This is a genomic window from Pristimantibacillus sp. Z349TD_6 (assembly GCF_056173205.1).
The window spans coordinates 5,933,185-6,048,527 of record NZ_CM149662.1; the positions used below are offsets into that span (position 1 = coordinate 5,933,185).

At 45.3% G+C, this 115,343-nt stretch carries 107 protein-coding genes and 2 riboswitches (2 of these 109 only partly in view); of the genes, 24 read left to right on the forward strand and 83 right to left on the reverse strand.

The window, feature by feature from the left end; translation table 11 throughout:
• The 6 genes from AC0VYE_RS25795 to AC0VYE_RS25820 all read right to left on the reverse strand — a co-directional run.
• Positions 1–405: the start of a polysaccharide deacetylase family protein gene (locus AC0VYE_RS25795; RefSeq protein WP_475443385.1), read on the reverse strand. Its footprint begins 432 nt before the window's first position; the window shows 405 of its 837 coding nt (coding positions 1–405); it begins with the start codon at positions 403–405; its stop codon lies beyond the left edge, outside the window.
• A 249-nt stretch (positions 406–654) separates the two neighbouring features.
• The gene (locus tag AC0VYE_RS25800) at positions 655–1,545 is read right to left on the reverse strand and encodes a transglutaminase family protein (RefSeq protein WP_076267615.1); all 891 of its coding nucleotides are present in this window, start codon (positions 1,543–1,545) and stop codon (positions 655–657) included.
• Positions 1,542–2,537: an alpha-E domain-containing protein gene (locus AC0VYE_RS25805; protein WP_475443387.1), complete on the reverse strand. Its 996-nt coding sequence runs from the start codon at positions 2,535–2,537 to the stop codon at positions 1,542–1,544. The genes AC0VYE_RS25800 and AC0VYE_RS25805 overlap by 4 nt, the downstream gene beginning before the upstream one ends.
• 18 nt (positions 2,538–2,555) lie before the next feature.
• Positions 2,556–4,013: a circularly permuted type 2 ATP-grasp protein gene (locus AC0VYE_RS25810; RefSeq protein WP_076267613.1), complete on the reverse strand. Its 1,458-nt coding sequence runs from the start codon at positions 4,011–4,013 to the stop codon at positions 2,556–2,558.
• Between the two features lie 224 nt (positions 4,014–4,237).
• A complete protein-coding gene (locus AC0VYE_RS25815; protein ID WP_475443390.1) occupies positions 4,238–5,245 on the reverse strand; it encodes a protoglobin domain-containing protein in 1,008 nt (335 codons plus the stop codon).
• 164 nt (positions 5,246–5,409) lie between these two features.
• Entirely contained in the window at positions 5,410–7,305 is a 1,896-nt protein-coding gene (locus tag AC0VYE_RS25820) for a PrkA family serine protein kinase (protein WP_076267611.1), read from the reverse strand.
• Positions 7,306–7,547: 242 nt separating this feature from the next.
• Here AC0VYE_RS25820 and AC0VYE_RS25825 point away from each other — a divergent pair, with 242 nt between their 5' ends.
• Positions 7,548–8,273, forward strand: coding sequence for a DUF2161 family putative PD-(D/E)XK-type phosphodiesterase (locus AC0VYE_RS25825; protein ID WP_475443392.1), 726 nt, complete (start codon positions 7,548–7,550; stop codon positions 8,271–8,273).
• On the opposite strand, the gene AC0VYE_RS25830 is transcribed toward AC0VYE_RS25825, so the two are convergent.
• The 3 genes from AC0VYE_RS25830 to trmL all read right to left on the reverse strand — a co-directional run bounded on the left by AC0VYE_RS25830 (position 8,257) and on the right by trmL (position 10,683).
• Positions 8,257–9,453, reverse strand: a complete 1,197-nt coding sequence (locus AC0VYE_RS25830; RefSeq protein ID WP_475443394.1) for an aminotransferase-like domain-containing protein — start codon at positions 9,451–9,453, stop codon at positions 8,257–8,259. The genes AC0VYE_RS25825 and AC0VYE_RS25830 overlap by 17 nt on opposite strands.
• 340 nt (positions 9,454–9,793) lie before the next feature.
• The gene (locus AC0VYE_RS25835) at positions 9,794–10,042 is read right to left on the reverse strand and encodes an AbrB/MazE/SpoVT family DNA-binding domain-containing protein (protein WP_054023539.1); all 249 of its coding nucleotides are present in this window, start codon (positions 10,040–10,042) and stop codon (positions 9,794–9,796) included.
• Between the two features lie 176 nt (positions 10,043–10,218).
• The gene (gene trmL, locus AC0VYE_RS25840; protein WP_339204382.1) at positions 10,219–10,683 is read right to left on the reverse strand and encodes a tRNA (uridine(34)/cytosine(34)/5-carboxymethylaminomethyluridine(34)-2'-O)-methyltransferase TrmL; all 465 of its coding nucleotides are present in this window, start codon (positions 10,681–10,683) and stop codon (positions 10,219–10,221) included.
• Between the two features lie 149 nt (positions 10,684–10,832).
• Between trmL and AC0VYE_RS25845 the strand changes: the two genes are divergently transcribed.
• Entirely contained in the window at positions 10,833–11,555 is a 723-nt protein-coding gene (locus tag AC0VYE_RS25845; RefSeq protein WP_076267607.1) for a response regulator transcription factor, read from the forward strand.
• 100 nt (positions 11,556–11,655) lie between these two features.
• Here AC0VYE_RS25845 and serC read toward each other — a convergent pair whose 3' ends face one another.
• From serC to liaF, 11 genes are all read right to left on the reverse strand, one after another.
• Positions 11,656–12,741, reverse strand: coding sequence for a 3-phosphoserine/phosphohydroxythreonine transaminase (gene serC, locus AC0VYE_RS25850; RefSeq protein WP_475443397.1), 1,086 nt, complete (start codon positions 12,739–12,741; stop codon positions 11,656–11,658).
• A 217-nt stretch (positions 12,742–12,958) separates the two neighbouring features.
• Positions 12,959–14,383: a type I glutamate--ammonia ligase gene (glnA, locus tag AC0VYE_RS25855; RefSeq protein WP_076267605.1), complete on the reverse strand. Its 1,425-nt coding sequence runs from the start codon at positions 14,381–14,383 to the stop codon at positions 12,959–12,961.
• A gap of 288 nt (positions 14,384–14,671) precedes the next feature.
• Positions 14,672–15,733, reverse strand: a complete 1,062-nt coding sequence (gene aroF / locus AC0VYE_RS25860; RefSeq protein ID WP_076267604.1) for a 3-deoxy-7-phosphoheptulonate synthase — start codon at positions 15,731–15,733, stop codon at positions 14,672–14,674.
• Between the two features lie 298 nt (positions 15,734–16,031).
• On the reverse strand, positions 16,032–17,012 hold the full coding sequence (locus AC0VYE_RS25865; RefSeq protein ID WP_339204386.1) for a 4-hydroxy-3-methylbut-2-enyl diphosphate reductase: 981 nt from the start codon (positions 17,010–17,012) through the stop codon (positions 16,032–16,034).
• A gap of 37 nt (positions 17,013–17,049) precedes the next feature.
• Complete coding sequence (locus AC0VYE_RS25870; protein ID WP_475443401.1) at positions 17,050–18,573, reverse strand: sensor histidine kinase; 1,524 nt, start codon at positions 18,571–18,573, stop codon at positions 17,050–17,052.
• Positions 18,574–18,577: 4 nt separating this feature from the next.
• Positions 18,578–19,270 carry a response regulator transcription factor gene (locus AC0VYE_RS25875; protein ID WP_076267601.1) on the reverse strand — a complete coding sequence of 231 codons (693 nt, stop codon included), beginning with the start codon at positions 19,268–19,270 and terminating at the stop codon, positions 18,578–18,580.
• Positions 19,271–19,354: 84 nt separating this feature from the next.
• A complete protein-coding gene (locus tag AC0VYE_RS25880) occupies positions 19,355–21,043 on the reverse strand; it encodes a S1C family serine protease (protein WP_475443403.1) in 1,689 nt (562 codons plus the stop codon).
• Between the two features lie 191 nt (positions 21,044–21,234).
• Positions 21,235–21,648, reverse strand: coding sequence for a YugN family protein (locus AC0VYE_RS25885; protein WP_475443405.1), 414 nt, complete (start codon positions 21,646–21,648; stop codon positions 21,235–21,237).
• Between the two features lie 75 nt (positions 21,649–21,723).
• Positions 21,724–22,389, reverse strand: a complete 666-nt coding sequence (locus AC0VYE_RS25890) for a response regulator (protein WP_475443407.1) — start codon at positions 22,387–22,389, stop codon at positions 21,724–21,726.
• 17 nt (positions 22,390–22,406) lie between these two features.
• Positions 22,407–23,420: a sensor histidine kinase gene (locus AC0VYE_RS25895; RefSeq protein ID WP_430060077.1), complete on the reverse strand. Its 1,014-nt coding sequence runs from the start codon at positions 23,418–23,420 to the stop codon at positions 22,407–22,409.
• 7 nt (positions 23,421–23,427) lie between these two features.
• Positions 23,428–24,447 carry a cell wall-active antibiotics response protein LiaF gene (gene liaF, locus AC0VYE_RS25900; protein ID WP_475443409.1) on the reverse strand — a complete coding sequence of 340 codons (1,020 nt, stop codon included), beginning with the start codon at positions 24,445–24,447 and terminating at the stop codon, positions 23,428–23,430.
• 263 nt (positions 24,448–24,710) lie between these two features.
• Between liaF and AC0VYE_RS25905 the strand changes: the two genes are divergently transcribed.
• Positions 24,711–26,006, forward strand: coding sequence for an ammonium transporter (locus AC0VYE_RS25905; protein ID WP_076267595.1), 1,296 nt, complete (start codon positions 24,711–24,713; stop codon positions 26,004–26,006).
• Positions 26,007–26,074: 68 nt separating this feature from the next.
• On the opposite strand, the gene AC0VYE_RS25910 is transcribed toward AC0VYE_RS25905, so the two are convergent.
• The 9 genes from AC0VYE_RS25910 to metA form a co-directional block, all read right to left on the reverse strand.
• On the reverse strand, positions 26,075–26,458 hold the full coding sequence (locus AC0VYE_RS25910) for a hypothetical protein (RefSeq protein WP_339204396.1): 384 nt from the start codon (positions 26,456–26,458) through the stop codon (positions 26,075–26,077).
• Between the two features lie 182 nt (positions 26,459–26,640).
• The gene (locus AC0VYE_RS25915; protein WP_256710855.1) at positions 26,641–26,769 is read right to left on the reverse strand and encodes a hypothetical protein; all 129 of its coding nucleotides are present in this window, start codon (positions 26,767–26,769) and stop codon (positions 26,641–26,643) included.
• Positions 26,770–26,830: 61 nt separating this feature from the next.
• Positions 26,831–27,424: a 3D domain-containing protein gene (locus AC0VYE_RS25920; RefSeq protein WP_475443412.1), complete on the reverse strand. Its 594-nt coding sequence runs from the start codon at positions 27,422–27,424 to the stop codon at positions 26,831–26,833.
• Positions 27,425–27,484: 60 nt separating this feature from the next.
• Entirely contained in the window at positions 27,485–29,422 is a 1,938-nt protein-coding gene (thrS, locus tag AC0VYE_RS25925; protein WP_076267592.1) for a threonine--tRNA ligase, read from the reverse strand.
• A gap of 449 nt (positions 29,423–29,871) precedes the next feature.
• Positions 29,872–30,804 (reverse strand): sporulation protein YtxC, encoded by a 933-nt coding sequence (ytxC, locus tag AC0VYE_RS25930; RefSeq protein ID WP_475443415.1) that lies wholly within the window; start codon positions 30,802–30,804, stop codon positions 29,872–29,874.
• 173 nt (positions 30,805–30,977) lie between these two features.
• Positions 30,978–32,114, reverse strand: coding sequence for a cyclic dehypoxanthinyl futalosine synthase (mqnC, locus tag AC0VYE_RS25935; RefSeq protein ID WP_076267590.1), 1,137 nt, complete (start codon positions 32,112–32,114; stop codon positions 30,978–30,980).
• A gap of 166 nt (positions 32,115–32,280) precedes the next feature.
• Positions 32,281–33,450 carry a trans-sulfuration enzyme family protein gene (locus tag AC0VYE_RS25940; protein WP_076267589.1) on the reverse strand — a complete coding sequence of 390 codons (1,170 nt, stop codon included), beginning with the start codon at positions 33,448–33,450 and terminating at the stop codon, positions 32,281–32,283.
• On the reverse strand, positions 33,450–34,616 hold the full coding sequence (locus AC0VYE_RS25945; RefSeq protein WP_076267588.1) for an aminotransferase class I/II-fold pyridoxal phosphate-dependent enzyme: 1,167 nt from the start codon (positions 34,614–34,616) through the stop codon (positions 33,450–33,452). The genes AC0VYE_RS25940 and AC0VYE_RS25945 overlap by 1 nt, the downstream gene beginning before the upstream one ends.
• Before the next feature lie 30 nt (positions 34,617–34,646).
• Positions 34,647–35,564, reverse strand: coding sequence for a homoserine O-acetyltransferase MetA (gene metA / locus AC0VYE_RS25950; protein WP_441876797.1), 918 nt, complete (start codon positions 35,562–35,564; stop codon positions 34,647–34,649).
• Between the two features lie 100 nt (positions 35,565–35,664).
• Positions 35,665–35,774: riboswitch (SAM riboswitch) on the reverse strand.
• 306 nt (positions 35,775–36,080) lie between these two features.
• Between metA and corA the strand changes: the two genes are divergently transcribed.
• The 5 genes from corA to AC0VYE_RS25975 all read left to right on the forward strand — a co-directional run bounded on the left by corA (position 36,081) and on the right by AC0VYE_RS25975 (position 40,383).
• Entirely contained in the window at positions 36,081–37,016 is a 936-nt protein-coding gene (gene corA / locus AC0VYE_RS25955) for a magnesium/cobalt transporter CorA (protein WP_076267586.1), read from the forward strand.
• Positions 37,017–37,163: 147 nt separating this feature from the next.
• Entirely contained in the window at positions 37,164–38,066 is a 903-nt protein-coding gene (locus AC0VYE_RS25960) for a LysR family transcriptional regulator (RefSeq protein WP_076267585.1), read from the forward strand.
• Between the two features lie 45 nt (positions 38,067–38,111).
• Positions 38,112–38,921 carry a histidinol-phosphatase gene (locus AC0VYE_RS25965; protein ID WP_475443420.1) on the forward strand — a complete coding sequence of 270 codons (810 nt, stop codon included), beginning with the start codon at positions 38,112–38,114 and terminating at the stop codon, positions 38,919–38,921.
• A 164-nt stretch (positions 38,922–39,085) separates the two neighbouring features.
• Positions 39,086–39,931, forward strand: a complete 846-nt coding sequence (locus tag AC0VYE_RS25970; RefSeq protein ID WP_475443422.1) for an EamA family transporter — start codon at positions 39,086–39,088, stop codon at positions 39,929–39,931.
• Between the two features lie 143 nt (positions 39,932–40,074).
• Positions 40,075–40,383, forward strand: a complete 309-nt coding sequence (locus tag AC0VYE_RS25975; protein ID WP_076267582.1) for a winged helix-turn-helix transcriptional regulator — start codon at positions 40,075–40,077, stop codon at positions 40,381–40,383.
• A 162-nt stretch (positions 40,384–40,545) separates the two neighbouring features.
• Here the strand turns inward: AC0VYE_RS25975 and sdhB are convergent, their stop codons facing one another.
• Genes sdhB through AC0VYE_RS25990 form a run of 3 tightly spaced genes read right to left on the reverse strand, consistent with a single transcriptional unit; the run spans position 40,546 to position 43,766 of the window.
• On the reverse strand, positions 40,546–41,310 hold the full coding sequence (sdhB, locus tag AC0VYE_RS25980) for a succinate dehydrogenase iron-sulfur subunit (RefSeq protein ID WP_076267581.1): 765 nt from the start codon (positions 41,308–41,310) through the stop codon (positions 40,546–40,548).
• Positions 41,311–41,312: 2 nt separating this feature from the next.
• The gene (gene sdhA / locus AC0VYE_RS25985; protein WP_076267580.1) at positions 41,313–43,070 is read right to left on the reverse strand and encodes a succinate dehydrogenase flavoprotein subunit; all 1,758 of its coding nucleotides are present in this window, start codon (positions 43,068–43,070) and stop codon (positions 41,313–41,315) included.
• Between the two features lie 24 nt (positions 43,071–43,094).
• On the reverse strand, positions 43,095–43,766 hold the full coding sequence (locus tag AC0VYE_RS25990; protein WP_475443425.1) for a succinate dehydrogenase cytochrome b558 subunit: 672 nt from the start codon (positions 43,764–43,766) through the stop codon (positions 43,095–43,097).
• A gap of 304 nt (positions 43,767–44,070) precedes the next feature.
• Between AC0VYE_RS25990 and AC0VYE_RS25995 the strand changes: the two genes are divergently transcribed.
• On the forward strand, positions 44,071–44,979 hold the full coding sequence (locus tag AC0VYE_RS25995) for a LysR family transcriptional regulator (RefSeq protein ID WP_076267578.1): 909 nt from the start codon (positions 44,071–44,073) through the stop codon (positions 44,977–44,979).
• Between the two features lie 101 nt (positions 44,980–45,080).
• Here AC0VYE_RS25995 and AC0VYE_RS26000 read toward each other — a convergent pair whose 3' ends face one another.
• Entirely contained in the window at positions 45,081–45,743 is a 663-nt protein-coding gene (locus tag AC0VYE_RS26000) for a potassium channel family protein (RefSeq protein ID WP_076267751.1), read from the reverse strand.
• Between the two features lie 18 nt (positions 45,744–45,761).
• Positions 45,762–47,102 carry a TrkH family potassium uptake protein gene (locus tag AC0VYE_RS26005; RefSeq protein ID WP_076267577.1) on the reverse strand — a complete coding sequence of 447 codons (1,341 nt, stop codon included), beginning with the start codon at positions 47,100–47,102 and terminating at the stop codon, positions 45,762–45,764.
• A 90-nt stretch (positions 47,103–47,192) separates the two neighbouring features.
• Positions 47,193–47,397, reverse strand: a riboswitch (cyclic di-AMP (ydaO/yuaA leader).
• 245 nt (positions 47,398–47,642) lie between these two features.
• Here AC0VYE_RS26005 and AC0VYE_RS26010 point away from each other — a divergent pair.
• Positions 47,643–49,271: a CPBP family intramembrane glutamic endopeptidase gene (locus AC0VYE_RS26010; protein ID WP_475443428.1), complete on the forward strand. Its 1,629-nt coding sequence runs from the start codon at positions 47,643–47,645 to the stop codon at positions 49,269–49,271.
• On the opposite strand, the gene uvrC is transcribed toward AC0VYE_RS26010, so the two are convergent.
• Positions 49,237–51,141, reverse strand: coding sequence for an excinuclease ABC subunit UvrC (uvrC, locus tag AC0VYE_RS26015; protein WP_076267575.1), 1,905 nt, complete (start codon positions 51,139–51,141; stop codon positions 49,237–49,239). The genes AC0VYE_RS26010 and uvrC overlap by 35 nt on opposite strands.
• A 208-nt stretch (positions 51,142–51,349) precedes the next feature.
• On the opposite strand from uvrC, the gene AC0VYE_RS26020 reads away from it, so the two are divergent.
• Positions 51,350–51,496, forward strand: coding sequence for a YqzM family protein (locus AC0VYE_RS26020; protein ID WP_144376731.1), 147 nt, complete (start codon positions 51,350–51,352; stop codon positions 51,494–51,496).
• Between the two features lie 77 nt (positions 51,497–51,573).
• Here AC0VYE_RS26020 and AC0VYE_RS26025 read toward each other — a convergent pair whose 3' ends face one another.
• From AC0VYE_RS26025 to AC0VYE_RS26060, 8 genes are all read right to left on the reverse strand, one after another.
• A complete protein-coding gene (locus AC0VYE_RS26025; RefSeq protein WP_475443431.1) occupies positions 51,574–53,508 on the reverse strand; it encodes a dihydroorotate dehydrogenase in 1,935 nt (644 codons plus the stop codon).
• A gap of 97 nt (positions 53,509–53,605) precedes the next feature.
• Positions 53,606–53,848, reverse strand: coding sequence for a YezD family protein (locus AC0VYE_RS26030; RefSeq protein WP_076267573.1), 243 nt, complete (start codon positions 53,846–53,848; stop codon positions 53,606–53,608).
• A gap of 24 nt (positions 53,849–53,872) precedes the next feature.
• Positions 53,873–54,757 (reverse strand): sulfate ABC transporter permease subunit CysW, encoded by an 885-nt coding sequence (cysW, locus tag AC0VYE_RS26035; protein WP_076267572.1) that lies wholly within the window; start codon positions 54,755–54,757, stop codon positions 53,873–53,875.
• Positions 54,758–54,774: 17 nt separating this feature from the next.
• Positions 54,775–55,608, reverse strand: a complete 834-nt coding sequence (gene cysT / locus AC0VYE_RS26040) for a sulfate ABC transporter permease subunit CysT (protein WP_076267571.1) — start codon at positions 55,606–55,608, stop codon at positions 54,775–54,777.
• Positions 55,609–55,642: 34 nt separating this feature from the next.
• Entirely contained in the window at positions 55,643–56,749 is a 1,107-nt protein-coding gene (locus AC0VYE_RS26045) for a sulfate ABC transporter substrate-binding protein (RefSeq protein WP_076267570.1), read from the reverse strand.
• Between the two features lie 387 nt (positions 56,750–57,136).
• The gene (dnaI, locus tag AC0VYE_RS26050) at positions 57,137–58,093 is read right to left on the reverse strand and encodes a primosomal protein DnaI (protein ID WP_076267750.1); all 957 of its coding nucleotides are present in this window, start codon (positions 58,091–58,093) and stop codon (positions 57,137–57,139) included.
• 21 nt (positions 58,094–58,114) lie between these two features.
• Positions 58,115–59,647 (reverse strand): replication initiation and membrane attachment family protein, encoded by a 1,533-nt coding sequence (locus AC0VYE_RS26055; protein WP_076267569.1) that lies wholly within the window; start codon positions 59,645–59,647, stop codon positions 58,115–58,117.
• A 406-nt stretch (positions 59,648–60,053) separates the two neighbouring features.
• The gene (locus AC0VYE_RS26060; protein WP_076267568.1) at positions 60,054–60,344 is read right to left on the reverse strand and encodes a YuiB family protein; all 291 of its coding nucleotides are present in this window, start codon (positions 60,342–60,344) and stop codon (positions 60,054–60,056) included.
• Between the two features lie 164 nt (positions 60,345–60,508).
• Between AC0VYE_RS26060 and hemQ the strand changes: the two genes are divergently transcribed.
• Entirely contained in the window at positions 60,509–61,255 is a 747-nt protein-coding gene (gene hemQ / locus AC0VYE_RS26065) for a hydrogen peroxide-dependent heme synthase (RefSeq protein WP_076267749.1), read from the forward strand.
• 127 nt (positions 61,256–61,382) lie between these two features.
• Here the strand turns inward: hemQ and AC0VYE_RS26070 are convergent, their stop codons facing one another.
• Both AC0VYE_RS26070 and AC0VYE_RS26075 read right to left on the reverse strand, forming a co-directional pair.
• Entirely contained in the window at positions 61,383–61,652 is a 270-nt protein-coding gene (locus tag AC0VYE_RS26070; protein ID WP_475443435.1) for a hypothetical protein, read from the reverse strand.
• On the reverse strand, positions 61,652–62,845 hold the full coding sequence (locus tag AC0VYE_RS26075; RefSeq protein ID WP_076267566.1) for an NAD(P)/FAD-dependent oxidoreductase: 1,194 nt from the start codon (positions 62,843–62,845) through the stop codon (positions 61,652–61,654). The genes AC0VYE_RS26070 and AC0VYE_RS26075 overlap by 1 nt, the downstream gene beginning before the upstream one ends.
• Before the next feature lie 333 nt (positions 62,846–63,178).
• On the opposite strand from AC0VYE_RS26075, the gene AC0VYE_RS26080 reads away from it, so the two are divergent.
• Together AC0VYE_RS26080 and AC0VYE_RS26085 are read left to right on the forward strand one after the other, a co-directional pair.
• Positions 63,179–64,180: an NAD(P)/FAD-dependent oxidoreductase gene (locus AC0VYE_RS26080; RefSeq protein WP_076267565.1), complete on the forward strand. Its 1,002-nt coding sequence runs from the start codon at positions 63,179–63,181 to the stop codon at positions 64,178–64,180.
• Positions 64,181–64,297: 117 nt separating this feature from the next.
• A complete protein-coding gene (locus AC0VYE_RS26085; protein WP_076267564.1) occupies positions 64,298–64,537 on the forward strand; it encodes a hypothetical protein in 240 nt (79 codons plus the stop codon).
• A gap of 31 nt (positions 64,538–64,568) precedes the next feature.
• Here AC0VYE_RS26085 and sda read toward each other — a convergent pair whose 3' ends face one another.
• From sda to AC0VYE_RS26120, 7 genes are all read right to left on the reverse strand, one after another.
• Positions 64,569–64,712 (reverse strand): sporulation histidine kinase inhibitor Sda, encoded by a 144-nt coding sequence (gene sda / locus AC0VYE_RS26090; RefSeq protein WP_076267563.1) that lies wholly within the window; start codon positions 64,710–64,712, stop codon positions 64,569–64,571.
• 433 nt (positions 64,713–65,145) lie between these two features.
• Positions 65,146–65,976: a metallophosphoesterase family protein gene (locus tag AC0VYE_RS26095; RefSeq protein ID WP_475443439.1), complete on the reverse strand. Its 831-nt coding sequence runs from the start codon at positions 65,974–65,976 to the stop codon at positions 65,146–65,148.
• A gap of 27 nt (positions 65,977–66,003) precedes the next feature.
• Complete coding sequence (locus AC0VYE_RS26100) at positions 66,004–66,345, reverse strand: DMT family transporter (RefSeq protein ID WP_076267561.1); 342 nt, start codon at positions 66,343–66,345, stop codon at positions 66,004–66,006.
• Positions 66,335–67,129 carry an HAD family hydrolase gene (locus tag AC0VYE_RS26105; RefSeq protein WP_076267560.1) on the reverse strand — a complete coding sequence of 265 codons (795 nt, stop codon included), beginning with the start codon at positions 67,127–67,129 and terminating at the stop codon, positions 66,335–66,337. The genes AC0VYE_RS26100 and AC0VYE_RS26105 overlap by 11 nt, the downstream gene beginning before the upstream one ends.
• Before the next feature lie 14 nt (positions 67,130–67,143).
• Complete coding sequence (locus AC0VYE_RS26110; RefSeq protein ID WP_076267559.1) at positions 67,144–68,490, reverse strand: extracellular solute-binding protein; 1,347 nt, start codon at positions 68,488–68,490, stop codon at positions 67,144–67,146.
• A 53-nt stretch (positions 68,491–68,543) separates the two neighbouring features.
• A complete protein-coding gene (locus AC0VYE_RS26115; RefSeq protein ID WP_076267558.1) occupies positions 68,544–69,386 on the reverse strand; it encodes a carbohydrate ABC transporter permease in 843 nt (280 codons plus the stop codon).
• Positions 69,387–69,418: 32 nt separating this feature from the next.
• On the reverse strand, positions 69,419–70,288 hold the full coding sequence (locus AC0VYE_RS26120; protein WP_256710854.1) for a carbohydrate ABC transporter permease: 870 nt from the start codon (positions 70,286–70,288) through the stop codon (positions 69,419–69,421).
• A 248-nt stretch (positions 70,289–70,536) separates the two neighbouring features.
• On the opposite strand from AC0VYE_RS26120, the gene AC0VYE_RS26125 reads away from it, so the two are divergent.
• Positions 70,537–71,103, forward strand: coding sequence for a GbsR/MarR family transcriptional regulator (locus AC0VYE_RS26125; RefSeq protein ID WP_076267557.1), 567 nt, complete (start codon positions 70,537–70,539; stop codon positions 71,101–71,103).
• 160 nt (positions 71,104–71,263) lie between these two features.
• Here AC0VYE_RS26125 and AC0VYE_RS26130 read toward each other — a convergent pair whose 3' ends face one another.
• The 4 genes from AC0VYE_RS26130 to AC0VYE_RS26145 form a co-directional block, all read right to left on the reverse strand.
• Entirely contained in the window at positions 71,264–71,935 is a 672-nt protein-coding gene (locus tag AC0VYE_RS26130; protein WP_475443443.1) for a YheC/YheD family protein, read from the reverse strand.
• Positions 71,936–72,014: 79 nt separating this feature from the next.
• Positions 72,015–72,602, reverse strand: a complete 588-nt coding sequence (locus AC0VYE_RS26135) for an NAD(P)H-dependent oxidoreductase (RefSeq protein WP_076267555.1) — start codon at positions 72,600–72,602, stop codon at positions 72,015–72,017.
• Between the two features lie 86 nt (positions 72,603–72,688).
• On the reverse strand, positions 72,689–73,300 hold the full coding sequence (locus AC0VYE_RS26140) for a TetR/AcrR family transcriptional regulator (protein ID WP_076267554.1): 612 nt from the start codon (positions 73,298–73,300) through the stop codon (positions 72,689–72,691).
• Between the two features lie 204 nt (positions 73,301–73,504).
• Positions 73,505–75,670, reverse strand: coding sequence for a DNA topoisomerase III (locus tag AC0VYE_RS26145; protein ID WP_475449735.1), 2,166 nt, complete (start codon positions 75,668–75,670; stop codon positions 73,505–73,507).
• 281 nt (positions 75,671–75,951) lie between these two features.
• Between AC0VYE_RS26145 and AC0VYE_RS26150 the strand changes: the two genes are divergently transcribed.
• Entirely contained in the window at positions 75,952–77,100 is a 1,149-nt protein-coding gene (locus AC0VYE_RS26150; protein WP_475443445.1) for a metallophosphoesterase, read from the forward strand.
• A gap of 159 nt (positions 77,101–77,259) precedes the next feature.
• Here AC0VYE_RS26150 and AC0VYE_RS26155 read toward each other — a convergent pair whose 3' ends face one another.
• The 5 genes from AC0VYE_RS26155 to AC0VYE_RS26175 form a co-directional block, all read right to left on the reverse strand.
• Positions 77,260–78,150 carry a YhfM domain-containing protein gene (locus tag AC0VYE_RS26155; RefSeq protein WP_475443447.1) on the reverse strand — a complete coding sequence of 297 codons (891 nt, stop codon included), beginning with the start codon at positions 78,148–78,150 and terminating at the stop codon, positions 77,260–77,262.
• A gap of 31 nt (positions 78,151–78,181) precedes the next feature.
• Positions 78,182–79,222 (reverse strand): FecCD family ABC transporter permease, encoded by a 1,041-nt coding sequence (locus AC0VYE_RS26160; RefSeq protein ID WP_475443449.1) that lies wholly within the window; start codon positions 79,220–79,222, stop codon positions 78,182–78,184.
• On the reverse strand, positions 79,219–80,232 hold the full coding sequence (locus tag AC0VYE_RS26165) for a FecCD family ABC transporter permease (protein WP_475443451.1): 1,014 nt from the start codon (positions 80,230–80,232) through the stop codon (positions 79,219–79,221). The genes AC0VYE_RS26160 and AC0VYE_RS26165 overlap by 4 nt, the downstream gene beginning before the upstream one ends.
• 108 nt (positions 80,233–80,340) lie before the next feature.
• Positions 80,341–81,627: a stalk domain-containing protein gene (locus AC0VYE_RS26170; protein ID WP_475443453.1), complete on the reverse strand. Its 1,287-nt coding sequence runs from the start codon at positions 81,625–81,627 to the stop codon at positions 80,341–80,343.
• A 23-nt stretch (positions 81,628–81,650) separates the two neighbouring features.
• The gene (locus tag AC0VYE_RS26175) at positions 81,651–82,202 is read right to left on the reverse strand and encodes a hypothetical protein (RefSeq protein WP_475443455.1); all 552 of its coding nucleotides are present in this window, start codon (positions 82,200–82,202) and stop codon (positions 81,651–81,653) included.
• A 192-nt stretch (positions 82,203–82,394) separates the two neighbouring features.
• Between AC0VYE_RS26175 and AC0VYE_RS26180 the strand changes: the two genes are divergently transcribed.
• Together AC0VYE_RS26180 and AC0VYE_RS26185 are read left to right on the forward strand one after the other, a co-directional pair.
• On the forward strand, positions 82,395–84,008 hold the full coding sequence (locus AC0VYE_RS26180; RefSeq protein WP_475443457.1) for a helix-turn-helix domain-containing protein: 1,614 nt from the start codon (positions 82,395–82,397) through the stop codon (positions 84,006–84,008).
• Between the two features lie 129 nt (positions 84,009–84,137).
• Positions 84,138–84,887 (forward strand): MBL fold metallo-hydrolase, encoded by a 750-nt coding sequence (locus tag AC0VYE_RS26185; protein WP_475443459.1) that lies wholly within the window; start codon positions 84,138–84,140, stop codon positions 84,885–84,887.
• 54 nt (positions 84,888–84,941) lie between these two features.
• Here AC0VYE_RS26185 and uvrA read toward each other — a convergent pair whose 3' ends face one another.
• Positions 84,942–87,455 (reverse strand): excinuclease ABC subunit UvrA, encoded by a 2,514-nt coding sequence (uvrA, locus tag AC0VYE_RS26190; RefSeq protein ID WP_475443461.1) that lies wholly within the window; start codon positions 87,453–87,455, stop codon positions 84,942–84,944.
• A 206-nt stretch (positions 87,456–87,661) separates the two neighbouring features.
• On the opposite strand from uvrA, the gene AC0VYE_RS26195 reads away from it, so the two are divergent.
• Positions 87,662–88,363 carry a MerR family transcriptional regulator gene (locus tag AC0VYE_RS26195; RefSeq protein ID WP_256710868.1) on the forward strand — a complete coding sequence of 234 codons (702 nt, stop codon included), beginning with the start codon at positions 87,662–87,664 and terminating at the stop codon, positions 88,361–88,363.
• A gap of 3 nt (positions 88,364–88,366) precedes the next feature.
• Here AC0VYE_RS26195 and AC0VYE_RS26200 read toward each other — a convergent pair whose 3' ends face one another.
• The 3 genes from AC0VYE_RS26200 to AC0VYE_RS26210 all read right to left on the reverse strand — a co-directional run bounded on the left by AC0VYE_RS26200 (position 88,367) and on the right by AC0VYE_RS26210 (position 91,107).
• Positions 88,367–88,696, reverse strand: coding sequence for a low molecular weight protein tyrosine phosphatase family protein (locus AC0VYE_RS26200; RefSeq protein ID WP_475449737.1), 330 nt, complete (start codon positions 88,694–88,696; stop codon positions 88,367–88,369).
• Positions 88,697–88,725: 29 nt separating this feature from the next.
• Positions 88,726–89,835, reverse strand: coding sequence for a hypothetical protein (locus AC0VYE_RS26205; RefSeq protein ID WP_475443462.1), 1,110 nt, complete (start codon positions 89,833–89,835; stop codon positions 88,726–88,728).
• Positions 89,836–89,919: 84 nt separating this feature from the next.
• Positions 89,920–91,107 (reverse strand): saccharopine dehydrogenase family protein, encoded by a 1,188-nt coding sequence (locus tag AC0VYE_RS26210; protein WP_475443464.1) that lies wholly within the window; start codon positions 91,105–91,107, stop codon positions 89,920–89,922.
• 115 nt (positions 91,108–91,222) lie between these two features.
• On the opposite strand from AC0VYE_RS26210, the gene AC0VYE_RS26215 reads away from it, so the two are divergent.
• Positions 91,223–92,293, forward strand: coding sequence for a response regulator transcription factor (locus tag AC0VYE_RS26215; protein ID WP_475443465.1), 1,071 nt, complete (start codon positions 91,223–91,225; stop codon positions 92,291–92,293).
• A gap of 441 nt (positions 92,294–92,734) precedes the next feature.
• Here AC0VYE_RS26215 and AC0VYE_RS26220 read toward each other — a convergent pair whose 3' ends face one another.
• The 9 genes from AC0VYE_RS26220 to AC0VYE_RS26260 all read right to left on the reverse strand — a co-directional run bounded on the left by AC0VYE_RS26220 (position 92,735) and on the right by AC0VYE_RS26260 (position 103,316).
• A complete protein-coding gene (locus tag AC0VYE_RS26220; RefSeq protein WP_076267544.1) occupies positions 92,735–93,151 on the reverse strand; it encodes a VOC family protein in 417 nt (138 codons plus the stop codon).
• A 145-nt stretch (positions 93,152–93,296) separates the two neighbouring features.
• Positions 93,297–93,581: a DUF7667 family protein gene (locus tag AC0VYE_RS26225; protein ID WP_256710852.1), complete on the reverse strand. Its 285-nt coding sequence runs from the start codon at positions 93,579–93,581 to the stop codon at positions 93,297–93,299.
• 178 nt (positions 93,582–93,759) lie between these two features.
• Positions 93,760–95,838: a glycoside hydrolase family 43 protein gene (locus AC0VYE_RS26230; RefSeq protein ID WP_475443467.1), complete on the reverse strand. Its 2,079-nt coding sequence runs from the start codon at positions 95,836–95,838 to the stop codon at positions 93,760–93,762.
• A 39-nt stretch (positions 95,839–95,877) separates the two neighbouring features.
• Entirely contained in the window at positions 95,878–96,684 is an 807-nt protein-coding gene (locus AC0VYE_RS26235) for a carbohydrate ABC transporter permease (protein WP_475443469.1), read from the reverse strand.
• A 19-nt stretch (positions 96,685–96,703) separates the two neighbouring features.
• On the reverse strand, positions 96,704–97,594 hold the full coding sequence (locus tag AC0VYE_RS26240; protein WP_475443471.1) for a carbohydrate ABC transporter permease: 891 nt from the start codon (positions 97,592–97,594) through the stop codon (positions 96,704–96,706).
• A 125-nt stretch (positions 97,595–97,719) separates the two neighbouring features.
• The gene (locus tag AC0VYE_RS26245; RefSeq protein ID WP_475443473.1) at positions 97,720–99,069 is read right to left on the reverse strand and encodes an ABC transporter substrate-binding protein; all 1,350 of its coding nucleotides are present in this window, start codon (positions 99,067–99,069) and stop codon (positions 97,720–97,722) included.
• A gap of 125 nt (positions 99,070–99,194) precedes the next feature.
• On the reverse strand, positions 99,195–100,826 hold the full coding sequence (locus AC0VYE_RS26250) for a response regulator transcription factor (protein WP_475443475.1): 1,632 nt from the start codon (positions 100,824–100,826) through the stop codon (positions 99,195–99,197).
• Positions 100,819–102,600 (reverse strand): sensor histidine kinase, encoded by a 1,782-nt coding sequence (locus AC0VYE_RS26255; protein ID WP_076267538.1) that lies wholly within the window; start codon positions 102,598–102,600, stop codon positions 100,819–100,821. The genes AC0VYE_RS26250 and AC0VYE_RS26255 overlap by 8 nt, the downstream gene beginning before the upstream one ends.
• A 128-nt stretch (positions 102,601–102,728) precedes the next feature.
• Positions 102,729–103,316, reverse strand: coding sequence for an NAD(P)H-dependent oxidoreductase (locus tag AC0VYE_RS26260; protein WP_076267537.1), 588 nt, complete (start codon positions 103,314–103,316; stop codon positions 102,729–102,731).
• A gap of 210 nt (positions 103,317–103,526) precedes the next feature.
• On the opposite strand from AC0VYE_RS26260, the gene AC0VYE_RS26265 reads away from it, so the two are divergent.
• A complete protein-coding gene (locus AC0VYE_RS26265) occupies positions 103,527–104,291 on the forward strand; it encodes a spore coat protein (protein ID WP_076267536.1) in 765 nt (254 codons plus the stop codon).
• Between the two features lie 100 nt (positions 104,292–104,391).
• Entirely contained in the window at positions 104,392–104,775 is a 384-nt protein-coding gene (locus AC0VYE_RS26270; RefSeq protein ID WP_083681866.1) for a transporter, read from the forward strand.
• Between the two features lie 70 nt (positions 104,776–104,845).
• Here the strand turns inward: AC0VYE_RS26270 and AC0VYE_RS26275 are convergent, their stop codons facing one another.
• From AC0VYE_RS26275 to AC0VYE_RS26315, 9 genes are all read right to left on the reverse strand, one after another.
• Complete coding sequence (locus AC0VYE_RS26275; RefSeq protein WP_475443478.1) at positions 104,846–106,789, reverse strand: ABC transporter permease; 1,944 nt, start codon at positions 106,787–106,789, stop codon at positions 104,846–104,848.
• Positions 106,764–107,540, reverse strand: coding sequence for an ABC transporter ATP-binding protein (locus tag AC0VYE_RS26280; RefSeq protein WP_076267534.1), 777 nt, complete (start codon positions 107,538–107,540; stop codon positions 106,764–106,766). Before AC0VYE_RS26280 ends, AC0VYE_RS26275 begins: the two co-directional genes overlap by 26 nt.
• A gap of 124 nt (positions 107,541–107,664) precedes the next feature.
• A complete protein-coding gene (locus AC0VYE_RS26285; protein ID WP_475443481.1) occupies positions 107,665–108,762 on the reverse strand; it encodes a sensor histidine kinase in 1,098 nt (365 codons plus the stop codon).
• Positions 108,759–109,499, reverse strand: coding sequence for a response regulator transcription factor (locus AC0VYE_RS26290; RefSeq protein WP_475443482.1), 741 nt, complete (start codon positions 109,497–109,499; stop codon positions 108,759–108,761). The genes AC0VYE_RS26285 and AC0VYE_RS26290 overlap by 4 nt, the downstream gene beginning before the upstream one ends.
• Before the next feature lie 10 nt (positions 109,500–109,509).
• Positions 109,510–110,616, reverse strand: coding sequence for a PAS domain-containing sensor histidine kinase (locus tag AC0VYE_RS26295; RefSeq protein WP_475449739.1), 1,107 nt, complete (start codon positions 110,614–110,616; stop codon positions 109,510–109,512).
• A gap of 25 nt (positions 110,617–110,641) precedes the next feature.
• Positions 110,642–111,298, reverse strand: coding sequence for a response regulator transcription factor (locus tag AC0VYE_RS26300; RefSeq protein ID WP_076267531.1), 657 nt, complete (start codon positions 111,296–111,298; stop codon positions 110,642–110,644).
• A 119-nt stretch (positions 111,299–111,417) separates the two neighbouring features.
• On the reverse strand, positions 111,418–111,849 hold the full coding sequence (locus tag AC0VYE_RS26305) for a GAF domain-containing protein (protein ID WP_076267530.1): 432 nt from the start codon (positions 111,847–111,849) through the stop codon (positions 111,418–111,420).
• A 477-nt stretch (positions 111,850–112,326) separates the two neighbouring features.
• Positions 112,327–112,719, reverse strand: a complete 393-nt coding sequence (locus AC0VYE_RS26310; protein WP_076267529.1) for a hypothetical protein — start codon at positions 112,717–112,719, stop codon at positions 112,327–112,329.
• A 121-nt stretch (positions 112,720–112,840) separates the two neighbouring features.
• Positions 112,841–113,203 carry a HesB/IscA family protein gene (locus tag AC0VYE_RS26315; RefSeq protein ID WP_475443486.1) on the reverse strand — a complete coding sequence of 121 codons (363 nt, stop codon included), beginning with the start codon at positions 113,201–113,203 and terminating at the stop codon, positions 112,841–112,843.
• A 250-nt stretch (positions 113,204–113,453) separates the two neighbouring features.
• On the opposite strand from AC0VYE_RS26315, the gene mqnE reads away from it, so the two are divergent.
• Positions 113,454–114,557: an aminofutalosine synthase MqnE gene (mqnE, locus tag AC0VYE_RS26320; RefSeq protein WP_076267527.1), complete on the forward strand. Its 1,104-nt coding sequence runs from the start codon at positions 113,454–113,456 to the stop codon at positions 114,555–114,557.
• A gap of 62 nt (positions 114,558–114,619) precedes the next feature.
• A protein-coding gene (locus AC0VYE_RS26325; protein WP_475443488.1) for an NAD(P)/FAD-dependent oxidoreductase crosses the window boundary here: on the forward strand, positions 114,620–115,343 show its 5' portion. Its footprint extends 344 nt past the window's final position; 724 of the gene's 1,068 nt are visible here — the first part of the coding sequence; its start codon is at positions 114,620–114,622; its stop codon lies off the right edge, out of view.

The following is a 115,343-nucleotide window of genomic DNA, read 5'->3' on the forward strand; positions in this document are numbered from 1 at the left end:
CGTCTGAGATGGCTTCTCTAAATAGCTTGTAATCGTAAAATTAACTGCTGGAATAGATAATTCTTTTAGGATCGGATAAGCCACTTTGTAAAAACTTTCATATCCGTCATCAAACGTAATCAATACGGCATTGCTCGGTACGGCGCCGCCAGCCAAAAAATGATGAAAGTCCTCCAGTCTAATGAACTGGTAGCCCTTGCTCCTTAAATAAATTAGCTGATCTCGAAAGAGCATCGACGAAATCGTCGAAGAACTTGAATCTTTATCGTGAACATGATGATACATTAGAACAGCGACTTTATCCTTATACACACCAGAAGAGCTCTTTGCCGAAACAGAGGAGGAACTTATAAGTATTAGAAAAGCCAGGCTCAGCATGAAGGTCATTCGAAAAATGATGTTCATTTTGTCGATTTGCTCCTTTCTAATGAACTCAGCTGTTCTCAAATTTTTGCTGTATCCTCTGGAGGGCCATAGTCATAAGGTCTGCAAAGCACCAGCAATCATACATGGTAAAAGTAGCTTCCAGTCCTTAAAATAACAGGCTTCCAATCCTCCCAAGCAAGGATGGTTTTTTTTGCACGCAAAAAAGGAACAGTATCCGCATTCTACATAAGCGGTTAACTGTTCCCTCTACATTTGATTTTCCATCGTTTAATCCTCAACGTTTCTTACATCTACAGATACATGCAATATTTGCTCGCCCGTGCCTCTATATACACCTTTAACCGGCACAATATCTTTATAATCCCGCCCGTGCCCAAGCTTTACATAACGCTCTCCAACAGGATCAACGTTAGTCGGATCAAAGCTGCACCAGCCTAGTCCGGGCACAAACGCTTCAACCCAAGCATGCGAAGCTTGCTCGAAATCAGCGCTTCCTCCCTGCAAATCACCAACAAAGTGATATCCGCTTACGTATCTGGCTGGGATGCCAAACGCTCTGCAGCTTGCGATCATTAAATGCGCAAAATCCTGACATACGCCGCGTTTGCTCAAAAACATATCCGATGTTTTCGTCTTTACATCTGTCGCTTCAGGATCATAAATGAACTCGCTCCTAATCTTTGTAGACAGCGCACTTAGCCAATCGAGAACGCTTGCTTGACTGCTCGAGCTTGCGCTCAAAATTTCACCAGCAAATTGCTCCACCTCAGACGTTACAGCTGTATATTCGGTCGTAAGCAAAAACTCGGTGAAACGGTTGGCAGCTTCATCTGTTCTTAACCAGTTCCATGCCTGCTCTGGCGGCCGCTTGCTTAAGTATTGTTCACGTTCCTCCGACGTTGGCGCCTGCTTCGTAACAACGGTCATAGATGTTCGAATGGTAAGCCGCTTATGGGGACCATTAACCGAGAACGCATGAACACGATTGCCAAAATAGTCCTCATAGGTGAACAAAGAGGCATTCGGTTCAATCGAAATCGCTTGCTGGTAACAGGACTGTCTTTCATTGGTGCTGGGCGTTAGTCTAATTTCATTGACACTGTCCGTCACTGACTCTGCATACTCGTACTGCGTGACATGTGAAATACTGAGCTTCATGCGCTTGCCTCCCCCATACGAAAAAAGGTTTTGGCAAAAGCCATCCCAAGCTGCTGACAAGCATCCAGCAAATGAGCAACGATCGTTCCATTCCGATCAATGACCATATCCTCTCGCTCAAGACACGCCAAATCCGCTTTCACCTTGCTCACTTGGCGGATTACTTTCTCATGTGCAGTGCGAAGCTGTTTATCCTGCAGTTCAATATGCCGCATATGCTCATCAAGGGTATGCAGCGCAAAATGAAGAGACCGCGGAAACACGCCATTAAGAACAACAAATTCAACGATCGACTCCACAGAGATGCCATCAGCATAATAACGACGAAACGCTTGATAGCCGCTAACCGAGCGCAGTACGGCCTGCAAATAAGGATATGCCCTTGCATTGTCCCAATCCTCGCCGCTAGCTGCGTTGCCCACTGCCTTAATGATGCGCAGCGTATTCTCAGAGCGCTCCAAGTATCGCCCGCATTCAATGAAATGCCATTCATTTTCCCTTGGCATGACGGATTGGCTGACCCCTTGAAAAAGCGCCGTCCATTCCTTGATTCTCCCGAAAAACAAATGCGGAGATTCACGCAGCAAATCATCCGGCTGCTTCTCCCGCAGCCACAAATAAAAAGCATTTGTTGCATCCCACATTTCACTTGGCACCTTCTCGCGCAATGTACGAAGATTGCCGCGAGCATGACTGACGCAAGAAACTAAAGAGTTCGGATTATCACGATCAAGCGTCGTGTAGAACAGAACATCACGTTCATTGTAGCTGCTATATTGCTGTTCATAAGCCTCTCGGCTGCCAAGAGCATCTACGATTCTTGCCCATTTCGAATAAGAAACTATTTCGTCACCCTCCAGCATTCCTTTTAGGCTTGGCGTGTCGTCATCAACCTGAAGGTGGTAATGAACATCAATTAATCTAGCATGATTCTCAGCACGCTCCATGTAGCGGCCTATCCAAAACAACGCTTCTGCATTCCGGTTCAGCATAGCAATCCCTCCTGTTAATTATCGTTTTAGGACCCACGTATCCTTGACTCCGCCGCCCTGAGAAGAGTTGACTACAAGTGAACCTTCCTTCATCGCAACACGTGTTAAACCGCCCGGAATGACGTGCGTCTCTTCACCCATCAAAGCAAAAGCGCGCAAATCAATATGCCGAGGCGTCATGCCGCCATCCACCATAACCGGCGCTCGCGAGAGCTTCATCGTCGTCTGGGCGATGTATCGCTCAGGTTCCCGCTTAATAGCTTCAGCAAATGCATGAATCTCGGGCAGGGAAGCGCTTGGACCAATCAACATGCCATAGCCCCCCGAAAGCGATGTCTCCTTTACGACGAGCTGATCCAAATGTTCCAGCACGTAATCACGTTCCTCCTTGCGCGTTAAAATGTACGTTGGAACGTTATGCAAAAGAGGCTCTTCTCCCAAATAGTAACGAATCATGTCTGGAACATACGCGTAAACGGCTTTATCGTCCGCCACGCCTGTTCCCGGCGCATTAGCGATCGCTACATTTCCGGCACGATAAGCGTTCATGAGTCCAGGTACACCAAGAAAGGAATCCGGCTGAAAAGCAAGCGGATCAAGAAAGTCATCATCGATGCGTCGATAAATAACATCCACTTGACGAAGTCCGCGCAAATCACGCAAATAAATTTTGTGGTCTTTGTATACGAGGTCCCTGCCTTCAACGAGGTGAATGCCCATCTGCTGCGCCAAAAAGGTATGTTCATAATAAGCTGAATTATAAGCACCAGGAGTGAGCAGCACGATCAGGGGGTCACGCTTGCCGCTTGGAGAAAGCGCGCGAAGTGAGCTTAGAAAACAATTTAGGCTGCGGTCAATACTTTGTACTGAGCTTGATAAATACAAATCATGAAATAGCTCATTCATTAACGTTCTGCCTTTAAACAAATAAGAAAAGCCTGATGGAGATCGCAAATTATCCTCCAGCACATAATATCGACCCTTCTCATCACGAATCAAATCAATGCCCGATGCTGTAATATATACACCGCCTGGAACATGTAGACCAGCCATTTCAGGGCGAAAATAAGTATTTGAAACAATCATTCTACGAGGAATGATACCGTCTGCTACAATTTTTTGTCCGTGATATACATCATGAAGGAATGCATTCAAAGCTTTGATTCGCTGCCTTACTCCTCGGTCAACGCCATCCCATTCATGCTTCGGTATGACGCGAGGGATATAATCGAACGGAATCGTTCGCTCAAGCGGCTCATTTTGCGCACCGCTGTACAGCGTGAAGGTAATGCCCTCCTCCATCATTCTTTGATTAATCGCGTTTTGCCTCACTGCAAGCTCAGTTGGATTCATTCTTCCGAATAATCGATGAACGCTTTCGTAGTGGTTACGAACAGAAAAGTCCTTATCGAACATTTCATCGTAAAAGGTCTGAGCATCGTAATATTGCGATTGCGACTGTTTGGCCGTCGACATGACAACCGCCTCCTTCATGATGGCCGCTATACCAGTTTGGTACTAGCTTGGTGAAAAATCGATCAAATTTGTTGGTTTAACGTTAAAAAACTTAACATTAATTCCATAATTGTATCGGAATGTTAGGATAATCATACTAAATTCTGAATATTGTGTCAACTTATATAACACGAAAGCAGGAACCCTCAAATGAGAGAATTCCTGCTTTTTCTGAGCTGCATTTCCTATTCGGATTGGTTTAATTGCTGCAAATCCTTTGTAACTTTATCAACCATATTAACGAATGAAGCCAGTTCTTGGGATCGAGCTGCTTGATTACGGGCCTCAACCGAGGTTTGCTCCGATTCAAGGCGCACTGCGGATAGCTTCTTATCGATTTCCTCAAGCTTTGACTGTATCCCTTCAAGTGCGTTCCTTGATGAAGCGGCCAGCTTGCGCACTTCATTCGCAACAACCTCGAAGCCTCTCCCATTTTCGCCAGCTCTCGCAGCTTCTATCGCAGCATTAAGACCTAACAAATGCGTCTGATCCGATATGCCTCGAATCAAAGTTCCCATTTCGTTAATGCCTTCAAGCTCTTCACGAAGCTCACCTAATAGTGTATGCGTCTTATCCTGAGATTGCGAAGTCGAAATCGCAGTTGCCGCAATCGATTGTGCACCCTCGTCCAATTCAAACATAAGTGAAGCAAGCTCTTGCACAGCACTCGTAACAGTCGTCAGCATGATGGAACGATTGTCTGCCAGCTCTTGAATTTTTTTCTGTTCATGCTGATTGTAAGCTTCAAGCACGAATTGCGAGTCCAGATTAAACAATTTCGTCAAAGCATGCACAACATCCTTCCAGCGTTCAGGAAGAACTCTTTTCAGTACGTTCGTCGATATGTCCAGATAAGTCATATATGTACCCAAATACCAGTCCGTTGTCAACCCAATTCGGGAATGAACAGCGCCTATTTTAATGCGGTTATCAATGTAAGCTTGGTCGATTACCCCCTCGGTAAGCGACATGTAATACCATATCTGCGTTTCCTTCAAACGTTCAATGGTGCTTACATTAGAAATAATAGCGACAAGCTCCGGCTGCTGGCCAATACTTTCATAAAACCGGTCGACCACTTCATGGACAATATTTTGAAAAATGGGCTTGCATTCCGCTAAAATTTTGAGATCCTTCTCCGTAATGCCCGTGTATTCAATCTGCTTCTTGCGCTCTGCTGATAAATTAATCAAAATAGCCCGACTCCTTCGGTATATAGTAGACCACTATTACCTATTATATCGGAAAATATTCAAGAAACAGTATGATCATCTCAAATTCTTTTTAAACCTAGAGGAAGAAAAGAAAAGCCGATAGACAATTGTCTATCAGCTTCTCTAATACTCAGGCCAATTTTTTATCGATTGAGCAAGCTTCCTACATAACGAAGCAATTCATTTGAACATACCGAGCAGTAGCTGTGCTCATCCATAAGACGTTTCGTTACTTCATTAATTCGCTTCAATTGACTCTCATCCGGTGTTTTTGTAGACGTCGTTATTTTCACAATATCTTTCAGATCAGCGAACAGCTTCTTCTCAACGGCTTCGCGCAACCGCTCGTGACTTGTAAAATCAAACTTTTTCCCTTTCCGCGAATAAGACGAGATTCGAATCAAAATCTCTTCGCGGAACGCTTTTTTCGCATTTTCGGAGACGCCAATTTGCTCCTCGATGGAACGCATGAGGCGCTCATCCGGATCCATTTCTTCGCCTGTCAGCGGATCTTTAATTTTTGCCCAGTTGCAATACGATTCAATGTTATCCAAGTAATTCTCAAATAAAGTGCGGGCAGATTCCTCATAGGAATATACGAATGCCTTCTGAATTTCTTTTTTCGCGAGCAGATCATATTCCTTACGAGCCACCGAGATGAAATTCAAGTAGCGCTCACGCTCATCCTTCGTAATGGAAGGATGATGATCCAATCCTTCCTTAAGCGCACGCAAAACATCAAGCGCATTAATACATTGTGTATCCTGTTTAATAAGCGCGCTGGAAATTCGGTTAATGACGTAGCGCGGATCAATACCTGTCATGCCTTCCTCTAAGTATTCGTTTTGCATTTCCTTCAAATCTGCTTCCTTGAACCCTTCTACTTCCTCGCCGTCGTACATCCGCATTTTTTTCACAAGATCCATGCCTTGCTTCTTCGTTTCCTTCAGCCTCGTTAAGATGGAGAAGATGGCAGCAGCACGCAGCGCATGCGGTGCGATATGGATATGGCGCATATCGCTTTGAGCGATTAGCTTCTTATAAATTTTTTCTTCGTCGGACACTCGCAAATTGTAAGGGACCGGCATAACGATCATCCTGGAGTGCAAAGCCTCATTTTTCTTATTGCTTATGAACGATTTGTACTCCGATTCATTCGTATGAGCAATAATAAGCTCATCCGCGCTGATCAAAGCGAATCGGCCTGCTTTAAAGTTGCCTTCCTGCGTCAGTGAGAGCAAGTTCCATAAAAACTTCTCATCACACTTGAGCATTTCTTGAAACTCCATCAATCCGCGATTTGCCTTATTAAGCTCACCGTCAAAACGATAGGCGCGAGGATCGGATTCTGACCCAAACTCCGTTATCGTTGAGAAATCGATGCTTCCTGTAAGATCGGCAATATCTTGTGACTTCGGATCGGATGGACTGAATGTGCCAATACCAACACGGTTATCCTCAGAAATAAACACCCGCTCAACGAGTACGTTTTCAATATCGCCGCTGTATTCCGTCGTAAGCCTCATTTGGCATGAAGGGCATAGATTCCCTTCAATTCGAACACTGAGCTCTTTTTCAATATCAAGCCGAAGCTCATGGGGAATAAGATGAAGCGGATCCTCATGCATCGGGCAGCCTTTAATCGCATAAACGGCTCCACGCTCAGTTCTGGAAAATTTCTCAAGACCTTTTTTGAGCATCGTAACGATCGTGGACTTTCCTCCGCTGACCGGACCCATTAACAATAGAATCCGTTTGCGAACCTCCAGCCTGCGAGCTGATGAATGGAAATATTCTTCAACCAGCTTCTCCACCGCACGATCCAGCCCAAAAATTTCTTGATCGAAAAATTTATACTGCTTGTTGCCGCCAACATCTTCCACCCCATGAGATTCAATCATTTCATAAACGCGAGAATGTGCTGTCATGGCCGGGGACGGGTCCTTCCTTAACAAATCAACGTAATCCTTGAATGTTCCTGTCCAAGCAAGTTTCTCGCTCTCAGCCTGATACTCCGATATTCGCTTGAAAATGTCCATACCGTGCCTCCTCCCATCGCTTCCGCATTCCACTTATCATTCTACGCCCGGGATTTGTCTCTAGACGCTCTATCGAGTGGTGCCAACTTTTATTGAGGTATTACATTCCTATGCTTATTCGAGGAGATAATTGCACACTATTTTTGTCCTTCATCCATCAAAAAACGACAAGTGCGCAAAATCCTTTGCTATAATGATTCATAAGCATCAATGGAAATGAACATGGAGAGGAGTTAGCAAACGTGGCAGTAGCACGCGAAGAAGAGCTCTACAAACCTATAAAAAAGTATTATGAGCAGCTTGGATATGCAGTAAAAAGCGAGGTCCTTCATTGCGATTTGGTCGCTATTCATCCTGAGCGAGCCGATACGATAATTGTCGAAATGAAAAAAACATTCAATCTCTCCTTGCTTTTGCAAGGGGTTGAACGTCTTCGATTAAATAGCCATGTCGTGCTGGCGGTAGAACGCAATCGAACGAAAAGCGGAGCGCACAACCAGCGCTTTGGCGATTTGACTGAACTGTGCCGAATGCTTGGGCTCGGCTTTATGACCGTCACCTTCTATAAAACAAAGCCGCCGGTCATCGATTGGTTATGTCAGCCGGGCGATCCGCCGCTGCGCGGAGTAAGACGCAAGAAGCAAGCACAATTGCTGACCGAATTTAAGGAGCGCAGCGGCGACTATAACGTCGGCGGCAGCACAGGCCGCAAGCTTGTTACAGCATACCGCGAGAAGGCTCTGCGCTGTGCTTATGCGCTTCACACCTCGGGACCACTAGCTCCGCGCGAGGTCGCAGCCATTACAGGCTATAGACGCAGCGGCGAAACGCTGCGCAGCAATTATTACGGCTGGTTCGATCGCATTGAACGCGGCAAATACAGCCTGCGCCCTGAGGGCGCGGCTGCATTATCTGAATATAGCAATGTTATCGCTGAATGGTCGGCAACGGTTAGCTCCGCCCCGTAAATTCGCCGATCGCTTCAACAAACCGCAATACGCCTTGTTCTGTACGCGCTCCTGTATTATACGTGTAATTCAACCTTGCAGTGTTGCGCTGTGGATGATCGGCATAGAAAGAGCTGCCCGGCACAAACGCAACCCCTTTTTGAACCGCACACCGCAGGAGCGCCTCTGCATCCAAACCGTCAGGCAGCTCCAGCCATAGGAACATGCCGCCTTTTGGTTTTACCCAAGTGACGCCCTCTATTGCCTGACGCTCAAGAAGCCCATGCATCTCAAGCATACGCTCGCCGTATGACTTTGAGATAAGACGGATATGACCATCGAGATCAAACCCTTTAAGCAATTGACTTAAAATTTGTTGATCGATCGTACTCGAGTGTAGATCGGCAGCTTGCTTAGCTTTGGCTACCATGTTGATTACTTCGCTATCTCCAATAGCCCAACCTGACCGCAGCGCAGGAGCTACCGTTTTAGAAAACGTACTCGTATAAAAAACCGCGCCGCCCTCTACTTGTCCTTCTAATGAGAACAGTGAAGGGAATTGCTCGCTCTCATCAAATTTTATGTCACCATAAGGATCATCTTCAATAATTGGCATTTCGTTTTGCTTGCAGAGAGCAAGTATTTTCTTCCTTCGCTCAACGCTCCATACACGTCCCGTAGGATTGCCGAATGTCGGTACAGCATAAAGCAGTTTCGGACGATGCTCGCGAATAAGACGCTCTGCATCCTCAGGAATGATTCCATGCTCATCACTCTCCGCTGCCACTACCTTTAAACCATGAAGAGCAAATACTTGCAAGCTTGCCAAGTAAGTAGGCTTCTCTACCAAGATTACATCTCCAGGCTCTGTAAGTACGCCAACGAGCAAATCAATCGCCTGCTGCGATCCTGTCGTCAGAATCATCTGATCTGGATTAACATGCATTTGCTTAACTGCCATTCGCTCACAAAGCTGCTCCCGCAGTGGCAAATACCCAGCTGTCAAACCATACTGCAATGCGCTTGCTCCAGCTGTAAATACACGGTCTGCTGCTTCGCGCACGGCTTGTACGGGGAACAGCTCCTCAGCTGGAAGTCCTCCAGCAAATGAGATCATTTCCTTTCCTTGCGTCAGCTTAAGTATATCCCTGACCGCTGAAGATTTAAGCTCTGATACTCTAGATGAAAAACGATAATTCATATTGATTGCTCCTCCTCGCAAGCTATATTGCTATGCTTATACTCTCTATGTTAACAATGTGTTCACAACTTTTAAAGTTTTCTTTTTTGCCATCGTTGGTTATAATAAAGACAGCATACTTGGAGGTGTCCCACAGATGAACTTTATTATCGTTATGACTGTGTTTGCATTGTTCATTACGGCGATGCTTACCAGCTCTTACAATGATGACAAAACAAAAGGACTATAAGCCTGCTTTATCCGCTTATAGCCAGCGCAACAAAAAAATGAAGCTTCCCGAAGAGCATCAATACTCTTCTCGGGAAGCTTCATTTCGTTATACAGCATGCAAAAACGCTGATTAGCGTTGCAGAACTGCCATTTCTTCCATGCATACACCACAAACATAGCGATCCTTGAAATCACGAACTTCAACCATTGAACCGCAAAAAACACACTTTGGACGGTAACGCTCCAAAATGATATGGTCACCTTGGACGAAAATTTCAACGGGATCGCCCTCGTTCATCAAATAACGTTTACGTAATGATTTTGGAAGTACAATACGTCCGAGTTGGTCCACTTTTCTTACTACACCTGCTGGTTTCATCACTTTCACCTCTTCTGTGTCTGGTTTCGCAAGCTATTTTTGAGAAACCTCTGCGTTATAGTCTTTCGATGGCACTTCAGTATTTCCTTCCTAATTTAATAATTTCTTAATATCCTGCAATAATTCTTTTTATTAGAGCAAAAAAATTCCAAAAAATGAGAAATAAATCAACATTTTTAATCGAGTCCTGGAAAATGATTTTGTCTAAGCGCTTCATACACGATAATTGCTGCAGAATTGGACAGATTAAGTGATCGCACTTTATCCGTCATCGGCAATCTAATGCAAGTTTCTATATTCGCATCTATAAGCTCCTGTGGCAAGCCCTTTGTTTCTTTTCCGAATACAAAGAAATCGCCATCCTGATACTCGAACTGTGAATACGTCTTCTTCGCTTTTGTACTTGCGTAGAAGAATCGGCCTTGCGGATAACTTGCGAGCACCTCATCGAAGGAATCATGATACTCGATATGTACCGAGTGCCAATAATCGAGTCCCGCCCTCTTCAAGGTACGATCGTCCGTATCAAAGCCAAGTGGTCTTACCAAATGCAAAATAGTGCCGGTTGCAGCGCATGTACGAGAAATATTACCTGTATTTGCAGGAATTTCTGGTTCTACCAAAACAATATGAAATGGCATAGTTTTGTTTCTCACCTCTCATTTTGCCTATTATACACGAAAATGACGAATATTTTTACACCCACTTTACGTACCGTTAATCTCAAGCATAATTTCAACCTTCATAATAGAACCATAATAGGCGGAAACACATGGAGGAGAGCTGAATCATGCGAAAAAAAATTTTGATCGTGGATGACGAACCATCTATTTCAATGTTGATTGAATTTAACTTAAAGCTGGCAGGTTATGATGTACGTTGTGTAGGTGATGGTGAAGCTGTATTCGAAATGCTTAAGCCTTTCCGTCCCGACTTAATTGTTCTAGATCTCATGCTGCCAAAAATGGATGGACTCCAAGTTTGCCGCGAGCTGCGCAAGCAAAGCAATGCAGTACCCATCGTTATGCTGACTGCACTTCAAGACGTAACCGATAAAATAGCTGGGCTTGATAATGGTGCCGATGACTATATGACTAAACCTTTTAGCCCGCAAGAGCTTGTTTCTCGTATTCAAGCTATATTCCGCCGAGTTCAATCGCTTCCAGGCACTGCTGATGATACAACGTTCAACATTGGCCGCTTGAAGGTTCAGGTTGAACAGCGTGAAGTATTCATAGACGGCAAATCCGTTGAGCTTACGCCAAAGGAATTTGAACTGCTATTGTTCCTATGCCGCCACAAAGGAAAAGTGCTTAGTCGCCAGCAGCTGCTGCACGGCGTATGGGATTACCATTTCCTCGGTGACACACGAATCGTCGACGTTCATATTAGCCATCTGCGCGACAAGATCGAGAAAAACGCACGGACGCCGGAATATATTATGACCGTCCGCAATGTCGGTTATAAATTAAACGGTCCTCATATTGCTGAGAGCAGTCTTGCCCAAGCTTAATGAACTTATAACGTCTATACCCAAAAAAACAGCCTGCTTCTATATTAGAAGCAGGCTGTTTCTATTCTAGCAATAATAGGCGTGAAATCAAAACTACTTATTAACCGTTCCGTTTTTGGAAGTCAGCCATGAATTGTGCAAGCGCCTGACAGCTCTCAAGCGGAACCGCATTGTACGTTGAAGCTCTTAGGCCGCCAACATCGCGATGACCCTTCAAGCCTTCAAAACCTTCTTTCAACGACTCCTTAACGAACAGAGCCTCAAGCTCCTCCGTTTGAATACGGAAAGTAATATTCATAAGCGAACGGCTTTGCGGCTGAGCACAGCCCGTGTAGAAGCCGCTGCTTTGATCGATAGCGTCATAGATCAGCTTCGTTTTGTCGCGGTTGTACTGTTCAAGCTGAGAAACTCCGCCTTTTGCCTTGATCCACTCCAGAACCAGCTTCACCATATATACCGAGAAAGACGGCGGTGTATTGTACAACGAGCCGCTCTTCGCATGCGTGCTGTAACGGAACATCGTTGGAATCGTTTTGTTGCTGCTCTCGATAAGATCCTTACGAATGATGACAACGGTAACGCCTGATGGACCTAGATTTTTTTGTGCGCCGGCATAAATGACGCCAAATTTGCTTACATCAATCGGTCTGCTCAAAATATCACTGGACATATCCGCTATAAGTGGCACATCACCAGTATCAGGGAATTCTTGGAACTGCGTTCCGCCGATCGTTTCATTTGATGTTAAATGTACATAGGAAGCATTGCCCGGTACTTCAATTTCTGACAAAGTCGGCATACGCATAAATTTGTCAGCTTCAGTCGAAGCGGCAATAACCGTTTCTCCGACAAGTTTCGCTTCTTTAAGCGCTTTGTCAGCCCAAGCTCCTGTCATGACGTAAGCGCCTGGCTTGCCAGGCTGCAGAAGATTCAGAGGAAGCATAGCAAACTGTGTGCTCGCGCCGCCTTGCAGCAATAAAACTTCATAGTTTTCTGGAATTCCGAACAATTCACGAAGCAGGGCTTGCGATTGATTGTTCACTTCTTCATACATTTTGCTGCGGTGAGACATTTCCATAATGGACATCCCTGCGCCCTGATAATCAACAAATTGCTCTTGGGCTTGCTTCAGCACCTCAAGTGGTATTGCGGCTGGTCCTGCATTAAAATTAAATGCTCGTGTCATCTTCGGATACCCACCTCTGTTTCTTTATTTATGATATGGATATGATAGCAATTTTGAAGGGCTGCATCAAGTGTATTCCGCATATTAAATAAATTAAAAGTCGAACGTATGACGCAATACTGTCAATAAACATTCGGATTTCGTTCATTTTATCTTTACAAACCATAAAAAAACGGGTCCCTGAGGGACCCGTTTCTTATATTTCTTGAACGATTGATTAGCAATCGTAGTAAAGGCTGAACTCATGCGGATGAATACGGATTGCAACAGCTTTAGCTTCTTGACGTTTTACTGCAACGTAGTTGTCAATGAAGTCTTTGGAGAATACGCCGCCTTCAGTCAAGAAATCGGAATCTGCTTCAAGGGCATTAAGCGCCTCGTCAAGCGTTCCAGGAACGCTGCGGATTTCTTTTTTCTCTTCTTCTGGCAATTCGTAGATGTTTTTGTCGAAAGGACCGTAACCAAGAGCTACTGGATCAAGCTTGCGCTTGATGCCGTCCAGACCTGCAAGCAGCATCGCTGCAAATGCAAGGTAAGGGTTAGCTGTGTTGTCCGGCGTACGGAATTCAATACGACAGCCTTTAGGCGTTACAGCTGCAATCGGAATACGAACGGCTGCAGAACGGTTACCTTTTGAGAATACAAGGTTAACCGGCGCTTCGTAACCAGGCACAAGACGTTTGAATGAGTTCGTGCTTGGGTTAGTGATTGCGATCAAAGCCGGAGCGTGGTAAAGTACGCCGCCGATGTAGTGCATAGCCATTTCGCTTAGGTTAGCGTAAGCGCCTTTGTCATAGAACAAAGGAGTATCGCCGTTGAAGATAGAAGCATGAACGTGCATACCGCTACCGTTGTCACCGAATAGTGGCTTCGGCATGAAAGTAGCCGTTTTGCCATATTGGCGAGCTGTGTTGTGAATAATATATTTGAATTTCATAAGATTGTCGGCTGTTTTTGTCAATGTGTCAAAACGGAAGTTGATCTCTGCTTGACCAGCAGTTGCAACTTCATGGTGATGACGTTCTACGCGAAGGCCTGATTCCTGCAATAGGCGAACCATTTCGCTGCGGATGTCTTGTTGGGAGTCGATTGGAGCTACAGGAACATAGCCGCCTTTAACTGGAATTTTCGAACCAAGGTTTCCGCCCTCTTCTTTACGGTTCGTGTTCCAGCCAGCTTCCTCGGATTCAACAACATAAGAGGATGCGTTCATTGTGCTTTCATAGCGAACTTCGTCGAAAATAAAGAATTCAGGTTCTGGTGCAAAAAATGCTGTCGTACCAATACCCGTAGTTTGAAGATACTCTTCAGCCTTTTGAGCGATGCTACGTGGGTCACGGTCATAACGATCGCCTTCAGGTGTATGAATATTACACATAACGTTCAGTGTAGGATGATCAGTGAAAGGATCAATAAATACGGATTCTGTATCCGGCATCATAACCATATCGGAATTTTCGATACCGCGGAAACCGTGGATTGATGATCCATCAAAAGCTACTCCGTTTACAAAAGTATCAGCATCAACCTCAGCAGCAGGAAGCGTGATGTGGTGAGCCTTACCTAGAAGATCCACGAAGCGGAAATCTACAAACATAATGCTGTTTTCTTTAATATTGTCCAAAACATTTTGAACTGACATTATAATTTCCTCCATTTCCGAACATTAGCGTAGTGTTGAACAAGTATTGTTCAATTATTGCTCCAAATCCATGTGGTTATTATAAAACTAGCCCTCAATCTCCGTCAATAGCTATGTAAGGTATTTTTTGAACTCATGTTAGGTATACTTACAAGTTTGTACGTTTGTTCACAAATCCTCAATAAAAAAAGCTGAGATCCTTTGATTTATAAGGCTTTTTGAGAACGGTTACACAAAAAACAAAAAACTTTGCCATCCTAAGATGACAAAGTTTGGTTTGATGTTATGTTAGATTTTCCACTCTACAAAAGCTTCTGCTGGTGCTTTTGGCGTATCAAACTGTTTGCCTACGATAGGTGCCAGCTTCTCTAGGTCCTTCAATAAGTTAGCGAATTGGTCCGGGAACAAGGATTGTACCCCATCGCCAGTCATCGAGTTATCTGGATCGGTATGCATTTCAACGATCAATCCATTCGCGCCAGCCGCTACTGAAGCTTTCGACATAGGCTCAACCAGCTCACGACGGCCTGTTCCATGGCTCGGGTCAGAAATAACTGGCAGATGGCTGAGAGATTGAAGAACTGGAATTGCAGATAAATCAAGCGTATTGCGAGTGTAAGTTTCGAATGTTCGGATTCCGCGTTCACACAACATGACATTTGGATTGCCGCCTGCCAAAATATACTCCGCGGCATTCAAAAACTCGTCATAGGTTGAGCTGAATCCACGTTTAAGCAGTACAGGCGTTTGAATCGTTCCAAGCTTGCGCAGCAAATCGAAGTTTTGCATATTGCGTGTACCTACTTGAAGAATGTCAGCATATTCTGCGCATACATCCACGTATTCTGGCGTCATGACCTCTGTAATCGTCAGAAGGCCGTGCTTCTTACCCGCTTCCGCCATCATAACAAGCCCTTCCACACCTACGCCTTGGAAGCTGTAAGGCCCTGTGCGCGGCTTGAAGGCGCCTCCTCGCAGCACCTGTCCGCCAGCCGCTTTTACTAAACGAGCAATCTCGTCGATTTGCTCCGGTGTTTCAACAGCACAAGGTCCGCCCATTATAACAAGATTGCTTCCGCCGATTTTCACGCCTTTTATGTCAATAACTGTATCATCCGGATGAAAGTCGCGGCTTGCTAGCTTGTATGATTTCGAAATTTTAATAACGTTCTCCACACCTTTCATTTGACGCAAATGCTCAGCAAGCGTAGGTTCTGCTTTGCCAATAATTCCAATTACTGTGCGATCCGTACCTCTTGATACATGTGCTTGAACTCCTGCTCTTTCAATATGAGCAACAATTTCTGTAATGCGTTCTTCTGCAATATTTGAATTCGTGATAACGATCATAGGGATCACTCCTAAATTTATTGTGGGATTTGGGCAAAAAAAATGTACAAACTTTTACTTAATAAATGCATGGCATCGCACGAAGCGCGCCTCATTTTTTCATATCTCATTGGATATCCACTTTATGGCTTTTATGCTTCGTAGCTTTTAAGCTTCTACGCTTTTAACCGCTAAAGTAAATATACAAGAGAAACTTATTTTCGTCAACCCCTGTCATAATAAAAAAGGAGATGAAACTCATTCATGATGCTTTTTCTGCATCAATCACCAGTCTCATCTCACTCTTCATGTTAGCTATTTATTCAGGTTTCTCTGCGGTTGCCGTTGCCGCTGGCGTCGACTTCACTCGAACATTAGGCAGCAGCTTATTCATATTGACCGTACGACGGATCTCCCATGTCTCCGGATTATTATGATCGTACTGCTCTAAATAAGTAATGACCTCTTTCGTAAGCGGCGTCGGCGTAGACGCACCAGACGTAACTGCGACACGATCGATGCCTTTCAGCCATTCCTGTTCAATCTCTGACACATCGGAAACGCGGTAAGCTTTCACTCCTGCGATCTCCTCGGATACTTGTGCTAGACGATTCGAGTTGTTGCTTCGCGGATCGCCAACTACGATCGTAAGCTGCGCTTCGCCTGCTTGCTCTGCAACCGCCTCTTGACGAACCTGAGTGGCCATGCAGATTTCATTATGAACCTCTGCAGTAGGATAACGCTCAAGGAGCTTGCTAATCACATGACGAATATCCCATTGCGACATCGTCGTTTGGTTCGTTATAAGAATGCGCCCTTCCGGCACATTAAGCGCAGCAATTTCCTCTTCCTTTTCGATGAGGTGAACCTGCTCCGGCGCTACGCCGATCGCTCCTTCGGGCTCAGGATGGCCCTTCTTGCCAATATAAATAATATGATAGCCTTCCGCCGATTTATCGCGAATGAGATCATGAGTTCTCGTAACGTCAGGACATGTCGCATCCACAACGGAAAGCCCCTTGTCACGAGCACGCTGACGCACTTCTGGCGAGACGCCATGCGCTGTAAATATAACGGTGCCTTGTTCGATTTGATCCAAAATGTCGAGTCGGTTGGCACCATCAAGCGTAATGACACCCTCCTGCTCGAATGCTTCTGTAACATGGGCATTATGGACAATCATACCTAATATATAAATAGGTCGCGGCAGCTCCAAGTTTTTGACCGTTTGCAAAGCCAGTACCATCGCGTCGACGACGCCATAGCAATAACCACGCGGTGATATTCTAACGATTTCCATTTATTGCACCTGCTTTCTGACCGGATATGCGTAACAGCTATGAATCCTTCATTTCATCCGTTGCTACTATTATAGACGAATGAGACGTGTCAGAAAAGCTAATTGGAAGCCAAATCGTAAACTTCGTTCCATTTCCCTCGCTGGTGAGCACTTCTACAGAGCCTTTATGCTCATCAATAATCCATTTTGCTATGGATAATCCAAGACCTGTACCGACGGTAACCCCCCGTGATTCGTCCGCTCGATAGAAGCGATCGAAAATATGCGGGATTTCATCTGGATTCATCCCAATCCCTGTATCTTGGATCACGAAGCCGATTTGTAAATCCGTTCTGACCGCACTCAGCTCAACCGTACCCTCCGACGTATATTTGAATGCATTCTCAATAAAAATAAACAACAGCTGCTGCAAATAATTGTGATTGGCATTGACGCGTACCCCATCCAATGCCGATAGATCGCCAAGCTTCCATTCAGCTGTACGCGGGAGCAGCTGTGCTCTTCGCACAACCTCCTCTGTAAGCGGCAGCAGGTCAAGCGGCGTCTTCTCCATCGTATAACCCGCATCTGCTCTCGCAAGCGCAAGCAGATCATTAACAAGCGTACTCATACGAATCGCCTCGGCAGATATATCGCTCATCGCTTCTTTGGACATATCCCATCGATCCGAATCCAGCGGCAGCCACTCGCCCGTATCGATGTCTCTATTCGTCTCTCGAACTCGCGTCCACATCCGCTCAAGCAGCTCAATATTGCCTCGAATCGTCGTCAAAGGCGTCCTAAGCTCATGAGACGCGTCAGATACGAACCTGCGCTGCGCCTTGTAAGCTTCATCAAGCTCATTGTATGCCATCTCCAAACGCGCAAGCATCACGTTTAACGTACTCACAAGCCTTCCAACTTCATCCTTCGGCCCCATGACAGGTATGCGCACACTGAGATCAGCACCATTTTCAATTTGCTCTGTTGCACGAATAACACGCTCAATCGGACGCAAGGCTTGACGGGCAATTAGCAAACCTATAGTAAAGGCGATAAGTACAACGATTAAAGAAGCGAAAATGAGCGTCGTACGAACACTATGCAGAAATTTTTCTTCATTATATGGGATAGCACCAACCTGAAGAAGGCCAACTAAGGTTCCATCATTTGTATAAATAGGGCGTTGGTGAATCAGCATATTGTACTTTTTCTTATTAATTTCCACTCGTTTTTCGACTACTCCCTGCTCAGGCTTATCCGATGCTTCAGGATAAGGGAGGACGATTCCAAATTGATTTAAATTGTTTGACTGACTTATTGCACCTTCAATATAATTGACGATTTGAATATACATATCCTTCTCTTCAATTTGGGATTCTCGTCCCAAATTCAAATCATATTGATCCCAAAAAGTAGTTCCACCTCTAACGACAAGTTTTTGATCCTGTTTCTTTAATTGCTCCTTTAAATCAGAATACGTATTCCAATTTAAAAAAACATAAATAGAAACGCCAAAAACAAGAAGCGTTACCGCAAGCAAACCCGAATACCAAAGCGTTAGCCTGAGCCTAATGGACATAAGCTTAACCCGCCTCTCCGCGAAGCACATAACCGGTGCCGCGAACCGTCTGAATGAGTCGGTTTTTGCCTCCGTCCTCTACCTTTTGGCGCAGCATCGCGATATACACCTCCAGCACATTCGACTCCCCGCTGAAGTCATAACCCCAAATCTTCTCCATAATTGCATCTCGCGTAAGTACACGCCGAGGATTTTCCATGAATAGCAGCAGTAAATCGTATTCCTTGGACGTTAGCTCAATACGGCGACCCGAGCGAATCGCTTCTCTGGCATCCATATCCAAAATCAAATCCTCATAAAGCAGCTGATTGCTTGATTGCTCGATTTTATCTGCTTTGCGGCGCAGCAAGGCGCGTGTCCGAGCAAGCAGTTCCTCCAGCGCAAACGGCTTAACTAAATAATCGTCAGCCCCAAGATCGAGCCCTTTGACCCGGTCATTGATATCATCCTTTGCCGTCAGCATCATAATCGGCACCGTACTGCCTCCCTCGCGCACACGGCGGCAAACTTCCCAGCCATCCACTTGAGGCATCATCACATCAAGAATGAGCAGATCCGGCTCCGTCTTAAGCAGCACCTTCAGCCCTTCCATCCCATTCGAAGCGGTAGTTACCTCATAACCTTCAAACGCTAGACTTCTGCGAAGCAAAGAAATAATTTTATCATCATCATCTACAACTACAATATGCTGTCTCAACGGCATGTCCCCCTCTATTTGCAGCAAAAAGCACAGAGCCTGCTGTCTCTCTGCGCTTTTTGTTTCTATCCATCAGTTAAGGCTTTATTGAGCGCCTGACGTATTTTTATCACCAATCTCAACCTTCAAGTTCATCGCACTGCCTTTGCGCAAAATGTTCAGCTCGATCTTATCGCCAACTTTTTTGGTTTTAATTTGATCGATAAGAGCTTGCGTGTTCGCGTATTTCTTGCCGTCAATGCCGACGATGACGTCGAACTGCTGCAATTCAGCCAAGTAAGCTGGTGAATTATAGTATACATTACGCACTATGGAGCCCTCTACTTTATCCATGCCTAATTGCTTCGCAATATCCGCTGTTACATCCTGCAGCTCTGCGCCAATGTATGGAGCGGCTGGCTTAGGAATCGTCTTGTTGTTTTTAAGATTTTCCAGCACATCTTGAATCGTGCTCGTCGGAATCGCGAAACCAATGCCTTGGGCTTGCGAGCTTACTGCCGTATTAATGCCAACGACCTCACCATTCACATTCAGAAGCGGTCCGCCAGAGTTGCCTGGGTTAATCGAAGCATCTGTTTGCAGCAAATGCTCATATTTACGCGCTCCCTGTGTGTCAGGGATATCGATCGGACGTTCTTTGGCACTTAATACGCCAACAGTAACCGTATGATCGAAGCCGTATGGGTTACCGATTGCAACAACCCAGTCGCCGATATTAATCGTATCCGAGTTGCCAAGCGGAAGCGTTGGGAACGCTTTGTCGCCTGTTACTTTAAGTACCGCTAAGTCTAAGTCATAGCTAGAACCCAGCAATTCAGCCGTGAATGGCTTATCATAGCCTTGAACAATAACTTTGATTTGATCTGATTCTCCGATTACGTGCTGATTCGTTAAAATATAGCCTGTTGAATCGAAGAAAAACCCAGTTCCGATGCCTGATTGCTGCATGTTGCCTTCTTCATTCTTTTGTCCTGCATCCGGCTGTGTCGTTCCAGGGTAATCATCGCCAAAAAATTGGCGGAAAAACGAATCATCGAGCATGTTGTTGCTATTGTTGCGTTTTGCTGTATTAACGAAGGTTTCGATTTTCACTACAGCTGGACTTGCTGTCTCGAACAATTTAGCAATGTTGTCTGGTCTATCTGCGACTGTAGCCGCACCGCCATTGCTGGTCGTACCCGCAGAAGCAGTGGAACCCGATCCGCTAGATTGTGTATTTGATGTTAATGCGGCTTCTTTCGTGAACCAGTTGTTTAAGTCCGCAGTATACATCAAGCTGCCTACTACAAGAACACCTGCTAGAAACGATGAAAAAATAGCCTTAAAGGAAGTCCGGCGCGGTTCCCTTACTTGCCATGGCCCTTTGGAGGACTGCGGCGACGGCGTGAACGTTCGAATTTGGGATTGCATAGGCGATTGTGATCTTGCCCGTTCAGATTCCATTGTTGAATCCGATTGTACATTCGCTTCTTCTGCACTGGATGCCTGCGCTTGCGTATCGTGTGTATGTGTATTGCCGTATGGCTGATCTTGAATCAGCTTAGGCTTTTCCGATCCGTAGCCAGAAACGGAAGGATTCCCGCCTTCTTGAGAATTCGCCTTATACGGCCCATACGAATAATAATAAGATGGCTTTGCCGGCTGCTCCGATGACTCATTTGAAATAGGCTGCGCGGAGTCATTTACGTTTTCGCTGTTATCAGCTGAGCCATGTCCCTCTTCATTTTTGCGGAAAAAGTCGTCAAATCCCTTTTTGTTGTTTTGATCGTCCATGTACGTTCTCCTCCTTGAATCTTATTGCATCATGCGTCCAATTGGCATTCTATCCGGAAACATGTTATTTGATATAGTTCTATCATGCACATTCTACCTTAAAACAAACTTAAAAGGAATTTAAACAGAAATAAAAAAAACGCTCCCAAATGATTTTGGCAGCGTTTTTTTGAGTGCTTTTACGATGTGAATCAATGCGGAAAAAGCTGCTCTATATCATTTAATGTTTCTTTTGCGCGATCAATCCACTGCGGTTCTACTTCAGCATCTGGATTCGACGGTGATTGGAATTGATCAAACAGCGCTCCGACTACACGAACCGATGCTTCCGGATCATTTCCTTCTCTGTACTCATGCTTAAGCACGTACGGTGTACCGAGTATAATCCTCGCTTCATTATCTTTTTCCCCAACATCAATATGACCAGCAATGACTTCAAAAGGAATGCGAAGCCAAATCTTATTCGCATCATCAAGCGCGCGGTCAAAGGAACCAGCAGCGTACTCCCAGTTGCCGCCAAGCGTGAATTGCTGCGACTCCAGCAGCTCTTTCGTTTCTAAGAAATGTTGCTCCCGTGATTCCAGCACGGACGAAATGGGTATCATGAAGGCGTCTCCTTTGCACTAGCTTATTTCTAATCTCTTTTTGCTAGTAGGTAGTATACCCTTCCATTTCCATCTTTATGTGCGATTAGCCCAGCCCTTGCGATGGGCCAGCACGGCAAGCTGTGTCCGGTCGTCAAGCTCACACTTCATCAATAAATTGCTGACATGTGTTTTCACTGTTTTTACACTAATATGCAGCTCTTCTGCAATTTCTTTGTTCGATTGTCCATCTGCAATAAGCAGCAGAACTTCCTTCTCACGTTCCGTTAACCCCTCATCGCCAGACTGAGCGGTCTTCTGTCTTAAACCTCTCGTTAACGCCTGCGATACGTCAGCAGTCATGACTGGCATTCCTTTGAATGCGCCGCTGATCGCATAAATAAGCTCTTCTGCAGAAACGGTTTTGAGCACGTAGCTGACAGCGCCAGCCTCTATCGCGCCATAAACTTTGTCATCTTCGAGGAAGCTGGTCAGCATTACGATTTTCATATCAGGAAAATGCGAGATAATCGCCCTTGTCGCTTCAATGCCATCCATGCCGGGCATCATCAGATCCATTAAAATAATATGAGGTCTATTCTCACCCGAGCTAGCCTTCAGCAAGTCAATTGCTGATTGTCCATTGCTCGCCTCTGCAATGACATGAAGCTTTGGCTCCAGCATTAGATAAGTTCGAAGGCCCGTCCTTACCATATCATGATCATCCACGATCATTACTTTTATTAGTTCAGATGCATTCATTATTCATGCTCTCCCCGCTACATTTTTGGTATCGTAACCTTTACCCTCGTCCCGCTCCCAGACTTGCTCCAAATTTCGGCCGCGCCGCCAAGCTTCTGCGCTCTCTCCTGCATCGTAGACAGTCCATATGAACCGCGTCTCACCTCATCTACCTTGAAGCCAACCCCATCATCCTGCAAAATCATGCTAACCTGCCGTTCCGTATCTGCCATTGTCAGCGTGCAGCCCTTCGCGCTTGCATGCTTTACGATATTCGCCATCGCTTCTTGGACGATAAGAAAAAGCTGATGCTCCTTCGCTTCGGATAAACGCTCCTTCAAGCGCCATTCCAGCTCACCTTGCAAATTATTTTGGCGGCAATAATCAGGGAACCACTTATCAAGCGCTTCATATAAAGTTCGACCTTCAAGCTCCATAGGCCGCAGTTGAGCGATGAAATTCCTCATTTGCTTCTGAGCCAAATTAGACATATTGACGAGCTGCTCGAGCACAGAATCCGCTCGTTCGCGATCAACCTGCTGCAGCTTTGGAAGCGATGAAGCGCACATATGGATAGCGAATAACTGCTGGCTTACCGTATCATGCAAATCCCTAGCCAAACGCTTGCGCTCCTCGAGCACGGCCGCTTCATTAGAAGCAGACTCCGTCATCACATACTCTTCGCCGCGTACTTGCAGCCATTTCATCTTTTCTTCCATCTGCTGAGCGAGCTCATTAAACTCGCGATAAACCTCATTAAATGAATTATGACCGCCCTCAGTAATCCGAACGCCATAGTTGCCGTTTGAAGCTTGCTTTAGCGATAAATGAAGCGTATCAATTCGGCGTCCAATGCGCTGTGCCGCCCAGTAACCGAACGCCACGCTGACAAGGAGGAAGACGGAGGCAGCCCCTAGGCGCACTTCCGTCTTATTGACTTCATCTAAGAGTCCATTCCAGACCACCGCTCCAAGTATTAGAGACACGGTTGATGCGATGACAAACATTCCGATGAGCTCCCACTTTCCGCTCCTCAAAAACCGAACCATCATACTCGAATCACCCTACCTTTGTAACACGAACATCTCCGATAAACGTGCTGACGACCAGCTTAATTTTTTTGTTAGCTTCCTGATAAGTTGGCGATTGAATATTGATATTCGTAAACAATCCGCCTTCTTTCTGGCCAAGCACCTTCACATCGCCAATAAAGGCGCTTGATACAACCTGTACGCCTACTTCATAATCATTCGGAACGTATACTTTTACATCGCCAATAAATGAAGATACATGAATTTTGGTTTCGCCCATGGATACTTGTGCTTTTGTTAAATCAAGCACGGTATCACCGATGAAATGGGAAATATTAAGCGGCTTTAAATCCCAATAATCATGACCGATATGAATATCCCCTATAAACCCGGAGCGATTCTGCACATTGGAATCATTATGGTTCCACCATTCCACATGCTCCTTATGATTTCGTTTCCATTCTTTTTCATTTTTTTTGTATTCTGATTTATGGTGATTTTTCCATTCCTTATACTCTTTCTTGCTGGCAGTAAAGTCATCATATGGTTTGTTTGATGCGCTTTCCTGCTTCTCTTCCTTCGTGTGCGTGTCCGCAGGCTGCTTCGTTGGATCAGGGTGAAGAGGCGGCGCTGGCGGAACAGACGCTTCATCTGTGTAAGGGCGGTATGATTTCCAATCATCTGTTGGCGGAGTTTGGCGTTTCGATCTTGGTCTCCAAATAATATTGATTCCGACTAAAATAACAACTATTGGCCAAATGTAAGGAATGATGTCGCCAATAGACCATGAGAACAAGTTTAAATTGCGTCCCAAAAATACACATCCGATTAATAGGACAATCGCGCCCCACCAGCTCGAACCCGAGCCGTACGTTCTGCTGGACAACAATCCGCGAATACCTACAATCATAATGATTACAGGCCAATAGGTAGAAAATAAATCTCCAATATCAAAGGTCACATGACCCGTTTGATTCAGTAAAAACAAGACGCCAACTGCAATGATGATTAACCCGGTGAATAACCGGTTTGCGAAGTTTCCGTTCATGCGGCACCAGCTCCTTACGATTCCATCGTCGTTTGATATTCTTAGTATAACGGACAACATGCAATAGAAAAAGGGACGACCGATTGAATTGTTAGTCAGTCTCTAGACTGAGCTTTTGTTGATTCTATCCATTTTAAACCTAACATGCGTCATGAAACATAACGCAGAGCGTTGACATTGTTTACGTCTTCTATTTATAATGATGAACGGATTAAGAAAATAGCGACCGCTATGCATGAATATTAGGAATAGGAGATGAAGAAATGGACGTTATCGAACTGTCAAAAGGACTAGATACCATCTGGGTCGTTTTGACAGCAGCCATGATCTTGCTCATGGAAGGCGGCTTCGCATTGCTTGAAGCAGGATTTGTCAGGCAAAAGAATGCCGTCAGCATCATCATGAAGGTTTTTGTCGACATCGCTTTCGGCGCACTCGTTTTTTACTTTTTTGGCTTCGCACTCATGTATGGGCAGGACGCAGGCGGAATAATCGGAACGACCGGCTTTCTCATCAACGGAGACCTGTCTCACATAAAACTAAATATTACGCACGAAACCTTTTGGTTATTCCAATGCGCATTCGTTATAGCCGTCATTTCAATCGTGTCGGGCGCAGTAGCGGAAAGAATAAATTTCAGAGCTTATATTTTACTCACTATTGCAATGACCGGCTTCATTTATCCGCTAGCCGGACACTGGGTATGGTCAAGCAGCGGCTTTCTTGGCAAGCTTGGCATGATCGATTTTGCAGGCTCTGCTGTCATTCATGCTTTAGGAGGTTTCTCCGCTCTCGCCGCAGCCATTTTCATTGGTCCGAGAATCGGTAAATTCAGTCCAGACGGCAAAGCCAATATCGTTCCGCCTTCCAACTTGCCGCTTGCTTCTGTAGGTGCATTCATTCTATGGTTTGGCTGGTTCGGGTTTAATGCAGGCAGTACTCTTAGCGCTACAAACGGCTCAATCGGACATATTGCGATTACAACGATGCTCTCGGCAGCTGCCGGCGGCGCAACATGTATTCTGTTTACAATGTTCCGCTACAAGAAAGCAGATCCGCCAATGGTCATCAATGGTTCACTCGCCGGCCTCGTAGGTATTACTGCAGGCTGCGCATTCGTATCCGACATCGCTGCAATTGGGATCGGCGCAGTATCCGGCATCGCGATGGTGCTGGTCACTGAATGGCTCGAACGCAGGCAGATCGACGATCCAGTCGGCGCCTTTGCCGTACATGGCGTCAGCGGCAGCATCGGAACAATTGCAGTCGGCTTATTCGCACTTCCCGAGCTAGCAGAGGGCGTAGGCAAGGGCTACTACGGTTTATTTTATGGCGGAGGCTTCAACTTGCTCGGCGTTCAAGCATTAGGGCTCGTAATAGTTTCCTTATGGGGCTTCGCTTTAACTTGGGGCGCACTATGGCTGATCCGCAAAATTATGCCCGTCCGTGTCTCCAAGGATGAGGAGCTCATCGGCCTCGATGTTGGCATTCACGGTGTTCCCGCATACAGCCAGGAGCATGATTTCCTCGATTATGATCGCTTAAAAAACAGCAAATAAACATAAAGAACCGCCCAAGCCGGAATGGCCTGGACGGTTCTTTGCTATTATTTAGAATGATCATTCCATTAATCGTTCATCTCATTGGCCAGCTCATAGGATACCGTTACAATATCGCTTGGAGCCGATACGTTTTTGATGGAGCGAGCACTTTCGATTTCCAGACGGAGCGCACGAACCTTTTCCATCGGTTTTCTTACAAAATGAATATATTCAACGGCCAGATGATGATCAGGCTTCCTGCCAGTCAGCATTCTTCGAAGTGTAGACATCGATTGATACGCGCGGTCTTCCATCAGCCTTCTTTTCTCATAACGCTCAACCATCTGTTCAATTTCAGCTATTTCCTGCTCTTTCTTAGCAACGTAAGCATCAATAAAAGGTAAAACCTCGCCCGCTTTACGATGATGGGCAGCAATTACAAAGCCTGAATGAATGATCGGATCTGTCATGAGTATTCACCTGTCTTGTCATGTTATTATTTCTTACATATGTAATCATACAACAAACCGAAGTCATTTGAAAACTGTTTTTTTTTAGATCAAAATAACGTTGCGATGAGCAGAGGACAAATAAAAAGAGGAACCGATAACGGTTCCCCTTAGTTTCCTTCTCATGGCATAGCAAAAAAATATTACTTCTCAGCTTTTTGCTGAGCATTGTTTGCCGCTTGTTTGTTAGCAGCGTTATTTTGGTTAAACTCTTCTGCGAATTCTGCATTGTATTGATTGTTTTGGGCTTTGTTGTTTTTGTTTTTAGCCATTGTATTCACCTCCCCGTTTCATTGATAGTATGGCATTCTTGCCGCTTATTATACGACTCATTTACGATTCTAAATACGTCTGCGGAATAGGCTTTCCGGCCTCTATAGCCAAGTTTATTTTGTTCAGCCATGCCTGCGAAAGCTTGCCCGTTCCCATGCGCAGCACCTCTACATGAACGGTGCGTTTGCCCCACTGCTCATACACCTGCTTGATCGTTTCAAAATACAAGTCGATGCGTTTTCCCTTAATTGCTGAACCCGTATCAGCCACCACGCCATAGCCATAGCCAGGTATATAGAGCAGCGTCCCAATGGGAAACAGCCTCGTATCCGCCGCAATCGTTGAGACTTGATCCCTGCGTACCTTTACGCCCGAATAGGTGATTCCGTATTGTGGATGCCCAGGCCGTTTACCGGTCGATTCTACGCCAGCTGTGTAGCCTGTAGCAACAACTTCAACCTTTTTCGGCTTCGTGCGCTCAGCTGCCTCTGACTTGCCGAGGTTGTCGCTTTTGCTTGCAACAGGGCTTTGCTCAGGTGCTGATGCTTCAGCATGAACCGTATCGCCGCCCTTTGTATCTAAACCGATTACGATAACAGTTAGGAGCAGCAATGCCGTTAATCCTTTTTGAATATAAAAAAAGCTTGTAGCCATCTGGGTACTTCCTCCTCAGAAGAATAATGCCCCGATGGCTCAAGCTTTATGCGTAACTTATTATTGTTCTTTGTTTGCGATCTGCTTTTGCAGCTGCGAAATCAGCTCTGCAACTGGAATAGCGCCAAGATCGCCTTCACCGCGTTTCCTTACGGAGACGGCTTCAGCTTGCATTTCATTTTCGCCCACTACGAGCATGTAAGGCGCTTTCTCCAGCTGGGCCTCACGAATTTTGTAGCCCAGCTTCTCATTGCGCAAATCACTTTCTACACGAATGCCGTTTTCTTGCAGCTGCTCGGCAACTTTACGGGCATACTCCTCATAGGCAGTCGATACCGGAATAACCTTCGCCTGTACTGGCGACAACCACAATGGAAGCGCGCCAGCAAAGTTCTCAAGCAAGAAAGCTGTCATTCTTTCCATTGTGCTTATAATGCCGCGGTGGATAACGACCGGACGGTGCTTCTTGCCATCATCGCCGACATATTCAAGCTCGAAACGTTCAGGAAGCAAGAAATCAAGCTGTGCAGTCGACAACGTTTCTTCTTTGCCAAGCGCCGTTTTAATTTGAACGTCAAGCTTAGGACCGTAAAAGGCAGCTTCGCCTTCAGCCTCAAAGAATGGAAGCTCCAGCTCCTCAACCACTTCACGCAGCATGCGCTGTGACATTTCCCACATCTCATCATTTTGGAAATACTTCTCTGTATCCTTAGGATCACGATAAGATAAGCGGAAACGATACTCTTTAATTCCGAAATCTTCATACACTTTGCGGATCAAGTTAACCACGCGTGCAAATTCTTCTTTGATTTGATCCGGACGACAGAAGATATGCGCATCATTTAGCGTCATGGCACGTACGCGGTGCAAGCCTGTAAGCGCGCCTGACATTTCATAGCGGTGCATTGTGCCAAGCTCAGCAATCCTAACAGGCAGGTCGCGGTAGCTGCGCATGTCGCTTTTGAACACCATCATATGGTGTGGACAGTTCATTGGACGAAGAACAAGCTCTTCGTTGTCCATAATCATTTTTGGGAACATATCCTCGCTGTAGTGCTCCCAGTGACCGGAGGTTTTATAAAGCTCCACATTTGCAAGCACCGGCGTATAAACATGCTCATAGCCCAGTCTTTCCTCAAGATCCACGATATAACGCTCCATCGTTCTGCGAAGCTTCGCGCCATTCGGCAGCCATAGCGGCAAGCCTTGGCCAACCTCACGTGAGAATGTAAACATTTTTAGCTCGCGGCCTAGTTTACGGTGATCGCGTTTTTTAGCTTCCTCGAGGAAGTGAAGATGCTCATCCAATTGTGCTTTCTTAGGGAAAGCTGTTCCGTAAATACGCTGCAGCATTTTATTTTTCGAATCTCCGCGCCAGTAGGCACCTGCTACGCTAAGCAGTTTAAAGGCTTTAATACGGCCGGTAGATGGCAAATGCGGTCCACGGCATAGATCGAAGAACTCCCCTTGGTCATACATCGTAATAACCGAATCAGCAGGAAGATCACGAATAAGCTCCAGCTTCAAGTTATCATCAAGCTCAGTGAAAATCGCAAGCGCCTCGTCTCTGCTAACTACACGACGACGAATGTCGATGTTTTGCTGAACGATTTTTTCCATTTCCTTCTCGATCTTTACAAGATCCTCAGGCGTCAACGATTGCTCCATATCAATATCATAGTAGAAGCCATCTTCGATTACCGGGCCAATTCCAAGCTTAACATTAGCATTGCCGTATATGCGTTTGATCGCTTGTGCCAGCAAGTGGGCTGTACTATGGCGGTATACCTCAAGGCCGTCTGCCGAATCTACTGTAACGATTTCAATTGCAGCATTGTTCTCGATAGGTGTGTATACATCGACTACTTTGCCATCGATTTTTCCGGCAATCGCATTTTTACGCAAACCCGAGCTGATCGAGCCTGCTACTTCTTCAATAGTTGTGCCAGCCGCATATTCTCTTACCGCGCCATCTGGCAAAGTGATTTGAATTGTCATTTTGGTTCATCCTCCATTTTGTCCGTAAGCGAATTACGCTTCCATTCATCATTTCAAGCAAAAAAAGAGCACAAAAAAAGCACGCATCCCTAAAAAAGGGACGAGTGCTTGTGTGCTCGTGGTTCCACCCTACTTCGACTGCTCTTTATTCCTATCGCAGCAGTCCTCGTATTATCTGGTAACGGAGATTTCCGGTACAGCATACTGCTATAGCACTCAGCTTCATAAGAAACCAGCTATAGGTTGGGCCATACAGCTTCAAAGGGGTACGCCTGTGGACATTGTGGAAGGAAATTACAGCCAAGTTTCCTCTCTCTGGACCAAATATCATAAACAGACACATGTCTTTTTCATTGCCGATTACATCGTATATGTGTGTCATTATAGCTCGACTTGCGCGTTTGGTCAAGGCTATAAGCTTCAAATAGACAGTAATTTCGTTAATTCGCCTATGGCTGAACGAGTTCATCAAGGCTGCTGCTGCAGGATGCGCATTGTGTGCAAAGCGTGACACGCTGGTCAAAAATCGTTTGAATCGTTCGAATCACTTGCATATCCTGCTGCCTCGTATGAATCGTAATATGCTTTGGAGATACAGCAATCAGCGAGCTGATTACCATGTCTTCGATGTTCATTTCCGTTTCAAGCATTTCGGCTACGATACGATCGGTTGGAGGGTTCGGATCAAGCGGTTGAAACTTTTCGTCATAGAGCATGAATTCATGACCGCCCTTATGCAGCAAATGCACCATAGGCAGCTTTGTATCTTGAAGAAATACAAAATATTTTAACAGGGAAATAAACTCCTGATATTGTTTATCGAGCACATACTCATCTAATGCGTATTCCACAACTTCGGCTAGTTCTTTACGATAGGGCTCAAGCCTGAAGGTTGTAAACCCCTTCACATTAAGCTCCGTGTTATCCTGCAAAAAAAGCTCGACCTCTGCAGCCACTTTGCTTTTCCTTCTTAGGCGATCCGCATCCAAAAATCTCGTACCAAGGCTATCCCATTCTTTCCCATGCAGTAAATCATGACAATACCGCTCAATAGCAGCTGTATCGGCTGAACTGTTATGGCGATACTTTCTGCGAATAATAGCAGCAAGCATACCTGGCTCCATCTCACTTACCACAAATTCAGCTATAGCTAGTGACGCCGCTTTATATACGATGTGACCATGCGTTTTTAACTGAAAATGTGGCAACAGCGCTAGACAGCTTATATTTTGATCCGATACCTGCTGAAACTCGATGACGGCTGTTTGCTCCGTTTTTGAGCCAATATGTAAATCGACAAGCGCTTGTTCCTTCAACAATTGAGTTAGTTTATTAACCGACTTTTGGAGACTTGCAGGTAACGATACCGTGAATAGCTCCATCAGCTCACCCCTTTCTTTCCTTATCAGTATATGGTGACGCGTTCGGGGATATACGATGAAGACATTGGAATGTAAGGGAAGCAAGCATACAAAAAAACGTTTGCCGAACTTCCCACTTTGGAGCGAGAAGTTCAACAAACGTATTGATACTGCTTATATCGGTCTAAAAAGCATTAATTTTGCATAACAAAATCGAGATCTGCTTTATCGGATTCATTGTAAACCTTCAAAATATTATATTTTGTATCGCGTTGAGCCGGAATTTTGCCGCACTCGCGAATAAGCTGAAGGATAAGTTCAATGTTCACTTTATGTGTTGTTCCAGCTGCTGAAACGACATTTTCCTCAATCATGGTGCTTCCGAAGTCATTGCAGCCATAGGAAAGAGATAACTTGCCCATCTCAGGCCCCATCGTCACCCAAGAGGATTGGAAATTCGGAATATTATCAAGCATGATTCGGCTAGCTGCAACAATACGCAAATATTCCTCTGGCTTTGCTTTCTCAAGCTTCAGGTTTGTATTGTCCGGCTGGAAAGGCCATGAAATAAACGCCAAGAACCCCGTCGAATCATATTTGTTCGCAATGCACTCATCTTGAGCATCACGGATGCGCAGCATATGTAATGCGCGCTCTTCAACGGTCTCACCTAGACCATAAACCATCGTTGCAGTCGTATTCATACCATGACGGTGTGCAGACTTCATCACATCCATCCAGTCCGTCCAAGAGCCCTTCATGCGGCTGATCTTGCGGCGTGTGCGATCGTCCAAAATTTCAGCGCCGCCGCCAGGCAAAGAATCAAGTCCAGCATCATGCAGTTGTCTAATCACTTCATCGAGGGAGAGGCCATCTGATACAACCTTCATCTTCTGAATTTCCGCTGGAGAGAACGAATGCATCGTTATGCCCGGGAAATGCTGTTTAATTTTGCGAAGCAGATCCAAATAATACGTAAACGGCAAATCTGGATTCGTACCGCCCTGCATCAAAATTTCAGTTCCACCCACATCGATCGTTTCTTGAATTTTGCTCAAAATCGTATCGTCAGGCAGTACATAACCCTCTTTAGAGCCTGGAGCGCGATAAAACGCGCAAAAACGGCAATAAACATCACATACGTTCGTGTAGTTTACATTTCGACCAACAACAAAAGTCGTTATTGGATCTGGATGATGCTTGAGCATAATTTGATTAGCTACATGCCCCATCTTTTCAATCTGATCCGAAGCTAATAATTCCATGCCTTCTTCGAGCGAAACACGCTCGCCGCGCAACGCTTTATCCAAAATATGGTCCAACGTTCCCATTCCGCAAGACCTCCTTATTTCCGTTCTATTTATGCTAACCATCACTTCATCCTAACATAGATCTCTAGTGCAAGTCACCCGCCGTATGATGGCATCTCGCCCTGAAATAAGGAAAAACACGGCATGTTCGTTAGAACATCCGTGCTTTCCTTTCTTTTAGTCCCATTTAGGCACGAAGCGCATTATCCAAATCTTCAATAAGATCCTCAATATCCTCTAGACCAACTGAGTAACGCACCAAGCCGTCCGTTATGCCGCGTGCATGACGCACTTCTCTTGGCATTGCTGCATGCGACATCATAGCTGGGTAAGAAAGAATGCTCTCTACTGCACCTAAGCTGACAGCTACTAAAGGAATTTGAACCTTGCTCAGCAAAGATTTGGCACGTTCTCCACTTCCAACATCGAAAGATACAACAGCTCCATACCCAAGCGACTGCTTCTCATGTATCGCCCGGCCGGGGTGATTCTCTAAACCAGGATAATAAACCGCTGTTACTTCCTTATGCTCCGACAACCATTCAGCTAGTCTGCGAGCGCTTTGTTCGCTATATTCCATCCGAGCTTTCAAAGTTTTCATGCCGCGCATCAACAGCCATGATTCTTGGGCGCTCAGAACCGTTCCCATTCCGTTTTGAAGCTGTTTCAAGCGTTTGCCTAATCCTTCATCTGCGGTAACTGCAAGCCCAGCCAGCACATCGCTGTGGCCGCCTAGAAACTTTGTCGCACTGTGCAAGACGATATCGACGCCATGCTCGATTGGACGCTGATGATAAGGGGTCATAAACGTATTATCAAGTATCGTAAGCAAGCCATGCTCTTTCGCCCATGCTGTCGTCTCTGCAATATCTGTAATTTTGAGTGTCGGATTAGAAGGCGTCTCCATAAATACTGCTTTCGTATTTGGTTTAAGCGCCGCCTTAACCGCTTCAAAATCCGTCATATCTACAAAAGTAGACTCAATGCCCAGTCGATCCAAAATCGTCGTTAGCAAGCGGTAAGTTCCGCCGTATACATCCTCTGTAACGATGACATGCTCACCCGCAGAAAGCAGCAAAAACGTTGTCGAAATTGCAGCCATGCCTGATGCAAAAGCGAAGCCGCGAGCACCGCCCTCTAGCAAAGCGATATAATCCTCTAGCGCTTGGCGTGTAGGATTGCCCGAGCGGCTGTAATCATATTGCGGCGGGTTGAAAATATCATGATGATGGAACGTTGAAGCTTGATAAATTGGTACGCTTGAAGCTCCTGTATGCTCGTCAATTTCTGCTCCGAAATGCAGCAGCTTCGTTGCAAACCGGCGATCTTGAGGTTGAATTTTGTTGTCGTTGCCCATTAGTTGTTAACCTCCTCGATTTCGCGTTTGGCAGCTTCGAGTGCTTGCGCCAAGTCACTGATCAAATCATCCGCATGCTCAATTCCAACAGAGAAACGAAGCAGACGGTCGTCAACGCCAATCGCTTGACGAATTTCAAGTGGAATATCAGCATGCGTCTGAACCGCTGGGTAGGTCATCAAGGATTCAACTCCGCCCAAACTCTCAGCAAATGCAATGAGCTTAATATGACGAAGAATTGGCTCCACATAACGAGCGTCCTTTAATCGGAATGAGAAAATGCCAGTATTGCCGGAAGACTGTTTGTTCTGAATTTCATGGCCTGGATGGTGAGGCAATGCCGGATAATAAACATCCTCAACGGCTGAATGCTCAAGCAAATAATTAGCAATTGCGGTAGCATTAAATTGGTGGCGCTCCATACGGAGAGCGAGCGTCTTCATTCCCCTCATTAGAAGCCATGAATCCTGAGGCCCGAGCACCGCTCCAATTGAATTGTGCAGGAAGGCCATCTCATCGGAGAGCTCCTTGCCTTTGGTTACAATTAGACCAGCAAGAACGTCATTGTGACCGCCTAAATATTTGGTTGCGCTATGAATGATAATGTCAGCACCAAGTTCTATAGGACGTTGGAAGAAAGGCGTAAGCAGCGTATTGTCTACAATAGTAAGCAAGCCTTTTGACTTTGCCCACGCAGTTACTTTCTCAATATCCGTAATCATCATAAGCGGGTTAGTTGGTGTTTCGATAAGTACCGCTTTTGTGTTCGGCGTCCATAATGCCGCCATCGCATCAATATCGTTGGTATCCACATAAGATGCCGTCACACCAAATCTCGACATGATCCGCTCCAACAAGCGATAAGTACCGCCATACAGATCAAGAGATACGATCAAATGATCGCCCTGACTAAATAAGGCGAATATCGTTTGCAGCGCAGCCATGCCGGAGCTACAGGCAAATGCCGCATCGCCTGCTTCTAATTGTGCAGCCGCTTCTTCTAGTACCGCTCTGGTTGGGCTTTTGGTACGCGCATAATCAAATCCTGTACTCTGTCCCAGCTTAGGATGACGAAATGCTGTTGATTGGTACACTGGAAAACTTACCGCTCCAGTTACAGGCTCTTTAATAGATCCAATCTGTGCTAAATGGCTCTCTATCTTCATCTTTATATAGCGCTCCCTTATTATATGGTTTTAAATGCCTCCACCCAAATCATACGGTGTTTGCTGGTAAACATAATAATTAAGCCAGTTCGAGAATAATAGGTTGGCATGCGCACGCCATGTTGATAACGGCGGGTTAGCTGGGTTATCACCTGGGAAATAATTTTTTGGTACATCTATTTGGTGGCCTTTGGCTTGATCGCGATCATATTCATATTTAAGTGAAGTTGGATCATATTCGGAGTGGCCTGTAACGAAAATTTGTCTGCCGTCTTTTGAAGCCACGATGTATACGCCCGAATCCGCTGATTCCGATAAAATATCGAGTGTATCAAGCTTCTCGATGTCCTCGCGGCGTACCTCTGTATGACGAGACTGCGGAACAAAAAACATTTCATCAAAGCCTCTCAGCAAATTAACATTGCGTTTTTCAATTGTGTGCGGGAACACACCAAACATTTTGCTGTCCAAGCTGTATTTGGGAACATTAAAGTGATGATAAAGCCCGGCTTGTGCAGCCCAACAAATATGGAAAGTTGAAGTTACGCGCCTTGCGCTCCAATCCATAATTTCTTTCAGCTCTTCCCAGTAGTTTACATCCTCGAAAGGCATATGCTCTACCGGCGCGCCTGTAATGATGAGGCCATCATAATATTCATCCGAAATTTCATCGAATGTTTTATAGAAGGATTCCAAATGATCGGCTGAGGTGTTCTTTGATGTATGTGTTCTTGGATGCAGCAGTACAACCTCAACTTGTAGCGGCGTATTGCCGATAAGTCTAAGCAGCTGCGTTTCGGTTGTTTCCTTGGTAGGCATTAAGTTCAAAATCGCAATTCTGAGCGGCCTAATATCCTGATGGTAGGCGATGCTCTCATCCATGACGAAAATGTTCTCGTTGTTCAATACCTCTTTGGCTGGTAAATTGTCAGGCACTTTAATTGGCATAGGTATCACTCCTCTAGAAGCAGTATGACCGCTTGAACATGAAAAAGACCCTTTCTGCTGTGAGAAAAGGTCGTATGCTCAGTAAATAAGCCATCCGCCTCTCTCATCTCTCAGAAACATTAAAGTTTCCGCAAGAATTAGCACCGTGCGTTTTACACGCCGGTTGCCGGGCTTCATCGGGCTAGTCCCTCCGCCTGCTCTTGATAAGAAAGTAGTCTATTCAATTTTCCGCGGTTTCATTTCACCTTCACTTTAATGCATTCTGACAATTGCGTCAAGATCCTCTATTCATATCCTTGACATTTGGATGAAAAAACGATTGTTTTTAGGCTTGAATGTAAAGCTGACGCGGGAGTATACTAGACAAGAATTATTTCATTTATTTGACTTATAAAGGGGTGCATATGGACATGGAAGGCGACCGACCGAAGCCTGAAAACTATCGAATACGGTTACTGCCGGCCAAGTCCGATTCAGCCGGCAGTTTCCTCTGAAGAAAGAAAGGAGTGACTCCGGATGAAAATCCGCCTTGTTAGCAATGGCATGTTCACCACTATTGAAGATATTAACGAAACACTTATTCCCTCAAAAGAAGGATTTTACTGGATTGACGCTGATGTGGAGGATCTTGCTATTTTACAGCCCCTATTCAGCATGCACGATCTGGCAGTTGAGGATTGCCTCAGTGAAGAGGAGCAGCGTCCAAAAATTGAAATTTACGAAAGCCATTATTTTATCGTAATCAACAGTATACGATTTGATGACGAAGAAATCTTCTTAAGGGCACTCAATATTTTCCTTGGCCGCCACTTCATTATTACGGTCACCAAGCAAAAAATTAACGAGCTTCGTTCTCTAAAGCCTGTGCTGTGGGAACAAGAGGTTAGCCGGCCCGATTATTTCTTGTATCATCTCGTCGACATTGTTGTCGATAATTATTTCCTCGTTGGCGACCGTATTGATACGCGCATCGAAGCGCTTGAAGAAGATATACTAATGCATACGAAGAAATCGCATTTGAACGAAATCATCGGGCTCCGCGGTGAAATATTGTGGCTGAGGAAAGTGCTCGGTCCACAACGCGACGTCATTGCAACGCTTAACAAAAAAGATCTAAAGCTCATTGACGATCAGCTGCAAAAATATTTCAGCGATATATACGAGAACGCCTTGAAAATTGCCGAGTCCTTCGATACGTACCGCGATCTCATGGGCAACTTACGCGAAGCTTATCAGTCCAGCGTATCCAACCGTGCCAATGAAATCATGCGCGTATTTACAGCAATTACGACTATATTCATGCCGCTGACCTTTATAACCGGCATCTATGGGATGAATTTTGATTTCATTCCAGGCCTTCACCTTCGCTTAGGATCATACATTTTACTTGGTATCATGCTGCTGCTTGGCATAAGCATGTTTTATATTTTCCGCAAAAAAGAATGGCTCTAGAGACCTGTGCCATATTCATTACAGAGCTGCACTCGTACGGGCAATTTATGCCGAACGAGCTGCAGCCTTTTTGCTGTAATGGCCGCTATCCTTTATAATAGTAGAATATGAGTTTGAGCATTAAGTACCTATGAGAGGGGGATTGACGTGAATATTAGTCAGCTTGAAACACTCCTTACGATATCCAAAACGATGAGCTTCCGGAAAGCTGGCGAGCTGCTGAATCTCACACAGCCTGCTGTTTCGGCACAAATCAAAAGCCTTGAGGATGAATTCAAAACGATTCTCATTAATCGCAATCAGCCAGTTACATTAACGGAACACGGACAAGTTTTTTTGGAGCATGCGGAGCAAGTTCTTTCGATCGTGGAAGAATTGAAGCAGAAGCTTTCCGATATGAACCTTACGCCGCAAGGACACATATTACTCGGAACTACGGCTTCAATAGCGATTCAGATTTTACCGCGCGTGCTATCCTATTTTCAAAACCAATTTCCTTTTATTAAAACAACGATTCATTCCATGCCCTCATCCCAAGTTATGGCCAGTGTCGAGAACGGGTCAGTCGATATAGGGATTACATATCTTTCTGAAAAAAATCCGAACGTTTCCTCCTCCGTCCTTTATTATGATACATTCGAGCTCGTCGTCCCTCCTTCCCATCCCATGAGCAGGTTGACGCATACGACAGTTGATACGCTCAAGGACATTCCAATGATTATGCTTGCTCCAGACACGCTTGGCAGGCGATTTGTCGATCAAATTTTTCGCAAATACAATATTCAACCCAATATCGTAATGGAGGTTTCCAGCAGCGAGGAAGTGAAGCGCATGGTTGAAATTAATCTAGGCGCCGCAGTCGTATCCAAACTTTCGATAGCAAACGAACTCCGTATGGGTACACTAAAAATGATAAAGGTCAACGAGCTTGAAATAAGTCATCCCGTTGGAGTGGTTTATAAATCAGGCCGTTACATCAATACCGCACTGAAGCAATTTTTAAGTGATTTAAAAGGCATGCCTGAGCATCAATTCATTAGCAGCGAATAGTCGACAAGAAGCTTCCACTAGACAAACAACTAGGAGAGATAAAAAATGAAATTCGACTTACATACCCATCATTTTAGATGCGGCCATGCCGACGGCAATATCGAGGATTATATTTTAGCCGGAATTGAAGCCGGGCTTCAGGTTATCGGCATCTCGGATCACTCCCCTTTCTTTTATCATGAGAATGATCAGCCTTCGCCAGGCATTGCAATGGCAAGAAGCGAATTCACCAATTATGTTAATGAAGTATTGCGGTTGAAGGAGAAATACGCAGGCAAAATCGAGGTTATGCTTGGAGTAGAATCGGATTTCTTCCCTAAATATGTGGACAGCTACAAAAAAGCCTATGACGGCGTGCCCTTCGATTATATCATTGGTTCTGTTCATCAAGTTGGCGACGTCAGCATATTCAATCGTAATCGCTTTAAAAACTTAAATGAACAGCAGCATATTGAAGTGAAGCAAAACTACTATGATCTTATTAAACAATCTGCACGCAGCGGCATGTTTGATATTTTGGGACATATCGACGCGATGAAGGGGTATTACCCTGCTTTCTCCGATATACCTGCTAATAAGGAAATTGATGATGCTTTGCAGACGATTGCCGAATGCGGCGTTTCCATAGAGATTAATACATCAGGCAGCACCAAAGATGTAGGCGGATGGTATCCGTCGGATGCGATTTTAGAGCGAGCACTTCATTTTGGCGTAAATGTGACGTTTGGTTCGGATGCGCATAAGCCAAGCAGAGTTGGCGAAGATTGGGAGCTCGTGCAGAAAAGGCTGAAGGAAATTGGCTTCTCGCAGTGGGTTTTTTATCGCAAGCGCCAGCAAGTTATTGTACCGATATAAGAGCTCATGAGGGGCTTTAGACAAAAAAAAGTGGACCTGCACGTCGCAGGTCCCAAAAGGATATATTAAAAAGGGGGTCTTGTTTATTATAATAGCCCACTAATGTAATGAGACGATAACAGAACTATTTCATTTGTGTAACAAATTTGAGGGGTTGGAAAACGATGTGGCTCATTACAGCCATCAGCAGCGCTATTTTATTTGGACTAGCAGGCTGGTGGATGAAAGTATCACAAATGCGGGGCGGCTCTACAAGAACGCTGCTGCTCGGATTGTATGCTTCTGGAACATTAGGTTTTGGGGTACATGCGGCGCTTGAAGGAACGTTGTTCTTTCTTGCTGATCCGAGGGTATGGATTGCAGGCATCATAATAGGAGCAGGCTCAGCGTGGGGAAACGCTTTGTTTATGAAAGCACTGCACTTTGGACCCGCCAGCTTGACCTCTCCCCTAACGAATATGAACATTATCTTAGTTGTCGCTTTAGCGACCTTGTGGTACAACGAGCCGCTCAGCGCTTCGGAGGCAATTGGCATAACTCTGCTTCTGCTTGCTGTCGTCTTTATTGCTCATAAACGAAAGGAACCGCTCACGATTACAGAAAAAAGATGGTTCATTCTCGTCTTTTTGGCAGTCGTGCTATTTGCGCTGCGCAATGGCGGATTAAAGGTCACCGATGAATTGGATCTTCCTAGCGCCCCGATCCTATTCATTGCTTATGCCCTCTCGCTCTGCTGGTTTCTCATCCCGGTCAAAACGACCGCTGCACGTTCCTCAGAGCGAACTGGGCTTTGGCTCGGCATTGTTGCGGGTCTGTTCTCATACGGAGGATTGCAGCTATATGCAGTCGCGATTGCTACCGGACAAGCGAATCTTGCAGCGCCTATCTTTGCTACGAACAGTCTTGTCGTAGCAGCTGGCGCTATTATATTTTATAAAGAGAAGTTGACGATCCTGCAGTGGACAGCCTTTGCTTGTACCATTCTTGGGTTGATTGTTATACGATTGTAATTCGCGAACGCTTTTCCTGTATTTCCCTAACTTTAATATAGTAAATATAATATACGATCAAACAATCGCATTCCCACTGAAATTAACTTACTTTTAGTTTGTTCGTATGGTACAATAGTATTACAAAAAGCGGGGTGATACGGTTGGATTATTCGACAATGTGCCCAAAGTATGAAGCCGCAGCCGACATTTTAGGCAAGAAGTGGACTGGCAGAATTATTCGGGTATTGCTTGGAGGACCAAAGAGGTTCAAAGAGATTAAGGAACAAATTCCCGAAATGAGCGACAAAATGCTAACGGACCGGATGAAAGAGCTTGAAACATTAACGATTATTAAACGTCAAGTGTATCCAGAAATGCCTGTACGTATTGAATATGAGCTAACCGACAAAGGCAGGGAGCTTCAGCCAGTCATTGAGTCCATTCAAACTTGGGGCGAACAATGGATGTAAGATAAAAAACCGCTTAGGCGGTTTTTTTTATTGCCTTCTCTTCTTTTATCTGGAATTGACAAAGGATTATTTATCTACTATCATTGATAATAATAATCAATATCACAATATGTAAATAAAAAACCCCCGATCAGATCGAGGGTTTCCTATAAATCAATTGGACTACATGCCAAGCCATTTTTTGAATAGATGTTTGGTTGTATCTTTATTGATTGCTGCGATTGAAGTCGTAAGCGGAATGCCCTTCGGACATGCGCGAACACAGTTTTGCGAGTTGCCGCAGCCTTCGATGCCGCCATCTGTCATCAGTGCATCCAGACGTTCTTCCTTGTTCATCTCACCTGTTGGATGAGCATTAAACAAACGAACCTGTGAAATTGCAGCAGGACCGATGAAGCTGTTCCGATCATTTACGTTCGGGCACGCTTCAAGGCAAACACCGCAAGTCATACATTTGGAAAGCTCATAAGCCCATTGACGCTTCGTTTCTGCCATCCGCGGTCCAGGACCCAGATCATACGTTCCGTCGATTGGAATCCATGCCTTAACGCGTTTCAAGGCGCCAAACATGCGCTCACGGTTAATAACAAGGTCACGAACTACTGGGAATGTTTTCATTGGTTCAAGACGAATCGGCTGTTCAAGCTTATCGATCAAAGCGCTGCACGCTTGACGAGGCTTGCCGTTGATAACCATTGAGCATGCGCCGCATACTTCTTCCAAGCAGTTGGAATCCCAGCATACAGGAGCCGTGCTTGCGCCGTCTGCCTTTTTCGGATTACGTTGAATTTCCATCAAGCCGCTAATTACGTTCATATTAGCGCGGTAAGGAATTTCAAACTCTTCCGTATATGGTTTGGAATCAGGAGTATCTTGGCGAGTGATGATAAACTTAACCGATTTTGTAGCTACAGTCGTTTCAGCCATCATTATTCTCCTTTCTTCTTGTCGCTCGAGTAATCACGTTTACGCGGCTTGATCAAGCTTACGTCGATATCCTCGTAAGAAATTTGTGGACCTTCCTTCGTCCATTTCGCAATCGTCGATTTCATGAAATGCTCGTCGTCGCGTTCTTGGAAGTCTGGTTTATAATGAGCGCCGCGGCTTTCGTTGCGCAGCAATGCGCCTAGCGTCATCGCTTCAGAAAGCTCAAGCATGTTCCAAAGCTGACGAGTAAAGGCAACGCCTGCATTGTTCCATTGCGCTGTATCGTTAATGTTGATATTCGCATAACGCTGCTTCAGCTCTTTGATCTTGTGGATCGTTTGCTCCAGCTTGTCATTAAAGCGAACTACCGTCATATTGTTCGTCATCCATTCGCCTAGCTCTTTGTGAATGACATATGCATTTTCAGTACCCTTCATATTAACGATGCTGTTGTACTTGTCCGTTTGACGCTTGTTCTCGCGGTCAAATACGGAGGAAGCTACATCTTCAGCTGATTTCTTCAAGCCTTTGATATACTCAACAGCTTTTGGTCCAGCTACCATACCGCCGTAAATAGCGGATAGCAAAGAGTTCGCGCCAAGTCGATTCGCACCATGGTATTGATACTCGCACTCACCGGCTGCAAACAGACCAGGAATGTTTGTCATTTGATTGTAGTCAACCCACATGCCGCCCATGGAATAGTGAACCGCTGGGAAGATTTTCATCGGGATTTTCCGTGGATCATCGCCCATGAATTTCTCATAGATTTCAATGATACCGCCGAGCTTAACATCAAGCTCCTTCGGATCTTTGTGAGACAAATCAAGATAAACCATGTTTTCTTGGTTGATACCAAGCTTCTGGTCTACGCACACGCTGAAAATTTCACGAGTCGCAATATCACGAGGAACAAGGTTTCCGTAAGCTGGGTATTTTTCTTCTAGGAAGTACCAAGGCTTACCGTCTTTGTACGTCCAAATTCGTCCGCCTTCACCGCGCGCTGATTCCGACATCAAGCGGAGCTTGTCATCGCCTGGAATAGCGGTTGGGTGAATTTGAATGAACTCGCCGTTTGCGTAGTTAACGCCCTGCTGGTAAACTGCGCTGGCAGCTGTGCCGGTGTTGATAACAGAGTTCGTTGTTTTGCCGAAAATAATACCAGGACCGCCTGATGCAAGAATAACTGCATCTGCACGAACCGTGTGAACCTCCATCGAGCGAAGATCCTGTGCCGAAACACCGCGGCAAATGCCGTCATCGTCAACAACAGCGCCAAGGAATTCCCAGTGCTCGAATTTGTTAACTAGTCCAGCTGCTTCCCAGCGGCGAACTTGCTCATCCAGTGCATAAAGCAGCTGTTGACCTGTCGTTGCGCCTGCAAATGCTGTACGGGAATGCTTCGTGCCGCCGAAGCGACGGAAATCCAGCAAGCCTTCAGATGTACGGCTGAACATAACGCCCATCCGGTCCATCAAGTGAATAATGCCTGGTGCCGCATCACACATTGCTTTAACCGGCGGTTGGTTGGCGAGGAAATCTCCGCCGTATACGGTATCGTCGAAATGCTCCCATGGAGAATCGCCTTCTCCTTTTGTATTAACAGCGCCATTGATGCCGCCCTGTGCACATACTGAGTGGGAACGTTTGACCGGTACTAGTGAAAACAGATCAACGTGAACGCCAGCTTCTGCTGCTTTGATGGTAGCCATCAAGCCTGCAAGACCGCCGCCTACGATGATAATTTTATTTTTAGCCATAACGTTTCGCTCCTTGTCTACAAACTAACCGATATTCGTAAGTGCCAATGCAGCACTTGCAGCTTCTTTGAATTGATCTCCGCTGAATGCGATAAGCGAAAGAATGAACAATGCTGATACGACTACAAAAACGCCCATGCAAATATATGAAGAGATGCGTTGAGCTTTCGGGCCGATCGTAATGCCCCAACTGATCAGAAACGCCCAAAGGCCGTTGCTGAAGTGGAAAACAGCTGCTAATACACCAATAACATAAAGTACAAAATAAGTAGGGTTGCTCGCAATCTGATTCATCGTTGATCCAAGTTCCTCATGCGTGATGTTGCCGAGATAAACTTGAACCCGAGTTTGGAATACGTGCCAGAAAACGAATACAAAAGTAATTACCCCTGTAATCCGTTGTGCGGTAAACGCCCAGTTCCGGCCGTACTTAAAACGTCCCGTATTCGTGTTCGATTGGTAAGCGACATACAAGCCGTAAATACCATGAAACAATAGCGGGAGGTAAATGCCGAAAATCTCGAGCAGCGGCAGCACGGGCATGCTGTTAATGAGAGTTACGCCTTTGTCAAAGCCTTCAGGCCCGCGTTCAAACGCCTGGTAGTTAGTCAGACCATGCACGACGATAAATCCGCCGAGTGGAATGATCCCGAGAAGCGAGTGAAGCTTGCGCGAGAAATACGAATTTCCTTTCATGTCATTCCTTCTCCTTTCAAAACTGTGAGTGCTAGCATGCTTTTTCTTAAAATATAAGAATGTATCGGTTTCCCCTTTATACATTGCTTATATTCCAGCGCAAACGAGGTGCTGTGCAGCCAATGGTTGTCATCAGCAGTTTACGCTTGGCAAATCATTCTACATTGTAACCCCAGCATGTATGTCCGTCAACAAAACTCGACACATATTAGCCACACTTCCCATCCTACTCCTTTTAAGCTTATAATGGAATTGCTTATTTTTTATAATTTCTTATAACAAAATGACATAAGGGGTTTCATTCATGAATGAAGAGATGCATGTCTTCACCGTTATTGTGGAACAGTCCAGTATGAACAAGGCTTCCGCCTTGCTAAACCTGTCTCAGCCTGCACTTTCTCGCAAAATTGCCAAGCTTGAGCAGGACCTGGGCTCTCCTTTGTTTCATCGCATCGGAAAGCGGCTGGAGCTTACTCGAATTGGGCAATTGACCTATGAATATGCTTTGGAGCTTCGCCAGCTTCATCGCAAATATTTGCAAACCGTCTCTGAGTTCACCTCGGCTGGGCATACGACCCTGACCATTGGCGCAAGCTTGACGACGCTTCAAACGACTTTGCCCGATCTCATTCAAAGCTTAACTTCTACCCATCCCGAGATCGACATTAAAGCGATTACCGGCAAGACGCACGAAATCGTATCGCTCGTACGAGATCACAAAGCCGATATCGGCATTGTCGCCTCTAGTATTGAGGATTCAACGCTGCGGTGCATTCCGCTGTTTGAAGATCATCTATCGCTCGTGGTGCCTCGCAACCAAGTCATTACCGATAAAGGTACGCTAGGTATACAGGATGTGACCGGCATGCCGATGATCTTGTTCTCCAAAGGCACTTGGTACAGGTTGTTGACCGACGAGCTGTTTGACAAATATCATCTTCAGCCGGATGTGCGAATGGAAATTGATTCGTTTGAAGCTATACTTCGGCTGCTGCATACTTGCCGTGCTGCGACGCTCCTGCCTCAATCGTATATGCGCAATCAGCTGCTTGAAGACAATGATCTTACCGTCATTCCCATTCGAGAACTTGAGGATACAAAGCGCACCACCTCGCTCATTCATGCGGATTCGGCCGCCCTCAGCCCGTCCGTTCGTCTATGGATCAATGAGCTTGCAGCAGGCTTCCCCAGCAAAAAGGACAGCAGCTTTTAAAATAGCTGCTGTCCTTCAGCATTTCCAATATTGCACTTCCAAATCCATTTCAGCCTAATCTGCCTTGTCCAAATATAAGCCTCTTCCACTACATAAAAAAATTAACGGATAACCGATGCTTCAAAGTCTTCTATTTGCTCATTTGTTCCTATAATAACCATGACATCACGAAGTGAAAGGACATCCGTTGCTGTCGGAGCGATGATGATGCCATTTGGCTTATTTATGGCTACGATGCTGCATCCAAATCTTGCTCGCGGATTAAGGTCATGCAATGACTTGCCATCCAAGCATTGCGGTACGGCAAGTTCGGCGATCGTATACTCTTTGGAAAGCTCGATATAATCTAATAGATTTGGGGATACAAGCTGATGCGCAACTCGAATACCCATATCGCGCTCAGGATAGACCACGCGGTCGACACCGATTTTCTCAAGCACCCGGCCATGCAGTTCAGTCAAAGCTTTCGCTACAACTTGCTTCACTTCCAAATCCTTAAGCAGTATGGTTGTCAAAATGCTGGATTGAATGTCATCGCCAATCGCGACAACTCCGCAATCAAAGTTTCTTACACCCAAGGAGCGCAGCGCTTCTTCATCCGTACAATCAGCTGATACAGCATAGGTTAGAATACCGCTCATGTCCTGAACGGCTTCCTCATCCTTATCTATTCCAAGCACCTCATGGCCAAGCTGGACGAGTTCGCGCCCTAAGCTCGAACCAAATCTTCCTAAGCCGATGATGACAAATTGTTTCTTTTTAATTCCCACTTGCAAAGTCTCCTATCCAATCGTAATTTTGCCTTCTGGATGCCGATAAAGCTCTTTCTCTGTACGAGGCCCAAGCGCGTATGCGAGCGTCAGGGGTCCAAGTCTTCCGGCAAACATGGTTAATGCAATGACTATTTTCCCAACAAGACTCAGCTCTGGCGTAACACCAACGGATAATCCTACTGTTCCAAATGCTGATGTCGCTTCAAACAACAGCTTTATAAAAGCTTGATCCTCCGTCATCGACAAGATCATCGTTACAATAATGACAAGCGATAAAGAGATCAAAGTAATCGTGAGTGCTTTAAAAATTCTGTCTTTGCCTAATCTGTAACGGAAAAGAACGATGTCCTCTCGTCCTCTAATCATTGCAAATACAGCGCCGACCAGCGTTGCAAAGGTTGTTGTTTTGATGCCGCCGCCCGTCGAGCCGGGCGAGGCGCCAATAAACATTAATATAATGGTGAAAAACATCGTCGCTTGCCGGATAGCCGTATAATCAAGCGTATTGGCTCCTGCCGTCCGCGGTGTTACCGACTGGAAGAACGAGGACAAAATTTTCCCGCCCCAGTCCAGAGAGCCCAGTGTCTTCGAATTCGAGAATTCAAAAATAAATATGACGAGTGTCCCTACTGCAATAAGTGTTCCTGTCATAGATAGCACAACCTTGCTGTGCAGCGACAGCTTGCGGTTTTTGCGGAACTCCATCAGGTCCGACATAACGACAAAGCCAAGTCCGCCCGAAATGATCAGCATCATAGCTGCAATATTGACGACTGGATCAGAAACGTATAAGGTCAAGCTGCGATAGTTCCCAAAAATATCAAAACCAGCATTGTTAAACAATGAAACCGCATGAAAGGCTCCAAAATAAATCGCTTTGCCCAGCGGCATATCAAATGCAAACCTCGAAGCAAACAACGCAGCGCCAATAAGCTCTATTGTCAATGAATACACAATAACGCGTCTAATCAAACGCACGATGCCTTCCATGCTCGACTGGTTCATGGATTCCTGCAGCAAAAGCCGCTCACGCAGCGAAATCCTCTTGCGAAGTACGAGCGCTACCAGCGTTGCCATCGTCATAAATCCGAGTCCGCCAAGCTGGAACAGGCACATTAATATGATTTGACCCCATATAGAGAAATAAGTTCCGGTATCAACGACAACTAACCCTGTTACACAGGTTGCCGAAGTTGCAGTAAACAGCGCATCTATAAAAGGCAATCTCTCACCGCTTACCGATGCAAAAGGCATGGATAATAATAAGGCACCCAGCAATATAATAAGAGCGAATCCACTTACCAAAATTCGCGGGGGTGACCACTTCAAAACGTTCCAATTAACCTTCATTCATTTCCCTTCTTTTTGATTATGTCATATCGTCATTTATTGTTTTTAAGCATAAAAAAAAGCACTGGAAACTCAAGTGCTCGTGCGATGAGTCCTGTTCCAATACGCCTTCGAGGTTAGCTGACGGATTCGGGCCTGGACAGGCAGCCCTATTCAGCGGAAGAAGACGATGCTTCACCGCTAAAATTCACCCCATGCTATCTAATGTTGAACTGCTTTGCTTTCAGCAGGTTCATCCATTTAGACAACTTTATGGTTCCCCCGATTTCCTTAGGAAATTCGGCTATGCTATGCAATTAGTATGACGATAACGATTATAATCCCTAAGCACTCCTGATATAAAGGTGACGTTTATGACAAACAGGACGATATTAGCTCAAATTAGGGCAATGGGACGAACCAGCACATAGCTAGCTTGCTGGACATCGTTATTTCGCATTTTTTTGAAAACAAACGGTCATTTTCATTGGATAATTTAGGGATTCATATGTTAAGGTAATAAAATGAGCTATTTATTATGAAGACAGTTGAGGTGAAACTATGATTGATTCTATTAAACCCAATGAATGGAAACGATTTATATGGGCAGCAGTTGCTTGCTTTATTATTTATGGAGCCGTACAAATCGTTCCAATGATTACAGCTATCTCATCTGGCGAAATGAATACCAAGGTCATTACGAAATCAGCGGCGGAGGATAAGGCGTCTGCATTTGTTGAAAAAGAAACAGGCTTGAAGGTGAAATCAGCTAAAGCCGTACATCAAACCGATAAAATTATGAATGGCTACTTATCTAAATATGAGCTAGTCAAAGCATATACGGATAAATATGACCCTAGGTTTCCTACAGATACGTTTCAAGTTGATCTTAAGTTCATAGGCGGCGGCAGCGGATATGTTTATCTACATATGCATAGCGGGAAAGTCGTAGCTTGGAACTTGAAGCTTGAGGGAGAACAGCTATCAGATGCAGATAAAGCAAAAGAAGCTATTGCCTTCCTAACCGCAGGAAATTTCAGCGGTACTGAATTCATAGGCGGTCAAATATTGCCTAATGGCGATTGGCAGCCTACGCCTCCTGCAGGTTATTCCATTAAAAATGCTCATCTTAACGTATTGGTTAACGCTCTTGTCGTGAATGACCGTACGATCATTACTAAATATAAACCGATATTCGAGGCACCATCCGATTACATAAACTATGTAGAGAAACAAGATAAAATAGCTGGATACCTTACATCTATCGGTTATTTGTTCATGAGCTTCGTTTTATTCGTCTTAGCTATTATTTACTCCGTTTTGTATCGAAAACATACATCCTTTAAATACGGAATCGTATTAACGATCATTTATTTAATTACTTATACGATCATGAATTTAAACGTTCTGGATGGTATCCGGGCTACGCTCGGCGAGACGGATATGGCAGGCGCTACCGTTTCGATCACTGCCATCGTAAGTGTTCTGCTGGCGATTCCAATGGCAGGTTCCATTTATGTATCCATCGTTGCCGGAGACGGCCTCTGGAAGGCGCAGGGCCGCGCTTTATGGCCGCGCTTTGGTCAGAGAGGGTATGGCGATTATGTTTGGCGCAGCGTGGGCTTGTCCTATTTATTCGCGATCATCTTATTCGCAATTCAATCGGTTATCTTTATCGCCTTGAAGCTGTCCATTGGCACTTGGGAAACATCAGATGCCTCACAATCCCCATACAATATGGGTATTCTTTGGCTAATGCCCGTGCTTGCTTGGGCTGCCGCAATTGGCGAAGAAGCCGTATTCCGCTTCTTCGGTATTGGACTATTTCGCAGGTGGTTTAAAAACACGTTTGCCGCAGCACTGCTGCCTACCTTCTTCTGGGCGCTCGGCCATGTGATGTATCCTTTTTATCCGTCCACAACGAGATTGTTTGAGCTGATGATTATTGGGCTGTTGTTCAGCTTTATCTTCGTTAGATACGGCTTCATTACAGCCATGTTCACCCATGCCATCTTCAACAGCGTTGCAGTTGGCCTATCCTTGCTTACTATTGGAACAGCACCGAACATAATCTCGGCTATTTTCTTCTCCGTGCTGCCGGTACTGATTGCATTTGTTCTAAAATATTTAAGTCACAAAAAAGAGAAGAAGCCGTCTATGACGACGACTCCTCCCCTAGAGCAGCTATAATTTGCGAAGCTAATTTATCACCAATAGATAGAGGCCGGAAGTCTTCGACTGAGGCCTCTTTTATTTTTTTGATCGAGCCAAAATGCTTGAGCAGCAGCTTGCGTCGTTTCTCGCCGATGCCTGGGATCGAATCGAGCTTCGACTCCACCATGGACTTGGCGCGCTGCTCGCGGTGGAATGTAATCGCAAAGCGATGCACCTCATCTTGAATGCGCTGCAGCAAATAAAACTCCTGGCTGTCCCTTGGCAAAGGAACAATCTCCGCAGGATCTCCAGTCATAAGCTGCGCTGTCTTATGCTTCGCATCCTTCACAAGACCGCAAACTGGGATGTATAAGCCAAGCTCATTCTCAAGCACGTCGAGCGCCGCAGATATTTGCCCTTTGCCCCCATCGACTACAATCAGATCCGGCGGAGCTAATTCCTCTTTCACTACACGCTCATAGCGGCGCCGTATGACCTCGCGCATCGTTTCGTAATCATCTGGACCTTGTACTGTCTTAACCTTGTATTTACGGTACTCCTTGCGGTCTGGCTTGCCGTCCGTAAAGACAACCATAGCCGAAACTGGATTCGTACCTTGAATATTGGAGTTATCAAATGCCTCAATTCGGCGTACTTCATCCAGTCCTAGCCAGCCTGCAAGCGACTCTGACGCTTTGACGCTTCGTTCCTCATCTCGTTCGATGAGCCTGAATTTCTCGTCCAGCATCACCCTTGCATTATCGATAGCCATCGTTACGACCTCGCTCTTGCGTCCGCGCTGCGGCATAAGCACCTTAACCTTCAGCCAGCTGTGCAAGGATGCAATGACATCGTCAGCATGCGTAACGGCTGCCTCATCAACTGCTGCCACACCGCCCGCTGATTCCACCGCTTCCAGCTCAGGCGGTATTGGCAGCAGGATTTGCTTAGGCAATGCTGGATTATCGCTATAATACTGCGTAACGAATGTCATGAAATCATCATACTCTTCCCCGTAATAAGGAAAAGTTGTGCCGTGCCGCTCAATGAGCTTCCCTTGGCGCATGTACAATATTTGAACGCACATCCAGCCCTTATCTACTGCAAAACCAAAAATATCACGGTCAAGCGCATCGGACATCGTAATCTTCTGCTTCTCCATGACCGCATCGATTGCAATCAGCTGATCTCGCAGCTCCTTCGCCCGTTCAAATTCAAGTTTCTCAGCTGCTTCCTCCATCTTGCGCTGCAGCTCATTTTTCACGACATCTTGACCGCCGTTCAAAAACTTTGAAATTTCTTGAATCATCCGATCATATTCGCTCTGCTGCACATCAAATTCACACGGTGCAATACATTGTCCTAGATGATAATACAAGCACACCTTATCTGGGAGTGTCTTGCACTTGCGAAGCGGATACAGCCGGTCCAGAAGCTTCTTTGTCTGCTGAGCGGCATAAGCATTCGGGTAAGGGCCAAAGTACTTGCCCTTGTCTTTAATGATACGTCTTGTGACCTCGAGCTTCGGATGTTTCTCGTTCGTAATTTTGATATAGGGGAACGTTTTATCATCCTTTAACAGGACGTTATATCTTGGATGGTATTGTTTAATTAAGTTGCATTCTAAAATGAGTGCTTCCATATTGCTAGAGGTTACAATGAATTCAAAATCACGAATTTCTGATACGAGCCGCTGCGTCTTGCCGTTGTGGCTGCCGTTAAAATAAGAACGCACGCGATTTTTGAGTACTTTTGCCTTGCCAACATAAATGATAACGCCTTCGCTGTTTTTCATGAGGTAACAGCCTGATTGATCCGGGAGCAAAGCTAGTTTGTTCCGTATCGTCTCTTTTGCCTCTGCAAGCTGCTGCTCTGCCTGCTCCCGATCCGTTTGCTGATGATCCATGCTCTCGCCTCCGACTGCCAAATGATTCTGTTCATATTTTATCATAACTCGGCTATACTTTGTTTTACAATTGTCACCGGTTCTGGCTTTACAACTGTTTATCTGTTTGAGTATACTAATATAAGTTGAATAAACCGATACTACATAAAGACGACCGTAAATTGGTTGTTACTTACGCAATCGGTCTTTTTCAAGGAGGACGTCAACGATGGAAAACGTAAGAGACCCGCGCGAGCATTTTAACGAAGAGCCTCGCCATGACTTGATGGACGTCGTGTTCGGCTTTGGCGGCATGCTCGGTTTAATGACCGTCATTTTCGCTGTTGCTGTAATCGTGAAATTCATCATTTCATAAGAAAAAGGAGCAGCGAGCTGCTCCTTTTTTTTGTTGCCTATCAACGATACGCAGCTGATTAATCAGATATAATTCCGCTATGCTTGTTGCTTTCTCATTAAATAAGGATATAAGAAAATAAGTCCCAGTATATAAAGCAATAACGCAAACAACGCAGGTGAAAGATGCAAAAAATCGATATAACCGATAGATAGATGAACACTTAAGCCCGCATAGAAGCCCGGTGCTCCGCCAAGCAGCAGCGTCCACCATATCCAGCGCAATCCTTGCTGGATTCCCCATAGCGCAATAATAAGAATGGCCAGCGCAGCACAGAACAACGCTCCGCCAAATCCTGCTCTATCATGGGCTATCAACGGGATGAGTTTCAAGTTCGCCCCATTCAGCTCGTTATGCGTCGTATTCAAATAAACCAAATCCGACTGTACGAACACCTCTGTAATCCCAACGCCTGCGATCGTTAAACCGCCTACAGCCAGCGCAAAGCCCAAAACAACAAAACAAAATTGTCCATACATCGCCAAACGCCATAATCGATCATTGCGAACATTAACAGGCAAGCGATAGGGCTGATCCGGATTTCTGCGCATGGATAGCAGAAACATCGGGAACAAAACCGCAGCAGCTAGCGCATGCAGCGGGTCGAAATAACCGTAGCCAAGAAATAAGAAAAAGCTTAAAAACCCAACAATACCAGACGTCATCAAAGCCGTTTTAGCCCAGTGCAGACTATGCTTTAATCCATGTCTAGCCAGCTGAACATACAATATGCCGATTGTAATCATCGTTCCGGAAAGCGTAATTCGGTCATGAGACATAAAATGCAGCAGATGATGGTTGATTTGCTTCAGCTCGTCCAACGTCATGTCTATAAAATTCAAGTCATAGGATAGCAGTACCGTAGTCGCAGCAATAATCCATGACAATATCCCGCCAATAATCATGCCGATTCCAAGCAGGAGCATCCAGCCCCAATGCTTCCAGAATGATGGTGTCACTTGCGCAGGGTGATCTCGCACCTGCTCATAAATGACAGCTTCATTAATCCGTTTTGGCAGACCAGGCCCTGCATAAATCAGTCCGCTGTGAAGTAGAACGGCGTTAGCGCCTGCTTTCAGCAAATCTAACGCATCCTGCGGCTCATGCACGCCCCCGCCCGCTTTGATTAGCAAGTGGGAACAGCATTCCTTTCGCAGCAGCTTTATTTTTGCCAACGTAAGTGCCTTAGCCTCTTTACCCACGCTTGCGGCATAGCCCTCGTTGTTAACTTCGCAAATTGCTTCTCCAATGACCACGCCTCTCCAAACTCCCTCTGCTGCGTGGATCAGGGAGATTAAGCTGTCATTAGAAAAGTCAGGCGGAACATAAATAAACAAAGGTTTATTAGCATGCGGTTGTGCGGAAGCGTATCCGGCTATTCCTTTCAAAATAGTGAGGGCTTCTTCGAGGCTCCTTGAAGAATGCAGGACATCAACATAAAAACCAGCCGCACCTGCTGCATTTAACTGTACCATCATGCTTTTAAGTTCGATTAGAGCCTGCTCGCAAGAAGCATGCGGCATTGGAGCAATTCTCGCCAGCTGCGGCAACGAATGTCCGGGCTTTCCCATACGCTCAGCATACTGCTCTACACCGTCGTTTTCATAATAATCTGGATATCGAATGGTTTCATTTAGGATGTCATTCGTTATAGGCTTATCACTCTTAATTTGCTTGACGGTGATTGGACCATACTCGATAAAACCAATTCCAAACTGAGCAAGCGCTTTATGCGCCACTCCTTGCGGATCTAGACCGCCTGACAATCCCACGCTTGTAGTTAAGGCAATGCCTGCTAGCTTCTGCTCCAAGTGAGGTGATGGCTCCATATGCCCAAGTGTACGAATGACAAAAGTACCGCCCGGGATGCTGCTCAGCGTTCCCATTGCTTTTAGAGTCAGTGTTCTGCTGAGCCTAGAAGGAAGCCTGAATAAAAGTGGTCGAAACAAGGACTGATAGGACCAATCCGGCATTAATATTCTCCTTATGGATACTTTTCTTCCAGTATACAACAAACCCAATGCCTGCGCGGCATTGGGTTTGTTGTATATTTATCGAATCTATTAGGAACTACTGCACAATTCTAAGCGCTTCGCCCGTTGATGAATTGTCCCGCTGCTTCGATTGCTGTGAAGATTCGGACGGAACCTGCTGCTTCTGAGAGGGACCATCATAACGTGTTCTTTCCGTCCGGTCGATCTGTACAATTCTTCCATCATGAACAGTGATCGTTACATGCCCATAATTAAGACCCGTTACTTGTTCAGAAATACGCTCCAGCCATTGCGCATCTAACTCTAGCGGTTTTGCCATTTCAAACCCCTCCATTATTGTCATTTATTCAGCTTTCTCCGCCGGCTTCTGCGTGCCAGACTTCCATTCTACAATGCTCTTCACGATCATCGTTACGACCGCTAGCATGACGAGCAAAGAAGCAACAGCGAATGAGGCCGAAAATTGATATTCGTTGTACAAAATCTCAATGTGCAGCGGCAGCGTATTCGTTTCTCCGCGGATATGGCCGGATACGACAGATACAGCGCCGAACTCGCCCATTGCTCGTGCATTACATAAAATAACGCCATACAATAATCCCCACTTGATGTTTGGCAAAGTAACCTTCCAAAAGATTTGCCAGCCTTTAGCGCCTAAGCTTGCAGCTGCTTCCTCCTCTTGGACACCTTGCGCCTGCATCAATGGAATAAGCTCGCGAGCAACAAAGGGGACCGTAACAAACACGGTTGCAAGCACGATTCCCGGAACTGCAAATATAATTTGGATGCCACGCTCATCGAGCCAAGGACCCAAAAAGCCCTGTGCGCCAAATAACAGCACATAGATCAATCCAGAAATGACTGGCGACACAGCAAACGGCAAATCGATTAACGTAATTAAAATATTTTTACCGCGAAAGCGAAATTTACTGATAGCCCAGGCCGCAGCAATACCAAATACCGTATTCACAGGAACTGCGATTAATGCAACGATAAGCGTGAGTTTAAGCGCTGACAAAGCATCCGGCTCCGTAATCGAATCAATGTATACGCCTACACCTTTTTTTAATGCTTCAACAAATACCGATGCCAGCGGCAGCAGGACAACTAATCCAAGAAACAGCATCGCAATGATAATAAGCAGCCATTTGACGGGACCTGACTCTGTAATATGCCTCGGACGTTTGGAAGCTTCTGCATTCGTGTGTACTGTAATTGCTCCAGCCATTTATATGGGCTCCCTTCTTAGTCTGATACTGTGCGGCGATTCATTCGCCACTGCAGTAAATTAATGACTAGCAGCATCAGGAAGGATACAACGAGCATTACAAGTGCAATGGCAGTAGCGCCAGCGTAATCGTATTGCTCCAGCTTCGTCATGATGAGCAGTGGAGTTATTTCTGTTTTCAGCGGCATATTGCCCGATATGAACACGACCGAGCCATATTCTCCGATACCTCTTGCAAAGGCTAGAGCAAAACCAGTTAATAGTGCTGGCAACAGCTCAGGCAAGATGACCTTCCAAAAGGTTCTCAAACGATAGGCTCCGAGCATAACTGCCGCTTCTTCCGTTTCTTTCTCCATATCCTGCAGCACCGGCTGTACCGTACGAACAACAAACGGAAGTCCAATAAATATTAGTGCGATGGTAATACCGAGCGGGGAGTAAGCAACCTTGACGCCGAGCGGTTCGAGCAATGAGCCAATCCAACCATTCGGTGCATAGATCGCAGTTAAAGCAATGCCAGCCACTGCAGTTGGCAGTGCAAATGGCAGATCCACTAAACTGTCAACGATTTTTTTGCCTGGAAACTGATAACGAACGAGCACCCATGCAATTAATAGGCCAAATACCGCATTAACAAGTCCGGCAAAAAATGCGGTTAGAAAGCTGACTCGATAAGATGCAACGACGCGAGCATTCGTAACCGTGCTCCAGAATTCAGACCAGCTGAGCTCTGCCGTTTTGAAAAAAACGGCAGTCAGCGGAATCAATACAATAATGCTGAGGTAAAACAATGTGAATCCAAGCGACAAACCAAAACCCGGCAGTACGTTACGGGGCTTGGAACCTTTCATGTGAAGTCAGCTCCAATCTTGTTTATGCTTTGCATTATGAGCCTGGTGTGTAAATTTTGTCGAAAATGCCGCCGTCTGCAAAGTGTTTGGTTTGCGCTTCTTTCCAGCCGCCAAAATCTTTATCAATCGTGAGCAATTCTAGAGTTTTGAATTGATCTGCATACTTTGCAGCAACAGTCTCCGAAATTGGACGGTAGTAGTTTTTAGCTGCAATTTCTTGGCCTTCTTCTGTGTAAAGGTATTTCAAGTAAGCCTCCGCTACTTCACGAGTTCCGCGCTCGTCTACCACTTTATCAACTACAGCAACTGGAGGTTCAGCAAGAATACTTAAAGAAGGATATACGATTTCGAATTTGTCTGGACCAAGCTCATTGATCGATAGGAAAGCCTCATTCTCCCAAGCAAGCAGTACATCGCCAATGCCGCGTTCTACAAACGTTGTTGTTGATCCGCGTGCGCCGGAATCCAGTACAGGTACATGCTTAAATAATTGTGTAACAAACTCCTGTGCTTTCGCTTCGTCATTTCCATTTTGCTTAAGCGCATAACCCCATGCAGCAAGATAGTTCCAGCGAGCTCCGCCAGATGTTTTAGGATTTGGAGTAATAACTTCAACTTTGTCCTTGATTAGATCGTTCCAATCCTTAATGCCTTTTGGATTTCCTTTACGAACTAGAAATACGATTGTTGATGTATAGGGAGCGCTGTTGTGCTCAAACTTTGATTGCCAATCCGCATTAATTAGCCCTGGCTCAACGATTGCATCGATGTCATAACCAAGTGCAAGCGTTACAACATCCGCCTTCAGGCCATCAATAACTGCGCGGCCTTGTTTACCAGACCCGCCATGCGATTGTTTAATCGTCACGTCTTGACCTGTTTCCGCTTTCCAATGTTTCGAGAATGCCGCGTTAAATGCTACATAAAGCTCACGAGTAGGATCGTAGGATACATTCAAAAGCTCAACTGGCGGTTTTGGTTTATCCGTAGGTGCGTCTGTTGCAGCTGTATTAGTTGCCTCATTAGTAGGCTTATTCGTTTCTTTGTTTGTTTTGTTGTTGCCGCCTTGACCGCAAGCAGCAAGTACAAGCACTAATGCCAATAGAATAACAACGGAACGAACATGAGTAATTTTCTTCATCTTTCCATACACCCCTTTTTTAAATTAACAGGCTTTCAGAAACATTTATGAAGTTTACTTCCTGTGAGGATGTTTCTCCTGGATAGGTGTTTACTCCGGTTCGTCCGGTCGGAAAACATTATTCCTACCTGCTTAGTTGGTTATGGGAGAATCTTACCAGCGAGCCCCACTTTCTGTCAATACTTAATTTCAAATAATTGATAAGTCCTATAAGAAAGCTTTATATGCTAGCAGAACGAACGACTCAGTATAAAAACAGCACTCATTCTGAATACGCTTTCAACCATACTGAGATAAAGCTTGATGCTGCTGATAGCCTTAAACAAAATAAAAGCTTTGGTCAACAAATTCCTTAAATAGGAATCCGTAAACCAAAGCTTTAACCGATTATTTTTGTCCACGCTTGTTTTCACCAGTAACCATGACAACTTCAACGTAAGGCCGTATACGGTCCATTATACGCTGTCCCTTATGCAGCTCATCGCCATCCTTGCTCGTGAAGCTAAAATGCCTCTCCAGCGCCTCCAGCTCGTAGTTGGAGGTGTAGAACGTTGGCTTGCGCTGCATCCGATAATTCAAGATCGCGCCTAGTACATGATCGCGAACCCATGGATTTAAATTTTCTGCACCCATATCATCAAAGATAAGCAGGTCAGTTTCCTTCATCATCTCGACCGTTTCCTTCAGCTTGCCGGGCTCATGCATGAGCGTCTTCAGATCTTCTACAAAGTCAGGCATGTAGACGATCACACCGGAATATCCAGCCTTCGCAAGCTCATGAAGCAAATAACACATTAAAAATGTTTTGCCTGTACCAAAGCGGCCTGCCAAATACAAGCCTTCCTCCTGCAAGCCATGCTCTTTCGTGCGATCGATATATTTCTGAACCTGCCCTACCGCCTTTGCACGCTCAAGATCTCTCGTAATAATCTCAGCTGACGAGTAGCCGCGCTGCAGCGCCTTCTCGTCTATGTAGAAGCTTCTGATCCGGCTTCTAATCTGATCCTCATTCTGACGAGCGTTAAATTTCTTGCATGCTACCTTACGGTCATATAACTGCGTTAGACCATTCACCGTATCAGAACTAAGCAGCGTATAGTGGCCTTCAAAATCATTCGGGCAATTGTCTAAGCCCGGACAATTGGTACAGTTCCTGTATTCCGTCACATATTGATAAACCCGATTCAAATTAAGACGGATTGTCTGCTCATCCAAATCCGGATATTTAACGCGAAGCTTCTCAACAAGCGGTTCTGCAAGCAGCTCAGTCAGCTTATGCTCCGCCTTTTCCGTAAAGGCTTTGCCAGAAGGCCAAGCCTTCAGCAATTCGCCCATCGACTCCATCATCTGCTTACACCGCCTTTATCATTTACCGTCTAATTTCCGAGCCAGCTTCAACAGCTCTTCAAGCTCATCGGCCGAAACTGCCGAAGTCGATTGATCCTCCTGTACGATTGGAATAGAAGGCTTACGGGATGTGCCCCTGCTGCTGCCTCCGCTTCTTGAACCGCCTTTGGAGCCGTTATAGCCTCCGCCAGCGTAACTGGTCGCAGCTTCCTTGCGGCGCTCCTTATCCTGCTCCACCTGCGCTTGCTCTCGCACATAAAGCACTGCTTTCTCGAATGTATCGATTTGTTTCACAAGCATGTTCGATGCTACGGCGTCCAAAAATGTTTTTGTCACCCGCTGCGCATCGTTAGCTCCTATAACATAATGTATAAGTACGTTTATAACGGGGGCAGCTAATTTATAATTGAGGTCGATGCGTTCAAACACACGTTCAATCCAATCCGGTACTGCTCCGGGGAAAAAGCGCTGAAGAAACCGTGTATGTGGTTCATTTCGCATCAGCATATTATACTGCTGAACATCACAGCGGCCGCTAAGCTGATTCGGAACTTGCAAATAATGCTGCTCTTGCACTTCGTATTCCTCGGTCAATTCATCAGGATCAACCGTCTCCTCGTCCGCAACAACTTGCGTGCGTGACAGCGCTCGCTGCCGTTCGCCTTCCCGCTTCTTGTCCTGCCTATAAAATTGATTAGCCCGCAGTTGAAGCTCGTCAACATTCAGTGTGCCGCTCTCTCCAAAAATGCCATCCTCATCAAGCAAACGACATATATCCACTACAGCCAAATTATATTTGTAAGCTACATAGTTTACCTGCGAGAGTTGTTCTTCATCACTTCGCAGCCGCTCCACGAACCGCCGATTTGCGGAATTACGAGGAAAACGCAAAATAATTTCTCCATAAGGTATGCCTGCTGTTGCTTGTGCCGGCCTAGCGGCTGATTGCCGCGATGGCGCAACCTCCGTCAACGCTTGCTCAAGCTCATTATCTACGGACTGCATATTAAGCTTAAACAGCTCATAGAAAGGCACTGATATATTTTCTTTCGTTAATTTCGCTCCTGCCAGCTCATCCGGTTCATTAGCGCCAAATGATTCTCGAAGCGAGATTACCGCATACTTGCCAACCTTATCGCGCAAGAGCATCGTTAAATGCATGTTGCGAAAAAATTCGACTGGCGACAACGGCTGCGACATTTCATATTCATAAATAACATCTGCATTATCTGGAACGCCTAATCGTGACGTTTGCAGCAATCCAACAGCCTCCAGCTTCGAAGCCTGCTCGATAAGATGCTTGCGTCCGCGCTCGTTCATCTCCAGCCCTAAACCAAGAAACAGCTTGCGCTGCGGCTCAATCGAAGAGTAGCCCGAGGTGCCTTCGGCAATGCCATGATACAGCTGCTGGTAAAATGCGACGGCAAATGCGCCAATCATCGGCTGATAGATTAGCGACAGCATTTTGTAGTCGAGGCTGCTTAGCGAAAAATCGCGAAAAATGTAATATCGGTGGTGTTCCGTGTACTGCAATATATTATTGATGCGCACAGCATCAGCTCCATCCTTAACTAACATTCTATTATTTTAACATAAAAACCGATGTTCAGGACGAGTCGGAAAATAGAAAAATCCCCCGAAGGAGGGATTTTTTTTTCAAATATAAGAAGGCATATCATTAGATCCTTCTGCTTATCTTATATTTCTCCGTCAAAGCTACTTCAGCATCCAGTGGACGCTGAAGGCGTTTTTGCTTGAAATATAAGAATTTATAAGTTTGTTAGCTTATCAAGGGCTTATATTTCTCCGTCAAAGCTGCTTCAGTATCCAGTGGACGCTGAAGGCGTTTTTGCTTGAAATATAAGAATTTATAAGTTTGTTAGCTTATCAAGGGCTTATATTTCTCCGTCAAAGCTGCTTCAGCATCCAGAGGACGCTGAAGGCGTTTTTGCTTGGCTTAAAACATTTTGTAGCCGCCCTTGCGCAGCGCCTGAATCGCCCATCCGCTTACGTATGCGCCGATTAGCGCTCCAATTACCGGTATGTAATCAAAAACCGTGTAGTGAGCAAAGTTTTCAATCGTCGTTGATGCCGACTGATCCCAAGGAGCCCAAATACCTAATACAATTAATGCGATAACAAATAAATATATCGGGAACCACGTTGTTTTTAACAACATATTCAAAATAAAGCCAATACCGAACATCATAACTAAAAACAGCACGGTAGCAATAATTAATTGAAGCATCCAAACTTCCCCTTTCACACTCTCGTTTATTAGTTTAATTAATGGTTAGATGGAAGTCAATTATATGAGGACAAATGTCACAAGACCGCCATTTGCTCACTCCGCCCTCCTTACGATACAATGATTAGAGCATCATTATGGAGCTTGAAGGGAGCATTTATACGATGAGTGAAGCAGCACAAACATTAGAAGGCTGGTACGCGCTGCATGATTTCCGCAGTGTGGATTGGACCGCTTGGCGCTTAGCCGATGAAAGTGAACGCAGCCGCGCGCTGGACGAGCTGCAAACGTTTTTGCAGCAATGGACCACAGTGGAGGAAAATAAAGAAGGCAGTACAGCCGTTTATTCCATCGTTGGTCAAAAAGCAGACTTCGTATTCATGCATTTGCGTGAAACACTAGAGGAGCTTAACGAACTTGAAACGGCGTTTAACAAAACAACGTTCGCAAGCTTTACATATCCGGTATTTTCATATGTCAGCATTGTAGAGCTGAGCAACTACATGGCACAACCGGGCTCTGATCCGATGCAAAACCCGGATATTATCGCTCGATTGAAACCGACGCTGCCAAAAGCAAACCACATCTGCTTCTATCCGATGAACAAGCGCAGGGATGGACAAGACAACTGGTACATGCTCGCAATGGACGAGCGTAAAACGTTGATGCGCAGCCACGGGATGATCGGTCGTCAATACGCTGGAAAAGTTAAACAAATCATTACCGGCTCTGTCGGCTTCGACAACTGGGAATGGGGCGTTACACTGTTCGCCGATGATGCGTTGCAATTCAAGAAGCTGATTTATGAAATGCGCTTTGATGAAGTGAGCGCTCGTTACGCTGACTTCGGCGATTTTTATGTCGGCAATTTCTTGAATGCAGAAAAATTCCAAGCTTTGCTGAAAATATAATAGAAAGAAGCCCAAGCCTTTTCTTCAAATGGCTTGGGCTTCTTTTTTTCGTGAAGATCATTTGAATGAAAAAGGCTTCCGCCTTGGAGCAGTTTCGTTGCTGCTCCAATGAGCGAAAGCCTTTATTTTAATTATCGTCGTCATCTTCGTCATTATTTTCAAGCCCAAGCCGCTTCGCTTCCAAATACTCTTGCGTAGCTCGGTCACGAGCGCGGCCTTTGTCCTTCAACCGCTCGATCGCCGGCTGAATAAGGAGGTCAACTTCCTTTTGCACCGTATAGGCCAAGTCGTATCGTGTTTGCGATTCTAAGAAGGAGCCGACTTCCATCAATGCATTGTAACGATCCAGCTCATCTCTGGTCAGCAATCCGCGGACTTGTACGCTGCAATGTCTCATTATAGAAACTTCCCTTTGCGAAGGACAAGCGAAATGCCGCCGATGATGAACAGGTAACGAAGGTCGATCGCTTTTTTCAGCCAAGCGGCTACCCGGCCTTTATATTTTTTGCCAAAAGCTACTCCGATTGCTTCGCCTTTGCCAAGTGAGGCTACCGTTCCTTTGTTGCTGAACGTGAAGCTCTTCGGCGGTTGATTGCGAATGGAAGCAACAAGGTTATGTGCGCATACGACACCTTGCTGCATTGCAATTTGAGCAGTCGGCGGATAAGGACGGCCTTCTGGATTAAACATCAGCGAGTTGTCGCCAACGATATAAATGTTCTCATTGCTTGGGGAGCGAAGGAATTCATCCACCTTCACGCGTCCGCGCATCGTTTCAAAGCCAGCTTCCTCAATAAGACGATTGCCGCGAATACCGCCAGTCCAGATCACGGTTGCCGACTTGATTTCTTCGCCTTCGCCAACGATTACACCCTCTGGCGAGCACTCCTTAATGGCTGTGCCAATACGGAACGTTACACCCTTCTTGGTCAACACATCCATCCCATACTCTACGAGCTCAGGATCAAAGCCTGGCAGCGCCGTTGGTGCTGCTTCGATGTTGTAGATTTTTACAAGCGCAGGATCTACGTCAAATTGCTTGCACAGCTCAGGAATACGGTCGGAGAGTTCTCCAACAAATTCGATTCCCGTAAAGCCTGCACCGCCAACAACAAACGTCAAATAATCCGTACGATGCGGCTCACGTTTGAAGCGCGCGAATTGGTACTCGATATGCTCGCGAATCAAACGAACAGAGTTGATGCTGCGAATATTCATTGCATGTTCGCCTAAGCCTGGAATTCCGAAAGTCTCAGGCTCGCCTCCAAGACCAATGACCAAATAATCATAAGACAAAGTACCGTCTTCAAGAATCACTTTTTTATCTTGCGGACGAATTTGAACGACCGTTGATTTCACGAAGTCGATTTTAAATTCATCGATCAATTTCGAAATGCTCACCCGTGCATTTTCCGGATTATCCGTGCCTGCCGCTGGCATATGAAGATGCGTTGTAATATAGTGGTAATCATGTTTATTAACTAACGTAACGTCAGCTTCATTGTAATTTAATTCTTTTTGCAGTCGAAGTGCGGTCAAAATGCCGCCGTACCCTGCGCCAAGAATAACGATTTTAGGTATGTTACTCATCGTTTAATCCCATCCATTCCTTATTTATCTTTGTATTTATACTTTGTGAAAAATTACACATGCTAAACCGAATATTTATAATGATGAGTTCAGTGTGTTCTAATTAAAGTGCTTTTATCAATGAGCCTATGGCATTAAACCGACAACTTTCGACGTTTTATGCAACCACTCCCATGCATAACATACATCAGAAATTCTACAGAGTTTTCGGGCAAAGTTCAAGGGCAAAATATACGAAATTGTTTAGAACTCTATACAAATTAAATATTTCCTTCTTATATCTGGAAAGTTTATAATTGAAGTCGTAAAGCTTATAACGTGGAGGTGGCTACAATGTCAAACCCTGAATCAGCAGTAGATCCCGTCGATATTTTAATCATCGGAGGCGGGCCTGCAGGAATGTTTGCTGCTTTCTATGGCGGTATGCGCCAAGCTTCAGTTAAGCTCATCGAAAGCATGCCCCAGCTAGGCGGTCAGCTTGCAGCGCTTTATCCTGAAAAATACATTTATGATGTTGCTGGATTTCCTAAGGTAACGGCACAAGAACTAGTTGACCGTCTACGAGAGCAGCTTACTCATTTTCAGCAGGAAATCTGCCTTGAGGAAAAGGTATTAAATGTAAACAAGCTTGATGAACGTCTCTTTGAAATTATAACAGACAAAACAAAACATTATGCTAAAGCGGTCATTATTACTGCCGGTGTTGGTGCATTTGAGCCGCGGAGGCTTGAATTGCCTGAGGCCGCTGGATTTGAGAAGAAAAACCTTCATTATTTTGTGGGTGATTTGCAGCGTTTTCAGGGGAAAAAGGTGTTGATAAGCGGCGGCGGCGACTCAGCTGTTGACTGGTCGCTCATGCTGGAGCCCATTGCTGAGAGCGTTACGCTAATTCATCGTCGTGACAAATTCAGAGCGCATGAGCATAGCGTTGAGAATTTAATGAATTCGAAAGTTAACATCCTTACACCAAAAGAAATTACAGCGCTTCATGGTGAGGAGAGCATTACGAAAGTCACGTTATCCGACGTCAAAACATTAGAGACAATTGAACTTGAAGTCGATGCCGTCATCGTCAACTTTGGTTTTATTTCCTCACTCGGTCCGATTGCTGATTGGGGTATTCAAATTCAAGGCGGGTCGATTATCGTTGATACCCGTATGGAAACGAATATTGCTGGAATCTTTGCAGCCGGCGATGTGACTACTTATCCCGGTAAGCTTAAGCTGATCGCTGTTGGTTTCGGAGAAGCCCCTACTGCTATTAACAACGCTAAGGTTTATGTTGATCCCGGAGCAAAGCTGTCACCTGGACATAGCAGCAACATGAAGCTTTAGCGCATTTATATTGATCATAACGGTAAAAAAATAAACATAAGGGTATCCTAACCTTGGCTTAGCTCATTCATACACCTATTGCATTCATATGCACGGTGAGCCTAGGAGGATACCCTTATGTTTTGTCCTGTTTGTAATGGCTTTCAATATTTGCATGTTCGCTGCTCCTCTTGCGATAGCGCAGTTATCGATTGCGGTCGTGTATCTGATCTTACGAGCCCTTACGCTCCCTATGAACAGATCGAAGACGAGCCGCTCATAAATAGTGTGCATGTGCAAAACTCTTTATCTTGCAAGCATCTTGTATATTGTCAGGCCTGCAAGCATACTGCCGAGGTTTGGGTGAAGGAAATGTAGTCGCTTTGCTATCTTGAAGAATCGCGACTTTTTATGCTGTAATTTTGATGTTTTCTGGTTTGAGTCGTCTGCGTGTCATTTCGATGGCTAACATTCGAATAAACTCGGGTTCCAATTCAAACTGCACAGCTGCATAATAAGTGTCTACTAACATTTCGTCAGACAGTAGCTCCATACTACACACCCTTTCTTCCATACTTTGGTTACTACTTTTTCATAGTAGCATGGCACTATTAGAAGGACAACAGTCCCGGTTATACACAAGATGTTGTGGATACGATGTGAATAGCATGTGTATATACGTCGAATTTTTAGCATTATCAAGGTGGATAATGTGGATAGAGTTATCCACAGGTCTTTTTTACATCCTCTCAATAAAAAACTTTAATCGCTTTATATGAATCTATTAATGGAATATATTGAAACCTCTCCCTATTTCCTACACTAGCCTATCTATATACAATCACACAAGCAAAAACGACTTCGGCGTCCTCTGGATGCTGAAGCAGCTTTGACGGAGAAATATAAGCCCTTTATAAGCTAACAAACTTATAAATTCTTATATTAAAAAAAAAGCCCCAATTGGGGCTCATATGAGAAATGATTCCTTACCAATTCAATTCATACTGCTCATTTTCGATCCATGAGGAAGTCGTATAGTCTCTGCCGCGCACAATAATCTTATTTGCGTACACGTCAACCTGATAACCTTGGCTGCCCTCTTTGTACTCATCCTCATTCGTCCATAAATAAGCGACCGAAGCCGTATTAAATATGGTCGCCGTTTCACCTTTTCCTTCAAAGCAGGTATGTCCCGCTTCGAGCTCCCAATGCGTATGTCCGTTAAACATGATTGTCTGAGGATGCTTTTTCAGTATTGCTTTCAATTCTTTGTCCTGAGTTACACCATACCAACCCTGCTCCTCGAGCGAGCCGGCAACCGTATCCTTCAGCGGCTGATGCAGGAACAAAAATACCGGCTTTGATGCTGATGCCTGCTCACCAAGACGCTCATCAAGCCAGTCGAGCTGCTCTGTACTCAAATAGGCGAAATCCTTTAATCCTTGCTCCGAGCCTAGAAAAATAAAATGATAGCCCTCCAGCCATTTATCATAATATGGACCTTTCATGCCGGTGCTAGATTCATAGAGTTTAAGCTGATTGCTCCATTCACCTAAAAAAATATCATGATTGCCATACGTAAGCAGCATCTCTGGCAGTCCTGCTTTGTTTGCTTCCCAAATGCGGGCAAACTCCTCATATTCAGGTCTGAGTCCATGATCCGTCACGTCTCCAACATGCATTATGCCTATACTGTTAGAGGCATGTGACGCAATATCAAGCAGCGCTTGCTCGAAATGCTTATTGTGAATATGCTCCCGGTCATTCGTAACATGGGTGTCCGTAATGACTTGAAAACTAATAATTGGAGACAGCATTTTATTCCTCTCCCTTTCTGCTTGCGTTTAATGGTTTTTTACACTCATATTCAAGCCCACTACTCCAACAACGATAACAGCGATCCAGAGCAATGAGGTAATAGGCAGCTTTTCATGAAAAATCGTAACGCTGACAATCGTAATGAGAATAATGCCAATACCTGACCAGATCGCATAGGCAACGCTCACATTCATATAAGATAGAGCGAAGTTTAGCATCGTGAAGCTGACACCATAAAATAAAAACATGAGTACAGAGGGCCAAAATCGTGAAAAGCCCGCTGAATATTTCATAGAAACGGTTCCCGACAGCTCTAATACGATAGCGAGAAGAAGAAATGTCCATCCCCAGCCCATTTCACTCTTCATTCACTCGTCTCCTAATCGTTAGTTCGCTATAAGAAGCAATAACTTCATCTGCATTAGGAAGCGCCTTGTGGACGCGAGAGCCGTCGGCAACATCTGCGATACCAACTTTTACACAAGCTCCAGACGCAAGTCCCATCCGCATATCTCCATTAGTGTCGCCTATAATCGCAGCCTCCGAACAATCAATTCCAAGCTTCTGGCAGGCCAGCTGCATCATATCCGGAAACGGCTTGCCTCGCTGAGCCAAATCAGTGCCGATTACGACATCAAAATAATTGCGAATTCCAAGCCACTCCAAATGTTTATTTGCAGCCTCCGTTTCATCAGCAGTGACAACGCCAAGCCTAATGCCATGCTCTCTGCAGCTATCCAGAAAATCAATGCTTCCAGGCAGCGGGAGAGCTGGGCGCGAGAGCTCCAGCTCAATATCCGCTTGCTTCTTGCAATGCTGAACAAGCTCCATCGCTTCGGCCCACGATACGCCCTGGCTGTACAACTGCCAAGCAATCACTGCATACAAGTCATTCATCGTGCCCATAGCAAGCGGGCCATTTCGATCATAATCGATGATCTTGTTGTCAGCATCATGTTTCGTGCCCCAAAGGCTAGGAATCAGGTCAAGCTGAAAGGGAATTCCACGGTGCTCTAACTGATTCTTTAGCTCAATGAATATGAACTCGCTCCAGCTACCCCACATCCCGATGAAATCCAGCAGCGTACCATCCTTGTCAAACAAGATGCCTGACACCTTGTATGCTCGATTATTTATTATTAAGTCAGGCATATTCGCCATTCCTCCTATTTTAATCTGTCGAGCTCCTTCTGTGCTGCTTCCTTCGCTTCCTTGAGCGCTTTCTCAGCAGAAACATTCCCGATTTGCACTTTATCAGCTGCAATTTTAAGCGCATCGTTTATTTTGCCGCCTGTCGGGTCCTGGAATGGCGCAGATGCATGAGCTGCTTGCATAAGCGGCACTTTAATTTGAGGGTTTTTCTCGCTGAATGCTTTGTATTCCTCGTCCTCAAGTGCGGATGAGCGAACTGCGATATAGCCCGTACCAATCGACCATGATGCGGTATTTTTCGTTTCAGAGAAGAACGTAAGCCATTTGTATGCCGCCTCTTTTTGTTCTTCACTAACGCCAGCTGGAATGCCTGCCATAATTGCACTTGCAACAGGTTTGCCTGCACCTATGCCGTCCCAGCCCGGTTGCTCCATTGCCCCAACGATATTGAAATCAAGATCACCTTGATCGCCGCTTGAGCCCGTATAGCCTGCAGCTTGTCCCTTCATAACATCGTCGATCGTTTTGTACCAATATTCCCACCCTTGGCCGCCGGAGTGGATCGTCATCACTTTATCTTCATGAATCCATTTGCGGAACATCTCCCATGTCTCAACCCATTCCGGAGAGTCAATCAACACGGTTTTGCCATCATCACTTAGAACAGATCCGCCTTTGCCTAATACTGCATCCATCATATTTTCCATGCCCCACATCGGCTCCCAGCCGTAGAAGCTTGTTTTTCCATTCGCTTTAACCGCCATCTTCGATGCCGAAGCAGCTAGGCTTTCCCATGTCTTAAAATCTTCAGTTGTAAGTCCGCTCTTCTCAAGTGCGTCCTTGCGATAATACATGACCTGCGTCGTGCCATACATCGGAAGGAAATATTGTTTGCCGTCCAGCTGTCCTTGCTCAAGAAAGGTTTGTACAAAGTCTTCTTTATTGAAAGAAGAGTCAGCACCAATTAATTCGCTCATGTCAGCGAATAACCCTTTTTTTGCCCAGTTCATATTAGAGGAAAGAACGGCAGCAGGCGCTTGCTTCGCTGCAATCGCAGCTTGAAGCTTCTGCTCGGTTTCGGAGTAATCCGCTTGGGCAATGCCTTTCACGATTACCTCCTGCTGCGAGTTGTTGAATAAGTCGATTTTTTCCTTCATCGTTTCGCCAAGCTTGCCGCCAAGCCCATACCAGAACTCAATCGTAACTGGCTCTTTAGGAGCAGGTGCTTCGCTTGCCTCATTGGTTGGATCTACAGTAGCTCCATTATTCGTTTTCGTATTTCCTGCTGTTTGTCCACATGCTGCCAGTACCGCAAAACTGGTTACCATCATCAGAGCTAAACCTTGCTTCATTTTCAACATTGTAATTGATTCCTCCACTCGATTTGTATAAAACAACAAGCAATGCCTATTTTCTACCCTTTGTTCACGCCAACTGACATATTGAAGCTTTTCATAATCGTCTTCTGCGCAAAAAGAAACAGCACAAGCAGCGGGATAATCGTAAAGGAACTTGCCGCCATAATAAGCGGCCACTTCAAGCCATAGGCTCCTCCTTCCACAAAGAAGCTTCTAAGGCCGGCCGAGACTAGCTGCAGATTCGGATTTTTCGTGATCAGCATCGGCCAAAAATAGTTATTATAATGTTCAATGAACGTAATAAGAGCGAGCACAATGAAGGAGGAACGCGTCACCGGAATAAGAATCGACCATAAAATCCGCATTGATGACGCACCATCGATTTGTCCTGCTTCTACCAGTTCATGCGACACCTGTAAAAAAGCTTGTCTGATCAAAAAAATGGAAAAGACGCTGACGCAGTTGGATAAAATGAGGCCAGCATAGGAATCGAGCAGGTGGAGCTTGGCCAAAATCATATAGCTCGGCAAGTAAACCGCTGTGCTAGGAATCATATAACCAAGCATTATGATTGCAGTGATGGCTTTCTTCAAACGAAATCGCATATGCGTCAAAGCATAAGCCATCATTGCAGAATTCAGTGCCTGCAGCAGAACAATAACTGAAGCTACGAGAATGCTATTCGTTAAATACCGCCAGAAAGGCGCTTCTAGCCAAGCCGCCAAAAAATTGCTCCACTGAGGAGAACTTGGCCAAAAGGTGGGCGGGAATTGCCATATTTCATCATTTGTTTTGAGCGCGCTTGTAATCATCCAATAGAATGGAAAGGCCATAACGGCACTGAAGAGCAGCAATAGCAAATGCCTGATCGTACGTCGAAAAACATTTTGAGCTTGCATAACAATCTTTCTCCTCCCCATGCGGTTGACGATTATGAGCTGTAATGAACGGTTTTACGGCTGATGGCAAAGGATACGATCGACAGCACCATACAGATAGCTACGAGCACAACCGCCACAGAGGAAGCTTCCCCGATATCAAACGACTCAAAAGCCGATTGATAATACATATATAGAAGCGTTCTTGTTGAACCGGCCGGGCCACCCTGCGTTAACACGTTAATTTGGTCATAAGCTTGCAGCGCCGATATCGTTTGTACAATAAAAAGAAAAAAAGTCGTTGGCGATATGAGCGGAATCGTAATATATCGAAGCTTGCTCCATCTTCCCGCCCCGTCCAGCTCTCCAGCCTGCAATAGCTCTCGCGGCAAATTTTGCAAGGCGACTAAGAAAAACACCATCGACCAGCCCATCAGCTTCCAGATGGTAACGATCAGCACCCCTGCAAGCGCCCATCTCGTATCTTGAAGCCAGCCAATTCCGTCAAAGCCGAACCATCTCAGCACCGTATTGGCCATTCCTACCTTAGGTTCGAATATCCAAGACCATACAATAGATACAGCAACCGTTGGTGTAACCCAAGGAGAGAACAATAACGTCCGGTAAATAACCGAGCCCTTCATCTTCCGGTTTAGCAACAACGCAAGCGCAAGTCCAAAAGCCATCACCGGAAGCACGCTTCCAAGGCAAAAGAGGAGGGTTACGCCAAGGGATTGATAGAATGCTGAATTATTGAACAAATAAATATAGTTTTCAAAACCTACAAATGTTTTAACGGGACTCATAAAATCCCAATCCGTAAAGCTCAAATAAAAAATAGTTCCCAGCGGGATCAACCAAAATACAATCAATGGAATCATAGCCGGCAGCGTGAACAATAGAGCCTTCCATTCCTTAGCCATATCGCGTTTTATCATCTCCTGTATATCGTACAATTTTTTCTTAATGTTTGCTATAATTATCATTAATAACTCATTTTCACCTCTATTGTTCAAAAATTATTGTACACTCAGTTTAGAACAGCCACATTATCTGAACGTTAACGTCTGATAAAGATCTTGTAAAAGAGTTGTTTTCCTGAAAGATTCACTTTCAACTAATATTGTTGCTGTATAATGAATCATAAAATCTTAATCTTGTAGGTGATGTTGTGAAAAGAGCTTCCACCAGCGATCAGAATAGTTTGCCCACGACTCAGGAGCAAATAAGAGGAAAAATAATAGACGCTATTGCCCAGACGATGGATTTATATGGTGCTAATTATTCATTCGGGCAGCTTTACGGCATCATGTTTTTTGAAGATAAACCGATGACACTTGAAGAAATGAAACAGCAAATGAATATGAGCAAAAGCAATATGAGCTATGCCGTTCGATCCTTGATGGATTCAAAGATGATAATGAAATTGGATGAAAAACTGGAACGAAAAGACTTATATGTAGCGGAGACTGACTTTTTCCAAGCCTTCCAAAACTTCTTTGCTGCTAAGCTGCAGCGCGAGATCGATGTCATGCTCGGGGCAATAAATGAGGTTATACCTCCGTTATCTGAAATCATCTTAGATATTGATACGGAGGCTGAGGAGCGGCTCCTATGCCTAAAGGACTTGAACAAACTGCGACATGGGATTGAGTATTACAGCTGGCTTCAGCAATTCGTCGATGGGCTTCGTAACGGAGAGTTTTTTCGTCAAAATGAGACCAAGGCCGATCTCTAGCCTATGAATCAAGCAAAAACGGCTTCGGCGCCCTCTGGATGCTGAAGCCGCTTTGACGGAGAAAAATAAGATAAGGATGAGAAAATGATCTTCTTTCTTCTATTGAACAAAAGGATGCTAAGAAGTGATTTCCACTTCTACGCATCCTTTTGTTTGCCCGTTATTGCGGCCTTGTATTCACTTCAAATATCCATATTTTACCTTGTTTATCGATGCCGTAATCAAACCCTAGCTGGCCAATTCCGGGGTATTTGGCTTCAAGCACATTTGTCGATAATACGGTAAGCTCACGCATCTTCCGCTTCTTTTCCCCTACCTGTGCTGAAGATAGGGATCTGCTAATCCCGTCTGCTGCTGAAACCAATGTGCCGCCTCGGCATAAATTAGTTACGAACAGCCCTTTTCTAGCAATTCGCCCTACAATTGCACGATAGACCCAGCCGCTCTCCGTCTTCACATATTTTACTCGGTAATCAATAGGCCTACCGTCCACCGTGGCTAAATATATCCCTTTTTGAATAATATAAGCACGGCCTTTACGTTGATTGTTAAGCGATCCTACTAAAGCCGCAAAACTAGCGAATCGTTTCGTCTGCGAATAATAAGTATAGGTATACCCATCGCCGTCTCGCGTAACCTTAATAACGCCGTGTCCGCCAGCACCGACTACTGGCTTAACAACAACCATTTGATGTGTATCCAACATGCTTCTGAGGTTATTGGCCGTAAATCTCCTAGTTGGAGGAATATGCGGTGCGATGCTGGAATGAGAAAGCAGTATTGCCGTCTTAGCCCATTTGCTAGCTAATTGCCTACCCTGATTATCACCCAATGAAATCTATCCCCTCTCCTACCTCTTCATCCATAGCATATGACAGAACACTATCTGTCTCTTGGATGAATGACATAGGTTAGGAGCCTTTATTACCAAGCTTACCAACAATCGCTAGCCATTTGCCTCTTTTCGTATCCGTAGAACCTTTTACTGGACCAATATTCGTAATCCGTACTGGTTTAATTCCACAAAATTGAAGTGTCGCATTCTTCATTGCGCGATGCCCTGGCTGACCGTATACAAAGCGGTTGTACCATACTGGCGTATCCAGTGTAACGATCAAGCGAGCTGTTTTGCCAGACAACAGCTTATCCCACAATATAGAGCCTTCGCGATATTTAAAAGCAAAGCCTGGCAGCAGCACCCGATCCAAAAAACCTTTGAGCAAAGCCGGCTGCGTCCCCCACCAAGTCGGATAAATGAAGACAAGATGATCCGCCCACTTGATCGATGCTTGGGCTTCTAGCAAATCCGGTTCAAGCTCTGTACGCTTCGCATAGCCGAAGGCAAGATTAGGATTAAAGCTTAGCTCATGCAGAAGTATGATTCGAACCTCTGCGCCGCCCTGCACCGCGCCGTCAGCATAAGCCTTGGCCAAAGAGCTGCAATAGCTGGTAGGGTTGGGATTTCCTTGAATGATAAGTATTTTTTTGTTTGAGCTCACTTTGGCTCCACCACCGTTTCTGTTACTAAAATAATTGTAAGAAATCTACTCATCGGTACTTATCCTTGTCGCGATTCTCTTTGACACTATTCAGAAGTTCCGTCTTGTAATATGAGCAGCATAAATTGATAAAAATCTTCTTTCTCGAATGCACGAGCTGGTGATGAAAGCGTGTCGGCTAACATAATGTTCCGAACGCACATGCCGTATGACAGCATTACGCCTTGCTCTGCTGCTTTACGCGCATCCACGGTTTGAGCAATGAGACCCTCTTTTTGTCCGCTTTCTATCCACTCGAGCAAGGTCGCTGTTGAACGCTCGTGAAATTGCTGCAGCACATTTGCAATACCTGGCTTATCCTTCTGACTAAGCAGATAAGTTAAGATTTGATTAGCCACACTATCCTTCTGCTGAAGCCGATCAAGCCCCTCGGTAATAGCAAGCAATGGAGCTGCAAGACTGCAGCTTTTCTCTATCGTTAGCAGGAAGGAATCATTAATGAGCTCCACTTGCGAAGCCAATATAAGTCCAAAAAGCTCTTCTTTGCTTTTTACATAATGATAGATGGCACCTTTGGACAATCCGGTACTAAGCATAATTTGCTGCAATGTGGTATTTCGGCAGCCTTTTTCCTGAATGAGCTGCTCTGCTGTTTCCAACAATAATTTATAACTCGCATTTGCAGTGTAATCTACCATAAGCAGCCTCCTTTATTATTAATTGTTTAAAATGAGTTGCAATCGACGATAACTTATTCAGAATAATTACAGACCGTCGGTCGGTTTGTCGATATCTTTATCATACAGACCGTTGGTCGGTTTGTAAAGTAGCATTCTATTTTTTCTTTTCACAAAAAAAACCGGCAAGCAGCCCTTTAAGGGTTGCTTGCCGGTTATCTCTAATTATTTGCCTGATTGTTTCTCAAGTGCTGCCTTAAGCTTATCTGCCAAGCTATTGGACATCGACGTATTGTCGCTATACTGTTCAATCAGTTTCTGGTTTTGCTTGCGATTCACTTTGCCGCTTTGCTTATCGCCAAGCATTTCGATGACATTGCATGGTTTGCATTGTGCAAATTTCCCTGCTTTGCCGTCTTTAATCTCCATTTTCTTATGGCATTGCGGGCAGCGCTTATTGGAGAGCATTGGCTCTGCTGAACGGCGATAGCCGCATTCACGATCTGAGCAGACGAGCGATTTGCCTCGTTTTCCGTTAATTTCGAGCAACGGCTTCTCGCATTCAGGACAGCGTGAATGGGTCAAATTATGCGGTTTATATTCCTTCGTCTCAGCAATAACCTCAGAAACCCATTTCGATGCCTGCTGTCTAACATTTTTCATAAAGGCAGCCGGGTCGCCTTTACCTTTCGCAATGCGCTCCAGCTCCTGCTCCCACTTTGCTGTTAAATCAGGACTTCTAAGCTCGTTTACTACGAGTTCAATCAGCTGCTTTCCTTTACCCGTTGGCATCAGCTTGTTTTGCATCCGAGTTATCGTATCTGTTCCGAGCAGCTTTTCAATAATATCAGCTCTTGTTGCCGGTGTTCCAAGACTGTGCTTCTCCATGCGAGTAAGCAGTGTCGCTTCTGTATAGCGTGCTGGCGGCATTGTGCGAAGCTCGCGTACCTTTTCCTGCTTTACAGGGAGCGATTGTCCGATGGATAGCGGCGGAAGCAGCTGAGCAGGCTGTCCGTCGGACTTCCCTTGACCTGAGCCCGCTCCGTCGTCGTCATCCTCATCTTGAACGGAAGAATAAGCATCTGATTGATAAATTTCCTTCCAGCCCTTTTCTTTCTCGATCTTCCCTTTTGCATATAACATATCTTTGCCTACAGCAAGAACGACACTCGTCTCATCGTAGCGATAAGGTCCATAAAATAATGAAATAAACCGTTTTACGATTAAATCGTATAATCGGCGCTCATCATTGCTTAGAGCAGACAAATTCACGAATTGTTCTGTAGGAATAATAGCATGATGATCTGTTACTTTACTGTCGTCTACAATCCGCTTCGTTATCGGAAGCTGCATTCTGACAAGCTTGCGAGCCAGCTGTGTGTAAGGCCCAACAGCGATGCTCTCTAAACGTCCCTTTAAGGTTGGAACCATATCGCTCGACAAATATCTGGAATCTGTACGCGGATACGTAACCAGCTTATGCTGCTCGTAAAGCTTCTGAAGCACATTGGACGTTTGTTTGGCTGAGAAGCCCAGACGTTTATTGGCATCTCGCTGCAGCTCTGTAAGGTCATAGGCCTGAGGATGCGGCTCCGATTTCTCCAAGGTGCGAAGCTTGCTTACCTTTGCAGTTCCCTGCTTGATACGAGCGGCGATCGCATCAGCATCAGTGCGGCTCCATACTCTTCCATCATGTGCATCCTGCTCCCGCCAATGCGCAGAGAATGAGCCAAAATCAGCGGACACATTCCAATATGGCTGCGATTGAAACGATTGTATTTCTTGTTCCCGCTCCATCAGCATGGCAAGCGTTGGCGTTTGCACGCGCCCAGCTGCTAGCTGTGCATTGTATTTGGTCGTTAATGCTCTCGTCACGTTTAATCCAATCAACCAATCCGCTTCTGCTCGGCAAACGGCCGAAGCATACAAATTGTTATAGTCCTTGCCTGGCTTCAAGGTGTTGAAGCCGTCCTTTATCGCTTTGTCCGTCTGAGATGAAATCCAAAGACGCTTAAACGGCTTGCGCCAATGAACAAGCTCCATAATCCAACGAGCGACTAACTCGCCTTCTCGGCCAGCATCCGTAGCGATGATAAGCTCACTGATATCTTGCCGTTTACAAAGCTGAGCTACTGTACGATATTGCTGTGATGTTTCCTTCATAATTTTTAAATTCATTTTTGGCGGAAGCAGCGGCAAATCTTCCAAATTCCAAGTTTTATATTTCGGATCGTAATCCTCAGGTTCAGCCAGTGTCACCAAATGTCCCAGCGCCCAAGTTACAACATATTTAGGGCCTTCCATGTAGCCTTTATGTTTCTGTCCGCAGCCGAGTACACGGGCTATTTCCTTCGCCACACTCGGTTTTTCTGCCAGTACAAGCGATTTCATTCGGATTATTCGCTCCATTCCATTTAGATGCCTCATTCGCATCAATCATTATGACGAAACGATACCATAGGCTCGCAGCCTGCGCAACGCCTGCAGCCTTAACTCCCAGCATGCTGTAAAACGTTTTTGCATCGATTTCGCATCCTTCCTATCGTATTGAAACACTTGGCGATTAGCAATCTATTCCTGCTATTCTTGTGAATTTTACTGCTATATTCTCGGTGTGATATAGTAGGTTCAGCTTATAAGAAAGAAGATTAAGAGCTAGGGAGCGTTGATGGATGAAGCTGCGTGTTGTTGCTATTGTTTTTGGTGTTTTGCTCTTATACAGCGGCATTTCCTTCTATATTGGCTGGAATGGGTGGCTGTTCTTATCTCATTTATTTCATTTGGAAAATGCGACAGTGTATACGATCATTGCTAGTATCATTGCATTTTCGTACATTATCGGCCGGCTCGCTTACCGTGCGCCTTTTAAACCAGTTGCCGAGGTACTGAAGCTGATTGGTTCCTACTGGTTTGCCGTATTGGAATACGCCGTAATCATTTTGCCGCCTGCCAATGTTGTTGCCCTTATCTTAAAAGCAGCTGGCGCTGAAAAATCAATCTATATTGTCGGTGTAGGCGGGCTTGCCTTGTTTATTATGGCTGTACTCCTTATCCGCGGTTCATGGAATGCATGGAGCCCAATTGTTCGAACCTATCACGTTCAAGTGCCAAAACCTGCTGGAAAATTGAAAAAGCTGCGCATCGCCATGGCTTCTGATCTTCATTTGGGTACAATCGTAGGCAATCGGCATTTGGTTAGGCTGGTAAATAAGGTTGAAGAAATTAAGCCGGATCTTATCCTGCTTCCTGGCGATATTCTTGATGATGATATTGAGCCTTTTCTTCGCAAAAACATGTCAACTGTGCTTGGCAAGCTTAAAGCGCCACTAGGCGTTTACGCCGTGACTGGAAATCACGAATACATTGGCCGGAAAGTGCCGGAATTTATTGCGGCAATGGATGCAATCGGCATTCGTGTCCTTATGGACGAGACGGCGCTCATTGCTGACAGCTTCTATGTCATCGGCCGTAAAGATAAGGCGGCTGCGGGATTCAGCGGCAAAGGAAGGCTCCCTATTCAGGAGCTTGTCGCTCCTCTAGATCAATCTAGACCGCTGATCATGCTCGATCATCAGCCTTCCGACATCGCAAGTGCAGCGGATAACGGCATCGACATCTCCGTATCTGGCCACACCCATCGCGGCCAGATGATGCCTAATCATCTGATTACGAGAAAGCTGTTTGAGCTCGATTGGGGTTATTTAAAAAAAGGCGGACTGCATGCCATCGTATCATCAGGCTTCGGAACTTGGGGACCGCCGGTACGAATTGGCAGCCGGTCTGAGGTTATTCATATCGAGGTAGAATTCACAACCGTCTAAAAGGTTGACGAAAATAGCGGCAGCAATGATGTAAACCACTCTCATTTCCGGCTATCAAGCCTATGACGAGGGTATAAACACATTTGCTGCCGCTATTTTTATATCTTTATTTTAGACTCTGTGTTGCGTCTATAACGGTGTGAATCCGCTAATTAACGATTAATCTACATCAGCTATGCGCCATTCAGCACCTTTTTCCTTGCTCTTTCGAAACACATACACTGAGCTTCCACCGTTATCTTCATTGTTCCTGATCTCCGAAACTTGAACGACAGCCTCAAACAACGACTTTTGCTCTTTTATAGCTATGGGTTGTTCGACCTTTATGCTTGTAATGGTGAATCCGGTAAAGTCGCTTGAATCTTCGCGTGACTTGCGTGCACTTTCCGTGTATAAGCTTAAAAAATCATCCCATTTTTTCTCATGCAAATACTTTATTCGCAAATTAATTAGCTCGATAAGTGGCTTCTCTTCTTCCGTGAAAGCTGAGCTTTCCAAATACGCTGGCTCTAGTGCTTCGTTATTCGGCGACTCAGACGACTGCATAGGAATGGGAGTTGGAGACTCGATTATAGGTGATGGCGACATGCTCTGCGTAATCTGCTGTTCACCTTCTACTATCTCGTCTGCTCCTTCTTTGCTAGAACCACTCACCGAATACGCATCATCCAGCAAAGTCCAAATCTTCTTCGTGGATGATTTCCCTAATCGATAAAGCGTTCCCGTGTCACCCGGCTTCATGAAATTCCCATGCTCGCTGCTCTTCGATATCCAAAGCAGGTAACGCGAGTCCCCTAAGATTACAGAATAGGGTGGTGCCGCGATATCGACCTTACCCTTCATTTGCTTTCCAAATCGGAACGCATATTCGAATGCTCGAATGGACTCTCGATCCTCCCACACCACTTGCGAGGTCGGCTCTGCCTGCTCGAAATCAAGCATGCGCTGGACGGTAACCTGATTCTCATTTACCCGAAACAAAAACATCAAAATTGCAGCAGCCACAACTACGACGCCAACCAGAATGATGTAGCCACGCTTCAAATGCACACTTCCTTTCTCCAAAAAATTTCACCCGTTGCTACCTGTTATTTCGTGTCCGATATAGTAAATAGATAAAGAAAGGTGCTCCAATACCGGAGGTAAAGACGCCAACTGGTATATCCAGCGGCATAAAAGCCGTTCTTGCAATCAAATCCGCCAATGCTACAATGATTCCGCCAAATAAGGCTGAAATCGGGAGCAGCCTGCTTGCAAAAGGACCTACTAATCGGCGGGCTGCATGTGGAGCTATCAAGCCGATAAAGCCGATCACACCGCCAATGGAAACTGCAGATCCAGCAAGTCCCACGCTAATAAGGATTAGAATGAAGCGATGCCGCTGCACAGGGCTGCCTAAACCAATCGCAAGCTCGTCTCCGAGCAGCTGAATACTCATTTGCCGCGTATAAAGGAGTGCGATAACCATTAAGACGAAGGTCCATGGTAAAAGGTTCCATACATAGGTCCAGGTTGTGCCATAAACTGTTCCGGTAAGCCAAATATAGGAGGAGCTAGCTGAATAGGCTGGGCTGAACACAAGCATAAATGTCGTCATTGCCGACAATAAGGAAGCCACACCTATTCCGACTAATACGAGGCGAAAGGGATTTACCCCCTTTTTCCAAGCAATTAAATAAACAAGAAAAAAGGCGCAAAAAGCCCCTGCAATAGCAGCTACAGGCAAGAAATGAATACTGACTGCAGCCGGCATATACGTAATAAAAGCAACCGCGCCTACGGAAGCCCCTCCCGTAATTCCTACAACATCAGGCGCTGCGAGCGGATTGCGGATGACGCTTTGCAGTATTGCGCCGGACACAGCAAGCGATGCACCGACCAAAAAAGCAACGATAACTCTTGGTGCCCTCAAGGATTGCACGATCAGAACATGATCGGGATTGCCCCTTCCAAACAAAGCATGCCATACACTGCTCGGTTTAATGACCTGCTCCCCCATAGCTAGGTTAGCTGCAATAACGAATATAGCTGCTAGAATAAGCAGCAAGGCGGAAAATACCGTTTTACGATGAAAAGGGTAGTAGCGACTGCCTGCTTTTAACGTAATTGTAGTTCTCTTCATCTCGTTAACAGCTCCTTACGCGCGATGTAGATAAAGAAAGGCGCACCGAGCGCTGCTGTCATAATACCGACTGGAACCTCTTCCGGCAAAATGATGAATCTCGCAATAACATCGGCAGAAAGCAGCAGTATCGCTCCAAGCAAAGCGCTGTATGGCAGAAGCCAGCGATAATCCATTCCTGCAATGTAACGTGCGATATGCGGAACAACAATGCCGATCAATCCGATTGGGCCAGCTACCGACACCGCCCCGCCAGCAAGCACAACGACGATCATTCCAGCTGCGAGCTTGATCCAAACCGTGCGCTGCCCAAGCCCTTTTGCTGCTTCGTCGCCCATCACTATAATGTTTAATTGTCTCGACAGCAGCAAAGCAGCAGCCCAGCCGATGCTGAGATAGGGCAGTACGGCCAGCAGCACATTTAAATCTCTTCCAGCAATTGACCCGGCAAGCCAGAACATCACATCCTGCAGTCCATTCTCATTGTGAACGAGCATGCCTTGCGTTATAGACACAAACAAGGCGGTCATCGCCGAGCCTGCCATTATTATTTTCAAAGGAGATAACCCATCTCTGCCAAGTGATCCAAGCATATATACCGCAGCTGCAGCCAGTGCCGCTCCGCCGAAAGAAACCCACACTAGAACACTCATCTGTGTAATCTTAAATATCGTTATGGCGGCAACAATGCCAACGCTCGCGCCCGCATTAATCCCCATCACGCTGGGCGATGCTAGAGGATTCCTCGTCACCGCTTGCATGATTGCACCTGCCATAGCAAGGCTTGCACCAATGGCGGCCGCAATGAGCGCGCGCGGCACCCTAGTTGTCATGACGACAACCTGCTCCATCGAGCTCTCGTCATAATTAATAAGCGCCGCAAACAAATGACTCCATTTTATTGTAGTAAAACCGAACCTGACGCTCGCAACGAAGCAGCAGAACATGAGAATAGCGCATATTACTAACCCGGCTAATTTCATTGCAAAACTTTTAGCTCCATTTTTCATTTCTATTAACGCTCCCATATCGTATCAAGTCCTATATACGCACATAAAAGAATGAGCGTTTTCGCCCATTCTTTTTTGCTCGTGCTTATAAACTAACTGTCATAACTACTATTCAAGATCAAAGTAGAAATACAAATCATCAAGCATCAGCTTTGCAGCTAAAGCACCGCCTGACAAATTCCAAGTAACGGCATTTACCTTATAATATTTTTTATTTTTTACTGCACTCAAATTTTTCCAAAGCGGGCTGTCAATCCATTCCTTCTGGAACTTGAAGATCGCACCGTCCCCGTCCCAATCCGTCGTAAAGTCGAAAATATAGTCGCCATCGAGCAAGCTCACTTGCTCTTTCGAGGTTACATTGATGATTTCTTGCTTCGTTGCCAGCTGTGCCTTTGGCGTTGTAAATCCAAGCTCTTGAAAAATTTTATAAGCAAACCCTGTGTTGTAAGCTCGTGCGCTGCCATTAGGATTTATGCGAATGACCGAAATTTCTGCGCCTTTATCTTTAGCTGACAGCTTGCTCTTAAAGTCAGCCACTCTAACTTTCCAGTCCGCTATAAATTTTGCAGCTGTATCTTCTTTATTAAGCACCTGAGCCGTTACGTTCAGGTTATCCTGCCAATCCGCCAAATCCTCCGTTACAATCGTAGGAGCGATCGCTTTAAGCTGATCGTAAATTTTCTCATGACGAACCTTCGTTGCAATAATAACGTCCGGCTTCAATCCAACAATAGCTTCAACGTTTGGTTGTGTTTCGTCACCGAGCGTTTTGGTGCCGATTAAGCTGGAGCGGATATACTCGTAAAAAGGCTGTTGAACATAGGATTCAACCGCGCCTACCGGTTTAACACCCAGGAGAACGGAAATGTCTACACCGCCGTTAAAGAGAATAACAACACGTTTTGGAACGCTGTTCAGCGTAGTGCTGCCAAGCGCGTGCTTGATCGTCTTTTTTGTTTCCAGCACGGCAGTTGATGTTTTGCCGTTCCAGTTCACCCATACGCCAAGCGATTCTCCAACGAAACGAAGCGGTACGAGCACGCTGCCTTTCACATTAACAGGCGCCGTATCCAAAGCTACGGATGTTCCGTCGATTTTTGCTGTTTTGCTGCCAATCGTCAATTCAACCTTGCGGCTGCCTTTTGTAATTGTCGCCCGTTTTGCTTTTTCATCATATTTTACCGTTCCGCCGAGTGTCTCAGCGATCGTTCTGTACGGGACTAGCGTGCGCCCGTTGATGGATTGCGGAGCTACACCAAATGAAAGTTTTTTGCCGTCTACGGTTACGTTAATAGGAGCAGCAGCCGCTGTCGCAGCAGTAGCAGGAATCACTGTAATGACAAGTGCAATTGCGAGTAAAAAACTAAACAATCTTTTTTTGACTAAAGACATTTTAAAGATCACCTATCCTTTTTTTATTGGCCTTGCAGTTCTTGCTTCAAATCTCGAAAGCTTTGATAAAGCTTATAGTCGAGCTGGATGAGCGGTTCTTTGTCCCATTTGCTCGCTTTCGTTGCTTGGATGAGCTTCCCTAAGTCATCCTGCAGTGCTTGAAACTTTACTTCATCGACTGCCTCAATATCAGCCTTAACCGCATTCCACAATCCCGCCATCTGCTCCACAAGCGCTTTGGCTTCAGCTGTTTCATCTGCTTCCACCGCTTGCTTTAGCGACTTGATTAAGCTGCTCATATCTGAAATGCCTGTTTGCGTATCTGTAATTTCTGCAGGCGGAATATTGGCAAATGGGTCGCTTAATTCTACAGTTTCACTGCTGTCAGCTTTGTTTCCATTGCTCCCTGCAGTGCTTCCGCTTTCAGAAGAGCTGCAACCGCTAAATAGGAGAATGAAACACATCACGCAAGCAAGCTGCAAGCTCCAGCGTCTCTCTTTCCATACCCTGCGCAAAAAGATGATGTAACGAATTGTTCCGCATCCTCCCTCTATGTAAATGATAATCATTTTCATCACTATTCTACAGATGACCATTTACAAAATGTATACACGAAATTGTCTGATTCATATGGACAAAAAAGTCATTTTGATTCCCTCTCTTGAAAAATGAGTGTTTTTCAAATTACTTTTTTGTTAAACTATAATTGATAATGGTTCTCACAGGTTTCGCGTACTATATCACATCTATATAAAGGATGTTTACTGTTGAATACCGAGCAAATATTTGTATCCTACTTCCCGCTCTCCATGAAGACTCATGAATATAATCCCGGCTTTCGCTCCAAAAGCATTAAAATAAGGCGCACATCAATCGGCATCATACAGAGCGGCAGTGCAAGTTTATATCTGGATGGAAATCGTTATCCACTCCAAGCTGGCACTTGTTTTTTTGTTCAGCCTTCGATGCGCATCCTATTTATGAATGATTCTAACAGCAATCTGAAGCTTCAGCTGCTTCATTACCGCAGCATAACATCCAGCTATGCTGATGAGTTATGCGCAGCTGCTTCGCATCCTCCCCGTATGCTCTTCGAAGCCATGCCAGTTCGCAATACTTTGCCTACAGTAACGGATGGGTTTATTACACAACTTCAGCAGGCTTTCGAGGAAAAGGGCATGGTTAGCGATCTCAAAAAACAACTTGTATTCAGCGAAATGCTGCTGCATTTACATACTCGGCAGCAGGTTCAGAGCTTGACGGTTAACGAATCCATCCAGCAAACCATCGCCTATATGGAAAATAAATATGCCAAAGCGATTCAAATAAGTGAACTGCCGGCGCTGGCAGGCATGACGCCTAGCTCCTATTGCCGTGCCTTCAAGAAAATAACCGGCCTCACGCCCGGTAACTATTTAACAAGGCTGCGCATGATCCGCGCCAAAGAGCTAATGACCGAGCAAGGTGCTGCTTTGCGCGATATCGCAATCAGTGTTGGCTTTCAAGACGAGCTCTATTTCAGCCGAGTATTTAAGAAGATGGAGGGAATCTCGCCATCTGTTTACCTGAAAAGAAGCGATAAGAAAATCGCGGTAGTCAGCCGTTTTTTACTGCAGGACCATTTGCTCGCACTCGGGATTTTGCCTATTGCAGCTCCGAGCTTTCCGAATTATTACAAGACATTATCCGGCTTTCCCAGCTACCTCCACGAAAGATTAGCAAGCACAACGCCGCTTAACGCGGAGCGAACGATAATGTCCAGCGATGTGATGCGCTTATCTCCAGATATGATTCTTAAGACAGAATTCCAAGAAAATCCGAACGACAATTTGTGGAATGCCAATAAAAACACGATTTTCATCGATCATTCCACCAGCTGGGAGCAATATTTAAGAACCATTGCCGCGCGAGTTAATAAGGAACGTGAAGCTGAACGCATCATTCGGCAAATGATCATGGCCGAGCAGGACGCAAGAAAAAAGCTTGCTTCGGTTACAAAACAAGGAAAATGGGTAATCATAAGACTGCTGCCAAATAATTGTCGCCTTTATGGAAATGGTGAACATACTTTTACGGAGTTATTTTACGATCGCTTGCAGTTCCAATGTGATGAGCGCATCACGCATCCCATTTATAAAAACAATGCGCTTGAGCATCTGATTGAGCTGAATCCCGAAAACATCTTAATCATTTGGAGTGAAGAGACGGAAGTGAATGCTCTTGCTGCAAATCCATTGTGGCAAAATCTCCGCGCTGTGAAGGCAAACCGAGTGTATTATCCTGATTCTAGAGAATGGGACCCTTGGGGCCCCATTGGGCGTGAATATATGATTCGTGAGATGAAACGTTATTTCATCAAAAACGCTACGAATGCATATTGACAAATAATTATTTTTATGGTATAATATAATATTTTACTATTTACATACATTTTAACTACTGGTACGATGTTACTTGAAATGAGCAACTCACCTGCAGCAAAAACTTCTAAACAGTAGCGGAGGGTTAAAATGAACATTGCAAGCGGAGTTAATATGATGCCGATATCAGCGGTCATGATGGGTCGAATGGAAACGATTTATCCCACTTTAATTTGGGATAACGACACCGTGATCTTGGTGGATACTGGCTATCCGGGGCAGCTGCCATTAATAAAGGAGCAAATGGAGCGTGCTGGACTTGCGTTTGAGCGGCTTAACAAAATCATTATTACCCATCAAGACCTTGACCACATTGGAAGCTTGCCTGCGATTTTGCAGGAATTGCCTCATAAGGCGGAGGTTCTTGCGGACAAAGTAGAAGCTCCTTACATTCAAGGTGAAGCACATTTGCTCAAAGTTACACCAGAATCGATTGAGCAAGCTGTCAAAGCCTTGCCGGCTGAGGTGCCTGAGGAATGGCGAGCCGCATTCAGGAAGACGCTTGAAAATCCGCCTAAAGCGAATGTCGATGTTATCATTACGGACGGGCAGCAATTGCCGTATTGCGGAGGAATTATCGTCATTGGCACTCCTGGGCATACGCCCGGACATCTTAGCCTTTATCACACCGCTAGCAAAACGTTGATTGCAGCTGATGCCCTGATCGTTGAAAACGACAAGCTGCTAGGTCCGACACCACATTATTGTCTCGACCCGGATACCGCAAAAAAATCCATCAAAAAATTAACGCAATACGACATAAACACAGTCATCTGCTACCATGGCGGGTTATATTCTGATCATGTGAATGAGCGGATTTTAGAGCTCGCTGCCGAATAGCGAATAAGGGAGCTGCCAACGCAATCGACGTTGACAGCTCCCCTTTATATATTTCTATAATCCGCCAGCCAGCGCTTTTTTCAAAAACTGTCCTGTATAGGAAGCAGCAATACCCGCTACTTGCTCTGGCGTTCCTGCTGCGACAAGATTGCCGCCTTCAGCACCGCCTTCGGGCCCTATATCGATGACCCAATCGGATTCCCGGATAAGTTCCAAGCTATGCTCAACCAGAATGACCGTATTGCCGGCATCCACTAATTTATTGAGTAGAGCAAGCAGCTGTTCAACATCTGTTGGATGCAAGCCCGTTGTTGGCTCATCCAGCAAATAAAGGGTATGCTTGTTCGATCTCTTGTTCAGCTCCTTAGCCAGCTTAATTCGCTGACCTTCTCCGCCTGACAACGTTTTTACCGACTGTCCCCACTGCAGATAACCTAACCCCACTTCACACAGCAGCTCGGTCATGCTGGCAATTTTTGCTTTATTTTTAAACACAGCTCGGCTCTCTTGGACCGTCATATCAAGCAAATCCGATATCGAATAACCCTCGTAGGTGACTCGCAGCACTTCATCTTTAAATCGTTTTCCTTTGCAAGCCGTGCAGCGAATTTCGAGATTAGGGAGAAAACTCATGTCTATCGATAATACGCCAAGTCCTTGGCAAGTCTCGCAGCGTCCCCCTGGTGTATTGAATGAAAAATGCTTCGAGGTAAGCTGATTGCGCTTCGCCTCTGGCAGCCCTGCATATAAATTTCGCAGCTGTGTAAATACTTCTGTATAAGTTGCAATATTTGAGCGCTGCATACGACCTAATGGTGACTGATCGACCGTAATTTGATTTCCGATATGCTCAAAGCCCGTAATGCTGTCGCAACCCGCAATACGCGGTTTCCCCTGCCCTCCCTCCGCAAGCAAATCAAATAACAAGGTCGATTTGCCTGAGCCAGACACTCCCGTCACCGAGATGAGACAGCCAAGTGGAAAAGCAACGTCAAACCCTTTCAAATTACGAGCATGTGCATGGACGATCGACAGCTGTTTACCGTCGCCTGACCTTCTTGTCCGTACTGCCGCTGGCAATCTTTCCTGACGTAAATAGGTACCTGTAACGGAACTCTCACTTGCGATCAGCTCCTCCAAGCTGCCTTCGCCAACGACCGTACCACCCAAATATCCCGCTCCTGGACCGATATCAATAATATGATCTGCAGCTCTCATGACCTCAATATCATGCTCAATAACGAGTACCGTGTTGCCCAAATCACGCAGCTGCATGAGAACGCGAAGCAAACCTGCTGTATCACGCGGATGTAGACCTGTTGTTGGCTCATCCAATATATAGAGCACACCAGTAAGTCCAGACCCAAGGAGTGACGCTAATCGCAGACGCTGAGCTTCCCCGCCTGACAGGGAGACGGTCTGTCGATCCAGAGATAAATAACTTAGGCCAACATCGATGATTCTCTCTAAACGTATCGGCATATCGGTCATGACAGGCGCAAGCAGCGGCCGTCCCTGAGGAGGCATAGCATCCTGAAGCTGCTTGGTCCAAATAAGCAAATCCTCCAATGACCAAGTGGATACTTCTGATATCGAAGCTCCTGCCACTAAAGCTGACCGGCTTTCTTTTTTTAGACGCATGCCCTTGCAATCCGTACACCCATCTTGCTTAAAATAATCGTTTTCCTTTTCTGCTGCCCCTTGCTCGCTTTCCTTCTCTTTATACCTTCTCCACATACCAGTTACAATGCCTTCAAACTTGCCTTTTCCGACTGTTTTTGGCGGCACGGCAAGAGGAAAATGCCTCATGAATGCATCGCTCTCCACGCCGTAATAAAGCAGATCACGCTGGATTTCCGTATAATTCTTTAATGGCAGGTTGAGATCAAATGTAAATCCATAATGGTCTCCTGCAGCCTTTAAAATGACAGCATAATATTCGAGTTGTACTTCGTACAGGTAAGTCACACAGCCGCCGCGGAAACTCAGCTCTTGATTGAATACTGCTTCTAAGTCAAGCGTGGCAACATGTCCTAACCCACTGCAGATTTCGCAGGCTCCCTCCGGCTTATTGAAAGAAAAATGAGCCATTCCGAGCTTCTCATGTTCCTTCTTGCAGCCCGGGCATACGATCGTCTGGCGTCCCTCCTCTTCCTCTGCAGCTGCGATATCATTCTCTTCATCGAATACAGGCGGTATAGTTGTACCGCAGCTGCTGCATACACGGCTGCTAAGCCTGGAGTAGACAAAACGCAAATACGTATAAATATCTGTAACCGTACCAACCGTAGAACGCGGATTGCGATTGGTGACGTGCTGACCGATGCTGATGGAAGGAGAAAGTCCAGCTATCGATTCCACCTTCGGCTTGCTTATGGAATCCGATACCATCCCCATTGACTCCATATACTGCCTCTGACATTCCCTTTGCAGCGTGTCCATGGCAAGCGTTGATTTGCCGGAGCCTGAAGGTCCTGTCAACACAACCAATTTGTATTTGGGGATTGAGAGTGAAATGTTTTTCAAGTTATTTTCGCGTGCTCCTGTGATGACTATCGTATCGTTCATGCATGTCCTCCTCATTGACAATAAATTTTTGGGGTAAGCAACGCTTCGCCTATTTAGAGCTCTTTTCCAGCATTTATTCCAGCATACTACATTGATGCAAGTGAGAAAGTTACGCAAATAAACACCCTATTTAACCCGTTTCGTTGACAAAAAGGTTCTCATGGTTGTTTAATGTTTTTAGAAAATGTTCGGAGGTGTTTTTTGTGATGATTCGGCCGATTGATATTGCCAGGAGATTAAATATTAGTACTAACGCGTTGAGGCACTACGAGGATTGGGGCATCATTCCACCGGTTAAACGAGGGACAAACGGTTATCGCATATATACAGCAGAACACGTCGCTTACTTTGAGTGCATAAGAGCGATGAATGAAGGTTTTGGAATGACGCTTACCAAAGAAGTAATGATTAAACTGATCGATGGCGAGATTGATGAGGCGTTATGGCTTGTAAACAGTGCACAGGCAGAGCTTCACCGTGACAAAACGATCGCCGATAAAACGATTCTTGCGCTGGAGACCGATGAAATTCATTTGCTGCATAAAGCAAGGAAAAGAAATGGGATGACCATTGGGGAAGTATCCGAGGCAACAACCATACCTAGCTCCGCTATTCGTCACTGGGAGAAGATGGGTCTCCTTATTGTTAATCGCAACAAGGAAAATGGTTACCGCATCTTCAGTCCAGCAAATCTGCGTCAAATCTTAATTATTCGCACCTTCAAGGCGGCGGTATGGTCGCTTGAGATCATTCAGCAGGTGCTGAAAGAGGTTAACGATAACCAGGTAGAAAATGCGATAAAAATAGCGCGTGAATCGATGCAATTTCTAAATCGAGTCAATAGAAACCAACTGCTCGGAGCCCATTCTTTGTATAAGCTTCTGCTCGTCATCGAACAAAAACATTAATCATTATGCCAGATCGCTGACATAGAAAGCTGCACTTGATCGAAGCAGATCGATTAAATCTTCGTTCATATATTCGAATTCATCTGGTACATGAAGACAGATTAACTGCTTGCCCGAAAGCTCATGGCCAAACTTGCTTTGCAGCCTTCGAATATGTTTTTTCTCCATTGCAAAAATATAATCAGCCCAGCCAATATGACCTGCTGTCACCTTAATCCGAGCATTCTCTTCCGTACCAGCAGACCTCACCTCATGGCCGCCAACACCTTGAAAAATCGTTTCCGCAGTCAAGCTTCGCCACTTGTTTCTGCTGCATACAAATAATAGATTTATCGAGAACACACTCCTCATTGATATTTAATTTATTGATCAACCAGTTCAAGCAAATTACTCAGCTCATGATATAACTCCAGCTCCGACAATACGCGCTTGCATCGTCTGAGCATCAGTCTGTCATCCAAAATTAACTTCTTGTGCTGCGCATCACGAAGGAAAGCAAGCTTTCTCTCTGCGCTCGCATCTTCAACAATAGCATCGAGCGCCCGCCTATCATCCCAATTAATAGAAAGCGGCCCCTCAGCGGTATAATCAGCCTGACCCGAAAGCGGTACAACGCCAATCGAATCCAGCGTTTGCATACAAATTGCTTGCGCCCTTTCCTCACGTACACTTTGGATATACTGTTCCAAGTCAGTAATTTCACGCAGTCCAAAAAGCTCTTTCAGCCTTTGCAGCGCCGCTGACTGCTCCTCCGCCAAGCTTTCATTTTTCTGCTCTCGCGTCTTTTTAAAGAAATCATCAAATGACGCAGGATTATTATACAGTAGACTTCTATCCGTAATAATAAGACGAAGGAAATCCTTAATATTTTTGGCAACAAGCCATATTTCCGAGTCAAAATCCATTGGCGATACGACAGCTATATAAGCTTGCTCCAAATCTTTGACAGCTCCAAAATCCGTTACAAAACAATAATGAATGCCATCACTACCAGAGCTGGCGAAAGGAATAAAATCGGGCGGCGTACATGGATAGCGAAAGTCATATTTTTGCATAATAAGCCCCAGCTCTAGATCCATTGCTCTTCCGAGCTCAGTCTCCAGCTCGTACAGCTGATTAATCGCCTGCGGCACCTCGTAGTTGCCATATTGCCGATGAATACGCGGCTTATCCCATTTTTGTTCAGTTTCAATGATAGGCCCAAACGATATTTTCGATGGCAAATTCGCCCTATCGATGCTGGCATAAGCTTGAATAATATCCGGTACGTATTCACGAGTCATTTTATGGCCGGATAGAATTTGGTACAGCTGCGTAAGGTCATCTTCTTCCCACGTCGACAAGCTCTCCAACGATATACCGCCCTTATGACCGGATAAACGCAAAATAATCGCATCAAACTGTGCGCGGTTATCCTCCTTTACGAACGCATATTCTTCCAAAATGAAAGCAATCATCGATTGTTTATCCATGCTCAGCTCCATCTCCCTATCTTAAATCCGATTCAGTATTTTAGGCATTTAATGCTAATTATACCAAATGAATCATCTGAAAAACTACATATTCATCCTCGTCCAGCTCTCGATATTCGAGATGGCAGCGATTGAAAGCTTGTTCTCGTCCTCTTTTAAACGCAGCTCAAGCTTTGTTTCATACAGATCGAGCTCAAATAATTGCTCAATATGAAAAACTCCTTTTGGCAGATTTGAGCTGTATACAGCCATGGCAACCGCAATTGCCGTTTGTGCTGTAATTTCTGCCTCCTCTGTACCCTGCAGTCCAAATTCGATTAACGTCTCTACTCCTGATTTAACACCGTAACCTGTTATCTTTACCGCGTAACGAGCAGAACCGACTCGAAGCTTACCAAGCAGTTGAATCGCCAAACTTCTCATCGGTTTTAATCGCAGCAGACGATCGAATTCTAATCCCTTAAAGAGTGCTATCGCGCTGGTGACGATCCGCGAATCAAAGCATAACCTCGTAGATACTGATGGTACGCCTAATGTATGAGGTAGTGTTTCTTGGTCGGAAAATGGGAAGCGATAGGCTGTTCGGACTTTTAAATCAGCGCCAAAATCTGTTTTAAGCCCTTCCGTAAAGCTGCTGACACTTCGTTCACTGCCTGATTCAGTAATATGAAATGACCGTGAGAGACTATCGACTGTCCATTCGATTGCCGCTTTGCCATGCGCGTCTCCAAGACCCAGCATAATGCCAATATCAATCCGTTGCACTTCATCCATCGACTGCACGGCTTTAAGCGCCAGCAAATTCGTCAGGCCTGGCGCCAGCCCGACGCTTAATACAGCAGTACCTTGCTGATCGTTCACTCTTTTATTCAATTGCTCCATCGCTGCAAAAAAAGCACCATTCGCCGAAACGTCTACATAGTCCGCGCCAGCGAGCAAACAAGCTTCCGCAAAGGCAGTATCCATCTGATCCAAACACATCACAACAAGCTTTACTCGTTCAAGCTGTTGTTTCTTAAGCGGTTCTTCCACTGAAATGCGAAGCGGCTTTACCTTCCCGCCACCACTCTGGCAAAATTGCTCAGCTCGCGCTAAACTTCTGCCTGCCGCATACACGTTGCCTGGATAATGAATCGCAAGCTGATTGCATATTTTCCCGCCCACATGGCCGTAGCCGCCTACTACAATGATGTCTGTTTTCATAGCTGTCCCCTTATCCTCTCTTAAATCAACATAGCCGTCTACTATATAAGCAGCAGCAAAGCTGTTCATCGTCTCATCCATTATGTAAAATGAATTAAGAATTATTCTCAATTATAGTGGAGATAAAATAAACGACCATCCCATAAATGTGGGATTCCGAATACAGAAATGAAGGAGACTGCGTATGTCTTTAACTATAGATACGGTCAAGCAGCGATTAAATAAGTTGTCCGTTGCTTCAATAACATCACAGGCTTATCGCGAAGCGGCCTTATCCATCATCAGAGAAGCCGTGCCTTATGCAGGAGCCTGCTGCACCTCTGTTGATCCGATGACTCTGCTCTCAATCGGGGCGACAACAGATGAGTCCGTTGAGGCAATTCATCATCATTTATTTGAATATGAATATTTGCATGAGGATTACAACAGCTATGAGCAGTTAGCCCAGGCTGAAATGGCAGCAGCCTCCTTAAGCGAAGCCACTGAGGGCCACTTGGGGCGCAGCGGTCGTTACCAAGAGGTTCTACTGCCTGCTGGATTCGGAGACGAGCTGCGTGCTGCTTTGCTTTGTGAAGGTTCATGCTGGGGATATTTGACGTTGTTCCGTAAGTCAGGGGAGCCTTTATTCCTTGAGTCGGAAATTTTGTCTATCGTCGCTGTCGCTCCGATTTTAGCCAAAACATTAAAAAAATACGCTTTGGAGCTTCCGTCGACCGAGGGCGTTGCAGGCTTAGAGGAGCCTGGCTTCTTGGTGCTGTCCGAGCAGCTTCAATTAAATTCCTCCAATGATGCTGCCCGCCGCTGGCTTTCCGCCTTAAGAGGCTTAGAGCAAATAGAAGGCGATACACTGCCAAGACCAATCAGAGCTGTTTGCTCTCGGTCGCTGGCGAAGCCAACCTCTTCAGCGGATGAAACAAAGTCAGCAAAAGTATGTATTCGGATGCCGAGCGGTCATTATTTATCCTTGCATGCGAGCAGGCTGGATGGGACAAATGGTTTGACCCAGCTTGCGGTCTTTATCGAGCAGGCTAAACCATCCGATATTGTTCCGCTCATATCAGAGGCATACGCCCTCTCTTCTCGCGAGAAGGAGGTTATAGAGCGGATCATCAAAGCATTTTCTACTAAAGAAATTGCTAAGTCTCTTCATATTTCTGCTTATACCGTTCAAGACCATTTAAAGTCGATTTTCACAAAAACCGGAGTAAACAGCCGGCGTGAGCTTTTATGGGAACTGTTTTCACGTCATAACTAATAACCAGAGGTTGATGTCATCTTCAAGGGGTCTTATTCTTACAAACTGGGAACGAGATGCTGGCTAATCCTCCCCAGATCACAACTCTAACGAACTGAATCATGCTTATTGTGAACAAAATCCCATGTTTTGAATACTAACGAACCTTATTGACGTTATCGCATGTTTTATAGGATGTTCTGAACTGTTTTTCTCGAAATAAGGACGCTGGAGTTCGCTACACTTTTAATTCAAGACAAATGGTTTAAATAAGAGCTGCTGGGTTCGTTAACTGAAAATAGTGGTGCAATCCAGATGGTAGTGAGTAGTGAGTAGTGAGCGCATCGCCGGCAGAGCAACGCTTAGGGATTCACGCAGTCTAAGCTCCATTAACAAAACAAAGCAGGGGCTGTCCAAAACGCACATAAATCTACGTTTAAGACAGCCCCTGCATTATTCCGCTTACCCTTGTTCAATCACACTTGGGTCCATATACACTAGTTCCCATAGATGATTATTTATATCTTGAAAGCTCCAGTTATACATAAATCCATGGTCAATTGGATCTTTAGCAGGTTTACCGCCAGCTTCCAAAGCCTTATTCACAATCTCATCCACTTGCTCTTTGCTTTCGGCGGATAATGTCAATATGACCTCAGCTGTTTTCGATGGATCTGCAATTTCTTTATCAATAAACGTTTGGAAGTATTGCTCAACCAGCAGCATAGCAAAAATATTAGGTCCGATGATCATACAGGTAGCTTTCTCATCCGTAAATTGGGGGTTGAACTCAAACCCTAATTTAGTAAAAAAATCGACTGTCTTATTCAAATCTTTAATCGGTAAATTCACAAAGATGTTTGCGGACTGAAAAGCCATAACCTATCACCTCTTAATTAGAATGCCCTACATGTGATTCGTCACTATCATAATAACCTACATTCTAGCTTTATTACTAGTGAATGATCGTTTGACGATTTCTTTTTTCATACCAATACACGCTCATTAATAAGCCGTTTCTTGCTTACTTTTCCGTTTTGCCTTCAAAAAACAAAGGACGCTTGCATTCATGAGTTCTCTCCAGCTTGTCAATTTCGACTGCGATTTCCTGAAGCCAAACCTCATCACCTGTCATGCTCGCCATATAGCCAAAATTATATTGTTCGGCAAGTCTTTGTGCATACTTGGCATTCAATTTCATGCAGGCGTTTAGCTCTGAGCTTTCTTGCTCCGTTAAGCTCCGTTTCTCCTGCAGCAGCCACAGCTCAGCAAGGCGCCAATGAACATTCATCATATCGATCATTCCCATCGTTCTATTAATGACCTTCTCCTCTATTCTTTCCCAGTCGCAGCCAAAATAATCTCCTTGCTATTAAAACTCACAAAAAATTAGTAGATTTGCTATAAAAAAAGAAGAGCCCGTCCCTCTAGGTCATTGGCGACCTAGAGAAACAGACTCAATATTTCATAAACCAGCATGATAACATTTACTTATTAAGCATCGTATACCGCGTTTCACGGAATGAGGCTTCACCTGCGCCCACCAGACCAGGCAAGCCTGCAAGGCTGGATACAGCTCCTGCAAATACGACTTGATCGTCCAGTCGAATGGTCAAGCAGCCGTTAACGACCGTACTCGAAAGCGTATGCCAGACCGTCCAATCGAAGTTTGCCGCATCTAAAGTAACGCTGGATAAAACAGATGCCTCCCCATCAATACATGACGATACGGTTACGGAACCGGCTGTACGATTCAATACCGCTTCTACCGAATTTCGCTCATCCGTATAAGCGGCATAGACGCCATATTCGGAACCGCGCTTCACGAGAATATCGGTATCAAAACGGTAAGCCTCGCCTGAGGCTCCATCGCTTAAAGAATCCAATAACCAAGCTGTACGCAGCCCTTGCTTGCTGCGGCAGTGAAGCTCGCCGCCGCTAACACGGCAGATGCCATCGCCGCTTGTCCGCTCTAGCTGCTCAGCAAATGCGGTGCTGCTCGCATCCGTTAACGCCAAATGGCGCGTAACCTCAAACCCTGCAAAGGAAGCAGCTGTATAACGCGTTTGTAAACCTACGCTGCCACTGGTAATCGGGAATCGCTTATCTATTACCGTAACCTCATCAAGCTGAATACGATAGTTGTCTCCTGTTTTCTCCACACGCAGCAAATGGTATACGGCGAAGTTAAAGCTCTCTGGCAAAGCATGCTCGATAGCTTCATGCTGAACGCCTTTATAGACGGCATGAGCACGTAGTACTCTACGTCCGACATCCAATAAGACCGACACGTAATTGCTTTCGTCCTGATATGCGGCATAAATGCCATATAAACCGCCGGTATGATCCTTCGACCATTTCACGCTTGCTTCAAGAACATAGTGGCTGTATGCAGACTTCGTGACCGCCCCGGCGATAACAGCACGGTTCGTCTGAAGGGCTTCGCCATTTGCTCTTGTCCAGCTGCCCGCAGCTGCTTGCCACAACTCGCCAAGACCTTCTTCCCTGCCGTCAAACAGATCACGGAATGTTGGCTGCGCCGGCGCTGTCTGCGGCGTATAAGTCGGGCCGGCAATATAGAGGCGATCACCGCTCCAAAGCAGAGGATCTGCTCGCATCGTCCGCTGCTCACGGTCCATGTCAAGAACATCGTCAGCATTCCGGCCATGGTAAAATACCCATGAATCCACGTTGTTTGGAGCTCTCACGACGGAATTGTGGCCTACGCCCTCGACACCATCATTTTTGCGAAGAAGCGGCTCGTATTGATCATCGGAAGGATACTTATTCCATTCCAGCTCATGAAGCGGCTGGCCTTTGCTGCCGTCTGCCACCGAATACCCTAGGAAATAATTTGGGCGTACATAAGCATTTCCACTGTACATCATGTAATGCTTCGAGCCGCGCTTCAAATAAAAAGCACCCTCGATCGTATGCCAGTCACGGCCGTCGCCAAACCGATTTTCCTCATAGATTTCCTCATCAATAGTAGGCAATACGACAATTTGCGGCTCACCGGCTGGCGTAACCATATCCAGCATTGTATCGACCAGGATGACTGTGCCCGCACGATCACGATCCACGCCCGAATATTCATTATTGGAGTAAAACATATAATAATCGCCTTGCTCGTCCTTCACAACATGCGCATCCAATGAAAACGTGTCATAAAATGTTCGCACGTATTCGAATGGGCCTTCCGGCGTATCTGAAACGGCAACCATCAATCGCTCTTCATGCACATCTTCTTCCGTAATCGGCATGGATGATACGTATAAGTAAAAGCGGCCATTCTCATATACAGCGGCTGGCGCCCAATATTCCTTATGCCCTTCCAATTGAAATCCATAGCCTAAGTGCTCCCAGCTTACAAGATCACTAGAGCGAAGCACAACTACGCCAGCTTTCGCGGTTGCATAGGTATAATAACGACCGTTAAATTTCAAAAGGTAAGGATCGGGATGCACGAGCGTCAGCGGCTCCTGTTGCCCTGCGCCCGCTCCGATCTTCAGCGGATTCAAATACGATGCGCCGCCATGATGCGGCAGTCCGATGTTTTTATCCAAAATAATAGTCCTCCTCTAACTTATCTAATAGCTCATTAATTAGCTTTTTACTGCGCCCGCCGTTAAGCCTGATTTCATTGCATTCTGACCGAACATATAAACAATAATGGAAGGAATAGTCATCAAAATAAGCGCTGCATAAAGCTGTGCGACCATTTCTGGCGTCTGATTTGTTGTACCCGTAAAAAATTGCGTAGCCAGCGTAACGGTATACATCTTTTCATCACGAATGAGGAGCAGCGGAATGATATAGTCATTCCATGAGTAGATAAATGTAAGCACTGCAATATTAATAATAGCAGGTATGCCAAGCGGGATCATGATCGTTCTGTACATTCGGAAGGATGTGCAGCCATCAATCATGCCCGCTTCCAGAATCGCATTCGGAATGGAATCGAAATAGTTTTTGAGAATAAGAAGCATGAAAGGTGCGTTGAATGCGACCAATGGCAAAATGACGCCTGAATAGCTATTCATAATGCCAAGTGTTTTTGCTGTAAAAAAGAGCGGTGACATAACCGCTGTCGCAGGAATAGCCAAGCAGGCAACCAGCGAATAAAACAGGACGTTTTTCATCTTGAATTGCATTTTTGAGAAGGCATAAGCAGCCAGTGTAGCTAGCAAACCTACTGCGAGAGTTGTGCATACCGCAATAAAAAAGCTATTGAAAACGACTAGGAAATAATTGACCTTTGGGTGATTGATAACGGCAAGATAATTGCCAAACCCATTGATGCCGAGCGATTTAATGACGGATTGTACAAGCGGATACAACCAAACGATCGCAACTATGGCTAACACGGCTTGAATGATCCATTTATCTAATTTGCGTAAATTAATAAACATTTGAGCTCACCCCTTACGGTTATAAATCACGTTGTTGACGGTTCGTATACTGAATTTGCAGCACGGCAAGTATGAGAGCGATGATGAGAATGGTAACTCCTGCAGCAGCGGACATCCCGCCATTAAACTCCTCAATCGCCTTCTTATACACATACGTAGTCAGAAACTCTGTCGAGCGCCCCGGTCCGCCGCCAGTAAGCAGCGATACGATGTCGAACGTTTTGAGCGAGCCGACAATACCAAGAATGACGAGTGTAGACGTTGTGCCGCCAACGAGCGGAACCGTAATTTTGAACAGCGTCCTCCAGAAGCCGGAACCGTCAATTTTTGCTGATTCATAGATTTCATCTGGAATGGCTAGAAGCGCTGAATAATATAGCGTCATACTAAAGCCCATCCATTCAAAAATATTGACGATAATAATCGACATGAGTGCATATTTGGGATCGCCAAGCCAGGATACAGCTAGAAAATCAAGTCCTATAGCTCGCAATCCTTCATTCAGACTTCCGAAGTTTGTATCCATAATGATACGGAATATAGCTGCAATAATGATCGGTGCCATAATGGTCGGTATGAAATAGACCGATCTGAAGATAGAATGACCCCGCAGCTTCGCGCGAAGCAGTATCGCCAGCATTAACCCAAGCGCCGCTTGAATGCCCACTGTAAAAATAAAGAACACGAGATTATTCCGCAGTGCGATATGGTAAGACTTATCGTCAAACAGCTTGATATAGTTATCAAAGCCGATATATTTCATCTCCGAGTCAATGCCGTTCCAAGAATGAAAGCTCGTATAAACCGTAAATCCTATGCAATAGTACAAAAATAAACCCGATACGATAAGAATTGGTAAAATATATAAATAAGCTCTCCATCCGGAAAGAACAGAACGATTGCCGTTCATGGTGTATCACCCCTTCATTTACCTATCAAATATAAGGTTTTGAGTATAAGAAAGAGCATGAATACCAACACGCATATCCATGCTCTTTATCTGCTCTAAATCTTATTGCTTGCTAAAATTCGAATCTACTTGCGGTCGATCCCGTCAGAAACCTTCTGGATATCTTTAAGCGAGGTTTCAATGCTTTTACCTGCTGCAACATCCTGCATCGCTACACCAATCGCATTCGTAAGCTCAGGGTAATCAAGCAGACGTTTGCCTACTGCATTTTCGATTGCATCGTTTACCGTTTTGATCGCTTCACGCTCGGATTCGAATTTAAATTGATCAAGCGATTGAATTTCAATGCCAATCTTAGCTGGTGATCCTTGAATGAAATCAGCCATAATTTGTTGGCCTTCGCCTTGTGTCATAAACTCAAGCAGCTTCCAAGCCGCTTCCTTGTTTTTGGAGTTTTTGTTGATTGAAAGTGCTGTATCTACGCTGGCAACCGCTTTGGATTCGTTTGGTCCGATTTGCGGAAGCAAGAAAATGCCCGTTTCATCGTTTTCAATCGCTGTTCCGTCTTTCTCTCCGCCTGGAAGGCTGAAGCCTGCATGCCAAGAACCAGTCAAGAACATCGCTGCTTTACCAGAATAGAAGTATTGGTCACGAGCATCTGGGTAAGTAGACAAGCCCAAAGCTCCGTCTTGCATCACTTTATCAGTGAATAGCTTGCTCCATGCTGTCATCGTGTCAACGAAAGCTTGATCGGTCCAAGCTGCTTTGCCTTGCTCTGCTTCATAGATTTTGCCTGGCGCGAATTGATTGCTAAGCGCTACGAACATATCAACGTCATGCCAAATGTCCTTCGCTCCGAAAGCTACTGGCACGATGCCGTTGCCTTTCTCACGAATAGTCGCATTTACAGACAACCACTCTTCATACGTTGTCGGCACTTTTGTAATGCCCAATTTATCAAAAATCGTTTTGTTGTAAAGAACAAATTCTTGGCCAGTCAAGTTAAGCGGCAGTGCAACCATTGTGCCGTCTTTTGCTCTTACTTGATCGATAGAAGCTTTAACGAACTTGTCCTGCCAGCCAGTACCCCAGTTCGTATCCGCAAGCGCTTCGATAGGCTCTAGCGTGTTGGCATATTGGTTCAGCATGCCTCCAACTTGCATACCAAGTAGATCCGGACCTTCGTTGGCAGCCATCGCTACTTGAAGCTTCTTCTGAAAGTCTGTTTGCTCGCCGCGCCAGTAATCTACTTTAATGTTCGGGTTAGCTGCTTCGAATGCCGCAATCGCTTTCTCCGCTTGAACATCCGTAGGAACCCAAGACCAGAAAGTAACCGTTTGCTGTTCCGTAGAAGTTGATCCACTATTCTTGCCGTTGTTTGTGTCTGTGTTTTTGCTGCCGCAAGCAGCAGCCGTCAATGTTAAACAAATGGATAATGCCAATACAAGCGCAAATCTAAAAGATAATTTTTTCATTGTTCCATCTCCCCTTAGATGTATGTTTGTCATCTTGCCTCTTCATCATAGAAAAGAAGAGCCCACACGTGGACTCCATTATTTTTACATTTACTCTATCTTTTTTACTTTTCACTCAAATAATTTTATTTTTGTTGTTTTTCATACTCGATTGGCGTGTTTCCAGTAATTTTTTTGAATACCGTAAAGAAATAATTGTAATTGTTAAAGCCAACCTGCTTCACAACATCCTTTAAATCAACATCGCCTGACCTGATCAGCAGCTTAGCTTGTTCCACTCGCACATGGTTGACATAATCAGCGAAGCCTTGACCGCATTCCTCCTTGAACATTCGGCTCAAATAAGAGGAATTGACTCCAATGACATCTGCGGCCTCCTGCAAAGTGATTGGCTCTGAGAATTTTTTCCGAACCCACTCCATAGTACGGCGGGTATTTTCAGAATAAAGATTGTCATGCACATATGGACGAAGCGCCTCGACAAGCTTCTTATACACCCCAACAATCCATTCCTTCAGATCGGAGAGCGTATCAAATTTACCAATCGCCAGATAAGGATTCTGGTCGCCCTCGAACAAATCCTTGTCTGCAATGCCCGCTTCCTTCGCCTTGCGATTAACAAGATGAATGAGTTCTACCGCAACCATTTGAGCCATTTTATGCGGTGCGCGCGCTTCATTCATTCGAGTAAACAGCTCTTCGATTTTGATGACCAGATCCTTTTCATTGGATGCTGCGAGAAGCGACAGCAATGTTCGCTCCAGCTTCACATCAACGGAGAAGCTTGCACCAGAGTCAGCCCCTGCCTTTCGCTGTATCCCCGGCCAAATGACGACATCGCCGCCTTCATAAAACCTCTCCTGCAGCGCTTTATCCGCCTCATTGAAGTATTCATGCAGCACATTCACTTTGCTGCACATTTCACTTACGCTGAAGCTTAACATGAGGTTAAGCTGCCGTTTTGCGCTTAATCTAATTCGGGAGAGCGCTTCCGATATAATCGTGTGCCAAATAAATTTGCTGTTTGTATCAAATGAAAATAAAATGGCAAACTTCCCATTTTCAATCGGCGTCATATAAGCGTTTCCTGTATCTGCAAGGATATTGTCTGTAATATCCATAAAAGTGCCCATAATATAGTCAAGCTCTTTGGCGTTATATTTATCATGAAGCATGCCCCGGCTATCCCACTCAGCAACGACGACGGTGAGCATCCTTAGGTTCAGAGCTAAATCAAGCTTGTCCATCTGCACGAGAAGCTCTTCTTCGCTATTGTACGTGTACTGAACAAGACTTCGAATGCCCCCCCTGATCAGCGTCGTTTGATTCTGCTGAATTTGCCGCTGCAAATCCAGCGTCTTCGCCTGCTCCTCCTGCTCTATCGCAAACCGCTCCCGTGCGCTTGCAAGGGCAGCAGCCAATGTTTCTGCATCCAGCTCATGCTTCAAAATATAGTCGACAGCGCCCTTTTTCATACTGTTCTTCACATAATGAACATCGCTGTAGCTGCTGATCGCTATCACTTGAATATGCGGATAATGCTCCTCCATATAACTGATCAGCTCTAAACCATCCATTCCCGGCATACTCATGTCCGTAATGACGATTTCAGGCTTTCGTTCATCCAAAAGCTTGATCGCTGCATAGCCGCCGCTGGCTTCTCCGCATAAATGAAAGCTGCCCGCTTCCCAGTTCATGATGTTTTTCAGCTTGCTCAACATAGGCAGATCGTCATCGACCAGCAAAACATTAATCATGCTTTTTGTCTCCCTTCACTTCAATCGGAATACGCACGGTTACCGTCGTGAATAAACCGGGCACGCTCTCGATTTGCAGGCCATAGCCTATTCCATAATGGAGCTTCATTCTCTCCTGTACATTTACAAGCCCAATACCGCTAAATCTAGACCGATTTTTTTCAGTGACTTTATTAAAAATAGTTTTCAATCGCTCTTGCTCGATGCCTACACCATTGTCTGACACCTGTATTACGATATGTCCATCATCCTCATATCCTTTAACCGTGAGCTGTCCTCTTCCCTTAAGCGGCTCTAAGCCATGAATGAGGGCATTCTCAACGATAGGCTGCAGCAAAAACTTCAACATACGCACCTGCAAAATCTCTTCCTCGATGTCGAATACAGCGACAAACTTATCGTAATAACGAAACTGCTGAATATTCAAATAATGCTCCAAATATTGCTGCTCCTCTTGAACGGTAACATACTCTCCGCCTTTGCCCATGCTGCTATGCAGGAGTGTAACGAGAGAGGTAACAAGCTGCTTAATATTGTCGGCTTTCTGTACATCTGCCAGCCATTTGATTTGATTTAATGTATTGAATAAAAAATGAGGATTGATCTGCGCCTGAAGCGCTTTAAACTCAAGAATCCGTTTCTGCTCCTCCGTTTGCTTCACATCATCTAGCAGCAGCCGCAAGTTGGTAACCATCGCGTTAAAGCCATGGCTCAGCTCCTCCACCTCATCGCCTGATGAAATGGCAATAGGATCAGATAAATTGCCCTCACTGACCTTCTTCATGGCCTGCCTTAAACGGCCGATATTAATCGTAATTTGATTGGACAAAATCGTAGCAACAAAAAGGGCAACAATGAGGGTCACCATAGGAATAATCATAATCGTATTGGCTGCTTTTCTGCTCTCTGCAAGCAGCTCACCCTGTGGAATTAGCCCCACTGTCGTCCAATTTGTAAAATCGGAAGTATGATAAATAACAAGATGCTTCTCTCCGTTTATGTTCATGCTCAGCTTGCCCGAGCTGCCCTTCAGCTCAGGGAGTACATCTGCATAAGCTGTATTTGAAATCGGCTGATTAATATCCTTGTTGCGCGGCGAGTAGACAAAATTCCCTTTTTCATCAATCAGAAACAGCTGACTTTTATTAGGCAGAGGGGTATTGAAAATGCGCTCAACAACCTCATAACTGAAATCAACCATGACGTAACCTGCAGCCTCCGAGCCGTCCATGATTGCCCTCGCAATAGAGACGACGTTTTGGTTCACATAGGAAGACACATAATTAAGTTTTTTATTGGAATGAGTCGTAATAAATATTTTGTTTCCTCTTTGCTCGAGCAGCTGCTCGAACCAGCTCGACTCCATAAATTCATTGGTTGGAACCGTGGCCCCCTGCGAGTAGCTGCGGCCTCCCAAACTCGCTACTTGTATGCTCGATATGTAATATTTGTAGCCATATAAACTAGAAATGAAGTTATCAAGCTTACGATCCTTCTCGAGTCGATTAATTAAACTTTCAGAGGGATCAGGCAAAAGCACATCAATCACGTTGGGCCGGTTGAGAGAAATGATCGTACTAATATAATCGATGTCCTTGAGCGTAAGCTCGAAGCTTTTATTCGCATCCAGAATGGTTCGGGACATAAAGCTCTCAGCCGCTTCGCGCTGGCTATCATAATATTTGTTGTACCACAACACGCTAACTATCGTCAGCGAAACAATGATTACTACAGAGAAGCTTGTGAATATCTTGGTGCGAATGCCGATTCTCATTCCAAATCTCCAATTCTATACATTTAGGCTTTTGGACTATATGATACTCCTCAACCTCGGACAGGACAAGCATGCTTTAAAAAAAGGAAAAGCTGATCGCATCGTTGCGACCAGCTTTTCTTGGCTTTCTATTCGAATAAGCTGACTGCCTTGCCCCGCACTTCTTCAAGCATCTTCTTTCGGGCTGCATCATCAATTTGCGGCACGCTGCCAAAAAAGATATGGCCAACTGACTTGATGCCGCAAAATTCATAAATACCCGTATCCGAAGTTTTTTTCAGCCCGTCGTACATGCCAGTCTGGCTGTAAATTTCCGAAGGCGTTCCATGTGTATTAATAATAAGCCCCTTCTTGCCTGCAAGCAGCTTGCTGATCGTTCCATCCTCACCATAGGCATAAGCGAAACCATACGAGAATACCCGATCAATGTAGCCTTTAATAAGTGCAGGCAGCCCCGTCCACCAAATAGGATATACCATCGTAAACGCATCCGCCCATTTCACATGCTCTTGCTCCGTTTTAATATCCATAGGTGTGTTGCCTTCGCGCAGCGCCTCAAAATCGCTGGCTTTGAGCACAGGGTCAAATCGCATCGCGTACAAATCTCGGACGACGACCTCATGGCCTTGCTCCTTTAATGATCCAATAAAAGCATCCACAATGGCGTTATTGAAGCTGTCTGGATTAGGATGACAATAGACGATTAAGTGCTTCATAAAAAGGCTGCACCTCCGTAAGTATATAGACATCAGTCAGCATTAGTGTTGCCTAATCATCTTGCAATATGTAATGCCTGAATGCTCTCTTTTCAAGCGAAAGCTTGCTTTGGTTTGTTTGCCCGCATCTAGGCATTCGCACAGTCCAATCGCAAGGAATTGGCATAGGTATAGACAGAAACCATGTATTTTAGGCTTGGAGGAATAGTTATGCACTCGTCTTTCCATACACATAGGTACCAGCCAGATCGGTTAGCAACAGACGAATATTTGCTTGACATGAAACAAGGAGATGTAACTGGTGACGGCATACCTGATCAGATTTATTTAATTGGTCATAAACCGGATGGACCATCCGGTATATTCGCAGATCATATTACGCTAGTCATTCAAGATGGATATTCACAGCAGCGCACAGTCGTTCCTTTACAAAACAATGCCGGTTATAATGCTGTCCTGCTGCTCGGCGACTTTGATAAAAATCAAATACCTGACATTTTGATCAGTATCGATTCCGGAGGAAGCGGCGGTTACGGCATTTTTTACATTTACTCCTTCGCTCACCATGCGCTTCACAAGCTGTTTGATTCAGACAGCTACAATCAACAATACAAGTTTCGCGTCCAGTATGAAGATATGTACAAAGTATCGGTATCAAGTGCTCAGCTTGATTTGCTGTTTATCATTGATATAAGCAGCAAAGGGGCCGCTTATTTAGCCACTTATTACAACGAAAACGGAATGCTGAAGCAGCCTCTGCAAGGCGAAGTGCTGGCTATCGCAGCATTAAATCCAATCATAACTGCCGAGAACCGGGCATCCTTCGATCTGCAGGCTCTTCAGCGCATCATTGGACCTACAAACGCTGATACGCTCGGTTATGTAGAGAATCTGCTGACATGGAATGGAAACAGATTTGATTCCTCTAGATTAAACGTCGCTATAATCGGTACTCCGCTCCAATCACATTTTTAAATTTTTTCAGATTGAATCGCTGACAATGATCGTTCGCCCAATCGTTGCTAGGTATTTCTGCATAACATGCATTAGCCCAATTGATAAGGAGTGATTTTGCATGGCATTTATGCCTCCAATAGGCCCTCAGGGGCCAATGGGACCGATGGGGCCTTTCGGACCATTTGGACCGCAAGGTCCACAAGGTCCACAAGGACCGATGGGACCAGGACAACAAGGTCAACCAGGTATGTCGGGTCCGACCGCTCCGCCACCACAATTCACGCCGCCGCAGCCAGCTGTTTCGTCATTTGCAGTTGATCCAGGCGCTATTTCCGGCTGTTTGTTCCGCAACACTTACGTATGGTTGGATAATGGTCATGGTTTCTGGTTTTTCCCTGTATTTGTTGGACGTACATCTGTCTCCGGTTTCCGTTGGTTCGGAAGATCATGGGGTTACACCGGTATAGATTTACGGAGAATCAGCTCTTTCACTTGCTTCTAAATGTTCATATGAACATAAAAAAAACGACTTCTCCTCATTTTCTGAGGAAAAAGCCGTTTTTTTAATTTCATTATGCTTTTGCCCCGCGAAGCATACTCTTCATGTAGCTGCTGCATGCGGTTATGAAGTACAACGTCTGCATCACGATATAAATGCCGATAACGACAAAAGAGTAAATCCAGTTAGATGATTCCATAATGTTGTCGAGTGCTTTCATCGCGAACAAGGCGTGACAAATGCCAACAATGACAGGAACAAAGAAGACGATGCCGACCTGCGTTACAACAATTTTGCGAATCTCGCCCTTCGTCATGCCGATGCGGACTAAAGCTTTAAACTGGGCTTGGTCTTCTTGCAGCTCGGTGAATAGCTTGAAATAAATCATGCTTCCCGATGCAATGAAGAATAGCAAACTAATGAACATACCGATGAATAAAGTCAAAGAAACCGTTTGATTCATTTCTTGCAGCGTTTTTACACGGCTAAAATCAGTTTGGGATTGAAATTGTTCTGGCACAAGCTTGCTAAGCTTCTCAACCGTAGCTGCTGTTTTCTCCCAATTGCTTAATTCATAGCCGTACATCACATAAAGCTCATCTTCCGGCACAATCGTTAGCAGCTGCATGTAGGAAAAATCATCCATTACGAAAGTAAAATAGTTGCTATCGAGATAATTCATTACATGCGCTTGTACCGAGCCGCTTATATCGAATGCCGTTTCCTTACCGTTAATGCTGCCTTTTACAGTACCTGCTTGTTCTCTTCCTTTTGATAAATAGGACTTTATAAGCGTTAGCTTGCCATTCTCAGGCTGAATGCTCGGCTGACCCGTCAATGCTGCAAGCTTGTTGTAGTCGGTAGCTGAAATAACCAAAGCAGCATAATCATAATCACGCGCCTTTTCGTCTCCCCATTTAACCGAAAAGCGATTCAACAGTACGCCAGCTGCCTTTGCTTCACGCACAATTTTGTAGCCGTCCTCTTTGACTACTTGTCTAAGCTTACCTGGGTCAATAACCTCATGTGTATTCAAGCCTTTTTCACTATAAGCTAGCGAGAAAGGAGAGTATTCTATCATATTTTTTTTGGCACCGATGTTCATCACATATACCGTCCCAAGGGCAGTCATAACGATTGCGCTTAGAATAGATACAATAAATAAAATACGCGCATTATCCTTTATCTTATAGCCGAGCTGTGCAAACACGATCATATTGGTCCGTTTATAATATATCGATGATCTTTTTTGAATATAGCGGAGCAGCAAAATGCTCAGCTGAGTAAAGAGAAAGTACGTCCCGATAACGACAGTAATTAGTATTGGCAAGGCTAGGAGCATGAAATTTCCATCGTTCATAACCAGAGCCATGCCATATGCAGCCGATAAGCAAACGACAGACACAGCAACCAGCCAAGGCGAGAATACGAGCTGTCCTTTTGGCTTGCGAGCCGCTTTCAGCAAATCAATAATTTCAGTTCGTCCAATGCGAAGCGCTGTCCAAATGGAGATCAGCATGAACAGAACAAAAAAACCGCCTGCCGTTAAGCCAATGGCTTTGATTGGAGCCGCAAAAGATATCGCTTCCTGCAAATTAAGAAGCACCGTTAGAGCCATAAAAAACAACTTGCTGAACAGCATGCCAAGACCGATGCCTACAGCGATGGCCAGCGCAGCGATCGCCGCATTTTCATAAATAACAAGCTTTCGTAGCTGAGCTTTTGTCATCCCGAATAAAGAGAACAAACCAAATTCCTGCTGCCTCGTTTTGAGAAATGCTGAATTAGAATAGAGTACAAACAAGAACGAGAAGATGACAATAATATATTCACAAAACACCATGCCTGTACGAATTTTTGATGCCGCCATAATGTGGCCGCTCGTTACTTCTGGATGGTATAGAAACGCTGCATAAATATAAAAGATCATAACAGAAAAGACGCTGCTCAGGAAAAATGCGCTGTACGACCGCCAGTTGCCCCGAATGTTACTAAGCGCGAGCGAACGGAACGTCATCAAAATTACCTCCCAGCACGCTGAGCGCATCTAATATTTGTTGGAAAAACGCTTGCCTGTTCGAGCCGCGGCGAATTTCCGAGAAAAACTTGCCGTCTTTGATGAATACGATGCGCTGACAGTAGCTCGCAGAGAATGGATCATGCGTTACCATCAATACGGTCGCCTTAAAACGCTCATTCATATCCTTCAGTGAATCCATAACATCCTTCGCTGATTTGGAATCGAGATTGCCCGTCAACTCATCTGCAAGCACGAGCGAAGGCTGATGAATAATAGCACGGGCGATTGCTGCGCGCTGCTTCTGGCCGCCAGACACCTCATACGTCCGCTTATTCAAGATTTGTTTGATTTGCAGCAATTCAGCGAGCGAATCCAGTTTTTGTTCAATTAGCTTCGGTGCCATGCCCTCCATTACGAGCGGCAAAATGATGTTTTCCTTGATTGATAATGTGTCTAGCAAGTTAAAATCCTGAAAGACGAAACCAAGCTCGCGGCGGCGGAATAAGGCCAGCTTCTTATCGGTTAGCTTACTTGGGTTTACGCCGTTGATTTCAATTTGACCAGAGGTTGGACGATCGATCGTGGACAATAAATTCAGCAGAGTTGTTTTTCCGCTGCCTGAGGGCCCCATTACCCCTACGAATTCTCCCGCTTCCACTTGAAGCTCTATATCCTCAAGCGCTTTGTAAGCGACGTTGCCTTTACTGCTGTATATTTTGCCAAGCCCTTCTGCTTTTAGTACGCTCATTGCTTTGTTCCTCCCCAGATCTATCTGTAATGTGCTTCATTACCGTTAGTATAGACGAGGGGAAGAGGTTAAACCCATCGATTTCCCTTTCATTCACACCCTGCCAACCTTACAAATTTGTCACCTAACCTGAGCTTCCGTTACCTCCGCTGCCCATAATATGAATGCCGCGCGGTTTGAATGCGACACTGACCGTCGTACTTTCTCCGAGAACCGAGGAAACGGTCATCTCATGACCTAACCGATTGCATACCTGCTTAGCCAAATAAAGCCCCATTCCTGTTGACTCGCCCGCCGTTCGTCCATTCTCACCTGTGAAGAAAGGATCAAAGATGCGTGGAAGATCATGCGGCGCAATACCAATGCCTTCATCAGTCACCTGCAGCCTGCCTCCTCCGCCACTGAACGCCTCCAATTGAAAGAGCAGTTTTTTGCCGCCTTCTTTGCTTTTACTATATTTGATTGCGTTGCTAATGAACTGATTAAGCACAAAGGTCATCCATTTCTCATCGGTTTCCACGAATGCTTCCCCCTCGACACGAGGGAAAATGGAGTAACGGATGCAAAGCTTCTTATGGGCGTTGATGACCGAGCGCACAAGCTCATGAAGCGCTACCTGCTTGACATGCAGGTCGATTTCAAACTTATCCAGACGAGCTGTATACAGCATCATCTCAAGCCCCCGCGTCATCCGATCGGATTCCTCCTGCATACTTAGCGCCAGCTGCTGCTGTTCCTGCTGCGAGGACGAGTTCTGCTGCAAAACCTCCTGTGCGAGCAAATCGATGACAGATACAGGCGTCTTCATATGATGCACCCATTGCAGCACAAAATGATTATGTATTTCCTGCTGCCTTCGATATTTGCCAAGCTCGTTCAAATAAGCCCTGCTCTGCTCCTCCAGCATTTTAGCGACAAGCTTCTGCTCCTGTGTCACTGTAGCTTGTACGATTGTTGAAGCTTGCAGTTCTTCAGACCGTGCAATCGCCTCTAACATTTGCTTAAAGTACGTGCGCTGCCGCAAATAATCAACGACCAGCCACGTCCCTAGCAAAAATAAAGCAATAACAATAAAATAATAAATCGTACCCAGCTCGACTAACCCTGGGTATCGCTCACGCTCAAGGAGAAGCAAGGTGACGGCGAGTAAAATAATTAAACAAGCCATAAATATAAATAACAGACGATCACGTAAAAATAACGCCAGCGATAAGCCTCTCATCGTGACGTTTCTCCTACTGCATTTTCGATTACGAGCTTATAGCCCTGTCCCCGCACCGTTTCTATCGCTTTAGGAAGCCCAAGCTCCTCCAGCTTTTTCCGAAGTCTGGTCACATTGACCGTAAGCGTATTATCATCGACGAATTGCACATCATCCCAAAGCGCTTCAAGCAGCTGCTCCCGCGAAACAACCATGCCTTGCCGCTTCATCAAGCATTCAGCCAGCAGCTGCTCGTTTTTTGTCAGCTCAATGCGAAAGTCTCTCCATTCAAGCTCATTACGGTTCAAGTAAAGACGGAGATCGCCAGCTGACAGCTCCCCTGTTTGCGAGGCAACGCCCGTTTCTGCTGCTGCAGACCCGGATGCCGCATATTCCCCGTAAGCTCGCCTTAGTACACTCTTCACCTTTGCCATTAATAAATCCAAATGGATAGGCTTTGTAATATAATCATCGCCGCCGTTCTCTATAGCCATAACTTGATCCATCTCGCCAGCACGGGCAGAAATAAAAATAATAGGGAGGCTTGAACGTGTTCGAATTTGTCTGCACCAATAATATCCATCATAGTAAGGCAAATTAATATCGAGCAAAATGACATGCGGATCAAAAGCCTCCAGCTCCGGCATAATTTCACGAAACTGTGTAACAACGGCTGCCTCAAATCCGTATTTATCCATATTTTTTTTGAGAATTGAAGCAATCTTATCGTCGTCCTCTATGATGAAAACTCGATACATGAAATTCCTCCTATAGGTTTACGCCTTTTCCTTCCGAATTCTTATCTTTAGGAACAATTAGCTTTACCTTTGCTCCTTTGCCAGGCTCCGAAACAATATCCAAATAACCGCCGATGCTGCGAGCTCTCTCCTCCATGCTGAATAAGCCTACACCGTGGCCGATGCGATCAGGACTGAAACCGAGCCCTTGATCTGTTACGCTGACGACGACCTCTTCCTCCAGCTCCTCAACCACCACTTCAGCCTCGCCTACATCGGCATACTTCGCGATATTCGTTAATGCTTCTTGAATGACACGATAAATAGCTGTTTCCTTCATAATGCCCAGCCTGCTCTTTAAATTGCATGTGAGCGTCAATCGAATGCCAAAATGCTGTGAATAATTGTCCACATAAGTTCTTATTGCCGGAACGACACCTAAATCATCGAGAACTGATGGCCTCAGCTCCCAAGCCAGACCACGAATATCCTCCATCACGCCTGATACATCGCTGCGAAGCGTGCCCAGTTCAGGAATATCATCGTGATCTCCAATGATGCGGTCAAGCTGAATAAGCAGCGAAAAGAGACTTTGGCCAATCCCGTCATGCAGCTCTCTCGATATTCGTTTTCGCTCTTCCTCTTGAATTTCAATCACCTTAACCATCATTTCCTTCAGCTCTTGCTCAGCCCGCTTCCGCTGCGTCACTTCACTGCGAATGGCTAAATATTGATAAGGGTTGCCCGCTTCATCAACGAAGGGAACAATCGTCGTGTTAACCCAGTAGTAGCTTCCGTCCTTGGCACGATTTTTAATTTCGCCACGCCATACTTCGCCGCTTGAAATAACTTCCCACAGCTTGCGGAAGAAATCGCGCCCATGAAATCCGGAGTTAATAATCCGATGATCCTTGCCAATTAACTCTTCACGGCTGTACTTAGAAATTTCACAAAACTTATCGTTTACATATTCAATGCGGCCTTTATGATCCGTTACCGCAACGATTGACGATTCATCCAGTGCAAACTTCACATCTGCAAGCTGCTTAAGAGATTGATTAACTTGCATAAGCATCGACTTATCGTCAATCTCATCCTCCAGAACGGATAGAAGATAATCGACGTCTGATCCAATCATTCGCCGAAAGTTGTTACCGCCATGCTTAATCAAAATGCAGCAGCCCCTTCTCTAGCGCAAACTTAATGAGCTCCGGCCTTGTTCTAAGCCCGAGCTTATCCATCACATGGCTTTTGTGAGTCTCGACTGTCTTTACGCTAATAATTAAACTTTCTGCTATTTCCTTATTTGAGTACCCTTTGGCGATCCAGCCCAAAATCTCCTTTTCGCGCTCAGATAACGTATTGTAAGGGCTGTTGTCCTCCCCGCCTTGCTTCAGCTTGACGAGATATTCGCTCATCAACCGCTTGGTAGCCGTAGGATAAAGATACGCATTTCCTTGCGCTACCGACTGGATAGCTGATATGAGCTCATCATGAGGCGCATTTTTCAAAATATAGCCTGAAGCTCCGATATGAATCGCACGGAACAAATATTCGTCATCGTCATGCATCGTCAAAATAAGAACCGCCGTCTCAGGCAGCAGCTTCTTCAGCTCCGTCGTTGCTGTCATCCCGTCTTTGCCATGCGGCATACTAAGATCCATCAATACGACATCCGGCACTAATTGCTGTGCCATCTGAATGGCTTCGTCCCCTTCCGAGGCTTCCCCTACTACCTCGATATCATGCTTGCCGTGCAGCAGCATTGCTAGACCCGATCTGACCATGGCATGATCATCACAAATAAGCAGCTTAATCATCTTGTTCTCCCCTCACTGGAATGATACCTCTGTCGATATGAGTCTATCATTTCTATTATCTATACTAGTATAGCTTACATTAGGCAGTGAATTGTATTTATAGTCAAAAAAAGCCATCATCAAACGAGCATTGATGAAAGCTCTACTGTAATATGTGAAGCCTTCTCCAGCTCTTCGGCGACATAGGTCTTCTCCGAGCGTCTACCGATAAGCAGAACGCCGCAGATGCCTTTAGGCGTTTGAATGGGTACGCTTGCAGCAATGCGCAGCTGCTCCGTCAGCAGAATCGGCTCTCCTAACTTGAACCGCACCGTATCGGTCATAGCCGAGCTTGTGCTTGCGGTTCTGCCGGAGCGTATCGCCGTACCGGACAAACCCGCAGACGACTTCTGCTCAACTAGCGGTGTGCGCTCACTTATGCTGCCTGACGCCTTGGACCAGCGCAGCTTACGTTTGCCCGTATCGATCAAGCCGAGTATAGCGAAATCGCTGCCTGTCTCCCTCTTCAATCGCTCGATGTATGCAGCGATTTCCGCTTCTATCGTCTTCATCCTCATTCCTCCTTCAGGAAATACAAGCAATCTCTAACCTTATTATAAAGCTAAGAAAATGCTTTGTATGTCAGGGAATTCCCTGAATTAATGCCATCCAAACCATCATTGCCTTAAGTGCACCGCGATTTCGGCATAGAAAAAAGGAGCCCTTTTACAGGCTCCTTCTTCGACGGTGTTTGATCGTACGAGTCTTCACATCTAACACTTCACATTGTTAAGATTACTTGGGCACCGCTTGTACACATTCCGTTTTAATGGATTGCGCTTAGCGTGTGTGTTCAGAGATGCTCTGCGACACAACCCCTCGCTTTCATAAAAGCTTAGTGATTAAATAAGTTCCTCCTGCAGCCCTAGCACCAAAAGGTCCAACGGAACCACACCTCTCTTCACACCGTCAAATCTAATATGCACATCATTTTACTGCCTTATACCTGTTTTGAAAATTTTTTTATGCCTGCATTCATCCCATAATGATTAGAAGTTCTCCTGCGTTTGAACAACAATAAGGCTGGATGACTCTTTCTCTGCATCGTGTTGAGCGCTCTTCTGCTCCGCTTCATTTTTGCTTAGCAAATAGAACATTTCGCCGGCAAAAAATACGATCGTAAAACCAATGACTAACATTAGCTTAATCGTCGTCGCTTTATTTCTTTTCATCATTTCATTTTTTTCTGTTTTCATGGTTGTCCATGTTCTCTTGTCCTTTATTGCCGTGCTCGCCAGGTGACCGCAAGCACATTGGATCGGTGAATGGAACGCATAGCCTTCTGAGGAAATCGTATAGTTGTCTGTTTGAACTGTATGCTTTCTATTGCATGATGTGCAGCCTACCTCAATAAACTGTCTATAATCACGAATAAATTTCATGCGCTGTTATCCCCCAAGATGATCGATTTATAGACTTAAAGCCAAACCGACAACAAAAAAAACTTCCGGAATGCATATGAATTTCATACGCATTTCGGAAGATAACATTCACCGCTCGTTATTAGCACTCGCCTGCTGCAGCTGGTTTTCCTGCATCCTTCGCTGTGCGGAACGATGAACCGCAGCCGCAAGTTGCACTTGCATTCGGGTTCTCGATCGTAAAGCCGCCGCCCATTGCCGATTCCTTAAAATCGATAACAAGACCATTTAAGTATTTAACGCTGTCTCCATCTACAACCACTTTAAGGCCTTCCATATCTAGAGCCTTATCGCCTTCATGCTCTTCATCGTCAAAGCCCATGCCGTAAGAAAAACCACTGCAGCCGCCTTCTTTTACGCCTATGCGCAAGAACATCTCAGGGCCGCCCTCTTCAGCAAGCATTTCTTTTATTTTGTCAGATGCTGTATCACTGATTGTGATCATGCTACATCCCTCCGTTTATCCATCATTCGTTTTAATTGCTGTTTACTTTTCACTTACTTATTTGTAGTATACTCCAGTTTGTTCAGTTGCTCAATAGAAGCATGCCCACAAATGAAATTTACAATTTGTGTAAATGCCAATACTTTTCTTATTGCCCCTGCTACGTATGAGGTTTATAATAGTTACAGCTTCTTTAATCGGAAAAGAAAGTTATTTTTTTCACAAACTACTTAAATCAGGAGGCTTAGCCATGAACGTTATAATACCGACAGAGGATACAAAGATGCAGCACATTATTGAAAAAGTGCGTCATGGGCAGCGTTTAACGCTTGAAGATGGTGTTTTCTTATATCAATCAGACGATCTGCTTACAATTGGACAGCTCGCAAATGAAGTTGCCCTGCGCAAAAACGGCAAGAAGGTTTATTTTATTGAGAACATGAGTCTTTACTTTACGAACGTTTGTGAAGCCCATTGTGCATTTTGCAACTTCCGCAAGGATGAAGGCGAGGAAGGCTCCTACACGCTTAGCGGCGAGCAAATGATTGAATATGTAGAACAGCATTTCCACCCTGGCGTTCGGGAATTCCATATCGTAGGCGGTCATAATCCGAATGTTCCTTTCCAATATTATGTAGATTCTTTGAAAGCATTAAATGAGCGTTATCCCGACGTAACTCTTAAGGCTTATACAGCAGCGGAGATCGACTTTTTCTCCCGAATCAGCGGCTTGACTTACCGCGAGGTGCTTGAGGAGCTCATGAAAGCCGGCCTGAAGTCGCTAACAGGCGGAGGCGCAGAAATATTATCAGATCATTACCGCAAAAAAATGCGTGTAGACAAAGCCGACGTTACCCAATATTTGCAGGTTCACCGGACTGCTCATGAACTAGGCCTGCGCACGCACACAACCATGCTGTATGGTTCAATTGAAACGAAAGAAGACCGCATCCGCCACATGATGCATATTCGTGATCTTCAAGACGAAACAAACGGCTTCCAAGTATTTATTCCGCTTTCTATGCAGCCGATTAATCCAAGAGCCGGCATTCGCAGACGTAATTCAGCATTCGAGGATCTTAAGACGATTGCAATCAGCCGTTTGATGCTCGACAACTTTCAGCATATTAAAGCTTACTTTATTAACATTGGTGTACAGCTTACTCAAGTTGCATTAACGATGGGAGCATCGGATGCGCATGGCACGATTGTGAAGGAAAAAATCAGCCATGCTGCAGGTGCCCTAACTCCTGAAGGCATAACGCGCGAAGATCTCATTTGGCTCATTAAAGGCGCAGGACGAATTCCGGTGGAACGCGATACTTTTTACAATGAAATTAAAGTTTACGAGTGAGTAATCTACAACACGAACGCACAAAATAGACCATCATCAAGAAACGTGGAGTTGGAAATCATATGAGAAAACTTATTATTTTGGGCGGAGGTTATGGCGGTCTTGCCATAGCTAACGAGCTCTTAGAAAAACAGTTGCCGATCGATGTTTCCATCGTACTGATTGACCGAATGCCTTTTCAAGGCTTAAAAACGGAATATTACGCGCTTGCTGCTGGAACCGTCTCAGACCTGGAGCTTCGCGTAAAGTTTCCGGTTGATCCAAGAATTTCACTCGCTTACGGCGAGGTCTCCGATGTGGATATGGAGCTGAAGCTTGTTCATATCGAAGGTCAAGAATCGATGGAGTATGAATGGCTTGTTATTGGCCTAGGTTGTACGGACAAATATCATGGGATTGAAGGCGCTGAGCAGTATTCTACGAGCATTCAGACCTTCTCAGCCGCTAGACAAACCTACGCTCATCTCAATGACGTTAAACCTTATGGCCAAGTGTCCATTGTAGGCGGCGGGCTAAGCGGTGTCGAGGTTGCAGCGGAACTGCGCGAGAGTCGTCCTGATCTTAACATTCGTATTTTGGATCGCGGGCCTAAGGTGCTTTCGGCTTTCCCGAGCAAGCTGCAATCCTTTGTAGCGGAGTGGTTCGGAGAGCATCATGTTGAAATGCGCGGCCATGTCGGACTTACAAAAGTCGAAGGCGGCATTTTGCATGATGGCAATTCTTCAACACCTATTTATACAGATGTAACGGTATGGACAGCAGGCATCCAGCCTGTACCGCTCGTGC

Bases quoted from the DNA above. Each gene is read 5' to 3' on its own strand.
- AC0VYE_RS25800 (WP_076267615.1), bottom strand. From the start codon at position 1,545: ATGAAGCTCAGTATTTCACATGTCACGCAGTACGAGTATGCAGAGTCA.
- AC0VYE_RS25805 (WP_475443387.1), bottom strand. From the start codon at position 2,537: ATGCTGAACCGGAATGCAGAAGCGTTGTTTTGGATAGGCCGCTACATG.
- AC0VYE_RS25810 (WP_076267613.1), bottom strand. From the start codon at position 4,013: ATGTCGACGGCCAAACAGTCGCAATCGCAATATTACGATGCTCAGACC.
- AC0VYE_RS25820 (WP_076267611.1), bottom strand. From the start codon at position 7,305: ATGGACATTTTCAAGCGAATATCGGAGTATCAGGCTGAGAGCGAGAAA.
- AC0VYE_RS25830 (WP_475443394.1), bottom strand. From the start codon at position 9,453: ATGAATTATCGTTTTTCATCTAGAGTATCAGAGCTTAAATCTTCAGCG.
- AC0VYE_RS25835 (WP_054023539.1), bottom strand. From the start codon at position 10,042: ATGAAACCAGCAGGTGTAGTAAGAAAAGTGGACCAACTCGGACGTATT.
- trmL (WP_339204382.1), bottom strand. From the start codon at position 10,683: ATGCCATTTCATATTGTTTTGGTAGAACCAGAAATTCCTGCAAATACA.
- AC0VYE_RS25845 (WP_076267607.1), top strand. From the start codon at position 10,833: ATGCGAAAAAAAATTTTGATCGTGGATGACGAACCATCTATTTCAATG.
- serC (WP_475443397.1), bottom strand. From the start codon at position 12,741: ATGACACGAGCATTTAATTTTAATGCAGGACCAGCCGCAATACCACTT.
- glnA (WP_076267605.1), bottom strand. From the start codon at position 14,383: ATGTCAGTTCAAAATGTTTTGGACAATATTAAAGAAAACAGCATTATG.
- aroF (WP_076267604.1), bottom strand. From the start codon at position 15,733: ATGATCGTTATCACGAATTCAAATATTGCAGAAGAACGCATTACAGAA.
- AC0VYE_RS25865 (WP_339204386.1), bottom strand. From the start codon at position 17,012: ATGGAAATCGTTAGAATATCACCGCGTGGTTATTGCTATGGCGTCGTC.
- AC0VYE_RS25870 (WP_475443401.1), bottom strand. From the start codon at position 18,573: ATGTCCATTAGGCTCAGGCTAACGCTTTGGTATTCGGGTTTGCTTGCG.
- AC0VYE_RS25880 (WP_475443403.1), bottom strand. From the start codon at position 21,043: ATGGACGATCAAAACAACAAAAAGGGATTTGACGACTTTTTCCGCAAA.
- AC0VYE_RS25885 (WP_475443405.1), bottom strand. From the start codon at position 21,648: ATGATACCCATTTCGTCCGTGCTGGAATCACGGGAGCAACATTTCTTA.
- AC0VYE_RS25890 (WP_475443407.1), bottom strand. From the start codon at position 22,389: ATGAATGCATCTGAACTAATAAAAGTAATGATCGTGGATGATCATGAT.
- AC0VYE_RS25895 (WP_430060077.1), bottom strand. From the start codon at position 23,420: ATGATGGTTCGGTTTTTGAGGAGCGGAAAGTGGGAGCTCATCGGAATG.
- liaF (WP_475443409.1), bottom strand. From the start codon at position 24,447: ATGAACGGAAACTTCGCAAACCGGTTATTCACCGGGTTAATCATCATT.
- AC0VYE_RS25905 (WP_076267595.1), top strand. From the start codon at position 24,711: ATGGACGTTATCGAACTGTCAAAAGGACTAGATACCATCTGGGTCGTT.
- AC0VYE_RS25910 (WP_339204396.1), bottom strand. From the start codon at position 26,458: ATGACAGATCCGATCATTCATTCAGGCTTTGTAATTGCTGCCCATCAT.
- AC0VYE_RS25915 (WP_256710855.1), bottom strand. From the start codon at position 26,769: ATGGCTAAAAACAAAAACAACAAAGCCCAAAACAATCAATACAATGCA.
- AC0VYE_RS25920 (WP_475443412.1), bottom strand. From the start codon at position 27,424: ATGGCTACAAGCTTTTTTTATATTCAAAAAGGATTAACGGCATTGCTG.
- thrS (WP_076267592.1), bottom strand. From the start codon at position 29,422: ATGACAATTCAAATCACTTTGCCAGATGGCGCGGTAAGAGAATATGCG.
- ytxC (WP_475443415.1), bottom strand. From the start codon at position 30,804: ATGGAGCTATTCACGGTATCGTTACCTGCAAGTCTCCAAAAGTCGGTT.
- mqnC (WP_076267590.1), bottom strand. From the start codon at position 32,114: ATGGGAACGTTGGACCATATTTTGGATAAAGCGTTGCGCGGCGAGCGT.
- AC0VYE_RS25940 (WP_076267589.1), bottom strand. From the start codon at position 33,450: ATGGGCAACGACAACAAAATTCAACCTCAAGATCGCCGGTTTGCAACG.
- AC0VYE_RS25945 (WP_076267588.1), bottom strand. From the start codon at position 34,616: ATGAAGATAGAGAGCCATTTAGCACAGATTGGATCTATTAAAGAGCCT.
- metA (WP_441876797.1), bottom strand. From the start codon at position 35,564: ATGCCAATTAAAGTGCCTGACAATTTACCAGCCAAAGAGGTATTGAAC.
- corA (WP_076267586.1), top strand. From the start codon at position 36,081: ATGAAAATCCGCCTTGTTAGCAATGGCATGTTCACCACTATTGAAGAT.
- AC0VYE_RS25965 (WP_475443420.1), top strand. From the start codon at position 38,112: ATGAAATTCGACTTACATACCCATCATTTTAGATGCGGCCATGCCGAC.
- AC0VYE_RS25970 (WP_475443422.1), top strand. From the start codon at position 39,086: ATGTGGCTCATTACAGCCATCAGCAGCGCTATTTTATTTGGACTAGCA.
- sdhB (WP_076267581.1), bottom strand. From the start codon at position 41,310: ATGGCTGAAACGACTGTAGCTACAAAATCGGTTAAGTTTATCATCACT.
- sdhA (WP_076267580.1), bottom strand. From the start codon at position 43,070: ATGGCTAAAAATAAAATTATCATCGTAGGCGGCGGTCTTGCAGGCTTG.
- AC0VYE_RS25990 (WP_475443425.1), bottom strand. From the start codon at position 43,766: ATGAAAGGAAATTCGTATTTCTCGCGCAAGCTTCACTCGCTTCTCGGG.
- AC0VYE_RS25995 (WP_076267578.1), top strand. From the start codon at position 44,071: ATGAATGAAGAGATGCATGTCTTCACCGTTATTGTGGAACAGTCCAGT.
- AC0VYE_RS26005 (WP_076267577.1), bottom strand. From the start codon at position 47,102: ATGAAGGTTAATTGGAACGTTTTGAAGTGGTCACCCCCGCGAATTTTG.
- AC0VYE_RS26010 (WP_475443428.1), top strand. From the start codon at position 47,643: ATGATTGATTCTATTAAACCCAATGAATGGAAACGATTTATATGGGCA.
- uvrC (WP_076267575.1), bottom strand. From the start codon at position 51,141: ATGGATCATCAGCAAACGGATCGGGAGCAGGCAGAGCAGCAGCTTGCA.
- AC0VYE_RS26020 (WP_144376731.1), top strand. From the start codon at position 51,350: ATGGAAAACGTAAGAGACCCGCGCGAGCATTTTAACGAAGAGCCTCGC.
- AC0VYE_RS26025 (WP_475443431.1), bottom strand. From the start codon at position 53,508: ATGCCGGATTGGTCCTATCAGTCCTTGTTTCGACCACTTTTATTCAGG.
- AC0VYE_RS26030 (WP_076267573.1), bottom strand. From the start codon at position 53,848: ATGGCAAAACCGCTAGAGTTAGATGCGCAATGGCTGGAGCGTATTTCT.
- cysW (WP_076267572.1), bottom strand. From the start codon at position 54,757: ATGGCTGGAGCAATTACAGTACACACGAATGCAGAAGCTTCCAAACGT.
- cysT (WP_076267571.1), bottom strand. From the start codon at position 55,608: ATGAAAGGTTCCAAGCCCCGTAACGTACTGCCGGGTTTTGGTTTGTCG.
- AC0VYE_RS26045 (WP_076267570.1), bottom strand. From the start codon at position 56,749: ATGAAGAAAATTACTCATGTTCGTTCCGTTGTTATTCTATTGGCATTA.
- dnaI (WP_076267750.1), bottom strand. From the start codon at position 58,093: ATGGAGTCGATGGGCGAATTGCTGAAGGCTTGGCCTTCTGGCAAAGCC.
- AC0VYE_RS26060 (WP_076267568.1), bottom strand. From the start codon at position 60,344: ATGCTTCAATTAATTATTGCTACCGTGCTGTTTTTAGTTATGATGTTC.
- hemQ (WP_076267749.1), top strand. From the start codon at position 60,509: ATGAGTGAAGCAGCACAAACATTAGAAGGCTGGTACGCGCTGCATGAT.
- AC0VYE_RS26070 (WP_475443435.1), bottom strand. From the start codon at position 61,652: ATGAGACATTGCAGCGTACAAGTCCGCGGATTGCTGACCAGAGATGAG.
- AC0VYE_RS26075 (WP_076267566.1), bottom strand. From the start codon at position 62,845: ATGAGTAACATACCTAAAATCGTTATTCTTGGCGCAGGGTACGGCGGC.
- AC0VYE_RS26080 (WP_076267565.1), top strand. From the start codon at position 63,179: ATGTCAAACCCTGAATCAGCAGTAGATCCCGTCGATATTTTAATCATC.
- AC0VYE_RS26085 (WP_076267564.1), top strand. From the start codon at position 64,298: ATGTTTTGTCCTGTTTGTAATGGCTTTCAATATTTGCATGTTCGCTGC.
- sda (WP_076267563.1), bottom strand. From the start codon at position 64,712: ATGGAGCTACTGTCTGACGAAATGTTAGTAGACACTTATTATGCAGCT.
- AC0VYE_RS26095 (WP_475443439.1), bottom strand. From the start codon at position 65,976: ATGCTGTCTCCAATTATTAGTTTTCAAGTCATTACGGACACCCATGTT.
- AC0VYE_RS26100 (WP_076267561.1), bottom strand. From the start codon at position 66,345: ATGAAGAGTGAAATGGGCTGGGGATGGACATTTCTTCTTCTCGCTATC.
- AC0VYE_RS26105 (WP_076267560.1), bottom strand. From the start codon at position 67,129: ATGCCTGACTTAATAATAAATAATCGAGCATACAAGGTGTCAGGCATC.
- AC0VYE_RS26110 (WP_076267559.1), bottom strand. From the start codon at position 68,490: ATGTTGAAAATGAAGCAAGGTTTAGCTCTGATGATGGTAACCAGTTTT.
- AC0VYE_RS26115 (WP_076267558.1), bottom strand. From the start codon at position 69,386: ATGCAAGCTCAAAATGTTTTTCGACGTACGATCAGGCATTTGCTATTG.
- AC0VYE_RS26120 (WP_256710854.1), bottom strand. From the start codon at position 70,288: ATGGCTAAGGAATGGAAGGCTCTATTGTTCACGCTGCCGGCTATGATT.
- AC0VYE_RS26140 (WP_076267554.1), bottom strand. From the start codon at position 73,300: ATGGTAGATTACACTGCAAATGCGAGTTATAAATTATTGTTGGAAACA.
- AC0VYE_RS26145 (WP_475449735.1), bottom strand. From the start codon at position 75,670: ATGAAATCGCTTGTACTGGCAGAAAAACCGAGTGTGGCGAAGGAAATA.
- AC0VYE_RS26150 (WP_475443445.1), top strand. From the start codon at position 75,952: ATGAAGCTGCGTGTTGTTGCTATTGTTTTTGGTGTTTTGCTCTTATAC.
- AC0VYE_RS26160 (WP_475443449.1), bottom strand. From the start codon at position 79,222: ATGAAGAGAACTACAATTACGTTAAAAGCAGGCAGTCGCTACTACCCT.
- AC0VYE_RS26165 (WP_475443451.1), bottom strand. From the start codon at position 80,232: ATGAAAAATGGAGCTAAAAGTTTTGCAATGAAATTAGCCGGGTTAGTA.
- AC0VYE_RS26170 (WP_475443453.1), bottom strand. From the start codon at position 81,627: ATGTCTTTAGTCAAAAAAAGATTGTTTAGTTTTTTACTCGCAATTGCA.
- AC0VYE_RS26175 (WP_475443455.1), bottom strand. From the start codon at position 82,202: ATGAAAATGATTATCATTTACATAGAGGGAGGATGCGGAACAATTCGT.
- AC0VYE_RS26185 (WP_475443459.1), top strand. From the start codon at position 84,138: ATGAACATTGCAAGCGGAGTTAATATGATGCCGATATCAGCGGTCATG.
- uvrA (WP_475443461.1), bottom strand. From the start codon at position 87,455: ATGAACGATACGATAGTCATCACAGGAGCACGCGAAAATAACTTGAAA.
- AC0VYE_RS26195 (WP_256710868.1), top strand. From the start codon at position 87,662: ATGATTCGGCCGATTGATATTGCCAGGAGATTAAATATTAGTACTAAC.
- AC0VYE_RS26205 (WP_475443462.1), bottom strand. From the start codon at position 89,835: ATGGATAAACAATCGATGATTGCTTTCATTTTGGAAGAATATGCGTTC.
- AC0VYE_RS26210 (WP_475443464.1), bottom strand. From the start codon at position 91,107: ATGAACAGCTTTGCTGCTGCTTATATAGTAGACGGCTATGTTGATTTA.
- AC0VYE_RS26215 (WP_475443465.1), top strand. From the start codon at position 91,223: ATGTCTTTAACTATAGATACGGTCAAGCAGCGATTAAATAAGTTGTCC.
- AC0VYE_RS26220 (WP_076267544.1), bottom strand. From the start codon at position 93,151: ATGGCTTTTCAGTCCGCAAACATCTTTGTGAATTTACCGATTAAAGAT.
- AC0VYE_RS26225 (WP_256710852.1), bottom strand. From the start codon at position 93,581: ATGGGAATGATCGATATGATGAATGTTCATTGGCGCCTTGCTGAGCTG.
- AC0VYE_RS26235 (WP_475443469.1), bottom strand. From the start codon at position 96,684: ATGTTTATTAATTTACGCAAATTAGATAAATGGATCATTCAAGCCGTG.
- AC0VYE_RS26240 (WP_475443471.1), bottom strand. From the start codon at position 97,594: ATGAACGGCAATCGTTCTGTTCTTTCCGGATGGAGAGCTTATTTATAT.
- AC0VYE_RS26245 (WP_475443473.1), bottom strand. From the start codon at position 99,069: ATGAAAAAATTATCTTTTAGATTTGCGCTTGTATTGGCATTATCCATT.
- AC0VYE_RS26250 (WP_475443475.1), bottom strand. From the start codon at position 100,826: ATGATTAATGTTTTGCTGGTCGATGACGATCTGCCTATGTTGAGCAAG.
- AC0VYE_RS26255 (WP_076267538.1), bottom strand. From the start codon at position 102,600: ATGAGAATCGGCATTCGCACCAAGATATTCACAAGCTTCTCTGTAGTA.
- AC0VYE_RS26260 (WP_076267537.1), bottom strand. From the start codon at position 103,316: ATGAAGCACTTAATCGTCTATTGTCATCCTAATCCAGACAGCTTCAAT.
- AC0VYE_RS26265 (WP_076267536.1), top strand. From the start codon at position 103,527: ATGCACTCGTCTTTCCATACACATAGGTACCAGCCAGATCGGTTAGCA.
- AC0VYE_RS26270 (WP_083681866.1), top strand. From the start codon at position 104,392: ATGGCATTTATGCCTCCAATAGGCCCTCAGGGGCCAATGGGACCGATG.
- AC0VYE_RS26275 (WP_475443478.1), bottom strand. From the start codon at position 106,789: ATGACGTTCCGTTCGCTCGCGCTTAGTAACATTCGGGGCAACTGGCGG.
- AC0VYE_RS26280 (WP_076267534.1), bottom strand. From the start codon at position 107,540: ATGAGCGTACTAAAAGCAGAAGGGCTTGGCAAAATATACAGCAGTAAA.
- AC0VYE_RS26285 (WP_475443481.1), bottom strand. From the start codon at position 108,762: ATGAGAGGCTTATCGCTGGCGTTATTTTTACGTGATCGTCTGTTATTT.
- AC0VYE_RS26290 (WP_475443482.1), bottom strand. From the start codon at position 109,499: ATGTATCGAGTTTTCATCATAGAGGACGACGATAAGATTGCTTCAATT.
- AC0VYE_RS26295 (WP_475449739.1), bottom strand. From the start codon at position 110,616: ATGATTGGATCAGACGTCGATTATCTTCTATCCGTTCTGGAGGATGAG.
- AC0VYE_RS26300 (WP_076267531.1), bottom strand. From the start codon at position 111,298: ATGATTAAGCTGCTTATTTGTGATGATCATGCCATGGTCAGATCGGGT.
- AC0VYE_RS26305 (WP_076267530.1), bottom strand. From the start codon at position 111,849: ATGAAGACGATAGAAGCGGAAATCGCTGCATACATCGAGCGATTGAAG.
- AC0VYE_RS26310 (WP_076267529.1), bottom strand. From the start codon at position 112,719: ATGAAATTTATTCGTGATTATAGACAGTTTATTGAGGTAGGCTGCACA.
- AC0VYE_RS26315 (WP_475443486.1), bottom strand. From the start codon at position 113,203: ATGATCACAATCAGTGATACAGCATCTGACAAAATAAAAGAAATGCTT.
- mqnE (WP_076267527.1), top strand. From the start codon at position 113,454: ATGAACGTTATAATACCGACAGAGGATACAAAGATGCAGCACATTATT.